Raw genomic sequence first — 115343 nt, 5'->3', positions numbered from 1 at the left:
AATCTTTAAGATCTTTTTCGGCTTCTTTTAAAATATGTTGTGCTCTTTCAGTATTAGCTTTATCAACTTCAAGTGCATAAGCAAAATTAGTTGGATATTGTTCAAAAATACTTGTTTCTGGAATAACTGTAAGTATAATTAATTCAGCTTGTAATTTTTCACCTAAACTACTAGCTTCTTTAAGTGATGCCTTAGATGATTTGGAACCATCAATTGGTACTAATATTTTCATAAAATCACTCCTTTTATTATATTCTACATTAATTATAACATAGCTTATATGACTTTATCAAAGCATTATAAGCTCAAATTAAAATACTTAAAATATAATGTTTCTAATCACCAATAAATTCTTCTTCAACTTCAACTTTTTTTCTATATTCTTCTAACCTATCCTTATACAATGTTGCATATGAAATTTCTATATAAGGATTTAAAAATATAAGTCCTATACTTAAAGTAAAAAAGCAGAGTATATACCAACCTATAAAGGATAGACCCAAAAGAAAAATATTAAACTTATAATTATCAGTTAATTTTTTACTCATATTTATAGCTTCATTAAATGGCATATCTGGATTATCTGCAAGGATATATCCTACAAAAAAGTATTGGTAATATTTGTAAATTCCAGGCAAAATTAATAGCAAAGACCACAGAAAAATAAATACATCCTTAAGAAGGATTTTACCACAGACTTTTAAATAATTTTCATTACCAAAAAAGTAAAAAAGTTTATTAATTACAAGGTCCTCTTCTGGATTTCTAAGTCCTTCAACTAAAGCCTTATTTTTCCCAACTAATACAGGATTAACAATAAATATTCTTCCAAAAATTTGAATACATAAAATTATATAAAATATGATGGGGCTTACTATTAGAAATAAATTTAAGCTCAAACATTTGCCAAAAAGACCTAAAGACTTAAATTCATTGTTACCTTGACTTGTATCAACTGATTCCCCGCTCATATCAACATAATAACCATAATCATGCCTCTTACTATAATTATATCCAGCTCCTCCTGTTCCTACAGATATCTTTGACTTATCAATGAACTTAAGATCTCTATAATTATTATAATTTTCCATATAATCTGATGGTGTTTTTAAATTTAAACCCAAATTTATTGGTTTGTTACTTTCAAAGTCGCCAAAGAAAATCGAAATTACAGTAAAAATAAGTAATAAAATAATGGCACTTTTAAAATGCTTCTTATAGTAAGCTTTCGCTTCTCTTTTTATGTCGCCTATATCAAACATACGAATTCCCCCTTAAATTTATATTCAAATTATACCCTAATTTTATATTTGATATATAAGAAAATTACAATTAAAATTATAATTTTCTATAAATTTTGCTATAATTATAGTAAATTATATTAGGAGTTAAACATTTGAAGAAAAAAGACAAAAAGAAGAAGAAAATCATGTTAGCCTTAATCTTATTATTAATCATTCCAATCATATATAGCTTAAATACTAAAAACCCAAAAGGCACAAATATTTCAGGAGAATTTAAAAAAACTCAAGCTGATTTCATTTATGACCTGACCTATACAAAAGACCAAAAGAGAATTCATGAAATTAATATTAATAAAGAAGAAATTGAAATAATAAAAAATGCAAAAAAATTTTTGCTGATAGATTTCTTTTTATATAATGATGAATATGACAAAAAATTATCTGCTTATCCAGCTCAAGTTGAGAAAATGACAAATTTATTAATAGAAAAGAAAAAAGAAAATCCTCATATGCCCATACTTTTTGTAACAGACCCCATCAACAATTTTTACGGAGCCTACGAGCAAAAATATCTGAAAAAATTGAAAGAAAACGGAATAGAACTTGTAATTACAGACCTAAACAAAATGAGGGATTCAAACCCCATAATTTCTGGACCATACAGGGCATATATAAAATACTTAGGCACAGGAGGCAAAACTTATATAAATAATTTTTTCAAAAAAGATGGTCCTAAAATTAATATAAGGGCAATACTTAAACTTTTAAACTTCAAAGCAAACCACAGAAAAATCCTAGTTTCAGAAAATAAAGCCCTTGTAGCATCAGCAAACCCACATGATCCTTCCGCTTTCCATTCAAACGTAGCCTGTATATTTACAGGAAAAGCGATTGAGGATCTAATAAAATCAGAAAGTATATTTTTTGATAAAATGCCTGATACAATAAAAAATTATAAGGCAGTCGATATTAAAAATTCAAATGAAGAGCTTAGAATAATAAGTGAAGGTGAAATTTTTAATGCCCTATACAAAAACATTAATGAAACTAAAGCAAAAGATCAAATTAAAATTGGCATATTTTACCTTTCTGAATTTAGAATTTTGAAAGCTTTAGGTCAAGCCTCCGATAGGGGTGTTGATGTTAAAATCATAGCAGACCTAAATAAAGATGCCTTCGGAATAAAGAAAAACGGATGCCCAAATAGACCTGCCTTAAGTGAGCTAAAAAAAGAACATCCAAAAATTAATATCAAATGGTATAAAACTACAGGCGAACAGTTCCACACAAAAATTGCATATTTCTCCTATAAAGATAAAGAGCCGAGGCTAATATTGGGATCAGCAAATTTCACAAGAAGAAATCTTGATAACTTCAATTTAGAAACAGATGTTGAAATAAAAATGAACAAAAACTCAGCTTTAATTTCAAAATTTGAAAATTATTATGATAGAATTTGGAATAATATTGGTGGAGAATATACACAAGACTTTGAAAGTGGCTTAGATAAAAATATATTTTTAAAATTTATTTGGAAAGTTCAGGAAAAAACAGGAACTTGCACTTGGTAAGAAATTAATTAAATACTATATAAAAATAAGGGACTTTTTTATGATAGTCCCTTGTTTTATGTCATAAAATATTTTCTTATATAAAAAGACCTGACAAAATCTCTTTATAAGAGCTTATTTAAAAACCACGAAAAAAAGAAGGGATAAAAATCCCTTCCTTAATATTTAATATTCAATTTTCAAAACTATCTTATTTCCAAACTTCTTCATTACTTGTTGAAGTAACTTTTTGAGATACGTGAGCATTTGAAGCATCTAGAATTTGATAATATGCCCAGTGTGAAGAAGATATATCAGAATAGTTCTTTAAGTTAGCAGAAGATACATTATTTAATGAGTTAGAAGTTGTATATCTGTTAAATACAGCATTTAATACTGTAACAGCTTCTGCTCTTGTAAGAGTTTTGTTTGGTTTGAATGTTCCATCTGGGTAACCTTCAACAGCTTTGTTTCCAAAAACTTTATCTATTGCATCACTTGCCCAGTGTCCTTTAACATCTTTAAAGTTAGCAGAACCAGCATAACCAGCTTTTAGATATCCAGAAATCATTTGAGCAAATTCAGCTCTTGTGATATCAGCATCAGGTTTGAAAGTTCCATCACTATATCCACTTAAAAGACCCTTACCAGCAATATAACTTACAGCAGGTGAATACCATTTGTTGTTAGCATCTGTAAACTTAGTTACAGTAGAAGTTCCAAAACTTGTTCCGCCATTTAATAATGTAGCAAACATTTGAGCAGCTTCTGCTCTTGTTACGTTATTTGATGGTTTGAATGTTCCATCAGGATATCCCTTAATATAAGAAATTCTTGAATAAGTTTGACCGCTTAGGCTTGTATCAACAACTTTATAAGTAGTTTGTGAATCATATTTTGAAGATTCAGAAGCTATAACTTTTATAGTTTCACCAAGACTTAATTTTCTATCTAAATAACAAGTAAATTCGCCGTCACTATTAGCAGTTGTTGATCCAATTTTTGTACCCTTGGCATCTTCAACTCTTATGCTTGCATAGCTTCCTGCCTTACCTTTTATAAACATTGTTCCAGCTTCAGCTTGACTTACGCTAGGAACAGTTGCATATCTTCCATCTTTATAGCCATCTACATAGTAATATAAACTTTCAGAAGTTGGAACACTTCTATTGAAGTAAATAGTGAAATATCCGTCAGAATCAACTGTAGCTGAGCCTAAATAATAGTTGGAATTTCTGTAATATCTATTATAGTATCCATTATAGTAATTGTAGTAGCGCCAATTTCCATAAGAATCATAGTACCCATCATTATAATATCCGTCATTATAATAGTCATTTGAGTAAACAGAAACTGTTCTACCTTTTTCATTTGGTAGATATCCCTTTACATAAGAAGTTGTTCTAGATACGCTTGTTGGGTAAACTCTATAATCATAATATTTGTTATCGTATGAGCCTTGCCAATAGTAATTATTGTAATCACAACTTCCTTTTACATATGCTTTTTCGCTTGTTGTATAAAGAGATTTTTCTGCAAGTAAATATCCACTCTTGCCACATCTATAATCCTTACCATACCAATAATAGTCATTTAGATAAACTCTATCATTGTTGGAATTTTTGTAGTAATATCCGTAAATTGAATCATAATATACCTTATGTCCATTATAATATCCGTTATAATATCCATCATAGTAATAATTATAATATTCAGTTCCTACATAAAATTCAAAATATCCATTTGCATCAGTATTTCCCTTAGCAACAAATACTCCATCATTTGTATAGAAACTTACACTTACACCGGAAACTAAAAGTCCATCAGCTTTTACATAACCTGATACATAACCTTTAGAAGATACTTTTTGTCCAGAAATTACTAAAGTAGGGCTTGGAACAGGTGTTTTTTCTGTAACGCTAACAGTTATATTTACATCTTTTGTTGAATTATCATTAAATTTTACTGTTAATACTCCAATTTGAAGTCCTGCTTTTAATGTATCTACATCTTTTTTTACATTTACTGTTGCATCATTTGGCGCATTTAATAATCCAGTTTTAATATCAACAGCATTTCCCTTTTCTACTTCTAAAGCCTTTGTTTGTGGAATAAATTTATCCGCTTCTTTTTGTTGTGGTTGTGCATTTTTAAGTTTTTCTTGAGCACCAACTAATCTAGTTTTTGCTGCATTTAAACTATCTACACTTGCATCTGCTGCATCTTTAGCTGTTTTTGCAGCTGCTAAAGCATTGTCAAACTCTGTTTTATCAGCTTCTAAACCTTTAGTATATTTTTCATCTGATTTAAAAGTTTCAGCATCATTTATAGCTTGTTCTAATTCTTCTTTAGCTTTTTTTAATGCATCTTTAGCTTTTTCTTCAGTTACTTTAGCTTGTAAATCTTGTAAAGAATTATTCAGAGCATTTACAACTCCTGGTATTGTATCAACTTCTTGTTTTGAAGGTGTTCCTTCTAAAGCTGCTCTTGCATTTTTTGCTGCTTGTATTGCATTTTCTAAAGTTGTTTTATCTACTTTTGAATTTTTGTAATCATCAGTTTTTTGATAGTCTTCAGCAGCCTTAATAGCTCCATCTAATGCATCCTTTGCATTTTTAATATCTTCTTCACTTGGAGTAGCTGGATCTGCTGGAGCTCCCAAAGGTCCAGAAACTGGCTGTTCATTTAATTCTTGGCTAATTTCTAAACCATTATTTTCAGTTCCTGCATTTTCTGCAGCTAGTGCTGAAAGTGGAATCGATACTGTCATAAGTAAAGCAAGTGTCGATGCCATGAAACGTTTTCTATAAGTTTTCATAAAATTTCCTCCTTAAATATTCGGTTTTCATTCTCCGTATTTCTATTATACCCTAAAAGTAATAAAAATCTAGAATTTTAAGATTTTTTTAAGAGATTTTTAAGATATTTAATCGTTTTGTAACATTAGTTTTTTAAATAATTATTTTTATAAATAAATCTCATCATGCAATTTTTACATTATTAATGAAAACATTAATTTTTTGTGAATTTTTTGTAAACCAGAAGTTCGGGGACTGTCCCTTGTGGACTGTCCCTAATTTTCTTCCCATGGGACTGTCCCTTGCGGACTGTCCCTAAAATTTATAATTTTTTATTACTACCACACACTCAAGAGAAGTACTGAAATATCATCTGTCTGTGTAATATTCATAAAAGAAAGTAAATTATCTTTCAAAATTGAAAGTTCATCTATGTCATTTTCTAACATTATTTCTTCAGGTCTTTTTAAGCCATAAACCTCTCCTTCAAGATTTCTTGATTCGCTTACTCCATCAGTCATAAATAATATCTTATCTCCAGCGTAAAATTTTGAATTTTCTTCTTTATATTTTGCACTCTTAAAAAATCTTGATATGGGATTTCCTTCAGCGTGAAGATATTCAATTTTTTCTGAAACCTTTAGGGGCAAGGGCAGATGCCCTGCATTAGCATATGTAAAAATACCTTTTTTTATATTGAAAACTCCATAAAAACATGTGAAATAATTTTCAATATCAAGCTTCAAAAGAGAGAATCTGTTTGAAATGGCATCAAGGGTCTTAGCGGGCGATAAGAGTATAAAAATTGGAAGAGTTCTTATTAAAGATTTTATAAACATGGTTACCATAGATGCTGCAAAACCATGCCCTACTGAATCTGAAATATAAACTGCAATATTATCTTCATTTATTTCAAAAACATCAAACATATCGCCTGAAAGCATATTTGAAGGTTTGTAAATATAGTCAATTTTTAAATTTTTTATAAAGCCCTTGTCGGGTAAGACTGTTTTTTGTATTTGTGATGCTGCCATGGTTTCTCTTACCATGAACCTGTTTCTTTCTATTATTTCTCTTTGAAGTCTTCTTTCCACTGTTACATTTCTAAAAACTTCTACCACTCCGATTATTTGTCCCTTTTGACCTAATACTGGAGAGCATTTTACTGAATAGATTGTATCTTTTATTATCTCTTCTCTTTGGACAACTTCTCCAGTTCTTAAGACACTTCTTGTGATATCAGGGTTGAAGATACTCTCATCAATGTCACAGAGCAATTTTTTTCTATCGTAACCAAGAGTTTTTTCCATTGCTTCATTTACAAATATAACTCTTTCATCGGAATCTAAAACTCTAATGGGATCGGCAATTCCATTTAATACTTGATGGTCAATTTTTTGCGAGTATAAATAATCTTCTTCCATAATATCACCTCCAGCTTTATGATTATATCAAATTATCACTTCTTAACAAAGGGTCTAGGACCATAATATTGAAAATAATAGGTTTTTATTTTGCCGTTGTATAACTTTCTTTTTCTGTCGGCTTTTTTGCCAAAATCTTTTTGAAAAGTTTCTGAGCCTGTAATGGCATATAAAGACCAAGTTGGTATAGTCTTATAGAGTCTTCCCAGTTCTCTATTAAGTTCCGGTGCTTCTTTTACGGCAAGCCTTTCTCCATAGGGAGGGTTTGTGATTAAAACTCCATAATTATCCTCAAGATCTAAATTGCGGATATCTTTTTGGAAGAAATTAATATCTTCATCAAGGCCAAGTATGGCTGAATTATTCTTTGCTACTTCTATTGCCTTATAAGATACATCAGATGCATTAATGTTTAGTTTCTTATCATAATCAATTTTTTCATAGCACTTTCTTTTTTCTTCCTTAAATATTTCTTGAGGAATAAAAATAAAATTTTGAAGGTCAAATCTTCTCATAAGTCCAGGGGCTATATTTTTCCCGATCATGGCAGCTTCTATCACTATTGTTCCCGAACCACAAAAAGGATCGGCTAGTGGTCTTTCAGGATTCCAAAAAGAAAGCATAACCATAGATGCGGCTATTGTTTCTGAAATAGGAGCCTTGTAATTAATTTGTCTGTATCCTCTTTTGTGTAAGCCATCTCCTGATGTGTCTATAGCAATTGTGGCTATATCATCAAGTAGAGAAACTTCAATTTTTATTCTCTCATTACTTTTAGAAAACCAGTCTTTTTTATATTTATTTTGTAATTTTTTTATTATTGCCTTTTCAGAAATTCTTTGTATATCTGAAAGAGAAAATAATTTTGATTTATGACTTTTTGCCAGAAGAATAAAGTTTGAATCTTCATTTAAAAAATAAGTCCAATCTATATCGTAAACTTTATCAAAAAGTTCTTCAAAACTTAGAGCCTCAAAAGAGGCAACTACCATAAAAATTCTTTCTGCTGTTCTCAGATTCAAATTCAAAGCACATACATCTTTATATGTTCCTGTTAATTCTATTCTTCCGTCTTGAACTTTTAAATCATTGTATCCCAAATCTAAAAGCTCTCTTTTGCATAGGGCTTCCAATCCAAAATTTGTCGTGGCAATTATTTTAAATTTTTCCATAATTCACCTCTTTTTTATTATACTAAATATTGACAAGGCATAATAGTCTTAAATTTTCTTGACAAGAATTATCCCATATTATACTATTAGCTTTAATAATTAAATTTTATAATAATTAGGGTGATAATTATGTCAAGTTATGATAATAGGAGAAGACCTTATAGGAAAAGAAGGCTCAAGAGAAAGTATGTCATCAGAAGAGCTATCTTTGTTTTCTTTGTTTTTATACTTCTTATGTTTATAGTAAAATCTTGTGGCAGAGGTAAGTCAAATGATAATAAAGAAAATAATTTAAACAATAATTCTGTAAATACTTCTTTACCTGCCAAAGAAACTACCAACAATTCTTCCGATAAGTCACAAGAAAATCACGAAGGAAATTTATCTATAGAAAATGAAAATTTACGAATTTCAGATTTAAGTGTAGAATATGGAACTTATTATACAGACTCAGGAATAGAAAAAGAAAAAAGAATTTTATATGTTCTCGATAACAAAAAAGCCGAGGATGATTTGATTAAGCTTTTAAAAACTTCCATAGAAGGTCAAATTCCTGCAAATTTTGCAAAGGAAGAGTCCTCTGATTCCTATATTAATATTTCTTTAAATCCTAATGATAATCTTTTGATCAAATCAAATGATTTGTTCAAAACTTCTTATGAAGATATTGATGGTTTGTATAAATATATTTATCTGGTAGATAAGTCCCTTGGAAGTGATGGAAAAGTTAAAGCTATATTTATTACAAAAAGTAACTTAAAAGATGATATAGAAAAAATTTTAAAATACAATAACATTGAAGGAAATGAAATGGAAATAGGTCAATAGTAAATAAAAATTTACTATTGATTTTTTTTGCCCTTAATTTGAAGTTGAATAAACTATTAGTTTCACAAAATTTCATATGATCTTTTTAAATAAAATATAGGTGGTAAGAATTAAAAGATATTTTCAAAATGTTTGTAGTCCGATTCATCAGCTTTAAAATTATTTCTTTCTAAAATCATCTAATAATCAATTATAATTATCTATAAGTAATATTTTTAATATAATTTTTATGTGATTTAATCCAATCTAATAAAAAAACGCTTGCAATAACTTTCCCAATATGTTAAATTGAACTTGTTAGAAAGTTGTTTGTTAATAACTTATTAAAATTTTTTATTTATGGGAGGGATTGATATTAAACACACAACAAATGAAGTTGTTATGGTAAGACCTAAGGGATTTTTCTTTAATGCCCAAACAGCTGTAAATAATGCTTACCAACACAATGATGAAGCTGATCTTAACGAAGTACAAAAAAGAGCTTTGGAAGAATTTAATAATTTAAGTGATGCTCTTAAGGCAAAGGGAGTAAAGGTTAATATCCTTGAAGATACTGCTGAACCTAAAACACCAGATTCCATATTTCCAAATAACTGGTTTTCAACTCATGAGGGTGGAATAATGTGCATATATCCTATGTTTGCAGAAAATCGTCAAATGGAAATTACTAAATTTAAGGAAAAGGTTGTTAAAATTTGTAAAGACAAGGCTAAGGATGAAGAATTTTTCAAAATTTTTGATTACAGCGAAAATCATGACAAGAATAAATTTTTAGAAGGTACTGGTTCTATTGTTATTGATAGAAAAAATAAGGTGGCATATTGTTCCCTATCTCCACGTGCCGACAAGAATTTATTTGAAACTTGGTGTAAAGACACAGGTCACGTTGGCGTAGCTTTTGAATCAAGACAAGACGGAAAACTTATATATCATACAAATATAGTAATGGGTATAGGTGAAAAGAAGGCAATCATCTGCCTTGAAGCTGTTGATGAAAAAGATAGACAAAGAGTAAAAGATAAGCTTATCGAAGGTGGCAATGATATTGTCGAACTTACTTTAGAACAAACTAAGGCTTGTGCTGGTAATACTCTTGAGCTTATGGGTTCAGATGGCAAGAGTTTTATAGTTATGAGCAAAATGGCTTACGATAGTCTTGATAAAGATCAAATCAAAAAAATCGAAGAAACTACTGAAATTGTTTGTGTAGATATTTCTACGATTGAATATTACGGCGGAGGTTCTGCACGCTGTATGATTGCGGAGATTTTCTAATTTTTTAGAATCTTAATTTTTAATTTAAAAATAGTCTTTGACTAAAATGGAGGATTTATATGAAATTTCTTGATATTTTAATTAATTTGGCGAACTGGTTTTGGGGACCACCAATCCTAATTTTATTAGTTGGTGGCGGTTTATACCTAACCATACGTTTAGGATTTTTCCAATTTAGGTATTTTGGATACATATTAAAACAAACTTTTGGCGGAATGTTTAAAAAATCTGACGGTGAAGGTTCTGTATCCGCTTTTGCCGCAGCCGCAACTGCCCTTGCTTCCTGTATTGGTGGGGCAAATATTGTTGGTGTTCCTGTTGCCATCGCCTTAGGTGGACCTGGTGCTGTATTTTGGATGTGGGTAACCGCTCTTGTTGGTATGGCAACAAAATTTACAGAAATCACTTTAGGTATAAAATATAGAGAAAAGAACGAAAAGGGAGAATTTGTTGGCGGTGCCATGTATTATCTTAAAAATTCACCCCTTCCATTCTTAGGACCATTATTTGCATTCTTCTTGATGATTGAAATTGCACCTTCTATTTCAACTCAAACTCTTACTTTTATACAAAATGTTGAGCTATTAGGAATCAGTAAATATGTAGGATTAGGAATATTTTTTATTATAGTTGGCGCTATTGTTTTTGGTGGACTTAAAGGCGTTGCAAGATTTTGTGAAATCGCAGTTCCTTTTATGGCAGCTTTTTATATTCTTGGCGGTCTTGTGGTTATCGCTTTTAATTTAAAACACGTTCCCGGAGCTTTCGCTACTATTTTTGCTCACGCATTCTCACCTGCTGCTGCTGTTGGCGGATTCTCAGGAGCTGCCGTTGCACAAGCTATGAGAAATGGTATTGCAAGAGGATGTTATTCTAACGAAGCTGGTATGGGTACTTCAACTATAGCCCATGCAAGTGCTACTGTTGAAATTCCTGCACAACAAGGTTTGTGGGCAGTATTTGAAATTTTTGTTGATACAATTATAGTTTGTACAGTAACTGCAATAGTAGTTTTAGTATCAGGCGTATGGACAGAAATTCCATCTGATTTAGCAGCAACAATGCCTGCTCAAGCTTTCGGAGCAGCCCTAGGCGCAGGATTCGGTTCTACTATAGTTTCAGTTTGTTTATTACTTTTCGTTATAACAACTGTTGTAGCAATAATCTTCTTCGGAGAAAAACAAGCTGAATTTTTATTCGGTCACACTGTAGCAATAATTTGCCGTTGCGTATACATGGTATTTATAGTTCTTGGTGTTGTATTTAACCTAGAAACTGCTTATTCTCTACTTGACTTCTTGCTAGGTCTTGTAGTTATTACAAATATGATAGGTGTACTTCTTATGGGCGGACAAGCCGTTGAAATGAAGAATCAATACTTTAAAGACCCTAAGTACTATCCAAAGGCTAATAAATAGTTAGTAGCTGTTTATATAAAATTTTTCTAAACCCCTGAAAAAATCAGGGGTTTAAAATTTATCTTTTTTAAGTTTTATCGTTTATAAAATTCCTTATAAAAAATATCTGTCAGCTTATAATCACCAACAGATATTTAAAATTATTATTTTTACTTAATGAACATATCCTTTACATCAACTTTATCTTTAATCATTTGAGAATTAAACATAAAGTCTGCTGTCTTTTGAAGACCTTCAACATCCTTATCACTAACTTTTGTATCGAAATTATACTGTGGATACATAGTATCATATGCGTTATCATCAAGTTTTAATTCATTTTTTACAAGTTCCTTAGTTTTATCTGGCTGGTCTTTCATAAAAGATAAAACTTGGTCTTGAGCTTTTTCTAGTGCTTCAATAACATCATGATGTTCCTCATAAAATTTTTGGCTTGTAGCAACACAAATTATAGCTTCAATCAAGCCTTCTCCATCACAAACTTTATGAAATCCTGCTTCTTGTGCCTTATAAGCTGCTGGTCCACCTAAAAGACCAACATCTAAAGAACCATTTTCAAGTCCAGCAAGAGCATCAGGAATTGCCATATTTACAAAATTCACATCTTTAAGAGTCATATTTTTTGTATTCAAATATGCAAGTAAAAGTTCATGCAAATTAGTTCCCATCGGTCCTGCTATTGTTTTTCCCTTTAAATCTTGCGGACTTTTTATAGAGTCATCTTTTGAATATAAGCAAAATGCCTTAGGTGCTCTTGAATACATATTGATAATTTTTATATCTGCTCCTCCGGCATAGGCTGAAACTGCTGATGAGCCTCCAAGGGCATATAAAATATCTACATCCCCTGATGCTAGAGCTTGAGTTTGGTCAGCACCTGATGTAATTTCAGCATAATTTACCGGAAGGCCTAAATTTTCTTCAAAAAATTTATTTTGCTTTTCCACTATTGATGGCACATTTAAAGGGCTTGTAACATAAGTTACGTTTAGCTTTTCTATACTTAATTTTTTATTTGTGTCCTTAGTTTCTTTTTCTTCTGTCTTAACATTTGCTTGATTTTCACTATTCGCTTCTCCTGCAGACTTTTGTCCACAAGCAGTAAGTAAAAGTAGTGATAAAACAAGAACTAATACTTTCTTCATACTACTTCCTCCTCTAAGTCTCTCAAAATTTCTGAGCGTAATTTAGAAATACCAATTTTTTCCATATAAACTTTGTGGTATTTCTTTTTGATTTTTCCCTGATCCATTATTAAAATGACATCAGCTATATTTATTGCCTCTTCAATGGAATGTGTTACAAATAAGACTCCAAAATTATTAAGCTTATAAAGTCTTATAAGTTCTCTTTGGAGATGTAACCTTGTAAAATAATCGAGAGCAGCGAACGGTTCGTCCATCAAAATAAAACCCGCCTTTGTTGCAAGTGCTCTTGCAAGAGATACCCTTGAGCACATACCCCCACTAAGTTCCTTGGGATAAGCTTTTTTAAAATCTCTTAGTCCTATCATATCAATCAGTTCATCTATATTTTTATTATTGACTTCTTGTTTCTTTAAGCCAAAAATAATATTTTCATAAACATTTAGCCATGCCATCAACCTTGGTTCTTGAAATACATAGGATATATTTAGATTTTCTTTTTTTATAATTCCTTTTTCAATTGGAATTAACCCTTTTATAGCTTTAAGTAAAGTAGTCTTTCCACAACCAGATTTACCCAAAACTACACTTATTTTGTCTGATTCAATATTTAAATTTAAGTCCTTTAAAACTTTCACTTTTCTATCTGTGATTTTAAAGCTTACATTTAGATCAGAAATTTCTATTTCATTCATAAATCTCTCTACCTTTTAAAAGTAATTTGCTCATTTTTTTAAACAAATAATCGCATAAATATCCCAATAATCCTATAATAATAATGCCCACAATGACAACATCTGTCTGTGAAAGCGAGCGAGCAAAATTAATCATATAACCAAGACCTGTTGATGAGGCTATCATTTCAGCTCCGATTATTGCTCTATAGGAATATCCAAGCCCAATTCTCATACCGACTAAAATATCGTTTAAAGCGTATGGAAGCCTTATCTTGAAAAATAATTTTAACTTTGAAAAGTTAAAGGCTTTGCCCACCTCAATAAGTTTTACATCAGTCATTTTAAAACCTTTGTTGATGTTTAGATACATCGGAAAAAATGATGCCAAAATAATTATTATTATCTTTGTTTTTTCACCTATTCCAAACCACAATATTAAAAGTGGTATAAGGGAAAGAGGCGGTACGTTTCTTAAAAATTGAATGAGCCAATCAAAATACTTGTCAAAAGACTTAAAAATTAATGACGCAATAGAAAGGAAAAAAGCTAGAAAAAAAGCAATAAAATAGCCTATAAAAACCCTAGTAAGAGATGTTGATACATGGACAAAAAGTGAGCCATCTTTTAACATCTGAAAAAAACTTTCCCAAATCATAGGAAAGGTCGGCAATAAATAAGTGCTATAGATTCCTATTTTTGTTAAAAAATACCAAAGGAAAATTATAGCAAAAAAGCTTATTAGACCCTTAAAGTTTACTTTCAAAATTTAGCCTTCTTTCCAAAAAAGTAGAACTTAAAAAATTTCACTAGTTAATGATAACAAATATTATTAATCATTTCAATAATATCCTAGTATTTTGCTAAGAAATATTTATCAAAAAAATATCTGTCGGCTTTTAATCACCAACAGATATTTAAAATTATTTATTCATTTTTACCACAGCAGTTTTTATATTTTTTACCGCTGCCACATGGACATGGGTCATTTCTTCCAACTTTTTTATTTTTTCTTACAAATGGTTTTTTCTTTCCATCATCAGGATTTACTGTTTCTACTTCTTTTGCAACTCTAACCCTTTTTACTCTTTCAGGATTAATTACATGATAAAGCATCTTCACTGTGTCTTCCTTGATAGATTCATTCATTTGTTCAAACATATCAAAGCCTTCTTCAGCATAAGCACGAACAGGATCTACTTGACCAACAGCTCTAAGACCTATACCCTTACGAAGTTGATCCATTGCATCTATATGATCCATCCATTTGGAGTCTACATTTTTAAGAAGGACTACTCTTTCTACTTCTCTAAATCTTTCATCCCCAAATTCTTCTTCTTTTTCCTTATATTTTTCCGCTGAAGCTTCACTAATATATTCTTTAATATTTTCTATGCTGTCATTTTCATGACCCTTTAAAAATTCTTCAGGAAAATCAAAAGTATCTTCCACAAAATTTTCTAATCCTTCAATATCTAAATGTTTAGTATTGTTGTGGTCAAGTTTATTATAAAAATCAACAGTTTGAGAAATTATATCTTCCTTCATAGCTACGATATCATCTTTGAGATTTTCACCTTCAAGGACTCTAGTTCTTTCTCCATAGATAACTTCTCTTTGCTTATTCATGACATCATCATATTGCAATACATTTTTACGAATTGAGAAGTTGTTTCCTTCAACCTTTCTTTGAGCTGATTCAATTAGCCTTGTCAATATTCCTGCTTCTATAGGTTCATCTTCTGGAGTATCAATTTTTTCCATTGTATTTTTAAACCTATCTCCGGCAAATAGTCTAATTAAATCATCATCACCTGAAATATAAAATCTTGAGGAACCTGGATCTCCTTGACGACCACTACGGCCACGAAGTTGGTTATCAATACGTCTACTTTCGTGTCTTTCTGTACCGATTATATGAAGACCTCCGACTTCAGAAACTTTTTTAGCTTCTTCATCAGTTTCTTTTTTAAATTTTTCAACTAAATTTTGATAATCTTCTCTAGCCTTAATAATTTCTTCATCATCAGTTTTAAAATAAGAATCTGCAAATTCAATCATTTCATCTTCCATGCCACGTTTTTTAAGTTCTTTTTTGGCAAGAAAAGATGGGTTACCACCAAGCACAATATCCGTACCACGGCCAGCCATGTTTGTTGCAATTGTAACTGCACCAAAACGTCCTGCTTGGGCAACAATTTCAGATTCTTGAGCATGTTTCTTAGCATTTAGTACCTTATGCTCAATCCCTGCTCTTTTCAAATATTTAGAAAGTTCTTCTGACTTATCAATTGAAATTGTACCTACTAGAACTGGTTGACCTTTTTTGTGAAGTTCATCTATTTCCCTTGTAACAGCTCTAAATTTAGCAGGTTCATCTCTATAAATAACATCATTATAATCTTTTCTTATAACTTGTTTATTAGTAGGAATTTCCACAACGTCAATATTGTAGATGTCACGGAATTCTCCTTCTTCTGTCATAGCTGTACCAGTCATACCTGAAAGCTTTTTGTACATTCTGAAATAATTTTGGAAAGTTATTGTAGCAAGAGTTTTAGATTCAGCTCTAACTTCTAATCCTTCCTTAGCTTCAATTGCTTGGTGAAGTCCTTCAGAATATCTTCTACCATACATTAGACGACCTGTAAATTCATCAACAATTATAATTTCACCATCATTAACTACATAGTCAATATCTTTTTTCATATTACCCTTAGCTTTTAGGGCTTGATTAATATGGTGAGAAAGTTCCATGTTATCTAAATCAGAAAGGTTATCTATGCCAAAATATTTTTCAGCCTTAGCTACACCCTTGTCAGTAAGAGTTGAAGTCTTGTCCTTTTCATTGATTACATAATCAACAGTTTCTTCTTCAAACTCTCTATTAAATCTTTCAAAATTAGTTTCATCTTCAGTCTTTATTCTTGAAGTTAAAGAATTTACAAAATCTCTAGCTCTGACGTATAAATCTGTTGATTCATCACCTTGACCAGAAATAATAAGAGGAGTTCTCGCTTCATCAATTAAAATTGAATCGACTTCGTCCACGATACAGAAATTAAGAGTTCTTTGCACCCTTTCTTCCTTATAAATAACCATATTATCTCTCAGATAATCAAAACCAAATTCGTTATTAGTACCATAAGTTATATCTGCACCATAAGCTTCTCTTCTTTGGTCGCCATCAAGATCATGAAGTATACATCCAACACTTAAGCCTAAAAATTCATAAACTTTTCCCATCCAGTCATGGTCACGCTTTGCCAAATAATCATTGACTGTTACTACGTGGACACCCTTACCAGTTAAGGCATTTAAATATACAGGTAGAGTTGCCACTAGGGTCTTACCTTCACCAGTTTTCATTTCAGCTATTCTTCCTTGGTGAAGAATTATACCCCCGATAACTTGAACTCTAAAGGGTTTCATTCCAAGCACACGCCATGCTGCTTCTCTAACAACTGCAAAAGCCTCAGGTAATAGTTCATCAAGGCTTTCGCCATTTTTATATCTATCTTTAAATTCTTCAGTCTTAGCTTTTAATTCATCGTCAGATAGTTTTGCAGTTTGGTCTTCAAGATCCATAACTTTATTAACCAGTGGTTCAATCTTTTTTAATTCTCTGTCACTATAGGTTCCAAATATTTTATCTATTAAACCCATCTTACCACTCCTTTATCTCAAATATATATTTTAACATTTAAAATATTTATTTACAAATAAAATGCCATTAAATTACTAAAAACGCAATTTTACATATAAATTATAAAGAGTGGAGAGGTTAAAGTCAACTGTTAATTAGTTATTGAAGGCTTCTTCAGCAATTTCCCAAAGGAGTTTTATTTTTCTCCATTGTTCTTCAATAGTTAAAATATTTCCTTCTTCAGTTGAAGCAAAGCCACATTGAGGGGAAATTGAAATTCTTTCAATAGGAATATATTTACTAGCTTCTTTAATTCTATCAAGAATCTCACCCTTATCTTCAAGCTTAGGAAATTTAGAAGAAATAAGACCAAGTACAACTTTTTTATTGGGACTTACTTTTTTTAAAGGTTCAAATCCGCCGGCTCTTTTTGTATCATATTCTAAATAATAACAGTCCACATTTTCCTTAGCAAAAAGCAAATCAGAAATTTCATCATAAGCACCGCTTGAAGCATAAGAAGAATGATAATTACCCCTACAAACATGAGTAGTAATCAATAAATCATCAGGCAAATCAGAAATAGCCTTGTTATTTATAAGCAATAGTTCATTAACTTCTTTATTAAAATCAATATTTTGCTTTTTCAAATTATCTTGATAATTTTTGTCAACAACCATTCCCCAAGTACAGTCATCAAGTTGAAGGTTTCTGCATCCATTCTTATAAAGATCAAGAATTACATGTTTGTAAGCCTTGGCAATATCATTTATTAACTCATCTCTAGATGGATAAATTTTTTCAATTTCTTCTTTGGGATTTCTGTCAATTTCCTTTAGTAGTTGAGCAGGAGCCGGAATTGTTTGTCTAGCAAAATGGTCCTTATCTTCATATTTCTTGATAAATTTATAATGCTCAACAAAAGGATGATTTTCACCAGAAATTTTTCCTGTAAGTGTAGCTGATTCGGCCCTAGTAACTTCATCATGGAAAATATATCCTTCTTTTACATCAATTTTTTTAACCCCTTGAAGTCCCCAAAAGAAATCAAGATGCCACCAGCTTCTTCTAAATTCACCATCAGTGAAAAACTTTAATCCTATTTCTTTTTCCCTTTCAATTAACTTTTCAATCTCAGTGTCTTCTACCTTCTTTAATTGAGCTTCAGTAATTTTACCAATTTCAAAATCTTCCCTAGCCTTTTTTAAACTATCTGGTCTTAAAAAAGAACCTACTACATCCACTCTAGCAATTTCTAATTTTTTTGTCATTTTGTAATCCTCCTTATTCTTTATGAGAGTTACTTTAAAAAATAAGTATTAGCCTATAAAAAAAGTCCTTGCTGTTAAAAAACAACAAGGACGAAATATTTCCGCGTTACCACCTATTTTGCATAAATGCCACTCTCAAGTACCAACATACTCTAGCTCTGTAACGGGAGCTCCCGTAAATATCTCATATTGATAAATCCTAGAAAAAGACCATGTTCATCAAAGTTCATTTTGCTTCTTTCACCAAACGAAGCTCTCTGTAAAAACTCCCTCCAACTACTCTTCTTTTTATAAAGTTTATATCTTTGGTTGATGTTACATATTCTACTAACTTATAAAATAAATGTCAAGCTTTTTTTCATTTGGTGAAAAATATTTTTTCCCCACTACCTACATAGCCTATAAAATGCGAATAGGTCTATAATATTATATTTATTGTTAAAATAGTCTAAATTAAATTTTTTGATAACCTTTAAGCTAAAAAACTTGTAAGTTTGGAATATAATAATTTAAAATAATTCTATTTTTCTATAAGTTTTCTTATTTTTATTGCAGACTCACTATTAAAATCTCTGCAAATATTTTCAAAAAATTCCTTGATATCCTTATCATTTAAAATATATTTAACTTGACTATTGGATATACCTATTTTTAAAATTCTATCTATTTGACTATCTTTCCAAGTATCAATTTTTTTCATTTCTTTTATGATTTCATGAGTTCGTGAAAAAGTTGAGCTTTCATTTAACTTATCTATCAAATTTTCTCTTTGTCTATGACCCTTGTCTTGATTTTTCCTTGCATCTATTGTTTCACTTAAGCATTTCTCATGGTCCATTTCCAATATTTCATTTATTGCTGTTCTATCAATAATATTTTTCAATAATTTGTCCAAATCAGAACCTTCACTATAATCAGCTTCTGCAAAATATTTTATTCTTTTTTCTTCAATCATATTAAAAACTTTATTTTTAGACTCTTTGCCATGAACACCAATAGAGTATCCTCCATTTGTGAAAACAAGTTTCATACAAGGTATATCCGTATCGCTATCACCTATGTAGACCATATTTCTAAAAGGGACTCTGAGCTTATCATCAGTAAAATAATCATTAACTTTTGGGTCATTAACTTCAACAGCTCCCTTTTCAATTCTAAATAAATATTGAGTTTTGTTAGTATAATTTATACATTGGGCAGGCCAAACTGCAATTCCATCTTTATCAAAATAAAAAGAACTTGCATAAATTTTTTTGAAATATTTTGCAATTTCAGTCCCCTCGATCATCTCTTTAAGTCCTGATGAAATTATGTAATGCTCAACTTTTATGCCCTTTTCTTGACCGTATCTATTGATTCTATCAAACCATGTAAGAACACCAGGGTATAATTCTACCTTAGAACCATAATCTTTTAATGTATCTTTATTAAAAATATGCCTGCCTCTTGATTTTTTAGTCAACATATACATCCAAGCTAAATTTTGATCCATCTCATTATCATCAGCCAATTTATTAGATTCATTCCAAAAATCCTCAACTTCAAGGTCAAAAGATTGAATAAATCCCTGAGCTTGCATATCATTGGGAGAAAGAGTCTTATCAAAATCATAACAAATCGCTAAAACTATATCCTTATTATTTTCTCTCATCCTAAAGTCCTTCCATATAAAAAATTAATTCAATAAAAAACACCATATTAAAAACAATTTCAAAAACTTTTATAATGATTAATTATATCATTAAGCCCATTCGATTAGTATTAATATATTTTCTCATCAGTCAATAATTTAAATATTGGTCTTTAACTACAAATTTTTTAGAATTATTTTTGTATTCTAATAAAAAATAGTGCTGATGATTTCTCACCAACACTATTTTTTCAAACTTTTTAAAAGTTCATTATTTATAAATTAAATGAATTATTATTTATCATCTTCAAATGAATAAAGTTCTTCAACTCCACATTCTAGAAATCTAGCTATTTCAAATGCTTTAGTTAAAGAAGGATTTGAAATTCCTAGTTCCAATTTAGAAATAAATTTAGGCGTAGTTCCTACAGCATTTGCTATTTGCTTTTGAGTTATACCTTTCTTCTTTCTAATTTCTAATATGTTATTTTTTAACATTTTCTTCCCCTCCATTTTTATTTTAAATCAATTTTAAAACTATACCCTATTTTAATATATTTTCACTTTAAAATCTATATTTTATAAGAAGAAAGTCAATATTATGTTTTAAATTTTTATAAAATATAAATTTTAAAAATTTTTCAAACCCATTTATTTATATCAAGAATTAATAATATAAATTAGATTAATATTTTGTTAAAACAAAGGAGCTACACTAAAGTAACTCCATTAATATTAAAATTATTATTTATTTAACAATTCATCCAGTTTATTTTTATCAAAACCTACAACTTCTTGGTCATCAACACATATAACAGGAACACCTGTGTATCCCATTGCCATTAATTCGCTTCTTGCTTCTTTGTCAGTTTGAACATTTTTTTCGTCATATGGAATTTCTCTTTCTTGAAGATATTCCTTAGCCATTTGACAATATGGACAAGTTGTTGAGGTATATACAGTAACTTTTTTCATAATTTCCTCCTTCATATCTAGTATCTTTATCTATTATATTACCCAAAGGCTCATATGTTAATCATTTTTTGATTTTTTATGTTCGGCGTGAGTCTTACCTTGATTAAATATTGAAAGTACATGGTCATCATCTAAGGAATATATTGCCATCCTGCCGACCCTATTAACTTTTATAAGTTGTTGATGTCTTAACAAGGCAAGTTGATGAGATATTGATGATTGGCTCATGGATAAGAGTTCAGAAATATCTGATACGCATAAATCTTTTTTGCTCAGAACATATAGTATTTTTAATCTTGTTGGGTCTGATAAAGTTTTAAAAATTTGTGCTATAAAATTTAAAAGGTCACCATCTTCTGTAAATTTTTTCACATCTTCTATAAAATCTTTATCCAAATCTCCCATTAATTTTTCATCCATTAAATCCTCCAAACTTTAAAACATTAACATAAAGTACCAAAAAATCCTCTAAAGTTAATGACTCTGCCCTTCTTTTTGTATCAATCCCTGAAAGTTCTAAAATTTCTGTTACTTTGTTCTTGTCTAAGTTTAATTGGGACTGACTTAGAGAATTTACAAGGGTTTTTCTTCTTTTAGAAAAAGCTGCTCTTACAATTTTAAAAAATTCTTCCCTATCTATATTAGGTAAATCTCTTTTAACTTCTAATTTACATACTCCAGAATCCACATTTGGTTTTGGCATAAAAACTGTCCTTGGAACTGTAAATTCGTAAAAAGCCTTGCAAAAAAATTGTATAAAAACTGAAAGTGAACCATAATCCTTAGTCTGTGGCTGTGCTGTAAATCTTTTTGCTACTTCCTTTTGAATCATAACATTTATAATTTCAATGTTTTCACTATTTAAGAGTAATTTTTCAATAATTGGTGTTGTTATATAGTAAGGAAGATTTGCCACTACTTTAAAATTTTGACCTTTAAATTCTTCATCAATTAAAGTTTTTAAATCAAGTTTTAAAAAGTCCTTATAAATAATTTTTACATTGTCATAGGGTAGTGTTTCCTCTAACAAATCTTTTAGCCTCTTATCAATTTCTATGCTTACAACTTTTTTTGCTCTCAGGGCTAATTCTTCAGTTAGTGTCCCAATACCTGGACCAATTTCTAATACATTATCAGCTTCACTCACTTCAGCACTGTCTACAATTTTTCTTACAATATTTCCATCTATTAAAAAATTCTGACCCAAGGTTTTTGAAAATCTGAAATTATATTTTTTTAAAATTTCAGATACCCTTTTTGGCTTAAAGAGTCTTTCCATTGTTCACCTCTTCTATAGCTAAATTAAATTCATCTCGGCTTATGCCATAAGAATTTAATTTATTTAAAAGTCCTTTACCATTTGAATATCCAATAGATAGAATATCGCAAAATAATTTTCTTCTTTTTGCAGCATCAGCATGGTCCACAAGCTTATTTTCACGTAAATCTTTAAGAGAATATTCAATTTGTTTTTTGTTTAAAACTGCTCTTGCATTTTCAAGTGCCTTTAAAATATCCTCAGGCTTGGCATTTTCTACACCTATATCTCCGTCTTTTGATGATTTGTCCTGAGAAAGATAAGCGTGCTTTGCATTTGGTAAATGTTTTGCTAAATCTTTTCTTATCTGTGAACCCATATAATCTGAGTCGGTAAAGATAATTATTCTCTTTCTTTTTGAAACTTCTTTCAACTGATTTATTAATTTATAACCGTAGCCAAAGCCATGGGTCGTGATTATTTGACAATCACATGCCCTTTTTATTGCGGCTACGTCATCTTTTCCTTCAACGACAATAACATCGTCAATATGTTTTAACATATGTTGTAAAACCTCTTAGTGTTTTCATCTGTAACCTTAACAAGATCAGATTTAGATATGCCCCTCAAATCAGCAATATATTCTGCCACTATATTTACATATTTAGGTTCATTTCTTTTTCCTCTATAAGGGACAGGTGTCATATATGGACAATCTGTTTCAAGTAAAAGTCTATCCAAAGGCACAATTTTTGCAACTTCCTTACGGATTTTTGAATTTTTAAATGTTACGGCTCCGCCAAGAGAAATATAATCTCCAAGTCTTAAATATTCTTTAAGCATCTCTAGTGATTGAGAATAGCAATGAATCACTGCTTTGAATTCATATTTATCATGAGCTTCTTTTAATATATCAAAAGTATCTTGTGATGCATCTCTAGAATGCACCACAACATTTTTTCTAAGTTCATGTGCCAACTTTAGCTGTCTTTTAAATACCTCTTTTTGTATATGCCTTGGCGAATTGTCATAATAATAATCAAGGCCAATTTCTCCAACAGCGACAACTTTTTTCTCTTGAGCTAAAATTTTTAAAGTTTCTTCAACTTCATCAGTATAAGTTATAGCATCATGAGGATGCACACCAACAGTTGCATATATATTTTCATAGGTTTTTGCCAATTCTTGCGAAGTTTTTGAAGACTTCAAATCGCAAGCAATATTAACAATAAAATCTATTCCATTTTCATAAAGAGCATTTATTACTTGATCCCTATCATCGTCAAAGGCCTCATCGTCTAAATGCGCATGTGAATCTATCAAATTTTCACCTCTTAAGAAATTTTTGCTCCATCAACTAAATCTTCTAAGGTTGAAGCTATGGATAATTTTCCATTTTCATCTTCTGCTGCAAGAAGCATTCCCTTAGATTCAATTCCTCTGAATTTTTTAGCCTTTAAGTTACATAAAACTAAAATCTTTTTGCCTGTTAATTCTTCTTTAGTGTATTTATCTTTAATATTTGAAACGATAACTCTTCTGCTATTACCTATTTTTAAATGAAGAAGATATAATTTATCGGCATTTGGATGGTCCTCTACAGATTCAACATAGGCAAGTCTAATGTCAAGCTTTGCAAAATCATCCAAACTTATTTCATCTTTAAATTTTTCATCAGTATCCTTATTAGCTGATGAATTTTCTAAGGCTCTTGATTCCATTAATTTTTTATTTTCATCATCAAGTTTTTCAATTTCTTCTTTTATATCAAGTCTTGGGAAAATAATTTGACCCTTATTAACTTTTGTAGCGTTTGGAATCAATCCCCACTTTTGAGAGCTTTCCCAATCCACTTTTTCTTCTAATCCTAATTGCCTTATAATTTCCTTAGAGGTATTTGTTATAAAAGGATTAATTAAAACTGATATTATTCTTAATGATTCGGCTAAATTATATAAAACTGTATTCAACCTATCTTTGTTTTTTTCATCTTTAGCTAAAATCCATGGAGTAGTTTCATCTACATATTTATTGGAACGTCTGATAAGTTTCCAAATTTCTTCAAGGGCAACATTAAATTTAAAATGTTCCATAGCTTCTTCAACTTTTGCCTTAACAGAAATAGCCATGTTTTCTAAGTCCTTATCTATTTCTTCTTCTCTATTAGGTTTTTCAATTATTCCGTCATTATATTTAGTAATCATAGAAACGGTTCTGGATAATAAATTGCCAAGATCATTTGCAAGGTCTGAATTTAATCTTTGCATGAATTTTTCCTTAGTAAAGGAACCGTCAGACCCGAAAGAAAATTCACGAAGTAAAAAGTATTTTAAAGCGTCTACTCCGTATAATTTTATTATAGGTTCAGGATAAACAACATTGCCTTTAGATTTACTCATCTTGTCATTATCAAATAAAATCCATCCGTGACCAAAAATTTTCTTTGGTAGAGGCAAATCAAGCGCCATTAAAAGTGCAGGCCAAATTAAAGCATGAAATCTAAAAATTTCTTTTCCTACTAAATGCACATCAGCAGGCCAAAATTCATTAAATTTTTCCTTATCAGTACCAAATTCTATAGCTGAAAGATAGCACAAAAGTGCATCTATCCAAACATAAATTACGTGTTTGTTATCAAAAGGAACTTGAACTCCCCATGTCAGAGAGGAACGTGAAACAGATAAGTCTTCAAGTCCTTCAGCACTTTCAATAAAATTTTTAATTAATTCATTTTTTCTGAAGGCTGGTTCTGTAAACTCTTCATTATTATTTAACAAATCAAGAAGTTTGTCTTTATATTTTGAAAGTCTAAAAAAATAAGATTCTTCTTTTGTTAATTGAGTAACTCTGCCGCAATCAGGACAAGCATGGTCATCACCAACTTGAGCCTGTGTCCAAAAGGATTCACAGGGTGTGCAGTAGTATCCTTCATATTCGCCCTTATAAATATCGCCCTTATCGTATAATTTTTTAAATAAATCCTGAACATCTTTTTCATGTTGAGCATCTGTTGATCTTATAAAAGCATCATATTGTATGTCTAAACTTTCCCATAATTTTTTTATATTTGCTACTATTTTATCAACATAAGCCTTTGGCTCCATTCCTGCTTCTTGAGCCTTTGTTGCAATTTTTTGTCCGTGTTCATCAGTACCTGTTGTGAAAAAAACATTATAACCTTGTAATTCTTTAAATCTTTTTATACAATCAGCCGCCACAGTACAATAAGTATGTCCTATGTGTAAATTGTCGCTGGGATAATATATAGGTGTTGTTAAGTAAAAATTTTTCTTCATAATCCCTCCAAAATTTTAACCTCTTCTATTTTAAGTAATCTTTTCTAAATGATAATTATAGCATTGCAAGCCTTAATTATCAAGTTTGTGCCATTTTGCACGACTAGGAATTAAAAAATTCTTCAATAATTTTAAATACATCCTCTTTATTATTTTCTCTTAAAACTTCATGTTTCATATGAGGCATGATAAAATATGACACATTTTTATAACCTATCTTTTTTAAAGTTTTTATTGTATCCATAAGACCTTTTTTCCCTCCAACAACTTGGTCACAATCACCAGTTATTGATAAAATCTTAAGGTCCTTATTTTTTAGCTTATAAGCCCTATAATTTTTTAATTCTTTCATTGCATGAAAAACCGTTAAGTATCCCCTATTTGTGAAAGATTCAAGCATCAATTTATCATTCTTAGCTTCCATGAGATTTTCTTCATTAAAAGATAACCAACCTTCTGACATACCTGAAGAATAAAGCTTTTTTAAAATCTTTGAATTTCCATAAAATCCCATATAAAAATTAATAATGTTTCCCACAAATATTGCAAAATATACTAAAGGATTATAGGTAACTGTTCCAGTTAGTACCAGTTTTTTTATCCTGTAGTCATAATTTTTCAAAAAATTTCTTGCAATCATTGAACCCATAGAATGACCAATCATGTATATATCTTTATCACTAAGACTTTTTATATAATCATTTATGACTAATTGATCATCAATGACTTGGTCTAGGAAATTTATATGCCCCAATGGATATTTTTTATTTACTGATTCACCATGACCCCTGTTGTCAGAAATTACAACACTATAACCTTTTTTGTTTAAAAATTTTATCAAATCCATGTAGCGTTCTTTATGTTCCAAAGCCCCATGAACAATTTGAACCACAGCCTTAGGATCTGGAACTTTATAAATTTTTCCATGAATATATAAATTATCTAAGCATAAAAGCTTAAAATCTTCTCCATTTGCAATCGCCTCCCAAGCATACCTTTTACTTTTTTTGTCGGAAAGGAAAAAATAAGCTTGAGGAATAAATAAAATTATAAGTATTAAAACAATTATTTTCACAAACATAATATCATCTCATTTTCATTTTATCATTAAATAAAAATTTTTAAAAAAAATGTTTCAAATATAAATATCTGAAACATTAAAATTTATAAAACTTTTGCTAAAAATGATTTTGTTCTCTCTTCTTTTGGATTTTGGAAAACCTCTTTAGGCGCTCCTCTTTCAATAATTTGTCCCTGATCCATAAATAAGATTCTATTTCCAACTTCTCTAGCAAATCCCATTTCGTGAGTTACAACAACCATTGTCATGCCATCTTTTGCTAAATCTTTCATTAAATCTAAAACTTCTCCAACCATTTCAGGATCAAGAGCTGATGTTGGTTCATCAAATAACATAACTTTCGGATTCATTGCCAAAGCTCTTGCAATAGCAATTCTTTGTTTTTGTCCCCCGGATAATTCTGAAGGATAAGAATTTTCTTTATCTGGAAGTCCAACTCTTTGTAAAAGTTTTTTTGCAATTTCTTTTGCTTCATCTTCCTTCATATTTTTTACAAGTTTTGGAGCAAGGGTAATATTATCAATAATATTTAAGTTGTTAAAAAGATTAAAAGATTGAAAAACCATCCCCATCTCTTCACGCACCTTGTTTATATCAATATTTTTATCTGTGATGTTTTTTCCTTCAAAAAATATAGAGCCTGATGTCGGTCTTTCCAAAAGATTTAAGCATCTGAGAAAAGTTGATTTACCAGAGCCTGAAGGTCCTATTACTACAAGAACTTCTCCATCTTTTATCTCTTCATTTATGCCCTTTAAAACATCAAGGTTTCCGAAAGATTTTTTCAAATTTTCAACCTTAATCATTTGATAGCCTCCTTTCCAATACTTGCAAAGCTTTTGAAAGTGAATAAGTCATAATAAAATAAATAATTGCTGCATAAATAAATGGTCTTACAGCTTGATAAGTAGCTGAAGCAATAGACTTTCCTGAATACATAAGTTCTGCAACTCCAACAGTATAAACTATTGAAGATTCCTTAATCAAAGTAATAAATTCATTTACAAGAGCCGGTAAAATATTTTTTACTGCCTGAGGCAAAATAATTTTTCTCATGGCTTGGCTTCTTGTAAGTCCCAATGACCTTGCTGCCTCCATCTGTCCATTGTCAACTGAATTTATCCCACTTCTTATAATTTCAGCAACATAAGCTGCAGAATTTAGAGAAATTGATAATGCACACAAAAGCATAGGAGCTTTCAAATATGGTAGAGAATCTGGAATTATTTTTTTTAGTCCAAAGTAAACTATCATAATTTGCACAAGCATCGGAGTTCCTCTGACAATTTCAATGTAGGCACTTGCGATAAATTTTAATAATTTATTTTTAGAGATTTTCATAAGTGCCAAAACAATTCCTATTGTCAAACCTAAAATTACACCAATTAAAGAAAGTTTGATGGTAACACCTGCCCCTTTTAAATAAGCAGGTAAAAAAGTTTTTATGAAATTAATTTGTGAATTTATAAAATTCATATTACCTCCTAAATGATAAAAATAGATAAAAAGAAAAATCCCTACATAGTAGGGAATTCTTCTTACTTATTACCTTCTTCAACTTCTTGGTGAGAAAGTTCTATATTCTCATCAAGCCAAGTATCAACTTTGCCTGAATCTTTTAATTCGCTAACTATTTTTGTAACTTCATCTAATAGTGTTTGATTTCCTTTTTTAATTGCTACTGAAAATCCTTTTTCCTTTGGAGCTCCAATATCTTCAATAAATGCAAGATCTTTGTTTAAATAAGCAAATTCTTTTGCTGGGAGTTCTGATAAGAAAAGGGCATCTACAGATTTATTTTTCAATTGTTCAATAAGGACATTATTTAAATCATAACCTTGAACATCACTTCCAAATTTTTCTTCTGCGAAAGTTTGTTGAACTGTATTTAGTTGAGTTCCAATTTTATGTCCTTTTAAATCATCAAGAGTTTTAAATTTGTCTTTATCTTCAGCTCTAACTACAAGACTTTGTCCACCTGAATAATAAGGCGCTGAAAAATCAACTTCTTTCTTACGTTCATCACTAGCTTCCATTCCTGCAATAATCATATCAACATCACCTGCATTAAGTGAAGTGATTAGACCTTCAAATGCCATGTTTTTAATTTCTAGTTTTACACCTAAAGAATCTGCAATTGCTTTTGCAATTTCAATATCAAGACCCTTATAAGATTCTCCTCCATCTTTATAGGAAACCCATTCAAGTGGTGGGAAATCTGCACTTGTTCCTAAAACAATCTTTCCCTTGGTTTTAATATCTTCAAGAGAAGAGTCACTTGCCTCTTTATTTGCCTCTGTATTTTCTTGTTTAGCATTTTTTGCAGCTTCATTGATTGCCTTGTTTGCATTTTCTTGGCTGCCTGAACAAGCAACTAAGGTAAATACGAGGGCTAAAAGTGAGATGACCATAAATACTTTCTTCATCATATTTCCTCCTATTTTTCACTGAATAATTATTCATAATTATAAACTAATAAAAATATAAAAGCAACGAAAATTTAGGAAAATGAAAATAAAAAAAAGGCTTTGCAGCCTATAAAAAATGGTCGGGGTGAAAGGATTTGAACCTTCGACCCCATGGTCCCAAACCATGTGCGCTACCAAACTGCGCTACACCCCGACGACTTTTATATTATACAAGTTATTTTAAAAAAATGCAAATCTTTTTTTAAAATTTTCAATATAAAAGTTTATATTTTTATTTTTTTATATATAAAAGCTCTAAAAATTCAGCTTTTTGGTCTATAAAAGGTGCATGACCTGATTTATTAAATTTTATAAATTTTGCCTTAAAATTAAAATCTTCTAGAATTTCCTCTGTATCTTCTTGACTTACGATTTTATCATAAGCTCCCCATATAACTTTAATTGGAATTTTATTTTCTTTTAAAACTGATTTATCCATTCTAAAATTAGTCATAGCTTCCCAAAAATCTAAATTATTTCTTTGTAAAAGCATTTCTTGTGCAATTTTTTTCAAAAATAATTCTTTTGGTCTTGTAAAATTAAATAAATACTTAGAAAAATATTTTTCAGCTTCATAATAGGATGGTATGAAATTTTCAATCTTTTGGTATGGATTTAAATTATTTGTATAAAAATCTATCATAGGAAATAAATTTCTTGTATATTCATTTATATCAAGAAATATCCTATAGGGGGAATCATATCCCCTTGTGGATATAGAATCCACAAGGTAAATTTCATTCAAATATCCCCTCAGTTCTTTTAAAGTTTCCATGGCAACAGCACCACCTGCAGACCACGCAATTATTGTTAGATTTTTAAGATTAAGCTTACGTACAAATTCCACTACATCTCTTGCGTAGGTTTTCATTTGCCTAGCAGGAGTTTTATAGCTTGACCTTCCAAAACCTCTTAAATCAAGACCGTAAACATTATAAATTTCCTTACAGCTTTGATAAATATCTGTCCATATATAAGATGTAGCATAGTTTCCATGAATAAATAATAAATTTTTACTATTGTTTACATTTTTCTTATATGTGTAAAAAATATCTTCTCCGCTTGATAGTCTTAAAAAATTAGTATTCATCTTTCATAGATGCCTTATAAATTTGGACAACATCTTTTGCCTCTAAAGGCACAACTCCTCCAACATATCCATTTGATCTTTTTGCTTGTTTTTCTGCCATTTCTTCAAAATATTCATCAGTAATATTAAGCTCTTCAAGGCTCATTGGCAAGTTTAAATCATCCTTGAAAAATTTATATAAGGCTTCAATTCCCTTTTTAGCATTTTCCCTATAATTATTAGTATCTTCAACATCAAAAACATTTATTGCAAAATCGCTTAGCATTTTTTCTGTTTTTTCATTTAAAATATAATTTAAAAATCTTGGTGTCAAAATTGCAAGGCCCACTCCGTGAGTTATATCGTAATAAGCAGAAAGTTCATGTTCCATAGAATGAACAGTCCAGGAAGTATTTTTACCTTTGTTAAGTAAACCATTTATCGCCCACGCACTTGCCCATAAAATATTTGCACGAGCATTATAATTTGTTGGTTCTTTAAGAGCTATAGGACCAAATTTTATGCATGTTTTTAAAATCCCTTCAGCAATTTTATTTTGTAAATAACAACCATCATCTATGCTGAAATAATTTTCCATTGTATGACTCATAATATCTGCAACTCCTGATGCTGTTTGGTAGGGACTTACAGAATATGTAAATTCCGGATTTTCTATTGCAAAACATGGCACTAAAAGAGGACTTGAAAAAGATAATTTTTCCTTGGTTTGTGGATTGGAAACAACTCCAATAGAATCCATTTCTGAGCCTGTTGCTGCGATAGTTAAAATTACACCAATTTTTAAGGCTTTTTCAATTTTTACTTCTTTTTTTATAATCTTCCATGGATCCTTATCTGTAAATACTGCACAAGCTAAAAGTTTAGCTGTATCAATCACCGAACCTCCTCCAATAGCCAAAATAAAATCTAATTTATTTTCCCTAATAATTTCAAGACCTTCTCTGACCTTGTCTACTCTTGGATTAGGCTTTATTGCTGAAAGTTCCTTATAAAAAATATTATTTTCATCTAATAGAGAAATAACTTTGTCATAAATACCTATTTTTTTAATAGAACCTCCACCATAGCATATTAGAACTCTTGAGCCATTTTCTAAAATTTTTTCAGGTAAATATTTTAATTGGTCTTTACCAAATAAAATTTCTGTTTTTACTGAAAAATTAAAATCATACATAACAATACCTCTTTATCTTTTAAATAAATTTTTTCATTAAAAAGAAGAGTTCACAGACTCTTCTTCAGAATTTACTTTAATACAAATTTTTGTTGCCTATTAAATAGACCAAGTTGTGAACAAAACTATAATTTATTTATAGTATTAAAAATAGAAGATATCCTTAAATTTTACTTTTTTATTATTATTTTTCTATCATCAATATATAATATTAAGTTGCAATCTTCAAATTCAATAGGGATGAATAAATTATATGGTTTAAAAGCTATTACCTTTTTTCCCTTGCTTTCTTTAACTTCCAATTTATGAGAAAAAGCCTTAACATAAAGTTTTCCATCTTCTTCAATAAATTCAAATTCTCCATAAGCCTTATCTCTATAAATTCCCAAATATTTTGAAAAATCTTCATCTTTTAAATCTTTAAGTTTATCTTCTTTGGGAGATTTTTTTTCATTAATAGCCTTTAAATCCTTAATATATTTTTCTTGCCAATCTTTTTTTATTCCCAAAGCTTCATCAATAACTGATAGGGTAATTAATTCAGTTCCTTGAGCTTCATTTAAATTTGTCACAATACTTACTGCCATATCTTCTTCAGGCACAAGAATGTGAAAAGCTCTAAAACCATCGACAATTCCCCCATGGCTTATTAATTTTCTTCCCCTATAATTTTCTAGATACCAACCCATTCCATATGTTTTATTTTTTGAGTATGAAAGTTCGGGCATATTTGTATCTGGCCCTATAATAGTTTGTGGAGAATAAAGTTCTTCTTGTATTTTTCTATCAACTATTTTTTCGTTTCCATGCAAGCAAAAATCTAACCATTTCATCATATCTTCCATTGTTGAATAGATTGTTCCTGAACCGTTAGGAAATTTTGTAAATTCATAATTATAAGAGATTTCTTTATAAGTTCCATCTACAAAATCATAGGGTCTAGCCTTATTTTCATCAGGAGCAAATGAGCCTAATACATAAGTATTATTCATTTGAAGTGGTCCAAAAATATTTTCTTTTAAGTAATCCCCATAAGATTTACCTGATAATTTTTCAATGATAAGTCCTCCTAATATGAAGAAATATGATTGATAGCAAAAAGTATATCTTAAAGGCATAGTTGCAGGCAAATAAGCTAAAATTTTTAAAAACTCTTGTGGTTTTTTAAAGTTATTATTGTACCATGCTGCCAAGTGTGGTGGAAACCCTGTTCTATGTGAAAAGCCATCCTTAATCCTTAAATCTTTTGTTAAATAATCATCTTCCATTTTAAAATCTTCATACAATTGCTTTATGGGAGTATCAAAAGAATAGCCATTTTCATATAAGAGTTTTCCTAGGGCTACTGCTGTAAAAGCTTTAGTTTGTGAGCCTATAGCATAAATAGTATCTTTTTCCATGGGCAGATTGTTTTTAATATCTCTTAAGCCCATTGATACAATTTCTTTCTTGCCATTTTTTAATATGCCAAGATTAACACCTTGTAAATTAAATTCGTGAGCATAAGTTTTTAAGATTTTTTCTAATTTGTCTTTCAAAATTTACCTCCTAAGTTTTATTTATTTTCTACTATATATTTTTCAATATATTCATCATAAGTTATTGATTCATCTCTGTAGCTTCCATCAGGGAAAATTTCTATTATTCTATTTGCAATAGAAGAAATAAATTGATGGTCAAGAGATGTAAATAATATATTACCCTTATAGGAAATAAGCCCGTTATTTACCGCTTCAATTGATTCCAAATCTAAATGGTTTGTGGGTTGGTCTAAAACTATTACATTTGAAGAATTAATCATCATCTTGGAAAACATCATACGAACCCTTTCGCCACCTGAGAGGACATTTGCTTTTTTCTTTGTTTCATCTCCAGAAAACAGCATTTTCCCTAAAAATCCCCTAATAAAAATTTCTGATTGTTCTTCACTAAATTGTCTTAACCAATCTATTAAATTTAAATCTACACCATCAAAAAATTTACTGTTATCCTTTGGGAAATATTCTTTTGTTATAGTTTGTCCCCATTTCATTTGGTCTTCATAATTTTCTTCTTCCTCACAAATTGCTTGGAAAAATTTTGTAATAGAAATTTCATCACCAATAAAACCGATTTTGTCATCCTTATTTACTCTCATAGAAAAATCCTTTAAATAAGTTCTTGTATCATCTTTTAAGGTTAAATTATTTATGTTTAATATTTCCTTACCCACTTCTCTTGAAAGGTCAAAAGAAACAAAGGGATACCTTCTAGAAGACGGCTTTATATCATCAAGAGAAATCTTATCAAGAAGTTTTTTCCTTGAAGTTGCTTGTTTTGATTTGGATTTATTAGCAGAAAATCTTCTGATAAATTCTTCAAGTTCTTTTATTTTTTCTTCTTTCTTCTTATTTTCTTCCTTTGCCATCTTTAATGCCAATTGAGAAGATTCATACCAGAAGTCATAGTTACCTACAAATAAATTAATTTTGCCAAAATCTATATCCACCATATGAGTACATACTTCGTTAAGAAAATATCTGTCGTGGGATACGATTATTACAATTCCCGGAAATTCCATCAAAAAATCTTCTAACCACAAAACAGCTCTTACATCAATACCATTGGTCGGTTCGTCTAAAAGTAAAATATCGGGACTGCCAAATAAAGCTTGTGCCAATAAAACCTTAACCTTATCTGATTCAATTAAATCTCTCATGTAAAGGTTATGTTTATCTGTAGTAATTCCAAGACCTTGCAACAAAGTTGATGCTTCAGAGTCTGCTTCATATCCACCAAGCTCCCCAAACTCCGCTTCAAGTTCAGCCGCTCTAATTCCATCTTCATCGGAAAAATCAGCCTTCATATAAATTGCATCTTTTTCCTTTCCTATATCATAGAGTTTTTTATTTCCCATAATTACGGTGTCAATCACAAGATAATCTTCAAAGGCATAGTGGTCTTGGTTTAATTTTGACATTCTCTTATTTTTTTCAAGAGAAACTGTCCCGTTTGTTGGTTCCTTTTCTCCTGCTAATATTTTTAAAAAAGTTGATTTACCGGCACCATTTGCACCAATAATTCCGTAACAATTCCCTGGAGTAAAAATTAAATTAACATCATCAAACAATTTTTTATCTGGAAAAATTACAGAAACATTATTTACACTTAACATAGTCACTCTCCTCTATTTTATTTTATCCTAATTATAAGTGTAGAAAATATAATAGAATAAAATTAAACGCATTTTCTTTATCAAAAATTTTTATCTTTATTTATTTCACTACATCTTAATATTATCAAAAGAAATGTTTTTTAACAATTTATTTAGCAATATTTTCTATTAAATTGACTTTATATTTTTTTATCGTTATAATTCAAATAAAAGGAGCGCTTTGAATGTTGAATTTACTAGAAAAATCACCTTTAGAACGCAGAAAATTGATTCTTGAAGGCAATATTTTACCGACGTTAATCCTGCTCAGCCTGCCCACAATAATTATGGCAATTGTCCAATCTATGATTCCAGTTTTTGATGGATTCTTTTTAAATAATTATGGTGGTGTTCTTGTTGCTGGAGCGGTAACTTTTTGTGCACCTATTGTCAATATAATCAATGGACTTTCTATGGGCCTTGGTTCTGCTGGTATGGCAATAATTGGACAATTTAATGGTCTAGGCGATATAAAAAGAGTAAAGCATGCATCTTTACAACTTTTAGTTTTTGCTCTTGTTTTAGGCATCATCTGTTCACCACTTCTTTATGTTATCGGTCATATTTTAACCAACTATGTAAATAAAGATGTAGCTCCATACATATTGGAATATTTATCATTATATTCTTTTGTAATGCCCATGCTTTTTATGGCAGCCATTTATAATGGAATAAAAAATGCCTGTGGCCAACCCGAAGCAACACTTATAAGAATGGTTATGCTTTTAATTTTAAAAATTATTTTTTCTTTTATATTTTTAAAAATTTTAAGGCTTGGAGCAAAAGGTGCTGTATTTTCAAGTTTTTGCTCATATTCAATCATAACCTTATGGTTATTCTATGATTTATTTATAAAAAAATATGAATACCAATTATCTTTTAAAAATTACAGACCTGACTGGGCAACTATAAGACAATTTGTACGAATTGGTCTACCTTCCATGCTATCATCTATGTTTGTTTTTTTAGGATTTTTCTTAATAAATATGGAAGTTCAATCTTATGGACCAAAAGTTTTAGCCGCTCAAGGAATTGCTTCAAATATAAGTGCCCTTACTTTTACAGTCCCCTCATCAATTTCGACAACAATTACAACAATGATTTCTATGAATGTAGGCAACAATAACATTAAAAAGGGCAAAAGTATTTATTACGAATCATTAATAATAGGCTCTATACTTTCAATAGCTATGATTTTAATTATTACACCTTTTTCTAGAGCTTTTGTAAAAATTTTCCAAAAAACTGTAATGGATGGAGAAATAATTAATATTGCTACTCATGCCCTTAAAATTTATAATATTTCTGTATTCGGTTTCACCTTATTTATGATAGTTCAAGGAACACTTCTTGCTCTTGGTAGGACTAAAGTTACCTTTGTGATCGGATTATTAAGAGTTTGGGGATTTAGATACATATTTATAATTTTGACAAGACATATACTTGGTGTTGATGCAGTATTTTGGGGCAACTTATTTTCTAATACAATAGCTGCAGTAATTTATTTAATAATAATGCAGATGATTCCTTTTGAATCAAATATTTTAAATGAATAAAAAAATAATTTTGTATTTCTAATAAGCTAATGGTGAAAACTATTCTTTTATAATAAAAAACTCTCATAGATTTTTTAATCTATAAGAGTTTTTGTTATTTTTCATGAACTATTTTTCCAGTTAAATGCTCAATATTTAACCTATACACTAAAACGGCACTTCCGCTTCTTTTTATTACCTCATCGACTTCTTTTTCTGAAGTGTAATATTTCATAGCCAATTCTTTAACAAACTTTAAAGTTTCTTCTCTATCTTCAATCAATTCAATTTTGCCGTAGGCTATGGCACTTGAAACTTTATAGGACCAGCCATCTTCTGTAAGCACTTCGTTGCCAAAAGTTACAAAAGTTGCCCTGTTGTCTTTATTTATGCAGTCAATTTTATATCCCATCTTAGCTCCATGAAAGTATAATTTATTTTCCTCTGCATTGTAGAAATAATTTATTGGAAAAGAATGCGGATACCCATTTAATCCATTTACACTAAGGGTTGCTCTTTTATTATTTTTAAGAAGTAGCTTTGTATCTTCTAAAGAAATTTCATTTTTAACTCTTCTAATTTTTCTAAACATAATTCACCTCATACACAGAAATTCTTAATAAGATTTTATCATAGTCAATAAATATTTTATATGACTTCAAAAATAAAAAATTTAATCATAATATAATTTTTAAGTAAATATTTAAAACTATTGTAATTTTTCTGCAAATGTCTTTAAAAATATACCTACAACTTCATGAAATCTATTAATATTATTGATGTAGCAAAAATCCTTACCATAAATTTTCTTAACACTTTTTATATCCTCTTCTTCTCCTGTAAAAACACCAAAGGTATATATACCTTTTAATTTTGTCAAAAGTATTTCCTTGGCACTGTCCTTAACTGCATCTTCTTTTACATAATCTTGACCTTTGACTTTATTAGCACCAATAAGACCTAAATTTATTTCATCATTAGGCTTTCCATCAGAGAGAATAATTAAAATATTTCTTTTTCTGTAGTCTTTCTCAATAATGTATCTCATGTATTTTATTGCAAATCCATCTCTATTAGAACCAGTTGGATTGTAGTAAAATATATCTTTATTTTTTAATCTACTGTCCTTATAATCCTTAACTTTTCTAACTATTAAATAATTATAGAAATTATTATAAAAGACCACTCTTGTTTTAATATTCAATTTGCTAAGCGCCTCGGCAATTATATAAGATTCACTTGCTACTAAACTTTTTCTTTCTATCTGTGAAGCTGAAGAGTCTAAGAGAATATCTACATAAAGATCTTTTGAATCGTTTTTATTTATTTTTTCAAATATCCTTGAATCATTTAAAAACTTGTTTTTCCAAATATCTTTTACAATAATTTTCCCTGAATCGCTTTTTACTATCTCATCTTCCAAGTCCTGCAATAGAGAATTCTTTATAACCTCAGCAAGCTTACTAGAGGCTCTATCAAAAACCAATTTATTTTTATTATAATATTCTAAATTCTGCCTATATGAATTTTCCATTTCTTGAGCAAAATAAGAATTTTTATCTTGGAAATCACCGCAAGAGGTGAATATCTCTATGTGCTTATGGATTCCTTTTGAAATTTCTCTTTCAATTTTTTGGCTTTCAAACCTGGGCAAGGCTTCATTACCAAAATGCTTCTTAGTAATCTCATATAAGGAAACATTTAAGTCTATTTGACCTTTAATCTCCTCAGCCTTTATCCTTTTTTCTTCTTCATCCTCTACACCTGTAAACTCCGCTGAACCAATGTTGTATTTTTCAAGTTTCCAATCATCTATTTCTAATTCTTTTCTCATCATCTGTCTGAAATCAGCTTGCAACTTTTCTTTTTCTATAAATACTTCAAACTTTTTATCTTCTTCAACAGGTAAACTTTTATTTATATGGAAGTATTTAGAAAAAAGTTCTTGGCAGAATTCAATCACTTGAAAAGTATCATAGCTATGAAATCTTATAATTTCATTTATAAGATTTGAGCTAATATTTGAACAAACTGGAATTTTATCAGTTTTTAAGTCATAAAAAGTTTCTAAAAATTCTATTTTTTTATCTTTTTTAGATTTATTAATTTTTTCCTTAAATTCTTTTAAATAGTCTTGTCTAAATTCAAGGGTTCCTGGTCTTTCTCTTGTAATGTCATCCCAAATAACATTTTCTAAAATAATTCTTAGTAAAGTTTTTAGCTCATAACTATTTGATAAATTTTCTATAAACCTTTCAATATAATCTTTTAATAAACTCACATTAAAATATTTCCCTATATATCCCCAAAGTGATGCTGTATATTTATCTTCAACATTAAATAAGGGATTATTATTAAGCTTATAATTTTCTGCAATAGTCCAAGATATATTAAAAAGTCTTTCTTTATTAGTCAAAAAGGTCCTCACTTTTTATATTTGATGTAAATAAAGTTGCAACAACATCCATAACCACTTCTTTTTCATAAGTATCAAAAGTCTTATCTGCAAGCCCCATCTCAAGAGATGAATTTATAGAAAGTCCTCTTTTCATTAAATTTATTGCAGATAAAAGTCCTCTCAAATCTATTGATTTTGAAGATATTTCTGAATTCAACGACTTTTTTTGTAAATCTAAAAATAATTGGGCAAAAATAGGAATATATTCTTTTTTCAAAGACGTATTTTCTCCCATAAGTTTATACAAATCCTCTCTTGTTATTGTAGGCATATCAATTACAAGAAATCTTGAAACCAAGGCCTCATTTAAATCTCTTGTCCCAACATAGCCATAATTCATAGTTCCGATAAATCTTGAAGCCTCATGTAAATTTAACCTGTCATATCCAGGCACATCAATAATTCTTCTATAATCAAGAGCAGAGTGGACAACGGATAATGCTTCATTTTTTGCCATATTTATCTCATCAAAAATCACAAATCCACCATAAATTCCTGCTTGATAAACTGGTCCTTTTTTTAAAGTTACCTGTCCATCACGAAAAGTATCAGCGCCAATTAAGCTTGCCGGATCAGAATTTATATTTAGAGATATTGTCCACAAAGGTCTTTTAAAAAGATAGGCTAAATTTTCAGCTAAAACATTTTTACCTGTAGCCTTTGGACCTGTAAGAAGTATATGATTTCCGCTTAATATAGCTGCTATAGCTTTATTCCAAGTAAGATAGCCGTAATACTTATATTTAGGATTTGGTATTCTATACTCAATTTCATTATCTATTTTGTAAAATTTTATAAATTTATCAACTTCATTTAATAGTTTTTCGTCAACACCTTGTCTTATTAAAAATTCTTTCATAAAACCTCCTTGGCTTATTATACCTTAAATTGGTTTATATAGAGTTAAATTTTTACTTCTTTATTTTTAAAAATAAAGATAGAAATTTTAAGACTTGAAAAAAATTTTTTTATATGTTATTATGAACAAAATTTTATATGACATATATTAAGAATAGTAGGCATGAAAAAATTTTAGAGAGGAAGTGGCTGGTGAAAACTTCTATTTGGAAATGCTAAATCCACTTAATAGTCAGTTATTTTAAAGCGAACTAATAGTTAATTAGGGTGGCAACGCGGGTTCTCTCGTCCCTTTGGGATTGAGGGATTTTTTTATTTTTAGGAGGAAAAAAATGTTAGATATTAAACTGATAAGGACTAATCCGGAACTTGTAAAAGAAAATATCAAGAAAAAATTTCAAGATGAAAAACTAAAACTTGTAGATGAAGTCATAGAGCTTGATAAAAAAAATAGAGAAGCAAAAAATCATGGAGACGAATTGAGAGCTAAAAGAAATTCAATTTCTAAAGAAATTGGTGGCTTTATGAAAAATGGTCAAAAAGATAAGGCTGAATCTGCAAAACTTGAAGTTGCAAAAATTAATAAGGAACTGGAAACTTTAGAAGAAGAACAAAAAAAGCTTGATGAAGAAGTTAGACAAAGGATGCTTGTTATTCCTCAAATTATTGATGAAACTGTACCTATAGGTAAAGACGACAGTGAAAATGTTGAAATTGAAAAATTTGGAGAACCTGCGATCCCTTCTTATGAAATTCCTTACCATGTTGATATTATAGAAACTTTCGATGGAATCGACCTTGACTCATCAAGAAACACTTCTGGTGCTGGATTTTATTATCTAAAAGGTGATATTGCAAGACTTCACTCAGCAATTTTATCTTATGCTAGAGATTTTATGATTGATAGGGGCTTCACTTATTATATTCCACCTTTTATGATTCGCTCTGATGTAGTTACTGGAGTTATGTCTTTTGCTGAAATGGAAAATATGATGTATAAAATTGAAGGAGAAGATTTATATTTAATAGGTACAAGCGAACACTCTATGATTGGTAAATTTATTAATACAATTACCGATCAAGATAAGATGCCTTTAACTATGACCTCATACTCACCATGCTTTAGAAAAGAAGTCGGTGCACACGGAATCGAAGAAAGAGGAATTTATAGGATTCACCAATTTGAAAAGCAAGAAATGGTAGTTATATGTAAGCCTGAAGATTCAAAAAAATGGTTTGAAAACTTGTGGAGAAATACAGTAGACTTTTTCAGATCACTTGAAATTCCTGTTAGAACTTTGGAATGCTGCTCAGGAGATTTGGCTGATTTAAAAGTAAAATCTCTTGATGTTGAAGCTTTTTCACCTAGACAAAATAAATATTTTGAAGTTGGTTCTTGCTCTAATCTTGGAGATGCTCAAGCTAGAAGATTAAATATAAGACTTAGAGGAAAAGATGGCATATACCTTGCACACACTTTAAATAATACTTGTGTTGCTCCTCCAAGAATGCTTATAGCATTTTTAGAAAACCTACTTCAAGAAGATGGAAGCATAAAAATTCCTGAACCTTTAAGAATGTATATGGGCGGAAAAGATAAGCTTGTTCCTAAGAATAAATAACATATAAAATTAAGCTAGCCGACTGGCTAGCTTTTTTTAAAATTCTTTTTTTCTTATAATTTTTGAGCCTGTAAAAAAAGATAGTAAATAAATTATTATAGTCAAAATTATCATAATAACTACATAGGCGTAAACACTTATATTTAAATTTGAGCCTATCTTTATAAATAAATCTATTATAACCTTAAATAAGGCTGATACAAGCACAATATAAATAATTTCAAAAGACTTATTTTTTCCAGAAAAATATAAGCATATGGGGATTGTAAAAGATATAAGAGATGACAAGAGGACAAAGGTGAAAAATAAAAGTAAAAAATTTTCAGAATTTTCTCCTGCTAAATAATAGCAAAAAAATCCAAGTACAATATAGAATATTGAAAGAGAAATATATTCAAAATACTTTACTTTCAATATTTCTTTCCTTTCTATAGGATATCTTAATAAATCTTTAAATGAAGAATTATTAATATCCCTTGTGGAAAAATTGACTAAAATAATAACTGAACTAGCTGCCAAGACAAGAAGTAGAGTTTTCCTTAAATCATCTGCAATATTTATTCTATTAAGAATAAATATAAATAAAATTAAAAATATTATATTTACGAAAATACTTTTAAAATTTTCATAAAAATCTTTTTTTAAAATAGCTTTCATTATTTGCCTCTTTCATAAAATACCATTATTTGGTCAATTGATGGCTTTTCAAGTATTGCATCTTTATACTTGTTGGAAAATTCCTTTTTATTTTTTATAAGGACATCAGTATTATATTTTTCTTCTTTTATTTTAAGAAAATATTTATTGTCATAATTACTTAAACTTTTAGAGTCTGTTTTCAAAATTCCATAGTCATATATTAAATCATCTTTGTTTTTTGAAAATACTAACTTTCCTTGAGAAATAAAACTTATATAATCAGCAATTTTTTCTAAATCACTTGTTATATGAGTTGAAAATAATATGCTTGAATTTTCATCTTTTATAAACTCAAAAAATATATCTAAAATTTCATCTCTAATTACAGGGTCAAGTCCTGAAGTCGGTTCATCTAAAATTAGTAATTTAGGATGGGAAGAAAGAGCATTTATAATTTTAAGTTTCATCTTATTTCCAGTTGAAAGCTCATTATATTTTTTATCCTTAGGAATTCTAAATTCACCAATAAGTTTATAAAAATAATCCTTATCCCATTTTTTATAAAGGCTCGCCATGATTTTTTCAATCTCTTTAATTTTCAAATTTTCTGTGAAAAATCCCTCATTAAAAACAACTCCAATATCCTCTTTAATCTCTTTTGACATATGATTTCCAAAAACTTTAATATCTCCCTTGTATTTTACAAGATCCAAAATAGATTTTATTAAAGTTGTTTTTCCTGCACCATTTTCACCAATAAGACCCATTACAGTCCCACTTTCCATAGAAAAATTATCAATGGTTAAGTGAAAATCTCCATATGATTTTTCTAAATTCTTAATTTCTATTGTTTTCATAAAATCACCTAAATCTTATATAAATTTTCTAAAATATCAAATAAATCTTTTTTCGACATTTTCAGATCTTGAGAAATTATAATAATATCTTTAAATTTTTCCTCAATTTTTTCTATTCCCTCTTCATAAAAAATCTCCTTATCTATGGAGCTAACAAAAGATCCCTTGCCTGCAACTGTATATATTAGACCTTCATTTTCTAATTCACTGTAGGCTCTTTTTGTTGTGATTACACTAACTTTTAAATCACTTGCAAGACTTCTCAAGCCTGGAAGTGGGCTATCTTTTTTTAATTGTCCGAGAATTATAGCTTTTTTTATCTGATATTTTATTTGTTCATAAATTGGTTTTTCAGATTTTCCGGAAATAATTATATTCATCTAATCACCACTGTATATATTGTATATTAACAGTATATACTCATAAATTATTTATGTCAATATTCTTGACAAATTTTTTTATCTAAAATATTCTTATTTTGGGTGATTAAATGATTATTAAAGAAATTAAAGATAATGTAGGAATTATTACATTAAATAGAGAAGATAAAATAAACGCTTTAAATTATGAAATGTTCATTGATATAGAAGAAACTTTAAAAGAATGGGAAAATTTATCTGATGTAAAAGTAATTCTTTTTGATGCAGCATGTCAAAGAGGATTTTGTTCAGGTGGAGATTTAAAAGAATTCTATGAGGCTTTTTTGACAAATCCTTCCTGCTTAAATAAACATGAATTTTTTAGTAAAGAGGTTCTTTTAGATAAATATATAATGTCCTATAAAAAACCAATTATAAGTCACTGGTTTGGTATTGTTATGGGTGGAGGAGTTGGACTTAGTATTCATTCTGATATAATTATCACAGATGAAACAACAAAATGGGCAATGCCCGAAACAAAACTTGGCTTTGTGCCTGATGTATCTGTTGGAAAAAATATTTCCACACTTCCTCAAGCTCTAGGTCAATATGTTGGTCTTACTGGAGCTATCCTAGAAGCATCTGATCTGATGAGATATAATTTTTCTCATATATTTTGCAGAAGCGATAATTATCAAAAATTGATAAGAGAATTATTTAAAGTAGCTAAGGAAAATCCGCAAGATAAAATTATTGAAAAATTCAAAGAAGCATCAAAGAATTATAACTTACCTATTAGAAATACCTATATATCTCAAAATATGGATAAAATTGAAAAATATTTTTCTAAAAATAGTGTAAAAGAAATATATTATGACTTAAAAGATAATTTTGATGACTCTTTTGCATATAAAAATTATCACAATTTAAAAATCCGATCACCTTTAATGCTTAATGTTCAATTTGAAAAATATTTTATGTGTAAAAATTTATCTGCAGAACAAACAATAGACCTTGACCTTCATATTTTAAATTACGCTACCGATAATGGTGATGTAGCCGAAGGAATTAGGGCTACAATGATAGATAAAGATGAAAATCCAACTTGGTCTGTAAAATCAATAGAGGATGTTGACATGAAAATTGTTATGGACATTCTAAATGAAAAATAAAGTCTTTGCATCAGCAAAGACTTATTTATTATAAAATTATTTACTTTTAAATCTTAAAACTTTTTGCACTTCTCCTATAACAAGGGGGAAGAAAGCACTTATTAAAACTACTGCCCATTCTCTTAAATCTAAATCTACCAGCTTAAAAGCACTTGATAAAAATGGTATATAAATTACAGCAATCATTAGTAAGAATGAAAAAAGTGTCGCCATAAATAAACTTTTATTTGAAAATATTCCTATTTGGAAAATTGTTTTATCTACAGACCTTGCTGAATAAGACCTTAAAAGTTCTGAAAGTATGAGAGTTGTAAATGCCATAGACCTTGCCATCTCTAATCCATGACCACTTGTTCCAAACCAATTTAATCCTACTATATAAGATACTAAAGTCCCACAAGTTATAGCAATAGATTGAATTGCAACAGTTATTTTTAAATTTCTATCAACGATTGATTCATCAACTTCTCTCGGTGGCTTATCCATAATATCATCCTCACCTTTTTCAACGCCAAGTGCCAAAGCAGGAAAAGAATCTGTTACAAGATTTAACCACAAAAGTTGAATTGGAATTAAAGGCACAGGCAGATTAAGAATAATTGAAATAAATACAATTAAAACTTCTCCTATATTGCATGAAAGTAAATATCCCACAAATTTTTTAATATTGGAATAAATAATTCTTCCTTCTTCAACTGCATTTACAATAGTAGCAAAATTATCATCAGTCAAAATAACTTCGGCTGTATTTTTTGCAACATCTGTTCCAGTTATACCCATAGCTATACCAATATCTGCTTTTTTTATTGCCGGAGCATCGTTAACACCATCACCAGTCATAGCTACTATTTGTCCGTTCTCCTTTAATGCCTTAACAATTTGAACTTTATTCTCTGGTGAAACTCTTGTGTAAACTCTTTTTTCTTTAACAAGTTTTCTAAATTCTTCATCAGATAAACCCTTTAAATCTTTTCCACTAACTGCTTGGTCTTCTGAGTAGGCGATTCCTAATTCTTTTGCAATTGCAAGTCCTGTTTCAAGATAATCTCCCGTAATCATAAATGTAGAAATTCCTGCACTCTTACATTTGTTGATAGAGTCTTTAACTTCAGGTCTTGCCGGGTCTATCATCCCACTTAGACCAACAAAAATCATATCTTTTTCTATGCTTTGGCTCGTTAAATCTTTGGGCATTTCATTATAGTTTCTAAATGCATAAGATAAAACTCTTAGGGCTTCTTTAGCAAAACTTTTATTTTTTGTTAAAATTTCCTCTCTCATTTCATCAGTTAGATCCTGAATTTCTCCATTAAGAAAAATTTTATGGCACTTAGATAAAACTATATCGGCAGCTCCCTTTGTAAATGAAGAAACTTTTCCTTCAAAAAAGTTTTCGTGAAAAGTTGTCATCATTTTTCTATCAGAGTCAAAGGGTATCTCTGCAATTCTAGGAAAATCTTCTTTTAAGTCATCAATGGAATTTCCTATCTTTTCAGTAAAGGTTAATAAAGCTACTTCTGTGGGGTCGCCAATAAAATCTACCTTATTATTATCATAATTAAGTCTTGCATCATTTGTCAAAGATGCTATGGAAGAAAGTATATATAAATTTTCTTCATCTGATAAGGATATTTTTTCTCCTTTATGAGAAATTTCTCCTTTAGGCATATAACCTGTTCCTGAAACATCAAATATCTTATCATCTACAAAAACTTTTCTAACCGTCATTTCATTTTGAGTTAAGGTTCCAGTTTTATCTGAACATATTACAGTAGTCGTCCCTAAAGTTTCAACAGCTAAAAGTTTTTTAACTATTGCATTTTTTTGAGCCATTTTTCCCATTCCAATAGATAAAACTATTGTAACTATTGCCGGAAGTCCTTCAGGAACAGCTGCCACAGCTAAAGAAATAGAAGTTAAAAACATCTCTTTAAGTTCGTGCTTGTATAAAAGTCCCACCACTAAAACAATTATACAAATGCCAATAACTAAAATTCCCAAAGATTTAGATAAGCCTGCGAGCTTTTTTTGTAAAGGTGTTTCTTCCCTATCTAAGCTTGTAATAGATGATGCAATATTTCCTATCTCTGTATCATATCCTGTTCCTATAACCATACCCTTTGCTCTACCATAAGATACAATAGTTGAAGAAAAACAAAGATTAACCCTATCTCCAAGTTCTGTATAATCATTAAAAACTTTTTCAGAATCTTTATCGACTGGGACAGATTCGCCAGTAAGAGATGATTCATCGACCTTTAAATTATTAGATTCAATTAATCTTAAATCAGCAGGTATAATATCTCCTGTTTCTAAAATAACAATATCTCCTGGAACAATTTTTTCAGAATCAATCTGAATTTCTTTACCATCTCTTAGGACTTTTGCCTTAGGTGTTGACATTTTTTGCAAAGATGCAATGGCTTCTTCAGCCTTTCCTTCTTGATAAATTGACAGAATGGCATTTACAATAACTATAGCAACAATAATAAATGAATCAAGTTTTTCTCCTGAAAAGGCAGAAAAAATAGCAGCAACAATTAATATAATAATCATGGGATCAAAAAATTGGTCCTTTAATTTTTCAATAAGCGGTTTCTTTTCTTCCTTTTTCAGGGCATTAGGTCCATACTTTTCTAGCCTTTTTCTAGCCTCATCTTCTTTTAAACCTAAAGTTGAAGAGGACAATTTTTCAAAACTTTCATCTTTACTAAGCTCATACCAATTAATATTATCCATTTAAACTCCTTACATAAGTTAAAAAACATAAAAAAATAAGTCTTAAAAAAGACTTTACTAAACTAATATTATTACAACATTTTAAATAAAATCCCTTGAATTATAGAATTTCTTTATAATTTTCTAATATTTTATATAATACCCATTTATCTATTTTTAAATTATGTAAATAAAAAATAACTTTACACAATATTTTTTTATTATGTAAAGTCATTTTTTATCATATATTATTTTTCCTGTATTCGCTAGGGCTAAGTCCTGTAAATTTTTTAAAAGATCTAGAAAAGTTCGATGGATTAGAAAAACCAACATCTTGAGCAATATCTGTAATCTCTTTTTCTAAATCTATTAGAAGTTTTTCCGCCTCAATCATTCTCAAATTATTTAGATACCTCATTGGCGTGTACTGAAATTTTCTAATGAATTTGTTGTTCAAATTTGTCTTAGATATTTTAAAATTTTTTGAAAGAAAATCTAAATTAATTTTCTCAGAAATATTTAACCTTAAATATTCTTCTATTTTATTTATATCATCTTGCAAATCTTTCTTGTAATATTTTTTCCTATTATCTGATAATTTTTTCTTGGATATTAAATAGATCAGTTCAAGGGTTTTAAGACATATTAACTTCTTGTCTTTATTTTTTAGAATTTCTATAAGTTCATTAGCCCTATATATTATTTTTTCATCTGAAATGATATAACCTATATCCTTGGTCCCCTCAACTATCCTTATAAATTCTTCAATAAATGTATAATAGTAAAAATCTTTTTCTAATTCTTTGGGAACAATAGAAATATTAAAGGCAATAGTCCTATCACTGGTTGAATAAGATTCTTTTGCCTTAGGTATATATTTGCCCACAAAAATCTCTCTTGTTATTAGGACTTTATTTTTATTTATATAGGTGTAATAATTTCCCTCATAAGAATATCCAATCCTGTAACCATACCTGCCACCATATTCAGAATCCTTGGCATTGTATTTGTGTTTAAAATCAATAAACATTATATAGACACCAGGAAATAACCTATAAGAAGTAATCCTATTATCTGCAAAATCAAGATGCTTAAAATATAAAATATCTGCATCTTCAGTAGTTAATATTTTAAAGCCCCAACTTTCAATTCCTTTTCTTTTCATCTACAAATTCCACCACATTTCCACCAGCCATTTTTATAAATTCATAATCATGTGTGATTATTATAATAATTTTATTTTGCTCTTTCATTTTCTTTAAAATTTTTATTAAATTAATCATATTTTTGTGACAAAGACCCGATGTTGGTTCATCAAGAATTACAATTTTTTTATATTCTATGCTTTAAATTAATTTAATTATTAATATACAAACATATACACCCAATAATGATAATTAAGCATCCCAGTATCTTACCCAAATATTTTTTGTTTGTTTTATCAGAAGTCAATATAGAATATGCAAAAATAACAATCCCTATAAAAATTAAGATCCCAATGTAATTTCAATTCAATAAATTTATTATACTTACCATAATTATAGACACTCCTTATTTGAAATTTCATCTCTTCCATCGATTATTTTTTATTTAATTCTATATTTAATTAGCATTATTTACTAGTTAAAAATATTAAAATAATAGCAAAAATAAATAGCATATAATCATAGAATTTATATAAGCATCTCCTGCCAAAAATATCGGTAAAAGATTTGATGCTCCAAAAATCATAAACACAACATAAGATAGCCGTGCGTTTTTTTATTTTTTTCTCCTTAATATACAAATTCCTCAGACTTTTTTGAATACTCTATCATCTTCTTATAAGTCTTTGATTTTTTTAATAACTCATCATGACTTCCTGCTGCTTCAATTTTGCCATCATTCATAACTATTATTTGATCGACTTTTTCTATGGACCTGGGTCTGTGAGAAATTATCATCACAGTTTTATCTTTAGTCAATTTATTTAAAGATTCTTGAATATATTTTTCATTTTGTACATCTAAAGATGCTGCAATTTCATCTAAAAGAATTATCTCTGCATTTTTTAAAAATGCTCTTGCTATTGAGATTCTTTGTCTTTCTCCTCCAGATAATTTTGACCCATTTTCTCCGATATTTGTGTCATAAGCTTTTGGAAGTTTGTCTACAAATTCTTGACAGTTGGCAAGCCTTGCCGCTTCTATAACTTCTTCATCACTTGCATCCATATTTCCTATTCTGATATTTTCCATTACACTTCCATCAAATAGGACTACATCTTGAAACACCATGGATATATGTTTAAATAAATCTTGGGTTCTTGATCTATTTATATCTTTATTGTCTATTGAAATTTTTCCCCTATCAATATCATATAATCTTGACACAAGTCTTAAAACTGTTGTTTTTCCACAACCTGATGGCCCTACCAATGCAGTGATCTTTCCTTGAAGAGCCTTAAAAGATATTCCATCTATTATTTTTTTATCTTCTAAATAAGAAAATTCAACATCTTCTCCTAAAATATCAAAGGAGTTAAATTCTTCTTTTTCTCCCTCTTGCACTTTTTCTGTCCTTAATGCTTTAATCTTTTCAATTGGACCATCAATATACATCAGTTCAGCATAATATTGGTTAAAAGCTGCTACGCCATCAATCATTCTTGCCGCAGCAAAAAGATAAGCAGCAAAATAAAGTATATTTATATTTCCTTTATTTAATTCTATTAAACCTATTAATATTACAAGCCCTAAAGAAAGATTTGCTACTACATCAGCTATTGAAACAGGTATAACTTGACCAAGTTCTGTTAAAATATGTCCTTTTTCTAATTTTTTTACGAAATCAGTGGCATAATCTCCCTTATCCTTAGTTAAATTATAAGATTTAATTTCTGTTGAAAGATCTATCAGTTCTTGAAATATTTTTGAAGACTTTCTTTTTTCTATATAATATTTTTTCGTTGCAGATACTTGAATTTTTTTGGACAAAAAATTAAATACCATTGAAAGAAGAACAGGGATAATAATTGCAAGTCCCAACTTTATATTTCCAATTAAAAGCATGGCTCCAATGATTATAAAGTTAAAAATAAAACCGAAAAAACCTGGCACAGCATGGGACAGTGAATGTTCCACAGCCTCAACATCTTTCATTATTGTTTGGGATAGATCAGTTAAATCTGTCCTTGAATAAAAAGATAAGGGCAAATTTTTTATTATTTGTGCAATTTCAATCCTAAGGTTTGCTGATTCTTTATAAGTTTCATTATAGGTAGTAATGTAGTCTTTATTAATTACAAACGCCATAAAAATACCTATTACAATAAATAAAATACCGGCAATTTTTATATCAAAATTTCCAAAACCAAGCAGTCCATTTAAAACATACATCAGAAGAATAATTGGCATCATAAAGGATAGACTTTTTAATGTGGAATAGATAATAGCAACAACTGTTCCTTTTGCTCCCTTGTCTGTAAGAGCGTATCTATTTTTCAAATAATTTTTCATTCATTTACCCTCCATTCGTTAGCAGATTCATAAAGATTTACGTATTTCTTATAAGATCCGCAAACTTTCATAAGTTTTTCATGACTTCCTCTTTCTATCACTCTGCCATCCTCTACTACAAGAATTTCATCAACTCCACGAATAGAAGAAAGTCTGTGTGCTATCATAATGACAGTCCTATTTTTAATTAAATCTTTAAAGGCTCTTTGTAATTCATATTCATTTTCCGGATCAGCAGCTGCTGAAGCTTCATCAAGAATAATAATTTTTGGATTTTTTAAGAATACCCTAGCAATAGAGATCCTTTGAATTTCTCCTCCTGAGAGATTAATTCCTTCTGAACCAATAACAGCATCATATCCATCCTTAAACTTTCCAATAAATTCGTTGCACCTTGCTAACTTGAGAGCCTCAATTACTTGAGCCTTACTTGCATCTTTTTTTGCAAGTTTCACATTTTCATAAATTGAAATATCTGCAAATAATTTAGGGTTTTGAAAAACTATGCCAATATTATCCATGAGAAAGTTTTTATCATAGTTCTGTATTTTTTCTCCACCTATTAATATTTGTCCCTTATCAACTGGATAAAGTCCAGATATTAATTTTCCTATGGTAGATTTACCTGAGCCAGATGCTCCGACAAGGGCATAAACTTTATTTTCTTCAAGTTTAAGAGAAAAATCTGATAAAATTTTAGTATTTTTATCATAAGAAAAGTCCACATTTTTAAATTCTATAAAATGATTTTTCATTTCCTTTAAGCTTCCAAAATCTATAGATTTTTCTTCCATTTCAGTAAATAAATTTTCTAAATTGTCTACTGCTGAATTTGCTTGATATATATACATGAAAACATACATTATCTTCATCATATTAGAGAAAAATATTCCCATAAATAAAGTGAAGAATAAAACCTTAATAGACCAAAGTCTCGGATCTGCTCCTCCAGCAACTTTAAAGGCAGCTAAAAAAATCGGTAAAACTATAAAGATATTTAAAAGCCATTGAAAACTTACATAGGAAATCCTGCAAGACATAGAGTATGCATAAACCATATCCCTGTAGCCGATAATATTTTCATAAAGACTTCTGAAGCCAACTATGGGTGCATTGAAAATTTTTACAACAGGCATCCCACGCACATACTCAACTGCACCTGCATTTAGTTCATCACCTTTTTTCATATAAGCATCCATAAATTCCATATTTCCCACCATTTTTGTAAATAAGAAAAAAGATAATCCAACAATAACTAGAAAGAAAATACCTAGAGAAATATCTAAGTAAAAGGCAAGGATAGCCATAAAAATTGGAGTGATTAAAGCTGCAGTTTGGTCCGGTATCAAATGGGCAACAATCATATGAGTTTGTTCCACATTGTTATCAATAATTTTTCTGACTTCACCAGACTTGTGTGTGTCATAAAAACTCTGTGATGCTTTTAAGAGATTTTTTATACCTTTTTCTCTAAGCCTTGTTTCTAACCTAAATCCAGCCAAATGACTCATCCAAAGTCCTAAGAAATAAATAAGTCCATGACAAATAAATAAAATTAAAATCACAACTGCTCTTTTTTTTGCATCACTTATTGTAGTGCCAATAAATACATCTCTTAATAGGGTCCATATCAGATAATATGCAAAAAATAGCATACACGTTCCTATAAGTGTAAATAAAACAGCCAAAATGCCTTGTATTTTTTTCTCAGGCATATATGCAAATAGCTTCCTGTATAATTTCAAAATAAACCTCCTTATAAATGATATTATTTATCGTTAATATTATAAGATAAATTTTTTATATCTACATAGCAAAAATAACTTTATATTCAAAAATTATTCAAATAAAAAAACAAGGAGTATTTTCCCCTTGCCTTTTAAATTTAAAACTATTCCAATATTATTTTTATTTTTTCATCATAACAAACATAGAATTTAGACCATAATTTTCCTTATCACGTCTAGCAGAATGTAGGCTTTCTGTCAAAAAAGTAGACTTTTGAGAAATCTTAATATTTTCTCTAATAAGACCTTGTTCAGTTAATAGGTCCAAATTAGCAGAAATTAAAGACAAATAAAACTTTTCATTCCTATATTTAAAGAAACTGTCCCTATTTTTAAAAGATTTAAAAGCATCATATACTTCTTCTCCAACCTCATAATTTTCTTGGTCAATTGTCGGTCCAATAAAACCTATTATGCTTTCTCTTTGACAAGAAAAATCTTTTTCCATCTTTATTAAAGTTTTTTCAACAATTTTTTTGCTTGATCCTCTCCAGCCTGAATGAATAATAGAAAGTACTTTTTTAGACTTATCATATAATACAACAGGAGTACAGTCTGCAAATTTTATTAAAAGCCCTATATTCTTTTTATCAGTAATTAGTGCATCTGTATTATCAAAATATTTACCATAAAAATAATCATCACCATTTTCCCCTGAGGCATAGCAAATATTATCGGTGTGCATCTGTCTACATGAGTATATTTCATAAGGATTAATTTTTAATTTTTTTATAATATCTTGTGCATAAGATTTAACTTTATTTCCTTCTTTTTGAGTTCTAAAAGACATTTCCTTTCCTGAAATATAATTTATAACTCCATTTTTTTCAAGAAAATCGGAATTCATTTAATCATCACTTCTTCCAATAGTAATTTATAAATTTAATAATTTTTATATTATTTGAGCTTGAATTTTATATACCCAATATTTATTTAATTTTATTGATTTTTTAAATTGATAAATAAAAAAATTGCATGGAAATTAATTATCTTAAAATCCATACAATATTTTAATTTTTATCATAAATTATTCATATCTTAAAGCTTCTATAGGATCAAGCTTTGCGGCTTTATTTGCAGGATAATATCCGAAGAAAATTCCAATAAGCATTGAAAAACCAACTGCAACAACAACTGATGTTATAGATGGCAAGGACCTCATCTTGAGTAAAGATGAGCCTATAATGCCCAAGACTCCACCTAAAAATATACCAAAAATTCCACCAACTATACAAATTATTACAGATTCTGTAATAAATTGAAATCTTATATCATTTCTTGTGGCTCCAAGGGCTTTTCTTATTCCTATTTCTCTTGTTCTTTCTGTCACAGAAACAAGTAAAATATTCATAACTCCAATACCGCCTACAAGTAATGATATAGCAGCAATAGCTGATATGGCAATCTGTAAAGAATCCATTGTTGATGTCATCTGTTTCATTTGAGATACGGCAGAATTTGTGTCTATTTTTACCCTATCATTTTTAGAAAAATATTTATTTTTTAAATAGGTACTCACACTTTGACAATCTTCCTCTACATTATCAGAATTTTGTAAAACAAAGGCTGCATAAGAAAAATAATCACTCACCCAACCATTTATTTCTCTCTCACCCACATTATAAGGAATATAAATCTTTGAAGTATCTCCAGAACCTCCAAAAACTCCGACTTCTATCTTTTCCCACTTGTAAACTCCTACAACTGTCAAAACTAATAACTTATCTGCTTTTTTAACTTTTATTTCAGAACCTAAAGCACTTTGTATATCTCCATTAAAAATTTTATCTACAACTTTATCAGAAATTACAGCCACATATTTTGACCTCGTATTATCTTCATCAGTTAAAAATCTTCCACCAATCATATCTATTTTTTGAATATATTGACTTCCGCTTGTTGTAGAATTTATATCTACATTTATGGATTTATCTCCCTGATTTATTTTGCCTGAACCACCTGCACCATATATAGAGTAATCTTTGACAATATCTGATAAATTTTCTTTTAAGTCTTTTAACATATCTACCGATAATCCATCTTCATATCTAATATCTTCCCAAGAATATTTGGGTTCATCAGGAACTATAGAAATCTCAACAGCAGTATTTCCTATAGAATCAAATGCTTTATTGACAGATTTTGTCATGGCATGACCAATTGTAGTTATACCTATAACTGAACCTATACCAATAATTATTCCAAGCATGGTTAGAAAAGACCTCATTTTATTGGCACGCAAGCCTTCTAAAGAAAGTCTTAAAGTTTCAAAAAAATCCATTATGCTTCCTCCAACATTCCGTCTTTCATCCTATAAATTCTGTCGGCTTCCTCGGCAAGTTCCAAGTTATGCGTTATTACAACTATAGTTCTTTTTTCCTCTTCATTTAGTTTGTGAAATAAATCCATAACCTGTCTACCCGTTTCAGAATCTAAGGCACCTGTAGGTTCATCTGCAAGAATAATATCCGGATCATTTGCCATGGCTCTAGCTATAGCTACTCTTTGCTTCTGTCCTCCTGAAAGTTCTGATGGTGCATGACTCATTCTCTCTTTCATATCCACAGCTTCCAAAAGTATTTTCGCTCTTTCTTCTCTTTCTTTTCTAGAAACTTTAGCATAAAGCATGGGGAGTTCTACATTTTTAAGGGCATTTGATCTTGGAATCAGATTGAAATTTTGAAATACAAAACCAATTTTCTTTGATCTATATGAAGAAAGCTCTACATCATTTAATGATTTTATATCCACACCATTTAGGGAATATATGCCAGTGGTCTGCCTATCTAAAAGACCTATTATATTCATTAAAGTAGATTTTCCTGAACCAGATTGACCGACTATTGATACAAATTCCCCAGCATTTACTTGTAAATTTATGCCATGAAGAATTTCAAGCTCATTTTCTTTGCCTATATTGAAAGATTTTTTAATTTCTTTCATTTCAATAAGTTTAGTCATCCTATTCTCCATTTTTATTTTCTAAATTTTCTTTATTTTCTTCTTCGTTTTCAGCCTTCTCTGATATATTAATTATTTGTCCCTCTCCATATCCTTGAGTATTAGAAAGAACTTTCATATCCCTTTTTAAGTCCTTGCCTTTTATTGCAGTTTCAAAGTCATTTTCAAGTCCTTTTTTTACCTCTACATTTGCAATCTTGTAGGTGTTATTTCCATCTTTTTTTAATGCCAAAACATAATCTCTTCCATCTCTATTAAAAATTGCAGTCGTAGGAACATGGTAGGTATCTTCTTCTTCAGATAAAATATATTTAACCCTTAAACTCATGCCTGGCGATAATTTTTCTGAGTCTTCTTTTGAAATATCAATTTCTGTTTTGTAATTAACATCTTTTGATTGACTGTTGGGGTCTAAATCTTCAGGAGTTGGATTGATAAAACTTACCCTTCCTTCAAATTCTTCATCAGAAAGAGCATCCGATGTAATGATTACTTTTGTCCCTATTTTTACATCTTTAACATTATATTCTTTAATAAGGGATTCTATTTTTAATTTGTTTACTGTTTCAATTCTTGCTATGGCTGATTTTGGCACTTCTCCCTCTTTTGCATCAATTTTTGTAATTGTTCCATCTTTTAAGGCCCTAATTTTAGTCTTTTCAAGTTCTTCATTCAAGTATTTAAGTTCCACTTCATCTAAATTGTTAGAGTTTGCATTTGCAGAATTTAGTGCATCTCTTAACATGGAAATTTCATTGTCTGCTGATGTTTGTGCAGATTTTAATGAAACAAGAGCTGCCTTATAGGAATTTTCTGCAGTATCCATGGCAAGTTTATAAGTTTTTAGCTGATCATCACGTGCTTGAGAAGCCTTTATTGATTTATCAGCATCTGATTTTAAGTCATCATGAGCTTTTTCTATATCAATTGACATTTGGTCAAGATTTTTTCTTTGACTATCAATTTCTTTATCAAGAGCATCGGCTTCTGATGTATATTTTTCCTTTTGAGATTTTGCACTAGCAAGTTCATCAGATAATTTAGAAAGTTCTATTTTTATTTCTTCTTGGTATCTAGTTAAACTATTTAATTCCTGCCTTTTTGATATAATATCATCTTCTAATTTTTTTGCTTCGTTTTTGTTAACATCGCTACCTTGTTGCTTATTAGATTGACCTTTACTTCCAATATCAGATATGTCATTTTGAACATCACTCATTCTTATGCCTATATCAGTAGATTTTCTTGTCAAATCATCAATCCTACTTTGAATAGCATCAATTCTACTGTTACAATCTTGTGCCAGAACTCTATTTTCACTTGATTTCTTTTTGTTATCTGAAAAATCGTTAATAAGTTGATTGTACTTTAATTGAGAACTCTTTTCCCCATAGGCTAAATTTTCTCTGGAATTTTTTTCTCCAATAATTTCTGGATTATATTGCTTTTCCAAAGAATTTTTATAATCTTCATAGGTTTTTTGTGCGCTTTTATAAGCATCAAGACTTTGTTCAACACTTGCTTTTGCTGCTACAATTCCTGCATTTGTTCCATTAGATCTGTTTTCTACAGCTTCATCTAATCTTTTTTTAGCTGCGGCTATACCTGCTCCTACAGTTTTATTATTAGCTCTTGCAGAAGCTTTTTTCTTTGCAATTTCTTCATCTATAACACTTGAATCTAGAGTTGCAATTATATCTCCCTCTTTAACCTCATCGCCAACTTTAACATTAATTGAACTTACAGGTGATTCTTTTTCCGCAAAAATATCAGTGCTTGTTGAAGAAACAACTTTTCCATTTTCATTTATTGAATTAACCACGTCACCTTTTTTCAGGATAATAACTTGGTTTGAAGAAATTTCTGTTCCTTTTTTCTTTAAAAACATTCCCTTAACCATAGATGCCATCAAAAATACTAAGGCTAATACAAGAATTATTAGAAGAAATTTGTGTGCCCACAAAAATTTTCCTATTGACCTAAAAAAATTCTTAACTTTTATCATACAATCTCCTTTATGCTTTATTTTGTCTAAATTTTATTATACAATAATTTCAACAAGCTTTTGTGAAATTATAATATATAATTATTAAATTATTCTTAAATTAATTTTAATTTTTGATTAATTATGGGGGAAATTATGCTTGAAAACTTTGTACTTTTACTTTTTATTATTGTCTTAATAGGTTCAATTGTTTTAAAAATATCTTTAGTTTTAGCCTTGCTGGCAAATTTAATAATTTTTATAATTTACTGTTTGATTAAAGGTCATAAATTAAAAGAATCTTTAAACTTTGTTTATCAAGGATTTTCAACATGCAAACTTATGCTTTTTATTTTTTTACTTATAGGTATGATTACTGGAACTTGGAGAGCCTGTGGCACAATTTCTTACATAATTTATAATGCAGTAAAAATAATTTCTCCCAAGTATTTTTATGTTGGCATTTTCCTATTTAATGCAACAGTTTCCCTATTAACTGGTTCAAGTTTTGGAACATCTTCCACCGCTGGTATAATATCTATGACTCTTTCCTATGCCATTAATATGAATCCCTATTTCAGTGCTGGTGCTATAATTTCAGGTTGCTTTGTCGGTGATAGAACCTCACCAATGTCAACATCTGCTCTATTAATAGCTACAATTACAAAAACAGATTTTTATAATAATATAAAAAATATGATAAAAACCTCGATAATTCCTATAATTTTAACTATAACAACTTTTCAAATTTTAAATTTGAACAGCTTAGGAACCATTCATAATGTTGATTTATCTTCAATTAAGAGTGATTTCAATTTTAACATTATCTTAGCTATTCCAGCTATATTAATAATTATTTTAGCAATGTTTAAAGTTCCATTAAAATATAATATGGGATTATCTATAATAATTGCAATTTCTCTTGCATATTTTTTCCAAAATATGTCCTTAAACCAAATTCTTAGAAGTACTCTATTGGGGTATGTAAATGAAAATGCAGATAAATCAATAAATGGTGGTGGAGTAATATCCATGGCTAAAGCTATCTTAATAGTTGGCATATCTTCTGGTTATTTCGGTATATTCAAAAATACTGACCTATTAAAAAGTATCAAATTGACAGTAAACAGTCTATATAAAAAATTCCCACAACTTTTTGTAATGGAAATCTTGTCAATAATTATTGCGTGTTTTTCTTCAAATCAAACCCTTTCTATTATGCTAACCTATGAAATGAGTAGAGAAAACATAGAAGACAAAGAAAAACTTGCCCTTAATTTGTCAAATTCAGCCTTACTTAATTCTATGTTTATACCTTGGAATATATCAGGTAGAATTCCTATAGACACAATATCAGCACCTATTGGAGGTATATATTTTTCTTTTTATAACATTTATATGATCCTTGTAAATACCCTAGCTGATATTTGGGCAAATAAAAAACACCATTAATTAGGTGTCTTTAAAAAATTATGAAACTCGATTAAAGATATATAAAAAGGAGAATTATAAATTTTTTATAGCTATTACCTCATTGTCATGAAGGATAAGCTCATCAGTCAAGGCTTCAACGATAAATAAACCCCTTCCGTTGAAGTCCCACGATTTGCAGTCATCTCTTAAAGATTCATAGTCTATGCCCTCTCCTTCATCTTTAACAATTATCATAAGACTTTTTTTATCCATGACCATTTTTAAACGAACTTTTTTGGAACAATCTTTACAATTTCCGTGCATTGCTCCGTTAACTACCAACTCATTTAGAATTAATTTTATGTCAAATATTGCATCCCTGTCATCAATAAAACTTTCTAATTCGCTAACAGCTCCCTTTACGAAGGGCTCTATAGAGAATAAATCGCTAGTAACAGAATCGTCAAATCTATATATAACATTCATGTTATTCATCTCAATCATCCTTAATCTTTAATCGTAAAATATTTACCCCACTTTCAAATTGTTAAACTTTGTATAAAAATTTTTTTGCACAATTTTAAGATAAGTTTTTTTAAATTTTTTTTAATTTATTCTATTTTTTTTATTTTAATGGGTATAAACCATATAATTAGAAATGGAATTATTGAATTTTTCTAATTATTAATATTGAAAGGAGAATAATATGAAAAAATACGAATGCACAATGTGTGGATATATTTACGATCCAGAAGTTGGCGACGAAGACGGTGGAATTGAACCAGGGGTAGCTTTTGAAAATTTACCAGAAGATTGGGTGTGTCCTCTTTGTGGAGCTGAAAAATCAGATTTTGAACCTGTTGAAGAATAATAATATTAAAAGGTAGTGTTACTAAATTGAATAGATTTATCTATTCAGTAACACTCCTTTTTTATTAACTAACTTTTTTAACAGATTTTGGCATTAATTTGTTTTCTATAATCCCTAAAACAAAATCACTGACAACTGCCATTAAAGCTGTAGGAACAGCTCCTGCAATTATAATCGCTCCTCCATTTGCAACATTTATTCCTCTTGAAATAATATCTCCAAGACCTCCTGCTCCAATAAATGTTCCAACAGCTGTAACTCCTATTGCGAGAACAAGAGCGTTTCTAATACCTCCCATAATAATTGCCATAGATAATGGTATTTCTACTTTTAAAATTCTTTGTCCTGATGTCATTCCCATTCCCTTGGCTGCATCAATATATTTTTCGGGTATAGACGTTATGCCTACAACAGTATTTTTTAAAATGGGCAAAATTGCATAGAGAAAAACTGCAAACACTACGGTATTAGGGCCTGTCCCAATTGCAAACATTAATATTGCAAGCATTGCCAATGATGGTATTGTTTCTAAAATGTTTGCTACCCCTATTAAAAAATCGGATAATTTCACTTTCCTGGCAATAATAAATCCCAAGGGTATTGACAAGATTGAGGCAAACAAAACTCCATAAAAAGAAATTAAAAAATGCCTTATGAACTGTTCAAATATATAGGAAGAGTTTTGTAAATAATAAATTAAAAAATTTTTCATTTCTTATCCTCCTCAAAATAATTATGCTCTTCTAAAAATTTTTTCGCCAAGGTTTCCGGTTCAACTAAATCTTCATCACTTATCCTATTTAATTTTTGCATAGTTTCAGAATCTATAGAATTTTCAAGTTTTAAAAGTATTCTATCGAGCTCTTTGTGTTTTTCTAAAATTTTAATTGTGGCTACAGGTGAGCAATCATATGGTGGAAACAGCCTTTTGTCATCTTCTAATAAAATAAGTCCATAGGTATTTATCCTTCCATCTGTTGAATAACCCAAAACTACATCCATCTCATTTTCAGCCAAAGCTGTATATACCAAACTTATTTCCATGGGATAGAGCTTATTAAAGGAAAAACCGTAAATTTCTTGAAATCCCTTATATCCATCCCCAGGTCTGTTAATCCAACCTGTATCTACACCTACTTTTATTTGGTCTTTTATTTTTTCAAGATCCGAAACTTTTTTTAAATCATACTTTTGTGCCAAATCTTTTTTCACCATAAAAGCATAAGTATTTGCAAATCCAAAAGATGGATACCACTTCCTATTATATCTTTTTAAATATTCCACTTGCACAGTCTTTAGTGCTTTTTCCGGATCTTTGATAGGCTTCATTCCAAGTTCTCCAGTTAGGGATGTTCCTGTATACATTCCTCCGCTCACATTGAGATCCCCTTTAATCATGGCTACATTTATTAAAGTTGTTGATCCGAGGTTGGATATAATTCCTACATTTAAGTCTGTATAGTGTCTTATCATCTGTGCAACAATATTTCCTAAGATTTGCCTTTCAGTTGTTGATCCTGTTGCTACAATTACATCATTATTTGTATCCATACCAATTCCCGGTAAGCTGCATGATGTTAGAAAAATTAATACAAGACCCAATAATTTTCTAAGCTTTTTCATTGTTATGATCTCCTTAAGGGTGAGATTTTATTTTCAAGTTTTCTCAACAAAAAATCCGCCAATATTGCAAGTAGGGTTACAGGTATGGTCCCCCATACTACCATTGGCATTATTGCATTGTTTAAGCCGTTAAAAATAAAATCTCCCATACCGCCCCCGCCTATATATGAGGCAAGAGTAGCCCATGATAAAACATATACTGCAGATAGCCTTATTCCACTCATAATTACAGGCATAGCCATAGGTAATTGAACTTTAAATAATAACTGACTCTTAGTCATTCCCATGCCAAGAGCTGCATCTATTAAATTAGAATCTACCGCCTCAATGCCCAGATAAGTATTTCTCATAATTGGTAATAGTGAATATATAAATAAGGCACATATGGCAGGTTTTTTCCCAACTCCAAAAATTGGTATCATTATTGCCAAAAGGGCAAAAGATGGTACTGTTTGCAAAACTGAAGCAAGTGCCATAAAAATTTTAGCTATAACTTGACTTCTTATTAATAAAATCCCTATTGGAACTGCAATTAAAATCCCCAGTCCAAGTGAAATGGTTGATATATATAAATGTTCTAAAATTTTTTTATAAATCTCAAAACTGTTTTCATTAAAAAATTTAAGCATTATTATCACTTTCATCCTTTATTACTGTGGTTTTTTCATTTTCATAATCACTGATATTTTCTATTTCATTAGACCCCCAAAGATTTGTATAAATTGTATCTACAATAGTTGCACGAGTTATTAGCCCTACAAAATGATTTTCTCCATCAACAACCGGCAAATTTTTAACATCAAGTTTCCAAATTTGCCTAATTGCATCCATGATTTTAGTTTCTTTTGTGATTGACAGAGCTTTTTTCATAACCTTATATAAGGGCAAAACTCTCCTGCCTTTGCTGCCTATATCAAACATATTTAAGTAGCCACAAAGATGATTTTCACTGTCTGTAATAAACATATTGTCAACTCTTTTTTGTCTCATAAGTACCAGGGCATCATAAGTTGTCTTATCTTTAGAAATTGAAACCGGATCCTTAATCATAATGGTTTCAACTGAATTTAAAGAAGTTTTGGCTTCGTTTAACTTTTCTTCTCCTAACAGATCCCTAACATAATCATTTTTCGGATTTTTCAAAATATTTTCCGGAGTATCAAATTGTACAACTGTACCCTTGTTCATTATTACTATTTTATCCGCCAGTGTTAGGGCTTCATCCATATCATGAGAAACAAAAACAATAGTTTTCCCCATTTCTTTTTGTAATTTTTTTACAAGTTTTTGTAAGGAATCTCTGGTAATTGGATCTAAGGCACCAAATGGTTCGTCCATCAAAATAATATCTTGATTTGCTGCCAGGGCCCTTATAACTCCGATTCTTTGTTGTTGACCTCCTGAAAGTTCTCCCGGAAACTTATCTAAATATGAAAGCGGTAAATCCACTTTTTTAATTAAATCTTCTGCAATTTCTCTGTTTTTTCTTTCATCCCATTTTAATAATCTTGGAACAAGAACTATGTTATCATAAACACTCATATGCGGAAAAAGTCCTATTTGCTGAATCACATAGCCTATTTTTCTCCTTAAGCTTACGGGATTAATATCTTTGATGTTTATCCCATCAATTAGTATTTCTCCTTCAGTTAGCTCATTCATCCTATTAATCATACGCATACAAGTGGTTTTTCCGGAACCTGATAAACCAATAAAACAAATAAATTCTCCTGTGTTAAATTTTAAATTAATATCAGTTACTGCCACCTGATTGCCTGGATATATCTTCTTAACATTCCTAAATTCTATCATTTCGGTTCCTCTTTCCATCATCAATTATCACTTATAATTATAAATTAAATACCCTTCTACTCGAATTTATAAACTTCTGATTAATGATTGATTGGTCTTTTAATGGGTAGAAAAAATAAAAGGAGGTAATAATATGGCAAATGATTATCATGAACCTACAAGTGAAATGAGTCAAAAAGATAGAGATATAGTTAGAGCTATTGTTTCTTTAAAGGAAGAAATTGATGCGGTTGACTGCTATCATCAAAGAGTAGCTACAAGCTCAAATGAAGAATTAAATAGGCTTTTGCTTCACAATCAACATGAAGAAATGGAACATGCTATAATGCTTCTTGAATGGTTGAGAAGAAACCAAGATGGATGGGATGAACAAATGAGAACCTATCTTTTCACCAATAAAGATTTAACAAAAGTAGAAGAAGATGCCGAATCAGGTGAATCTTCCAAAGCTTCTTCTGATGAAGATTTAGGTATAGGAGAGCTTTAGGGGGTAGTAATAAGCTTTAGGGGGTAGTAATATATGGATATTTTAAAAAGAAGTTTTGCTCCAATTACAAAAAATACATGGGATGAAATAGATAGTGCTGCTAGAGAAGCTATTATTCCAATGCTAAGTGCTAGACGAGTTTTAGATGTAAAAGGTCCTAAAGGTTTTAAATATAGCGGTGTTCAAGACGGAAGACTTGAAATTATTTCTCAAAAAAATGACAAGGTCCAAGCAGGTATAAGAAAGGTTGTTCCACTTGTTGAACTTAGAATTCCCTTAGAACTTTTGAAATGGACTTTAGATGATGTTGAAAGAGGAGCTAAGGATGTAAATTTTGACCCTTTAGAAGAAGCTGCTCGAAACATCGCTTTGGCAGAAGAAGAAATTATATATAATGGAAATAAAAGTGCAAAAATAACTGGTCTTGTTCAAAGTGCTGGTCATAAGCTTAAAATAGGTAGTGACGCAAATGAAATTTTAAAATCAATAGGTCAAGCTATATATAAATTATATGAAAGTTCAGCTCATGCCCCTTATGATTTAATTGTATCTAAAGAGATTTATGAAAAATTAAACATTATATACCAAGGTGCAAGTTTAATTAAGGTTATTTCAAAATTAATTGGCGGAAGCATTGTAAGATCTAAAGTTTTAAAAGGTGCCTTATTAATTCCCCATAAAAATGAAGATTTTGAATTTGTACTCGGTTCTGACTTTTCAGTTGGATATGAAGGAGATTGTGGGGAAAGTGTAAGAATATTTATCACAGAATCTTTCACTTTCAGAGTATTAAATGCTGATAAAATTGTATATTTTTCATAAGGAGAAATAAAATGGATAAGAATTTATGTAAAATTAAAAAAAATGCAAGTAAGAAACTTGATGATATCACACATTTTTCAATATTTGAAAAAATTGCAATTTTCATCTCCATAGCTGCTTTAATAATAAAAATTTTCGATTTGGTTGATGGAGTGTTAGACTTAATTAATAGAAATTAAAAATATAGGCGGATTCAATTCCGCCTTATTTTTTTTGCCCTTAATTATGATATAATCAATATAGTACAGGAACTACATTTAAAATAAAAAATTTCATTTTCTAATTAAAAATCTTTTATTTTTAAAGTAATTTTCTATAAATAACTACAATATAAATCAATTATAATAAATTAGAAATAGAATTATCTTAAAAAAGAATTTGATATTTTCATAAAAATTTTAAAAGATATGACTAAGTTAAAAAAAGAAAATTATTACAGAAAATATATTATATGGTGAATTTATAAAATAAAAAACTTCTTTCTTTAGTTTGATAGTATTTTATTGACATAAACTCTATATTGTGTTAAACTGGTATAAATATTTATTTTTAATAATGTTTAATTCAATTTAAGAGGTGTAATTATGAAAAAGAAATTTGTTCGATTTTTAACTGTTCTTTTGTTAATGGTCCTTGGACTAAGTATGGGAGCATGTTCTAAGGTTGAAAACACATCTTCTTCCAATGGAAAAGATGCAGAAGCAAAAGAAACAGAAGAAATCAAAGATTTGCCTAAGGCTGATTACAAAGTTTTAAAAGAAGGCGAACCTTACCATATCGGTGTTGTTACAGGTACAGTTTCACAATCAGAAGATGAGTTCAGAGCAGCTCAAGCAGCTATTGAAGAGTTTGGTGCTGACGTTGTAAAAAATGATACTTATCCTGACAGATTTGAAGCTGAAATAGAAACTACAATTCAAAAAATCACAGCCATGGCTGATGATCCTGATATGAAAGCAATTATTGTAAATCAATCTGTTCCAGGTACTTCAGCAGCTTTCCAAAAAATTAGAGAAAAAAGACCTGATATCATTTTAATCAACCTAACTCCTCAAGAAGATGTTATTATGGTTGAAAAAGCATCTGACCTTTGTATAGATGTTGATAATATATCAAGAGGTTATAGAATTGTTAAAGCTGCAAAAGAAGTTGGAGCTACTAAATTCGCTCATATAACTTTCCCAAGACATATGTCAATTGAAATGCTTGCTTTAAGAAGAGCTATTTTTGAAGAAGCTTGTAAGGATGAAGGACTTGAATTTATTTCATTAAATGCACCAGACCCAACAACTGATATCGGTATTCCAGGAGCACAACAATATGTAGCTGAAAATATTCAAAGCTGGATTGATAAATACGGAAAAGATACTTGTTTCTTCTGTACTAATGATGCTCATACTGAACCTATATTAAGAGGAGTTGCACAAGGTGGAGCAATATTTATTGAACCTGATTTACCTTCTCCAATAATGGGTTATCCTAATGCTTTCTCTGTAGATTTAAGCGATATTGCAGGAAATTGGCAAGCAATAAATAAAAGAGTTGAAGAAGCTGTTGTTAAAGCTGGCGGCGGCGGAAGAATGGGTTCTTGGGCTTACTCACTAGGATATACAGAAGTTAGAGGAGCCGTTGACCACGTTATTAAAGTTCTTCACGGTCAAGCTGAACTTACAAATGTTGAAGATATTAAGGCTTCACTTCACAAATATACTGAAGGTGCAAACTGGATGGCTTCAAAATTTGTAGATAGACAAAATGGTCAAGAAGTTGATAACCACGTTCTTATTTCTCAAGATACTTACCTATATGGTAAAGGATACATGGGAATGGACAAAGTTCAAGTTCCTGAAAAGTATAAGAATCTAAATGTTGACTTAGAAGCTATTGAAAAATCTCAAGAACAAGCTGAAGGTCAAGCAGAATAAAAAAAGGCCAAAACCAACGGCTAAGGTCGTTGGTTTTTTTTAATAATTATGAGGTGATATTTTGACAGAAAATCTATTAGAAGTGCAAAATGTCAGCAAAAGTTTCGGTGAAAATCAAGTTTTAAAAGATGTTAACTTCACTTTGAAAGAAGGAGAAATTCTTGGACTTGTCGGAGAAAATGGAGCTGGAAAATCTACCCTTATGAATATTATTTTCGGAATGGAATTAATTCATGAAACAGGTGGATTTAATGGCAAATTAATTTTTGACGGAAAAGAAACATCTTTTAAAAACCCAATAGAAGCTTTAAATGCTGGAGTAGGTATGGTCCATCAGGAATTTAACCTAATTCCAGGCTTTACTGTAGCTGAAAACATCACATTAAATATGGAAAATACTAAAAAATCTGTAGTTTCTTCTGTTTTCGGCAAAAAACTCGAAACAATTGATGGCAAAAAAAATATTGAAATCTCTGGTAGCTCCCTTGAAAAGCTAGGTATTTCAATAGATGCAAATGAATTAGTATCAGAGATGCCAGTTGGTCATAAGCAATTTATAGAAATTGCTAGAGAAATAACTAGAAAAAATGTTAAGTTAATAATTATGGACGAACCAACAGCCGTTCTTACTGAATCTGAAGCAAATTCTCTTATGGAATCTTTAAAAAGACTTTCTTCTCTTGGTATAGCAATTATTTTTATCTCCCATCGTTTAAGAGAAATTTTAACTATTTGCGATAAGGTTGTTGTTTTAAGAGATGGTATTGTTGTTGAAAATAGACCTAATAAAGATTTATCTATAGAAGAGATTGCTAATTGGATGGTAGGAAGAAATTCTGACGACAAAATGGATGTTGTTAAGAAAAATAAAAAAGATATTGATGGCAAAGATACAATAATGAACATCAATAATTTATGGGTCGATATGCCTGGTGAAGCTGTTTTTGATGTTAGCTTATCTATTAAAGATGGCGAAATACTTGGTATAGCTGGACTTGCCGGTCAAGGAAAACTTGGGATTCCAAATGGAATTTTAGGTACTTATCCTGTAGGCGGTGAAGTTACTTTTAAGGGTGAAAAACTAAAACTTGGAAATACTTCAAAAATTCTTAAAAAAGGCATAGCATTTGTATCAGAAGATAGACGTGGAGTTGGTCTACTTTTAGATGAACCTATTTATTGGAATATTGCTTTTAATTCAATGCAAGTGCAAGATAAATATATTAAGAAAATATTAGGGCTTAAATTTAGAGATGAAAACGCCATGAAAGAATTGGCAAAAAATTACATTGATAGCCTCGCTATTAAATGCACAGGTCCTGAACAAAAAGCTGGTAATCTTTCTGGAGGTAACCAACAAAAAATTTGTCTTGCAAAAGCTTTTGCCATGAATCCAGAACTACTTTTTGTTTCTGAGCCGACTCGTGGTATAGATATTGGAGCTAAACAACTTGTTTTGGAAGCTTTGGAAAAATTCAACAATGAAAACAACACAACAATTGTTATGGTTTCTTCTGAACTTGAAGAATTAAGATCAATATGTGATAGAATTGCAGTAATCTGTGAAGGTAAAATTGCAGGAATTCTTCCGGCTGATGCTAGCCCCGAAAAATTCGGTCTATTGATGAGTGGAGAAAGTGTGGAGGTTTAAGGTGAAAAATAAAAATTTATTACAAAAATTTGGTTTGGCAAGAACAATAATTGCCCTCTTTTTAATAGCCTTATTTATAGCTGCTCCTTTTGCTGGTGTTAGTATAAAAGACTCTTTTGAAAATGTACTTTCAAGATTTGGTATGTTTTCAATATTAGTGCTTTCTCTTGTACCTATGGTTCAATCAGGTTGCGGACTTAACTTTGGTATTCCAATAGGAGTTGTTTGTGGTATCCTTGGTGGAGTTACATCTATAGAATTTGGATATGTAGGATATATGGGCTTATTTATGGCAATGGTTTTTGCTATACTTTTCTCCATATTTTTCGGCGCTATATATGGTTATGTTTTAAATAAAATTATGGGTGATGAAATGCTTATAGCTACTTATGTTGGTTATTCATTCACATCTTTTATGTGTATAGCTTATTTACTACTACCCTACAAAAATCCAGTTTCTGTTTTATCTTATGGAGGAACTGGACTTCGTCAACAAATTCCTGTTGCAAACTATTGGATGAAACAAGTTATTGGTAATTCAGGAAATAAGATGACTATGGGACTTATAAGTAAATTTTTATCATTTAATATAGGTGGAGTTCATGTACCTATAGGTATGTTTTTATTATTTGCATTTTTTGCCTTCCTTGTTTGGTCTTTCTTTAAAACAAAAACAGGAACAGCTATGACTGCTGTAGGTTCAAACCCTGAGTATGCAAAAGCAAGTGGTATAAATATTTCAAGAGTTAGATTTGTTTCTGTTATTTTATCAACAGCTATTGCTTCTGTGGGAATAATTGTTTATCAACAATCCTATGGATTCATTCAGCTTTATCAAGCACCTCTAGCCTTTACTTTCCAAACAGTTGCTGCCCTTTTAATAGGTGGTGCTAGTATAAATAAGGCTACAATACCTCATGTTATAATTGGTACTTTTCTATTCCAAGGAATTATAACTCTTACACCTACTGTTATAAATGGTGCTTTTAATATTGATATTTCAGAAATACTTCGTATAATTGTTACAAATGGTATGATTCTATACGCACTTACAAGGAGGAACAAAGTAAATGAATAAAAATTTTGGAAAAACTTTAAGAAGCTCCATGGTTCCAATCCTATTTATAGTAATTTGCGGGATAGGAATTATAATTGCAAAACCACCAATAGCCTCTGTTACATCAGAACTTGCCACAAGATTAGTTAGAAATACTTTCTTAGTTCTTTCTTTACTAATTCCTATTATGGCAGGTATGGGAATTAACTTTGGTATACCTTTGGGAGCTATGAGCGGTCAAATCGGTCTTATATTTGCCCAAGATTGGGGATTTACTGGAGCTACCGGTCTTCTTGTAGCTGCTCTTATAGGTACACCCATTTCAATTTTACTTGGACAATTTTCTGGTATGGTTCTAAATAAAGCTAAGGGTCGTGAAATGATTACATCAATGATGCTTTCATTCTTTATACTTGGTTGGTATATGCTATTTTTACTTTTCTTCTGTGGAACAATAATCCCAATAAGGACTAAGGAATTGTTACTTTCTGAAGGATTCGGTATTAAAAATTCCCTTACCCTTGCATCTCGTGGTGCTTTAGATAATATTTTAAAATTTAGGATAAATTTGCCAGTTGGTCAAAGTCAAGCAATAAGATTTGATGTACCAATAATGACCCTTGTAGTCATTGGTATCTTGTGTGTTTTTGTTGTATGGTTTAAAAGAACAAAACTCGGACATGATATGAAGGCAGTCGGTCAAGACCAAATAGTATCAACAAATGCTGGTATGTATTCAAATAAAATTAGAGTTCAATCTATAATTATTTCAACTGTTCTTGCATGTTATGGTCAAATTATTTATCTGCAAAATATAGGCACTCTTTCCACATACGGAGGTCAAGACCAAGCAGCCCTTTATGCAGCAGCTTCCCTTCTAGTTGGTGGTGCTTCAGTTTCAAAGGCATCAATACCTAATGCAATCTTAGGTACAGCTCTTTTCCACTTGATGTTTATAGTAATGCCTCAAGCAGGAAAGGTAATCGCAGGAGATGCCATGATTGGAGAATATTTCAGAACTTTCCTTTCCTACGCAGTAGTAACTATAGCACTTATTATGCACGCTTACGAAAGGGCTAAAGCTTCTGAAGAAAAGAGATTAGAAACCAGACAGCAAAGAGAAAGGGCAACAGCCCAAGCTTCTGAAAAAATAAATAATTAAGAAAAAATCCCGAAATTTTCTTTCGGGACTTTTTTATCTTATTTTTTTATTGGCTAATTTAATTATTATATCCTCAATAGTATCAAAGGAAAATGCAGAAGAGTCAATAGATAAGTCATAAACCGATGATTTACCCCATAATCTTCCTGTGTTTCTCTCATAGTGATTTTTTCTTTTCATATCTTCCCTATTCATCTTAGTTTCTATCTTATCTTTTTTAATGTTATAGTCTTTTTCAATCCTATTTAATTTAAAATCTTCTGATGCATAGATAAATACGCTTAGAACTATATCATCACCAAGTACATAATCTGCACACTTGCCCAAGATAACGCATTGACCTTTTTTTGCAATGTCCCTTATAGTTCTTGAATCCATAAGAAATTGTGCATCAGAAAAGGCTATATCTTCCTGTGAATAAGAATAATTTTCTCTATATAGATCATAAATTGTGCCTTGTAAGAAAGAATCATCTTTACTCAAATCCTCAGGTTTGACTTTCTTTTCTAAAGTCATAAGCTCTATTAATTTAGAATCGTAAAATTTAATATTTTCCTTTTCTGCAATATTTGCAGCTATATTATAAGCTCCAGACCCATATTCTCCGTCTATAGCAATTATCTTTTTACTTTTGTTAGAAAAAATTTTATCAATAAGTGACATCATCTCACCTCATTTTAATTATAAAATATAAATTTGAAATAAAAATTTTAGAATTTTGTTAATTTTATGAAAAAAATATTAAATCTCATTAATATTAAACTTTTTTCTTAGATGGTAGTTGTGCAATAATTGTTACTACTAGGATAATTATACATCCTGTAATTTCTCTTAGATTCATCTTTTGACCAAGAATCATCCAACCTCCAACAGCAGCGAATACTGATTCTAAGGAAGAAACCAATGAACCTATTGTTGGATCAATATCTTTAATTGCAATCATCTGTAGGGTAAAACCTACCCCTGATGAAAGAACACCTACAAAAAGTATTGCTGGAATTGCAGCTTTTAAACTTGCAAGGACTATTTCTTCCTTAAATATTGCAATAACAAGAGATACTAGCATAACTACAAAAAATTGTGTCAGAGAAGCTAGGATAGCTTGGCAGTCATTTGGAAGTTTTGTCATAACCATGATATGTAAAGCAAAAAATATAGCTGAAAATAAAACCAAAAGATCATATCCATTTATTGTAAAGTTTTCCTTAACAGAGAGTAAATATGTTCCAACCATGGCAAAAAAAACGCACAAAATAATTCTTGGTTTTATTTTTTTGCCTAAGAAAAAATCAAATATTGGAATCAAAACTATATATGTAGCAGTTAAAAATCCCGCCTTGCCAGTAGTTGTACCAATAATACCCATTTGTTGGAAATTTGTGGCAACTGTCATTAAAAGTCCACATACTGAACCAAATATGATTGTACTTTTTAAGGAAAAAATCTCATTTTTGTAATAATTTGATGTTTTTTTAAAGAAAAGATAAGTCAGCCATAAAAAAATACAGGCTACAAAGGACCTGGCAGTATTAAAGGTGAATGGCCCGACTTCTTGCAAACCCAAGGCTTGGGCTACATAAGAAAAACCCCATATAATTGCTGAGATAAGTAGCATAATTACGGATTTAAATTCTCTAGTCATCTTACACCTCCAAAAAATTTGCACCTGATAATAACAAAGTGCAAAATAAAAATAGTAAATAAGTAAATTTACGAAATAATTTTAAATTGATTAAGTAAACCTTTACCCTTTACTCAATCCTTTTGTTTTCCCCTTACTTGGTAATTGTGCAACCACTGTGGCTATTAATATTATAACACACCCACTAATCTCTCGTAAATTCATTCTTTGATTTAAAAATATCCATGCGCCTATAACTGAAAAAACCGATTCCAAAGATGCTACCAAAGAACCTATTGTTGGATCAATATCTTTGAAAGCTAGCATTTGTAATGTATAAGCAATACCAGATGAAATAATACCTACAAATAAAATTTCCTTATAAGCTTTAAATAAATTTATAATCGCAATATCTTCAAACAAAAAAGCAAGAATTATTGATAGTATGCTCGTTACAAAAAACTGAATCATAGAAACTAAAATCTTTTCACAATCATCAGGGCATGTTGCCATTATCATAATATGTATGGCAAAAAATAATACAGAAACAAGAACCAGTATGTCATAGGAATTTATAGATAAATTTTCCTTTACTGATAAAAGATAAACTCCGCACATTGCTATAAATATGCAAAATATTATTCTATTTGAAATTCTTTTTCCAAAGAAAAATTGAATCAAAGGTATTATCACTATATAAGTAGAAGTTAAAAAACCAACCTTACCTGCACTAGTCCCCAAAAGAGATAACTGCTGGAGATTATTTCCTACTGTCAAAAGCAAACCACATATAACTCCATATTTTATAGTTTTATTAAGTGAATAAATTTCATTTTTATAATAAGGTATAGTTCTTTTGAAAATATTATATATAATGATTAAGAATACTCCACCAACCAAAAATCTAGCAAAATTAAATGTCAAGGGTCCAACATGACTCATACCGCTAACTTGAGCTACATAGGCAAATCCCCAAATAATTGCCGCTGTTAAAAGCATAATAGTAGACTTTAATTCTCTAGACATAACTCACCCCTTGTTTTGAAAACGTTAATCATAATTACAGACTTAAATTTTTTATTTTGATTTGATGTACTTTATAAGTGCAAAAATAACTAATATAATAAGAATAACTTTTACTATGACCATAATAGAGCCTAAAATTATAGGAATATTTATTAACATAAGCCCTCCTTTATTAATAGTTATTAAATTTCCGTTTTATTTTACTATATTTATTTTATTATATCATTTTGTGGTTTTTGTGTAAATAATATCATTTTATAATTCTTCTCCGCTTGGCTTATAAATTTATAAAAATAAAAAATGCTACAGCTTGTGCCATAGCATTTTTTATTAAATACTAATCAAATTAATGTTTATTTATTCTCCGAAAAAAGACCTCATATATTCTCTATATTGATTAAAAGGATCTGACTCATCATAATTACCTTGTGAATTTTGACCTTGGTCTTGTCTATTTTCAAAGTTTTCTTGTGTTTTTTTATCTTCCTTTAGCTTTTCACTTACAGGAACCCTGTAATTTGTAAAAGTCAATTCTGTTTGTTTTTCTTTGCCTTCCCTTATATAAGTTATGGTGACTTTATCTCCTTCTTGATACTTGTAAAGGGCAGCCTTAAGGTCTTTAACTCCTTTAATTTTGTCATCACCAAGTTTTGTAATAACATCTCCAACTTCTAGACCTGCAGTTTTCGCTGGCGAATTATCAAAAACTTTTAAGATAAATATCCCTTCATCTATTCCCAAATCTTTACCGATAATTTGGTTGGCATATTGAGCATCTGCTGAATATACACCAAGAGATAATTCCTTGTAATCTCCATTTTTCACAACTTGATTGATTATTGTTTTTACATAATTAATTGGTATTGCAAATCCAAGACCTTCTGCAGATTGAACTTTTACTGTATTTATACCTATAACTTGTCCTTGTGCATTTAATAAGGCACCGCCTGAGTTACCTCCATTTATTGAAGCATCAGTTTGTATTAGCCCCATCATATAGCCACCACCAGAAACTTGACCAACATATCTATTCAATCCTGAAATAATACCTTGAGTAACAGTTTGACTAAATTGTAGAGAAATTGGGTTACCAATAGCTATTGCCACATCCCCTATATTTAATTTATCACTATCTCCAAGCTCTGCTGGAACAAGTTTTTCTTTAGTATTAACTTTAACTACAGCAAGATCAACATTTTCGTCAACCCAAATAGGTTTACCTTCTACAGTAACATCTTTATCAAGTTGAACATTTACCTTATCCACTACTTGATTATTTAATTTTACAACGTGAGCATTTGTTACAATATATCCTTTGTCATCAAAAACTATACCTGAACCCATACCTTGGACTTGAACAGGTCCAAAAAATGATGGTTGCACACCTGTTGTTGTAATCCCAACTACTGATGGCATTGATTTTTTTGCCACAGCACTAGCTACAGTTGAAACATCGCTTGCATTTATAGTTATATTCTTTGATGAATTTTCTGAATTAGCAGGAAATTTTTTATAAAAACAATAACTTGTAAATGCTGAACCTATAACTCCGCCTATAATCGCAAAAATTAAAGTCAAAATTATAAGGCCATTACCAGATTTTTTCCCTCTAGTGGATTTGTTACTTTCTATTATATTTCTATCTTCCAAAATTATTCCTCCTTATTTTTAGCTTGAATAAATATTAATAAATAAGTGTGAAAAAATAATGACAGCTTGTTTAAAGACAATTGAAAATCAATATCTAAAACTTCTAAATTTGAAGCTTATTTTTTATTTTTTTGTCAAAAGGAAAAACAACCATATTTTTAGTAGAGATAAAAATTTTTCTTGCAGATATAGATTAATTATTGTCCTTTTAAAATTAAATTTATAAATTATTTTTTCCCATTTTACTATATCTAAATCAACAAGTTTTATATAATATGTAAATAAAGGACATACGACAGTAAAATTAATTATTTAAATAAAATAATTGCATTAAAAATTTTAAAGTTTTATAATAGTTAAGATTGCTTTTAAAGGCTAAATATTGACACATACATACTTTATAAATATAATCTATAAAGACATGGAGGTTTAAATGAATAAAAAATCATCTAATGGCTCAAAAATTGCAAAATCAACCCTTGCCCTAATAATATTTTCACTAATAGGCAAAGTTTTTGGTTTTGTTAGAGAATCTTTAACAGCTAATGTATTTGGAGCAACTGTTGAAATGAGTGCATACTCACTTGCTCAAGCTGCTACAGCTATGATTTCAGCTTTCGTAACATCAGCTATAGCTACAACTTTTATCCCGGCCCTACAAAGAGCCGAAAATGATTTGGGAGAAGAGAGAAAAAATTATTTCACAAACAATCTTCTTTCTATATCAAGTGTAGTTTCAATTATATTAATATTACTTGGTTGGTTTTTTCCAAGACAAATTGCTTACTTAACAGCTTCTAGAGCAAACCCTGAAACTTTTAAAATAGTAGTAAGACTTATTCAACTCGGAATGCCTGTAGTAATTTTTTCTTGCTGGGTAGGTGTTTTTACAGGATATTTGCAATATGGTGGAAAATTTGCAGCGACAGGAGCAATATCTATTCCCTTAAATATTGTCTATATTGTTTATCTTGCTATGTTTTCCCACCATGTAGGAATAGTAGGTTTAACTGTTGCAGCAGTTGTCGGAGCCTTTGCACAATTTTTATTTCTATTACCAGACTCTTTTAAGCTAGGATATAGACCTAAACTTATTTTTGACCTAAAAGATAAATATGTAAAAGAAGCATTAGAATTATCCTTACCTGTTTTGGTATCTGTTTCTGTAAATGATATTAATACAGCCGTAAACAGATCTTTAGCTTCCGGTATGGGAACTAAAGCCCCTTCAATTTTATATTTTTCCAACAAAATGAATACTTTAATAATAGGAATTTTTATAGCTGCTGTTACAGCTATAGTTTATCCAATTCTAACAAGATCTTTTGGAAGAGGAAATATGCTTCAAGGGAAAAAAGTTATGAATGCCTCAATAAAATCAGTTTTATTTTTAACAGTCCCGGCAACAATAGGTATGATTATCCTAGCAAGACCTCTTATAGAAATTGCATTTGTCCATGGTAAATTTACAGTAGAAGATGGAATTAGTGCAACTTCAACTTTAAGATTTTACTCATTATCGCTTATTTCTATATCTCTTACCAATGTACTAAATAGGATTTATTATTCACTAAATGATACAAAGACTCCTTTTGTTATAGGTGCTTTAAATGTAATAATTAATGTTGGTCTTAATTTATTAGTCGCTCACCATTATGGAACAGATGGACTTGCCGCTTCAGTATCTATTGCTACAACTGCTGCTGTCTTTATAGGCTTCTACCTTCTACGCAAAAAAATTGGAAATTTAGGCACAAAGTCCTACATTAAAGCCATAATTAAAACGGTAATGGCCTCAGTTGCCATGGGATTAGTAGCACTTACCTACTTCCCAATAGAAAAAATATTATTCTCCTTTAGCTCAGGAGCAATGTTAACCCTACTAAGACTCATAGTATTATTGATAGTAGTTTCGATAGCAGCTCTAATCTACCTTGTAATTCTATATTATTTAGGTGTAAGAGAAATTAGAGATTTAGTAGCAATTCTTAAAGAAAAAATTCAAAATAGAAATTTAAAATCAGCTAATAAATAAGAATATTATAAAACTTAATATATTATTTAATAAAACTCAGTAAATCCTGAGTTTTATTTTTTTTCATATAATGGAATATATTTCTTATTTTGATATTTCTATTGACAATTTAAATTTGCCAGCTTATAATATAAATGATTTAACAAATAAATAAAATCACCCCTAAGAAAATCCCCCGGCAGGGATTTTTTTTATATTTTTTTTCAAATTCTTGTTGTTATATTATAGTAAAATGGTATAATATCAGTGGAGGTGCTTTATGAGAACATTTACATTACTAATAATTCTTGCAGTAATTTTATGCATTATTGCTTTTATTATTATAAAAAATATTTTAGCAAAAAACGAAAGTTTAGCACATGACCAAAATTTAATTGAGTGGGAAAAATCAAGAAATTCAAAAAACAATACTGAAGATGAAAACCTTATTAGTAAAGATAATAAGAATTCCACAATTGAAAATACAAGTAATGAAAGTGATTTTTCAGATAGTAAATATTTAGTTGATAAGGATAAGGCAAAAACTCCTAGCAAACCTTCCGAAAAATCTAATGATTCTAATGTTAATAAGTCTAAAACAATTGAGTGTGGGCTTAACATTGATGATAAAAAAAATAAAGAAGTAAAAGAAGATTACTTAAATCAAAACGAGGAGGCTAATGATTTGGTTAAGAAAAGAAGAAAATATCAAAGTAAAGAAACAACTAATAAAGATTTAGAAAACAAAAATTTTGATCTTGAAAAAACTGAAATAAAAACTCAAGAACAAGTAAAAGAAGAGATAAATGACAAAAAAATTTCTTCCCCAGAAAAAGTTAAGGCTGCAAATTCACATATTAAGGAAGTTGATGATTTCATAAATAATATTGAAGATATTGACTCTTTAAAAAAATCTTCTCCTAAGCTTTGTCAAAAAGAAAATTACGATTCAAAATTAGACTTTCACAAGTCCATTACAACTGGCGGCATGGATGAATTTGAAAAAACAGAAATTCAAATTAAAACTGGAGATTATAACTTATTTGATGTAGTTGAATTTATTAAAAACACAAAAACTCTTCCAACTAAAATCAGTAAGAAAAAGCTTCTAACATTGCAATATTCTTCAACAAATAAAGAAGATATAAGAAAAATCCTATCAAATAATAAAATTATTGATGAAAAAGAGTTAAACGCTTTAAATGAAAATTCATCTGTAAACTCAACCATCATAATTGATAAGGAAAATAATAAAATCACAGAAGTAACAGATTCTATAAACTATAGTGATTCAAAAAGAACAATATTCTCAAAATTTTATTAAGGTCTTTTGAAAAGTTTTGTGTATCAGCCCTCCTGATAGGATGTGGCTGATATTTTTTTAATATCTTAAAAATAAATATATTAAAAATTTCACTTTTATGAATCTTTGTAAGCTAATTTTGGAACAAGAAAATTAGATTCTGTCTTCAAAGTATATTGTTAGCTGAGATAATATTTGATTTTCTATGTTAGATATGTATTTGTCGTTTGTGCCCATAGATATATTTCTTTAATGCTTGTAGTTTCAAAGCTCCTTGTCTATGTCTTGGTATGTCTAGGTTTATATTTCCATATGATGATTTGACTGTTTTTTACTTGAAGCGTTTCTAGTGTTTAATGATAGTAGATATTCATCGTAATCATAGTCTAAATGTTCTTACACTTCTGATTTAAGCATTTCTTCATTGTTTCTCCTAAAAAATCTTTTAAAGCTTCTTGTAAATCTTGTACTGTTTATGGCTAATAATTTTCGATTAATATTTTGATGTTTTGATTCTTCTTGTTTATTGTCTTTTTCTTGGCATAAAAATTCCTCCTGATTATTATCTTATCAAGAGGAATTTTTATACACAAAATATTTCAAAGTTCCTATTCTAATGACTGTTTCCTTGACTTATTGTGCCGTATGTTGAATTAATGCTTATTATATCTCCTGTTTTTATTTTTTCTGTTATATTTTTTGCTCCTACTATTGTGGGAATTGCTAAACTAACCCCAACAACTGCTCCGTGAGATGTGTATCCGGCTTTTTCTGTTACCAATCCACCTGCTCTTTTTATATAAGGCATCATTTCTTTATTTGTAAATTTACTTACAATAATATTTCCATTTTTAAAGAAATTTACCAGATCATTAAGTTCGTTAACTACTATGGCTTTAGCGGTTATTTTCCCATTTCCGAGTCCTGTTCCCCTTGCAATTATTTCTTCTATATTTTCAATTTTTATTAAATTTGTAGAACCTGATAGACCAACAGGAACACCAGCAGTCACTATAACCTTGTCACCAGAGGAAAGATAATTTTGTTTTTTGGCTTCCTCTATAGCTTCTGAAATCATAAGATCTATATCTTCATAATTATCAAGTAGAATTGATTTGACTCCCCATTCAAGATTTAGTTGACGTCTTACCTTAGTATCGGGAGTTGCTGCAAGAATTAAACATTCAGGTCTAAATTTTGATATGGCACGAGATGTATTACCGCTTGTTGTTGCTGTTAAAATTAATTTAACTCCTAAATCTCTTGCCATTTGACAAGTTGATTTACCAATTGCATTTGTTGTAGTGTTAGAAATTTCTTCTATTTTTCTCTGTAAAATTTGAGAAAAATCCATAGATTTTTCTGTTACTTCTACAATTTTTCTCATGGTTTCTACGGCTTGTACTGGAAAAGAACCTCCTGCAGTTTCGCCTGAAAGCATAACAGCACTTGTTCCATCAAGGACTGCATTAGAAACATCATTGGCTTCAGCCCTTGTAGGTCTTGGATTTCTCATCATAGAATCAAGCATTTGCGTTGCAGTTATTACTGCTTTTCCCTTTAAATTGCATTTTTTTATTATTTGTTTTTGTGCAATAGGAACCTCTTCTGTTTCTATCTCTACTCCTAAATCTCCTCTTGCTACCATTATTCCATCACTTGCATCAATAATCTCATCAATATTATCCATTGCAGATTTTGACTCTATTTTTGAAATAATTAAAGTTGAAAAATCTCCAGCTTCTTCTAAAACTTTTCTTATGTTGTATATATCTTCCTTTGTTCTTACAAAAGATGCGGCAATAAAGTCTACTCCCATCTCTACACCAAATTTTAAATCCTCAATATCAGATTCTGTCAAAGCTTCTAGAGATAAGTTTGTGTCAGGTACATTTACACCCTTATGAGAGGATATTTCTCCTCCATTTTCTACAACAGTGTATATATCTTCACCTGAGATTTTTTGAACTTTTAAACCAACAAGACCATCATCAATTAAAATTTTTGCTCCAACTTTTATATCTCTAGGTAAATTTTTATATGAAACTGATGCTATTTTATCATCTGCAAGAACTTCTCTTGTGGTTAATATAAAAGTTTCTTCTGCCTTTAGGTTAACTTTTTTATTATCCTTAAAATCTAAAAGTCTAATTTCTGGTCCCTTTGTATCAAGCATTATAGCTATAGGAATCTTTAGTTCTTCTCTTAATTTTTTTATTTTTTCTATTCTTTTTCTATGTTCCTCATGATTTCCATGAGAAAAATTAAGTCTTGCAACATCAACACCTCTTAGAAAAATCTCTCTTAAGGTTTCTAAATCATCACATGCCGGGCCAATTGTGGCTACAATTTTTGTTCTTCTCATAACTGCTCCTATATTGAAATTATCTTTAGTATATTCAACAAGTTGTAGGAAAATTTACTTTCTTCGCTAAAAATTTCCTCAAGATTTCTTGTAATTATTGATTCTTTCCTTGTTCCAATAGCAAGGTTAAAATTATTTTTATTTATTTCTTCTATTGCCCTAAATCCCATTTGCGATGCTAAAATTCTATCAAATACGCAAGGGCTTCCCCCTCTTTGAATATAACCGGGAATTGTTACTTTTGTGTCAATTCCTGTTAAAGATTGGAATTTATCGGCAAATTCATAAGGGCTACCCATAGCTTCTGATATTAAAATAATATGGTGCCTTTTGCCACGATTTTTGCCAAGGATGGCTTTTTTTGCAATCTCATCAATATCTGTCGGGCATTCTGGAACTAAAATATTTTCTGCTCCACCAGCCAAACCTGCATAAAGAGCTATATCTCCGCAATTTCTACCCATAACCTCAACTACATTTGCTCTTCCGTGGGATTCTGTTGTATCCCTAATTTTTGAAATCAAATCGCAAAGAGTTTCAAGGCATGTCATAAAACCTATTGTATAATCTGTGTAAGCTAAGTCGTTATCTATTGAAGCAGGAATTCCCATGACTTTTATTCCGGCATTTTTTAATTTTAATGCTCCTTTTAAAGATCCATCTCCTCCACAGACTATTAAGACATCAATATTAAAAATATCTAAAACATTTATTGCTTTATTAAAACCATCTTGCTCTTGGAAAGATGGACTTCTTGATGTACCTAAAAAAGTTCCGCCTTTTTGAATAACATCTCCAACAGATGATTCATTAAGCTCTATAACTTTGCCTTCAATTAGTCCTTGGTAGCCCGATTCTATACCATAAACTTTGTGTCCATAATATATTCCACTTCTTACTACAGCCCTAATTAAGGGATTCATTCCAGGTGCATCTCCGCCACTTGTTAATATTGCTATATTCATAATTTTACCTACTTTAAAATAATTTTATTTGGATTCTCATTTAAATATACTAAAAGCTCAAGCTTAATATTTTCAAATTCTTTTTCGTTAATCCATATAGACATATCGGTTCCATAAGTTTTCTTTTGACTTTCGTCATAAAAAATGACAGGAACATTTCCTCTATATGACTTTAACACTTCTTTTATACCCACTAAAATATTTTTATCCGCCATAGATTTTATGGATATATATAATTTCTTGTCACTGGGTTCTTGTATCTGTATCAAACTATCAACTATTATTTTTGGATCCTCTACATCAGATGAAGAAATATGTCCCATAATGGCAAGAACTTTTCCATCTTCAATTAAATTTTTATATTGGGAATAAGTTTTGGGAAAAATTATTAACTCTATTGTTCCAAATAAATCTTCCAAAGATGCAAAAGCCATTACCTTATTAGTTTTTGTAATCATGGTCTTTTTGTTTTTTAATAGTCCTGCAATTCTTATATCTTTATTTTGAATTAAAGAAGAGCTGTTATAAGACTCAAAAATTTCTCCTGTATTGGTGTTAGAAAAACTTATAAGTGCAGGTCTATAGTCATCTAAGGGATGACCGGAAACATAAATACCTATAACTTCTTTTTCCATGTTGAGCTTATCCCTTAATGAAAAATCTTTTAAATTTGGTAGATCTTCAGACTTATTTAAATTTCCAAACAAAGTAACTTGACCTCTAATGTTGTTTCTTATGGATTTTTGATTATTCTCCATAACTTTTTCATATACTGCCAAATACTGTGCTCTATTTCCATTAAAGTCATCTAAAGCTCCACACCTAATTAAAGATTCCAAAGCTTTTTTATTTAGGACTTGAGCACTAACTTTTTGAACCTTATCTACAAAATCCCAAAGACTTGTAAAATTTCCTAATTTATCTCGTGCTTGGACTATTGCTTCAATTAAATTTTCTCCAACATTTTTTACTGCCTTAAGTCCAAAACGAATTTTTTTACCTTCAACGGTGAAATTTTTTTGTGAATAATTCACATTTGGAGGCAAAAGTCCAATACCTAATCTTTTTAATTCTTCTATATAAAGGCTTACCTGCTTAATATCAGATGTATATGTTGAAATTTGTGCTGCCATAAATTCCCTTGGATAATAGTATTTAATCCATGCACTCCTATAAGCTATAACAGAATAAGCAACTGAGTGAGATTTGTTAAAGGCATAATCAGCAAAGTCAATAATTAAATCATAAATTTCATTGGCAGATTTTTCATCCACTCCATTTCTTATAGCCCCACATACATTGTCTTTTTCATTTCCATAGATGAAATTCTTTCTTTCTTCTTCCATGACAGCCATTTTTTTCTTGGAAATTGCACGCCTTACTATGTCTGCTCGTCCCAAAGAATATCCGCCAACAATCTGAACTATCTGCATAACCTGTTCCTGATAAACGATGCAACCGTAAGTATCTTTTAATATAGGCTCTAAAATTGGATGAATATAAGAAATTTTACTTTTATCGTGCTTAGATTCAATAAACTTAGGAATCTGTTTCATAGGTCCCGGTCTAAAGAGTGCATTAGCCGCAACAAGATCTGAAAAAGCATCAGGTTTTAATTCCTTTAAGAACAATCTCATGCCAGAAGATTCAAACTGAAATACACCTAAGGTTTCAGCTTTAGCAAACATTTTTAAAACCTTCTCATCATCATAGGTAAATTCAGAAAAGTCAATTTTTACTTTATAATTATCATATACCAGTGAAATTGCATCCCTTAAGACAGTTAGAGTTCTTAGACCTAAAAAGTCCATCTTAAGAAGTCCCAACTCTTCAAGCTGAATCATATTAAACTGGGTAGCAATAATTTGGTCATTACGAGTTAGTGGTACATAATCTGTCAGAGGATTTTTTGAAATTACTACTCCTGCAGCATGAGTTGATGTGTGACGAGGAAGACCTTCAATTCTTTTTGCAATATCAATTAAATTTCTAGCTTCCTTGTCTTTTTCATAAAGTTCTTTAAAAGATTCTGAAATATCAAGAGCCTTATCTAAAGTCATCTTAAGTGCATGAGGCACCTGTTTTGCAATATAATCAACTCTAGAATAAGCAATATCTAAAACTCTTCCGACATCACGAATAGCCTGACGTGATTGCATCGTTCCAAAAGTTACAATTTGAGCTACTCTTTCGTCGCCATATTTTTCACAAACATAATCAATAACTTCTTCACGTCTTTCATAGCAAAAGTCAATATCAATATCAGGCATTGATACTCTTTCTTTATTTAAAAATCTTTCAAAAAGTAAATCAAATTTTAAGGGGTCAATATCAATAATACCAAGACCATAAGAAATTATTGAACCTGCTGCAGAACCTCTTCCAGGTCCAACCTGAATATTGTTTTTTTTCGCATAGTTAATGAAGTCCCAAACAATTAAAAAATAGTCCACAAAGCCCATTTGTGTAATTGTTTGAAACTCCATATTAAATCTATCTTTAATTTTTTTATCAATAACTTTGTATCTTTTATTAAGACCTTCTTTTGCAAGCTTTTCTAAATAGGATTCATTGGTATAACCACTTGGCACTTTAAATTCTGGAAGATGATAATGCCCAAATTCAAAATCAACATTGCATCTATCTGCTATAATCCCTGTGTTATTTATAGCATCCAAATTATCAGAAAAAATATTTTCCATTTCTTCAGCAGACTTTAAATAAAATTCCTCTGTTGGAAACTTCATTCTTTTTTCATCTTTAATTTTGGATCCTGTCTGTATGCACAAAAGAACATCAGTAGCTTTTGCATCCTCTTTTTTTAGATAATGCACATCATTAGAACAGCTTAGACTTATGCCAGTTTCTTCTGAAAGTCTATTAAGTTCCCTGTTAACTCTTTTTTGTTCGGGAATTCCATGGTCCTGAAGTTCTAAAAAGAAATTATCTTTGCCAAAAATATCCCTATATCTTAGAGCTGCTTTTTTAGCCCCATCATAATCTCTTCTTTGAATCAATCTTTGTACCTCTCCGGCTAGGCAAGCTGAAGTGGCAATGATTCCCTTTGAATATTTTTTCAAAACATCTAAATCGACTCTAGGTTTGTAATAATATCCGTCTACAAAAGCAATCGATACAATCTTCATCAAGTTTTTTAAACCTTGATTATTCTCTGCAAGTAAAACTAGATGATATCTTTCATTAGTCCTATCTTTTAAATATAAGGACTTTTGGCTAACATATATCTCGCAACCAATTATTGGTTTTACACCAACTTTTTTACAAGCTTTGTAAAAATCAATTGCCCCATACATATTGCCATGATCAGTAAGAGCTACAGCTTTCATTCCTAACTCTTTTGCTCTTACGGGAATTTCTTCTATTTTAGTAGAAGCATCTAGAAGGGAATATTCACTATGCACATGTAAATGAATAAAATTTGACATAAATCCCTCCTCAATTAAAATATTTTAAAACAAAAAATATAATAAATTTTTCCTTTAAATTTTTGCAAACTCATTTCCAATTAATTTATATAAGGTATCCACAGCCTCTTTTTCATCGCTGCCATCAGCATAAATAGTTACTTTTTCACCTTTAAAAGCTCCTAAAGACATAATGCCAATTATACTCTTTCCGTTGACTTTTTCTTCATGTGCTTCCAAGCTTATCTCAGAGGAAAATTTGTTAGCTTCTCTTACAAAAAGTGCAGCCGCTCTTGCATGAAGTCCATCTTCATTTGTCAAAGTGATGGATTTATTAGTCATTTAAATCACCCCTTAATTTATTTGCTATGTTGTTAATCTTTTTAAATCTATAATTTATAGTAGATTTAGATAGGGGTGGTTTCAACATTTTACCGATTTCCCCTAAAGATATATCTCTGTGTTTTAGTCTTATAAGACAAATTTCTCTTAAATCATCTGAAATCTTGTCAAGACCTAAGTGTTCTTTTATATATAATATATTTTGAACTTGATTATAGGATGTTTTAACAATTTTATTAATATTGTAAGATTCACAATTTACAATTCTGTTCACATTGTTTCTCATGTCTTTTATGACTCTTGTATTCTCAAAATCCAAAAGAGAATTATGAGCCCCCATAAGACTTAATATATCACTTATACTCTGAGCATCCTTCAAGTAAATAATCAGATTGTCCTTTCGAGTGACAATTTTTGCTCCCAAATTAAAATAATTTATGTTATCTCTTAAAAATTGTGCATGTTCTAAATTATTACATACAAATTCTAAATGATAACTTTTTTTGGGGTCTACAACAATACCTGCTCCTAAAAAAGAACCTCTTATATAAGCTTTTTTACCCAATACGTCCTGTGTTAAATTCAAAGGTTTGTAATTTCTAGTAAATACGTTTTCACCTTTTAAAAATTTAATCTCATCTAATAAAACCTTGGAAGAGTTCTCATCAAGACTTATTGTATAAAGATTTTTTTTTAGCTGCTTAGACTTAACATTTCTAACTTCACAATTAAAATCGAAATATCTCCTCAAAAAAGTAAAAACTCTTCTTGTTAAGGATGGATTTTCCGTATTAAATTCCAAGAAAATTTTACCATTATTATAACTTAGAATACCACACATGGGTACAAGGCCACTCAGCTCAGCAAGTACAATTTCATACCCTGAAACAGGAAGTTTAGAAAGTTCTTCCTTGACATTAGATGAAAAACTCACATAATCACCTCAATTAACCATGTATAAATATACTATCAGAAATTTTAAATTTTTTCTACATTTTTTTAATAATATTTATTGATGAAACTATAAGATTTTTACTATATGAAAAATATTAAATAAAAGCCAAGCATCCGGCAATACCCGTTTTTACATTTAATTTTCTAATTCTTCATCTATAAATTTTTCAAATTCTTCTTCATCCTCAGGTAGGCTATCAACAAAAGATGGATCTAAATGAGCAAAAAACCACCTTTCTCCTTTACCGCTAATAGTTATAGCTTCGCCATCTTCTGAATCTTGAAGTTCTCTATTTACTTCATATCCACGAGATTTTAAAGCTTTTTGGACGCGCTCAAATGCTTTTTCTCTTTGGTCAATATATGTCTTTAAATCTTTATTATCAATGGCATAATTTTCAATAACACTAAAGCCTTCGATTATTCCATTACCTTTTAAAGATAAATCTGTCAAATCACTTATACCAAAATAAATTTCACTGTATGGGGCAAAGGCATACTTACTTATAGGAATTAAATTCCCATTAATCTCAATATCCTCATAATCTTTAAGACTGTCCCTATAAAAACTTATATGGTAAATATCATCAAATGTTGTAATTTCAATATTTAAAAGTTTTTTAATGAATTTTTTAATATCTTTAAAATCATCAAACAAACCAATATTTAAATTTTTTTCTTCTTGTAAAAAATATAAAAGTTTCATATATTTATATCATTATGTAAAAGAGCAGCTGCTCTTTTAATATTATAAAGCTTCAGCTGCTGTAACTATTGCTAAATCGTAAACTTCATCTTCAACGCATCCACGAGAAAGGTCATTTACTGGTCTATTTAATCCTTGTAGTATAGGTCCTATTGCCTTATATCCACCAAATCTTTGAATCAATTTATATCCAATATTTCCTGCTTCAATATTAGGGAAAATGAATACATTAGCACTCCCATGTAATGGTGAATCAGGAACTTTCTTATCTGCTACTTCTTTAACAAAAGCTGCATCAAATTGTAATTCCCCATCAATTAACATATCTGGATTTTTTTCTTTTGCAAGTTTTGTTGCATTAGCTACCAATGTAACTCTGTCATGCTTTGCTGAACCGTGGCTTGAGAATGAAAGCATAGCAATTCTTGGTTCTAGTCCGAATTTTCTTGCAGTTTCTTCTGTAACAACTGCAACTTCAGCAAGTCCTTCTTCATCAAGGTCTGTATTAATTGCACAGTCAGCAGCTACATACATTTTGTCATCTCTTAGTAAAACAAAAGCTCCGCTTGTTCTTTTAATACCTTCTTTAGTTTTAATAATTTGAAGAGCTGGTCTTACTGTTTCAGCAGTAGTGTGATTTGCACCTGAAACCATTCCATCAGCCTTACCCATATAAACATACATTGTTCCAAAATAATTTGGATCTTTTAAAATATCTCTAGCTTGTTCAACAGTTGCTTTTCCCTTACGTCTTTGAACAAAAGCATCAACCATTTTGTCAAATTCTTCAAAATTTTTTGGGTCAACTATTTGTAAATCTGAAAGATTAACCCCTTCTTTTTGGGCTAAATTTTTAATTTCTTCTACATCACCTAAAACAATAGGTTCAATTACTCCATCATTTTTAAGTCTAATTGTTGCTCTTAAAACTCTTGAGTCATTTCCTTCAGGAAATACAATTTTTACATTTTTACCTTTTAATTTTTCACTCAATGATTCGATTAATGACATTTTTATCAACGTCCTCCTTTTTCTTCAAAATAATTATAACACATTTAAATATTTTTTAAACAACTATATGAGCACTTATTTGCTTTTTATATATGGATATTTAGTATATAATGTAGGTGAGGTGAATTTTTTGAGCAAAATTATAAAAGAATTTTTTAAAGTCGAAACAATTGATGCCCTGCCTACAGGAAAAATTGAAGATATTTTAAATTTAGTTAATGATACTTATTTAGAAGTTATGGCTAGAAATCACCAAGTAGATTATGATAATTTATCAATGGATGATATAAAGGAAGAATTACATAAAAATATTTTAGAAAATTTCAAAGCTACTCTTATGAGCTTTGACAAAAAAGAACTTAAATCTTTTAATGAATTTTACCAAGGTATAGTAGATTATTCTGATGAAATGGTCTATGTAAATTTAAAAAAATTCTTATCTTTAGGATTTATCTTTTTATTTTTATCAAAGAGCGGAGGATATTTTACTTTTGTGATGCCCGACCCATTGATCGACCAATTTGAAGAACTTTTAAGAACTAGCTAAAAACTGATACCCATAAATTAAGGTGACCCCATAAAGTTGGACCTAATACCAGAGTTAGAATTAAACTAGCTCTGGTATTCTTTGTCCTATCCTACCCCTAGGGGTAGGAAATTTTTATGCTGCATTTTTCTTTCTATATTCTACTGGTGATAAGTATCCTAATTTTTCTTTTATCCTTTCTTCGTTATAATATTTTATGAAATCTTCTATTGTTTGTTTTAAGTGTTCATATGAATAGAATTTGTTTCCGTAATATATTTCTTGTTTTAATATGCCAAAGAAGTTTTCCATTGGTGAGTTGTCTAGGCAATTGCCTTTTCTGGACATAGATTGGATGATGTCGTTTGCTTCTAGCCTTGATGTGTATTGATCTTTTTGATATGCCCATCCTTGATCTGAGTGGAATATTCTTTTTTCTTTTGTTTTGTTAGTTACCTTTATTGCTTTGTCTAAGGCTTTTAGGATTGGTTCTATTGTTGGTTGTTTTGATATTTCATAGCTTAGTATTTCACTGTTGTACATATCTAAGTATGGGTTTAGATAGAGTTTCTTTATTTGGTATGTTCCTGTTTTATCTTTTTCAAAATATTTAAATTCTGTTGTATCTGTTGTTATTTGTGTGTATGGTTTTTCTACTTTAAAGTTTCTTTTTATCTTATTGTCTGCTATTTTTCCTACTTGTCCTTTGTAGGATGAGTATTTTCTTGATTTCCTTGAAAAAGATTTTACTTGTAGTTTTAGATTTTGAACTAATCTTTGAACTCTCTTTTTGTTTATTATTAGTCCTGATCTTTTTAACATTGCAGTTATTCTTCTGTAGCCATAGTTTGGATTGTCTTTTCTGATTTTTAGTATTTTATCTTCTATTTCTTTATCTTTATTTGGCCTATTTAAGCGTTTTTGCCAATACATGTATGTTGATTTTGGAAAATCGAAGTATTTTAACAAGTCTTTAAGTTTGTATTTGCTTCTTAAAACCCCGATTGTTTCAGCAATTGTCTTATTTCTGCATCTGTCATTTGAGACAATTCTATCTTTTTTTTTATTGCATCATTTTCTAATTGAAGCCAATAGTTTTGTTCTTCTAATTTCTTTATTTTTTCTTTTAATTGTGCTTCTGTTAATGAATTATTTTCTAAGTTTGTTAAGTTTGCTGATGAATCTATTTTGATATCTTTTGATTTCTTCGGTAATTTTGGCATTTTTGAAGGTCTTCCTTTCTTCTTAGGTTCTAGTCCTTCAATTCCTTTTTCTCTAAAGTCTTTTACCCATCTTGTTATTATTGATGGATTGTTTATCTTTAATTCATTTGCTAGGCTCTGATAGGACATTTCTCCTGTTAAGTACAAGTTTACTACATATAACTTAAATTCCAAAGTATATTGTGTATTTTTCTCTTTACTTTTAGCCCTTCATAGCCTTGAGACTTGTATGCATTTACCCATCTTTTTACTATTTCCTGATGAGAAAGTTTATATTTTTCTGATAAAGATTTATATGAGATATTTGTTTCTAAATATTCCTTTACTACTTTCATTTTGAATTCTGTGTTATATTTTGCCATTAAAAAACTGACCTCCTTAAGTTAGTTTTTAGGTCTAACTTTTGGGGGTCAGTTCAAATAAGGTATCAGTTTTTTGATAAAATATTTTTTGAAATAATAAATTTATATTGGTAATAAAAAAATTCTAATTAAATTCTGAAGATTTATCCATAAATTTTAAACACATTAAATAATATTCATGGTCAGCCTGCCCCTCAAATTCATCAAGTATTTTTACATCTATACTTTTAGTTCCTTTAGAAGCTGGAAAATAGTCTACTTGCATAAGTATATAGTCTTTATTTAATTCTATCTTTTCAAATTCTTCGTTAAAAGATATTGCTCTTGCTTCTTTTTTATCAACATTGACATCAGGTTTTATACTTGTAATATCTCCATTTCCTAAGCTAAAAATAAATTCATTTTCCAATAAACCACCAGCAAAAGAAAAGCTATTCTTAGAAAAATTTTTTATATATTTAAAATCTCCGCTAAAAGAAGATGTATTTTTTTCATCTATTTTCCCGTTTTTTACCCTTACAATTGATAATTTATAGGAGATAGCATTTTCAGGAACTTTAGCCTTATAAAATTTTAAATCTGGAATAATAGCTTGGTATGTTTGGAGCTTTTCTTGGTCTGTAATTCCTGTATCGGTACTCATCATAAATTTGCTTTTATTTGAAAAATTACAAGCCGTTAAAGTCATTATAATTAATAAGATTGATATTATTTTTTTCATATAGCCTACCTACTTGATTTCAAAATTTCTTTCCACTTATCTAAACTATCTTCTTCATCTTTAGAAAGTTTTGGAAATTTGGGGTCTAAAGCTTCAAGTTTTTCAAGTATAACTGTTGAAACAAGATAACGAGAAAACCATTTTCTATCTGCTGGAACTACATACCAGGGGCATTTTTTTGTGGATGTTTTTTCTAAAACATCTTCATAACACTGTCTGTACTTGTACCAATGTTGTCTTTCTAAGATATCACTCTTAGAAAATTTCCAATGTTTTTCAGGTCTCTCCAATCTTTCCATCAGCCTTTCTTTTTGTTTGTCTTTGGAGATATGAAGGTAAAATTTAACAACGCTGATTCCATTATCTGATAGGTATTCTTCAAAGTTGTTTATTTCTTCAAACCTTCTATCCCATATATCTTGACTTATAAGTTTTTCAGGAAGTGGTTGTTCTTCAACTAAATTATGAACCCTTGTTACGATAACATCTTCATAATGACTTCTGTTAAAAATACCTATTTCACCTCTTGCTGGGACCATGGAATGAATCCTATATAAATAATCCCTATCTAAGTCCATATAAGTTGGAACTTTAAAGGAAGCAACATGAGTGCCTTGAGGATTTAAACCAGTCATTATTTTTTTTATAAGCGAATCTTTTCCAGCCGCATCCATAGCTTGCAAAACAATTAAAAGTGCTTGCTTGTTTTCAGCATATAACTTTTCTTGTAAATCCTTCATCTTTTTTATATTTTCTGGAATAAGTTCCCTATAGACTTGATCCTTTGTTAGTTTTCCTTGATAAGAAGTGGGAACCTTATCTAAATTAATTTTTTCTTTAGGTCTAACTAGATATTCATCAGTATTCATAATTTACTCCCTTTTTAATATTTTAAAAGGTGGCTTTTAAGCCACCTGTTATTTTTCGATTCAAAATAAATCAAATCTTTTACACTTTAATTATAATGTAAGTCCTCCATCAATAACAAGAGTTTGACCTTGAATATATGTTGCTTGGTCTGAACATAAGAAATAAATTCCGTTAGCTATTTCATCAACTTTACCAAATCTCTTCATAGGGATTTGTTTTACATACATATCTTCAAGACCTTCAGTCATATGACTAACTATAAAACCTGGTGCAACAGCATTTACATTGATGCCCTTTCTTCCGAACTCACGAGCCCAAGTTTTAGTCATTCCCATTACGGCAGCTTTTGAAGCAACATAGTTACATTGTCCATAAGTTCCCATAATTCCTGAAACTGATGCCAAAGATACAATCTTTCCTTGTTCTCTTTTTAACATTTCAATACCTACAAGCTTTGTCATGTAGAATACAGAAATTAGATTTAAATCTATTACTTTTTTGAAATTTTCTTCACTCATTTTAACTGTGGATGCATCTAAGATTCTACCTGCATTATTAACAAGTATATCAATCTTGCCAAATTTTTCCATCGCTTTATTTACGAGTTCTTGACAAGCTTCATATGTTATTATATCTTCTTTAACTTTCAAAATTTCAACATCATAGTCCTTTAAAGAATCAATAACATTTTGAATTTTTTCTTCATTTCTATATTGAAGAACTAAATCAATTCCTTCAGATGCAAATTTTCTAGCAATTGCTCCACCAATATCCCCTGACGCTCCTGTAATTATAGCACTTTTCCTCATTTTTTTTACTCCTTTCATAATTTAATTTTTTATGCCTTCCCTAAATCTTTAGATAATACTAAATATTATCATTTTATGTAAGCACAGAGAACTTTGCCGCCATTTTAAGATATTATTATAAAATCTAAGTAAAGTACCCTGTTAATATTATAACGCAAATTCCATTATTTGAAAAGTTTTTTTCCAAATTTTACAAATCTTTAAAAATTTTTATCGATTCTTCAAGCATGGGTGTCGTCAATTGATGAGTCGTAAGTTCAAACCTTTTAAACTTAATTAATTCTTTATTATCATAAATTTTATAAAGCTTTTTAAAGGCATTTTCTTCAATATCTGGGTTTATAACATTATCTTCATTTCCATTAAATAAAATTAAAGGTCTATTTTTTAATTTATCCATATTAGCTATAGGATTAACTTTTATTAGAAAATCACAAGCTTCAGTAAATTCTTTATCTTCATTTTCTGAAACTATAGATTTTTTCGCCCTGTCAACTATATAATCATAATCAATAATCCCATTAAAAATCATTGCCATATTCAAATCTTTATTTACAGAATAAATACCCCCACTAGATATAGCTCCCATAGAATGACCAGATACACCTATTTCTTTTTCCTTAAAATTTTCTTTTATATATGAGATAATTTGACTACTTTCCCTAATGTTTTGGGAAATTGCACGCACAAAATATTTAGCCCCTGTGTTTTTATCATCATAATCTATATGACCCCTTTGACCGTGAAAGATTGCATCTGGTAAAAATACTCTATATCCAAAACTGGCAAAAATGTTTGCTCTAAAAAGTTGATTTTCAGCAGAACTGGACCAACCATGATAAAAAATTAAATTTTTAATTTTAAAATTTTCTTTTTGAGGTTCAAGTACAAAAAGATTAATATCACAAATATTAATTTTATTCATCTTGCAATAATTATTTATTAAATATTCCATAATATAAGCTCCCTTAAATTATTTATAAATCTATTATATATTAATAAAATTATTTTAGAATAATAAGTCTTTACTATATTTGTTAAAGTGTTATAATAAAGATACCCCACCCAGGGTGTTAGGAGGTAAGGTTATGAAAGAAAAATTTGATATTTCCGGCATGACTTGTGCTGCTTGCTCAGCTAATATTGAGCGTGCAGTAAATAAAATTTCTGGTGTGAACAAGGCTGAAGTCAGTCTTATGACTAATACTATGAATGTTGATTTTGATAAAGATAAAACCGATATAGATGAAATTATTAAAGCAGTCAGTAATATTGGATATGGTGCAAACTTGCAGGCTCAAAAATCTCAAGTAATCCCAAATCAAAATATAAGTCAGGAAGAAAATTTAAGAAAAAGATTTTTTCTTTCTCTTGGATTTTTAATTGCCCTTATGTATGTATCTATGGGACATATGATAGGTCTTGCTCTTCCTGATTTCTTAACGGGTACCAAGGGAGCTATATCTTTTGCATTTTTACAATTTTTACTAACATTACCTGTGATTTTTATTAATAGAACTTTCTTTATATCAGGTTTTAAAGGTCTTAAAAATTTTGCTCCAAATATGGATTCTCTTGTAGCTCTTGGGGCAAGTGCATCTTTAATATATGGTATTTATGCTATTTTTAAAATGTCTATTGGATTTGGAACTTCAAATCTTTCTCTGGTAGATGCTTACAGAGAAAATTTATATTTTGAATCTTCAGCGATGATACTTTCCCTGATAACACTAGGAAAATATTTTGAAGAAAAATCTAAAAATAAAACAAAAAATTCTATAAAATCTCTTATGGACTTGGCTCCTAAGATGGCAAATGTTGTTATTGATGGAGAAATTGTAAGTAAAAAAGTTGAAGACATAAAGCTTGGCGATATAATTTTAGTTAAAGCTGGAGAAAAAATTCCCTGCGATGGTATTATAGTCGAGGGACAAACATCCATAAACCAAGCTGCAGTAACAGGTGAATCAATCCCCCTTTATAAAAAAGTTAATGATAGAGTTATTTCTGCAACAATAAATGGATCTTCACCATTTAAATTTAAAGCTACAAAAGTGGGTCAAGATACAACAATCTCAAAAATAATTTCTATGGTCTCTGTTGCTAATCAATCTAAAGCACCCATTTCAAAATTAGCAGACAAAATTTCTGGAGTTTTTGTACCTACAGTTATATTTATTTCAATTATGACTTTTATAATTTGGTTTTTAATTGATAAAAATGTAGAAAAGGCTCTTAACTTTGCAATTTCTGTTCTTGTAATTTCTTGTCCTTGTGCTTTGGGACTTGCAACCCCAGTATCAATTATGGTGGCTACAGGAATGAGTGCAAAGCAAGGTCTACTATTTAAAAATGCTGAAGTTTTAGAAAATCTCCATAAAATTGATTCCATTGTCCTTGATAAAACAGGAACTATAACAAATGGTAAGGCTCAAGTTACTGAAATTTTTACTTCAATGGATAAAAATAAATTTCTAGACCTTATAATTAATCTTGAAAAAAATTCTGAGCATCCACTTTCTAAGTCAATAATTGATTTAAAAAAAGATTATCCTACAAAGGATCTGAAAGTCGAAAATTTCAAATCAATAGCAGGTCGTGGCATTGAAGCAGAAATTTCAGGTAAAAAATATTTAGCTGGAAATCTTCCCTTAATGGAAGAAAAAAATATAGATATTTCTAAATATGAAAAACAAGCTAAAGAACTTCAAAAATCAGGCAAAACTCTGATGTATTTTTCTGATGAAAAAGAAATTATTGGCCTTGTGGCTCTTATAGATCTTCCCAAGAAAAATTCTAAGAAAGCTATAAAAAATCTTAAAGATTTAGGATATAAAATTATTATGCTTACAGGTGATAATATATATACAGCAAATGCTATTAAAGAGCTACTTAATATTGACAAAGTTTATGCAGAACTCATGCCTGAAGATAAAATCAAAATTATATCTAAATTGCAAGAAGAAGGTAAAAAGATATTAATGGTTGGAGATGGCATAAACGATGCTCCAGCCCTTGCTAAGGCTGATATTGGTATGGCAATTGGAGGAGGTACTGATGTGGCTATTGAATCATCTGATGTCGTTTTGATGAGTCAAGATTTATTAGATATAAGTAAAGCTATAGAAATTTCTCAAGCAACTATAAAAAATATTAAAGGGAATTTATTCTGGGCATTCTTCTATAATGTATGCGGAATTCCTCTGGCTGCAGGAATTTTATATAATTCTTTAGGATTAAAATTAAACCCTATGTTCGCATCAGTTGCCATGTCATTTTCATCAGTATTTGTTGTAACTAATGCCCTTAGATTATATAAATTCAAATCTAGAATTATAGATAACAATAATGACAAAAAATTTCAAACTCAAGATAATAAAAGTAAATTAAATTCACAAGAATTTAAAAATATAAATGAAAAAGGAGAAGATAGTATGGAAAAATTATTAAAAATTGAAGGAATGTCATGTAATCACTGTGTAAATCATGTTAAAGAGGCTCTTGAAGGTCTTGATGGAGTAAAAGAAGCTTCAGTTTCTCTTGAAAAAAATCAAGCGAGGGTTATTTTAGATAAGGAAGTTTCTGAAAAAAGCCTTAAAGATGTTGTTAAAAAAGCAGGATATGAACTGACAAGTATAAAATGAAAGCAAATAAAGAAGTACAAATAAAAAAATTAAAAACAGTTAGAGGTCAAATTGATGGTCTTATAAAAATGATGGAAGATAACAGATATTGCCTTGATATTTCTAATCAGCTCATGGCATCAATTTCCATTTTAAAAAATATAAATAAAGATGTCCTGAGTGCTCACTTAAATGGATGCCTAAGAGATGCTTACGGAGCAAGCCAAGAAGATATTGATGAAAAAATCGAAGAGATTAATAAGCTTATAATAAAACTTTCAAAATAAATAAGTTTGCTAAAAAAATAAGTAGATATCTTAAAATTTTAAAAAAGCATCCCTATTCTTAACCTTATTAAACTTTTATCGGGTATAATATAGTTAAATTTAGAATTTTATGGAGGTTTGAAGTTGCATCTACTTTTTATTGCCATAATTTTAATATTGGCTCTTATAGCTATTAGGATTTCTAATAAATCTGGAATCCCCGCACTTCTCTTGTTCTTGACTTTAGGAATATTATTTAATTTTTTCGGGGTGAATTTTAAAGACTATCATTTAGCAGATAAAATTGCAAATTTATCTTTAATGATAATTATGTTTTATGGGGGTTTCGGTACCAACTGGTCCATGGCTAGACCCGTAGCTGGCCCTGCTATTACACTTGCATCCCTAGGAGTAGTGTTTACATCCATAATAACAGGATATTTTTCATATAAATTTTTGGGCTTTGATTTTTATCAAGCTATGCTTTTAGGCTCAGTTGTCGGTTCCACTGACTATGCATCGGTATCAAATATTTTGGTTTCAAAAAATTTAAACTTAAAATATAATACTGCATCACTTTTAGAGATAGAATCAGGCTCAAATGACCCCACTGCCTATACTTTAACAATAGTTTTCATTTCTATAATTTTAAAAGAAAAAATTTCCATTCCATTATTAATTTTTAAACAGATATTTTTTGGCATTGGTCTAGGATTTTTAATGGGCTATATTTTTATGAAAATCATAAAAACTTTAAAATTATCAGAAGACGGATTATTTTCAGTTTTTATAGCTGCTGTAACGCTGGGAACTTATTCACTGTGTGATTTTATCGGTGGAAATGGATACTTAGCTTTATATATCTTAGGAATATATATAGGTAATAAAGAATTTACCCATAAAAAAGAAGTTGTATTTTTTTATGATGGAGTTACAAACCTGGTTCAAATTGCACTTTTCTTCCTATTGGGATTGTTGTCTGACCCAACAAAAATATTTCATTCCCTTTTCTATGGATTTATACTTATGATTTTTATGCTTTTAATAGCAAGACCTATAAGCGTTTTTCTGCTATTAAAAGTTTTTAAAACAAAATTTAAACAAAATCTTTTAATTTCAATTGCAGGAATCAGAGGAGCTGCAGCTATTGCTTTTGCCATTATGGCAGTAAACTCCGGAGCAAATTTAGGAATAGATTTATTTCATATAGTATTTGTAATATGTCTATTCTCATCATTAATCCAAGGATCACTCATGCCCTATCTGACAAGAAAACTTTCTATGTTTGATCCAAATGATACAGTTCTTAACACATTCAATTATTATCAGATAAAATCTCCCTTCGGCTTTATTATTTCAAGAATAAAAAAGGGAAGTTCATGGGTTGATAAAAGAATTAAAGAAATAAATCCTCATTTTGACCTTATTATTGCAAAAATAGAAAGAGATGGAAAAACAATAATACCAAAGGGTCATACGATAATAAAAGAAGGCGACACTTTGGTAATAGGTGGAGAAATGTTTTTTGATGAAAGCGGAAAAGAACTTGAAGAAATAAAACTTTCAAATGGTCATCCTTGGGTTAATAAATATATAAAAGATTTGCATATAAATAAAACTACCCTAATAGTTATGATAGTAAGAAATAATAAAGAGATAATAATACCAAATGGTCAAGCCCAATTGAATGAAAATGATAGAATTGTAATTTTAAAAAAATAAGTTCCCTGCCTTGTGTGCAGGGACTTTTTTAATCGTAATATCCTCCATTTACTCCTAAAACTTGACCAGACATATATGAAGCCTTGGAAGACAAAAGAAAATTAATTACTTGTGCAACTTCTTCAGCCTTACCATTTCTCATTAAAGGAACTTCTTGAGCAAAGCCATCTAGGGTTTCTTTACTCAATATTGCCGTCATATCTGTTAATATGCAACCGGGAGCCACAACATTAACCCTAATATTTGAAGGACCAAGTTCCCTTGCTAAAGCTCTTGAATATGCAATAACTGCGCCCTTACTTGCCCCATATGTGGATTCCATAGACCCGCCAGTTTGTCCCCAAACAGAGGATAAATTAACAATTGCTCCTCTTTTTTGAGAAACCATATAAGGAACAGCCAATCTACAAGTGTTAAATTGACCTCCTACATTGACTTCAAAAACTCTTTTCCATTCAGAATCCTCAACTTCTTGACATAATTTAGGGAAGGGAGCAATACCTGCATTATTTACAAGCTTATCAACTCCACCAAAATTTTTTTCAATAGTTTTAAACATATCCTTAACTTGATCAAAATCAGAAACATCACACCCCACAGCCATGGAATTTATGCCCCTTGATTTAAGAATACTTACTACTTCTTCTGCCTTTTCTTTTTCTTTTATATAATTAATAACTATATTTAAGTTTTCATCAAAAAAACTAAGGGCAGTAGCTCTACCTATGCCCCTGGAAGAACCTGTTATTAAAATAGTTTCTTTCATAATATCCACTCCTATATATTTTCCTTAGCATTAATATAAATTATCCTACCGTGAGGACAATTTTTAGGATAATTTAAATATTTATTAAGAGATTCGACAAGCTCATCTGAGGTCACATGTTCTAACAAATCAGCTTGATTATGCACTTGGTCTGCTGGAAAATCTAAAACTTCTTCCAAAAACTTTTCCCACAATCTGTGAATAGAAATTAATTTTTCTCCAATTTTTAGACCTTGTTCAGTTAAATAGATTTTTGAATTTTCAGTATAAACTAAATTATCATCTTTCAATTTTCCAATCATTTCTGTAACAGAAGGTTTAGAAACTTCAAGATAATTAGAAATATCCTTATTTTGTGCAAAGCCAGCATTTTCAATTCCTTTAAAAATATTTTTTATATAATCTTCTCTTGATGGACTCATCTTAACTCCTCTCAAATCTCAATACTTATAAAAGATTTTATATATTAAATCTCTTCTATTTTACATCATATCAGGACACTTTACGAATTTATTTAAAAAGCTTTATCTTATATAAACTAATTTTATACATTTATCATCACTTTTATATTATAATATATTAGGAAAAATATTTGTATAAGACAAACATTCAAATTACTGAACTAATTATTATAAATTGACATAATATTTGTACTTATATATAATCGTTGGGATTGGAGGATATTATGAAGCTAATTATATTTGACTTAGATGGAACCCTAGTAGATTCTATGGGATATTGGAGAAATCTATCAACAGATTTTTTGAAAAAAATGGGTCTTACTTTAAAAAGAGAAGATGAAGATTATATGACAACTTTAAACCTAAAGCTTTCAACATCTTTTTTAATAGATAAATTTAACTTAGATATGTCATATGATAGCCTTTATAATACCTTTAAAGAACAAATTGTTGATTTTTATTCAAATAAAGTGCAATTAAAATATGGTGCTATAGATATTTTAGAATATTTCAAATATAAATCTTATAAAGTAGTAATAGGAACTTCAACCAACAAAGAATTTGCTAAAATACCTGTTGAAAAATATGATTTTAAAAAATATATAGAAAATATCTATACGGTAGAAAGTCAAACTTATGCAAAAAATGATCCAAACTTCTTTAAGAGTATATGCCAAGAAAATAATATTTTACCCGAGGATGCTATTTTAGTAGATGATTCAGTAATAGCTTTAAGAAATGCTAAAAAAGCAGGTCTTGTTACAGTCGGTATTTATGATGAAAACTCTAAAGATACTTTTCCATATATAAAAGCAGAAAATCCCTATTCAATAAAAAAATTAACTGAGCTAAAAAATATATGAAACTATTTTTATTTTTCTTTACAAGAAGTTTAGTAGCTTTTCTTCTCACTTTTATAGGATTTTCACAGATTAGACTTCACTTCTTCAGAGATTTTAGAAAAAAATCTAATGGTCAAAGAGAATTTTTCATGTGCCTATTGGCAAGTTATCTGGTAGTTTTAGCTATTATTTTATTTACTCCAAATTCTTTTATCTCATCACATGGCATAGACCTTACAAATGACCATTTTAATTTTGTAGGAAATTTTAAAGATAGGATAAGCGCTGGCAATTGGGGAGTGAATTTGATACCTTTTAGAACCATAAAATCATATATAAAATATTCAGGATTTTTACACTCTCTAATAAATATATTGGGAAATGTATTAATATTTCTTCCATTAGGTTATATTATCCCTATAATCTATAATAGATATAAAAACTTTACCAAATTTATATATCTGACCATATCCATATCAATATTTATAGAATTTATACAATTCTTTATAGGCAGAAGCGTAGATATAGATGACTTAATTTTAAATACCCTTGGTGGAATTTTAGGATATTTATACTACAAAAAGCACAGCAAAAAACTTGATAAAATAGGAAGATAATTGACAAAAAAAATCTTATTTTATATAATGTAATTTACAATAAAATAAGGGGGCGAAAATGGTTTCGACGGGGATTCTGAGCCTTAAGTAGCGAGTCGTTGATGAATCACACAACGCTAAAATGGTTCATAAAAATAAACGACGAAAATAATTTCGCACTAGCTGCCTAAGGGTAGCTTATCTAGCTTAAAGTGCCCACGCTTTAAAATCTAGGTATCAAATTTTGTGGGGAACCGCACTGCACAAGTTGTCATAATGCAGGACGGAACTTATGACAATATCCTACGATTTTTTTGATTATTTAAAAGACTAGGAGAAAATTTAAAAATAGTCTGCACTCGGAGAAGCTTTTTGCAGACGAATCTTCGGACGTGAGTTCGACTCTCACCGCCTCCACCATATAAATACATTCTTTTGAATGTGTTTTTTTATTATCTTTAAAACTTGCATGAGTCTACTACTAACCTTATAATGATTAGGGAGGCAATAATGAATTTAATATATGTATTTTTAGCCGCCATATTTTTTTCAAGTATGGAGGTTGCAATTAAACTTTCTGGAGGGGCTTTTAACCCCATACAATTAAATCTTCTTAGATTTTTTATAGGTGCATTAATCTTATATCCCATAAGTAAAAGAGAATTAAAAAAAGCAGATTATAAGCTAAAAAAAGATGACTACATAGGCTTTGCTATTACCGGACTTTTGTGCATAGTTTTTGCAATGACATGCTACACCCTATCCGTATATTACTTAGATGCCCATGTGGCAGGCATACTTTTCTGTTCCAACACATTTTTTTCCATGATTTTGGGACATCTATTTACCAAAGAAAAAATCAGTAAAAATGTTTTTATAGGAATAGTCATAGCTTTTATAGGATTTTTAGTCTTAATAAATCCTTTGAATTTCAAGGGTTCCTTGTTCGGATTTATTGTAAATATTTTATCGGCGTTTTCTTTTTCCCTTTACTCTTTAGTAGGCAAAAAATTGAATGCTCATAAACCTATAAAATCACCAACAATAACATCATTTACCTTTCTATTTGGCTGTGTTGAACTATTAATATTAGTATTAGTATCTAGAATATCTTCTGTCAGCGAATTTTTTATGGGAATTGGACTTGATAAATTTGCAAGTATCCCAATAATTTCAGGAATAAACAAGGATAATATTTTAATACTACTTTATATAGCGATTTTTGTAACAGGAATGGGCTTTGTTTGTCATTTCTTTGCAGTAGAAAAAAATCCAATAGCAATATCATCTCTTGTATTTTTTATAAAACCTATACTTGCACCAATATTTTCCCTAATATTTTTGAAAGAAAGAATTTCTACAAATGAAATTATAGGTGTGATTCTTATAGCCATAGCTTCATCAATAATATTTATGGAAAAAAGGAATTTAGAAAAAAGAGTAAGTTTAGAAAATTAATTTTAAAAATATTATTTTGATGGTCGCATGATATCTAATACATTAGAAAAGGTGATGTTGCAGAATTGAACTGACCTCCTTAAGTTAGTTTTTAGGTCTAACTTTTGGGGGTCAGTTCAAATAGGTAAATCTATTCTCGTCATCACTTTTTTCTTTAATACTTTAAAATTAATATACTTTTCTCCATAAAAAAAGACTTTTAAGATTTATAAAAATCAAACAAGTCTTTATTTTAAACTTTTTACAAACCGCTGACCTCAAGTATTTGATAATATGCCCAGTGTTTATCTGATAAATCCTTGTAAGGATTTTTGCTGTAGGTATTTAAAAATTCCTTATTTACTTTTCTATCTAAAATATTATTTACAATTACTGCTGCCTGACATCTTTTAAGCTTGCCATCAGGGTTAAAGTGTTTTGAATCTGTACCTACCATTATTTTATTAGCCACTAGGGTATCTATAGCTTTTTTGGCCCAATGATTATTGGAAACATCCGAAAATTTTACACTTTCAGAACTTTCATCAAGTTTTAAATAATTATAAATAATCATGGCAAATTCTGATCTTTTTATTTCTTTTTCAGGTTTAAAGGTCCCGTCACTATATCCTGAAATAAGCTTTCTGGATTCAATTGCAGTTACTGCTCCTGCATACCATTTTTCTTGATCAACATCTTTAAAAGAGGAAAAATCACTTACAGTCTTATTGCCCATTATAATTTTACTTAAAACTTGGCAAACTTCGGCTCTAGTCATTGCCTTATCAGGATTGAATTTGCCCTCGCTTCCAATCATATAGGGCTTTCTAACACCTTTGATTGCTCCTTGAAGTTCATTAAAGACTTTTCCTATATCTTCATCTTTAACCACTTTTTTTACTTGAAGATATTCTCCACCAGCTATTGCTGCCTTTAGCCTTGCTTCTTCTTCCTTTGTAGCCTTAGCTGTTGGCAATCCTTTTGCAAAAGCTACATAATCGCTTATTTTTTTCATATTTGAAATAGAATTTATTACTTCTTCGCTGGACTTTTTTACATCCTTTATTTTATAAGACTCATCTACTCCCTTAATTATATAATCAACATATACATTATCATCTTCATAGTAGGCATAGAGTCTAATTTTTTCACCTTCACTAAAAGGATTTACATCAATAGAAAAGTTACCATCTTTATCAGCTTTAACTCTTTTTAACTCATCTTTACCCCTATAAAGAACAATAGTTGCATTTTTTTCTGACTTGCCCTTAATTGTTTTTGAATTAGCATAGATGTCGTCAATTTTTAATTCAATATTTCCTGCCTTTGTTGAAGATTCCAAATTTTTTTGACTAGAACCCGTATATCCCTTCCTATCTTGATAGGAAAGAACAAAGGAATTTTCTAAATTTTCACCTGATTTGATTTCTTTTCTCACCTTTGTGTTGATCTTTAAGCTTAAGTTTTCCTTATCAATCTTACTTATATCATCAACATTTAAGCTGATAATATTTTGAGAAGTTTTAGAGTTTTCTGTTGTTTTTAAATTAATCTTTCCCGGATTTACTTCTGCTCCCACTAAATCTGTAGAAAGTACTTTTAAATTACCATCCATAAGTACGCTGACAGAAAAAGATTCATATTTTTTCTTATAATCTTTAGGTAGTTTTATATTTAAATTATATAGAAGATTTTCCCCACTTTTTGCACTTGAAACGGCAGGTTGTTCTAAAACTACCTGAATATCTTCATCAGCATATACACCAATAAAAATTAAAAACATGGAAAGAAAAATTACAATTAATTTTTTCATGAAAACCTCCTTTTGTTACATTATACTAAAGTATCAATTCCTTATCAATTAAATTAATAACATTATCTACTTTAAAATCTCTTCAATAACCTTAATTTTTTCCACCTTATTTTTTGAAAACTCATAAGCTTGGTAAAAGCCATCTATTAATTGCTTTTCCAATAAATCATCATAGTGGATTTGACCTAAACTATCCCCAATTTTTACATAATCTCCAACTTTTTTATCCATAATTATGCCCACAGCATAATTAATTTTATCCTCTTTCTTTTTTCTTCCTCCTCCAAGTTTCATGGATAGAATCCCTAACTCTTCTGAATTTATCTTAGAAATATATCCTTCTTCTTTAGATTTCATATCTTCTATATGTTTTGATTTAGGCAAGAGGTCTAAATCATCAATTTGATCAACATTTCCACCTTGAGATCTTACCATCTCTTTAAATTTTAAAAATGCTTTTCCATTTTTTATATTTTCCCTCAACATCTTATCAGCTTCTGCTTCATCTGATGTGATTTTTCCTTGCATTAACATAATTTTCGCTGCAGAAATAATAAATTCTGTAAAAGACTCTTCACCCTGACCTTTTAATGTCAATACAGCTTCTTTTATTTCTAAAGCATTACCAATTGTTCTTCCAAGAGGAGCATTCATATCTGTAATCATCGCCATAGTATTTTTACCAAGACTTTTGCCTATTGAAATCATAGTTTTTGCAAGTTTTTTTGCATCTTCCACAGTGTGCATAAAAGCACCCTTGCCATATTTAACATCGAGAAGAATTGTATCTGAACCCGCAGCTAATTTTTTTGACATTATTGATGAGGATATCAGAGGAATAGAATCAACTGTTGCCGTTACATCCCTTAGGGCATAAAGTTTTTTATCTGCAGGCACAAGCTCTCCTGTTTGTCCAACAATTGCTATACCAATTTCAGCAACTTGTTTTTTAAATTCATCTTCTGATAAAAATATATTTAAACCGCTTATAGATTCCAATTTATCTAGAGTTCCACCAGTATGACCCAAACCACGTCCACTCATCTTGGCAATTTTTAAACCACAAGATGCTACAAGAGGTCCTAAAACTAGAGAAGTTTTATCTCCAACTCCTCCTGTAGAATGTTTATCTGCTTTTATACCTTCTATCTCCGATAAATCAAGAATATCTCCACTATGTACCATTTCTTGGCAGAGATTAACCGTTTCTTCTTGATTCATTCCCTTCAAGCGAATAGCCATAAGTAATGCTGAAGTTTGATAATCTGGAATATCTCCACTACAAAGTCCCTTTATCCAAAAAGAAATTTCTTCCTTTGAAAGCTCTTCTCCTAATTTTTTCTTTTCTATTATATCTAAAATTCTCATAAACCCTCCTAATATAAATATATTATAAAAAATATTTCTTATAAATTAAAGATTAAAAATATAAAAAAAGTGCAAGGACTTGCCTCGCACTTTAATCAGGGTAAATATTCTTTATTATTTAATTAAAATTCCACCATAAGCTACAAATAATGGCGCAAATACTAATGAAACAACTGTAATAAGTTTAATTAAAATATTTAAAGAAGGTCCAGATGTATCCTTGAATGGATCTCCTACAGTATCTCCAGTTACAGCAGCCTTGTGAGCTTCTGAACCCTTTCCACCATGTTTTCCACCTTCAATATATTTCTTTGCGTTATCCCATGCTCCACCAGCATTAGACATAAATATTGCCATCAAAACTCCTGTTACAAGAGCTCCAGCTTGAAGTCCTCCAAGTGCTTCAGTTCCAAGAAGTATACCAACAACAATTGGTACAACAACTGCTATAAGACCTGGTACAATCATTTCTCTTAAAGCTGCTGTAGTAGAAATATCTACACACTTTGCATATTCTGGAGTAGCTTCTCCTTCCATGATTCCTGGAATTTCTTTAAATTGTCTTCTAACTTCATCAATCATAGCTGATGCTGCATTACCTACTGCTGACATTGTTAAAGCAGAGAATGCAAATGGAAGCATACCACCAATAAATGTTGCGGCAATAACTGCTGGTTTAGAAATATCAATTCCTGTAAGACCAGTAGCGTTTATATAAGAAACAAATAATGCTAAAGCTGTTAGTGCTGCTGAACCAATAGCAAATCCCTTACCAATAGCTGCTGTTGTATTACCAACTGAGTCAAGAGAGTCCGTAATTTCTCTAACCTCTTCAGGTAATTCACACATTTCTGCAATACCACCTGCATTATCTGCAATTGGTCCGTAAGCATCAACGGCTATTGTCATACCAGTTGTAGAAAGCATACCTACGGCTGCAAGAGCTATACCATAAAGTCCATAAAGTGGTTCAATATTTCCACCTGCTCCTATATAAGAAGCGATGATTCCAAGAGCTATAACAACAATTGGCCAAACAGTTGAACTCATACCTACTGAAAGACCTGCAATAATATTTGTAGAAGAACCTGTTTCAGATTCAGCCGCAATTCTTTGAACTGGCTTATATTGATCAGCAGTATAATATTCAGTAAATTTTGAAATAATAAGACCAACAACAATACCAACAATAACTGGTATAAATGGTTTAAATGATGCAAAAATATAATTTGATAAAAGTGCTGCTGCTACCATTGTAACTGCTGCAGCTACATATTCACCACTGTTTAGAGCCTTTTGAGGATTCTTATCTCCCTTAACAAAAAATGCTGCAATTATTGAAGCTACAATACCGAAAGCTGCAATTAGAGTTCCGTATAAAACGCCATTTTCACCATAAGCTACAACTCCAAGAGTAATAACTGAAAGTAAAGCTCCTACATATGATTCAAAAAGGTCAGCTCCCATTCCTGCAACGTCCCCAACATTATCACCAACATTATCTGCAATAACAGCAGGGTTTCTAGGGTCATCTTCAGGAATTCCTGCTTCAACCTTACCAACAAGGTCAGCTCCAACATCTGCTGCCTTAGTATAAATACCTCCACCAACTCTTGCAAAAAGTGCAATAGATGATGCTCCTAAAGAAAATCCAGTAATAATTTCAACTGAACCATCAGCAAAGAAATAAGCTCCAATAATACCTATAATTCCAAGACCAACAACGCACATTCCCATAACTGCTCCACCTGAAAATGCAATATCAAGTGCTTTTCCAAGTCCGTGAGTCATGGCTGCATTAGATGTTCTAACATTTGCCTTAGTGGCAACCTTCATACCTACAAATCCGGCTAATACTGAAAATAAAGCCCCAAAAACAAAACAAACTGCAGTTTGAATTGAATGAAGCCCAATTGCCAAGATTAATGCAAGTACGATTACAAAAACAACAAGAGCCTTATACTCTCTTGTTAAAAATGCCATAGCTCCTTGTGAAATGTAAGAAGAAATTTCTTTCATTCTGTCATTACCTGGATCTTGTTTTGAAACAAAAGATGCCTTATATCCGGCAAATAAAAGTGCCAAAACACCAGCTATAGGAGCAAGTAACAATAAATTCATCCTTATAATCCTCCTTAAATTAGCTTAAAGCTGCAAGTACTAATAAAACTACTGCAAATATAATACTTGAAACAATTACAATTTTATTTTGTATTTCTTTCTTACTTGAACCCTTATGTTGACCCCAAAGACTTGTGTCGCTAGCGCCTTGTAAAGTTCCAAGACCTGCTTGCTCAGTTTCCATTTGGGCAATAATAAGAGTTACAATTATACCTGCAATTATTATTATAATTGATAATAAAGTTTTCATCGTGTCCCCCCAATTTATTTATAACATATTGATTTTAACACACAGCGCTCTATTTATCAAATAAAATATTCATAAAGATGGCTTAAAATTAAGAAAAAACTTTAAAATCGTTAAAATGAATGGTCTTTAATTTAAAATTATTTTTTAACTTATTGACATAATATAGTTTTTATTGTATGCTTATCTTCAAGAAAGAGTTGATTACTTATGAAAAATTTATTTTTAAAAAATTCAACTATGGCATTCTGTTGTCCTATCTACAAATAGGGCTTCTTTGAATGTGTAAAATCTTTCCAAAGTTTATTCGGGATATATGTTTTACATATATCCCTTTTTTATTATAAGAAAGGAAAAAATTATATGAAATTATTAGAAACCATAGGAAAAACAAATTTAGTACAATTAGAAAACATCAGCAAAAATATTTATGTCAAAGTAGAAAAATCAAATCCAGCAGGCTCAATTAAGGATAGGGCTGCTTATCAAATGATTATGGGTGCAATAGAAAGAGGAGAACTAAAAGAAGGCATGAAAATTGTTGAGCCTACAAGTGGTAATACCGGCATAGGTCTTGCCCTAATAGGTAGAACTTTGGGTTTCCCAGTAGTATTAACAATGCCTTCATCCATGTCTATTGAAAGGGTAAAATTAATCAAAGCTTATGGAGCTGAAGTAATTTTAATTAAAGAAGGTGGCATGGCAGGATCAGTAGAAAAAGCAAAAGAACTTGTTGAAAATGGAGCTTATTATATGCCTAATCAATTTGATAATCAAGACAATGCTCTTGCACATTATAAAACAACAGGTCCTGAAATTTATAATGATCTAAAGGATATAAATGGATTTGTAGCAGGATTTGGAACAGGCGGAACTGTTACAGGCGTAGGAAGATATTTAAAAGAACAAGACAAAAATATTAAAATTTGGGCAATGGAGCCTTACGAATCTCCCCTTTTAAGTCAAGGAAAATCCGGCAGTCACAAAATTCAAGGAATAGGTGCTAATTTTATTCCTAAAGTTTTAGATGTAGATTTATTAGATGAAGTTATCACAGTTAAATCTGATGATGCTATAGATATGGCAAGACGTCTATCAAAAGAAGAAGGTCTTTTAGTTGGTATATCTTCAGGTGCTAATGTTGTCGCTGCATTAAAAATGCAAGAAAAACTTGGAGGAAATATCGTAACCGTTCTTCCCGATACGGGAGAAAGATACCTGTCCACAGAATTATTCAATGATTAAATATTTTAAAGCCTTAAAAGAATATGGCGAATTTATCCTGGACCAAGACCCTGCATGCCAAAGTCTTTTTGAAGCAGTCTTTTTATATCCAATAGTTCGTGCCATGATTTATCACAGGATTGCCCACCATTTCTACAATAAAAACCACAAGATTTTAGCAAGATGGATTTCTCAAATTTCTAGAAGAAGGACAGGTATTGAAATTCACCCTGGAGCAAAAATAGGCAAAAATTTATTCATAGACCACGGCATGGCTGTTGTTATAGGAGAAACAGCAGAAGTTGGGGATTATTGCCATTTTTACCACAATATAACTCTTGGAGGTACAGGTAACGAAAAGGACCACAAAAGACACCCAACTGTTGGTAACTATGTAACAATAGGAACTGGCGCCACAATTCTTGGTCCTGTAAAGGTGGGAGATTTTGCAAAAATTGGTGCTGGTGCCTTGGTTCTTTCTGATGTTCCAAAGGGTGCCACAGCAGTTGGTCTGCCGGCAAAAGTTGTAAAAATTAAAGAAATTGATTAAATTTTATGGTTAATAATAATATATACATGATAAATAGCTAACTTCTTTAATAATTATCTATTATTTCCTATGAGAACTATTAATGTATATAAAAAAATTTACCCCAAAGATTCAAATTTTAACTGAGTTTGGGGTAAATTTTATATTTTATATAGTTATTTTATCAAGAATTTTTTTAAAATAAGCAATAGTCAGCCCGTAGTTTGTAATGGGTACATTTAAAACTTTTGCTTTTTCAATCCTATTTAATATATTATTTCTTGTCAGCATGCATCCACCACATTGAATAATTAAATCATATTTTTCAATATCTTTTGGTAGGGATGCTCCACTTTGAAAATCTACCTGCAAATTTTCTCCATATTTTTTCTTTAACATATTTGGAATCTTAACTCTTCCAATATCTTCGCTTAAAGGTGCGTGGGTGCAACATTCAGCTATTAAAATTTTTGAATTTTCATCAATTTTTGAAAAAACTTCTGTACCTTTAATATAAGTGTCAATGTCACCCTTCATTTTTGCAAATAATACAGAAAAAGAAGTTAGTTTTGATTTTTCCGGTTTTAGTTTATAAACATCTTGGAAAACTTGAGAATCAGTAACTATTAAATCAGGCGCCTCTTTTAAGGATGAAAGCATATCTTCCATATTTTCCACCTTTGCAATATATAAAAGTGCTTCTCTATCTAAAAGTTCCCTTATAGATTCCACCTGAGGCAAAATCAGTCTTTTTTTTGGAGCTGCAATATCCTGTGGCATGATGAGTAAAACTCTGTCGCCTTTTTTTACAAGACCATCAAAAATTAAAGGAGCCTCCTCTGGTTTTAATTTGACAAGTTCTTTTTTTAATTCTTCTATTCCATTTTTTTCTTTTGTAGAAATTTCTATAATTTTAAAGGGCAAATCTTTTAAATTCTTATAAATATTTTCTTTTTCTTGGGCTGATAAAATATCTACCTTATTAATTACAAGTAAAATTTTTGATTTTTTAAGTTTTTTTATGAGTTCAAGCTCTCTTCCAATATCAGAATCAGAAAATAAAATTATGGCAATATCTGCCTTTTCAATATCTCTTTCTAATCTCTGTTCCCTGAGCTTACCTAAAAAACTTTTATCACAAACCCCTGGAGTATCCATTATAGTTACAGGTCCTAGTCCCAAAAATTCCATAGACTTATATACACTATCAGTAGTAGTTCCTTCTCTATCTGAAACTATTGATACTTCCCTAGCTGCTAAAAGATTTATAAGAGAAGACTTGCCACTATTTACTTTTCCAAAAATACCTATATGAATCCTATTTCCCTTTGAAACTTCCATTAAAATCTAAAATCTCTCTTTCCTTCATAAGCCATCTGAGCTATCATTGTTTTTGCTCTTTCTCTTACAGAATCTCTTGGAATTTTCTTAAGTTCATGATCAATTAATTTTTCTCCTAATTCTTTAGAAAAATCTGAACCATAATCAAGTAAATATTCCTTTAAAGTCATAAGAGCATTGGGTTGACAGCAGTTTAATATTTGCTTAGACTTGCACAATGCCATAAACCTATCTCCAGTTCTGCCTGCCCTATAGCAAGCAGTACAAAATGATGGTATATATCCAAGCTCAATAAGCCAATCTACAACTTCTTCAAGGGTTCTATTATCTGCCAGTTCAAATTGAGCAGAATTTACATCCTTACCATTGGCATAACCGCCAACTGTAGTTCTTGAACCACCTGAGATTTGACTGATTCCTAAAGCTAAAGCTTTTTCCCTTACTATTTTTGATTCCCTTGTAGAAATAATCATACCAGTATATGGAACACTCAAGCGAATAAGACCAATAATTTTTTCAAAAATATCATCTGCAAGAGCATTTTTAAAAGATTTAGGGTCAATATCATCAGCAGGTTGGATTCTTGGAACAGAAATAGTGTGTGGTCCAACACCAAAAGTTGCCTCTAAGTGTTCAGCATGCATAAGTAGACCTACCATCTCATATTTATAAGTTTCAAGTCCAAACAAAACTCCAATACCAACATCATCAATCCCGCCTTCTTGGGCTCTATCCATGGCTGTTGTGTGATAATCATAATCGTGTTTAGGTCCGTAAGGATGAAGTTTTTCATAAGATTTTTTATTGTAAGTTTCTTGGAATAAGATATATGTACCTATTCCTCTATCATGTAATTTTTTATAATTTTCTACAGTAGTAGCTGCAATATTTACATTGACACGTCTTATTGAGCCATTTTTATGCTTAATCGAATAAATTGTATCAATAGATTCCAAGACGTAATCAATTGGGTTATTTACTGGATCTTCACCAAGTTCAAGAGCAAGCCTTTTGTGACCTAAATCTTGAAGAGCAATAACCTCATTTTTTATCTGCTCCTGTGTCAATTTAATTCTAACTATATTTTTGTTTTTAGCATGGTAGGGACAATATACGCAGTGATTTACGCAATAATTTGAAAGATAAAGAGGTGCAAATAGAACAATTCTATTTCCGTAATAATTTTCTTTGATTTTTTTTGCAAGAGAAAAAATACCGTCTTTGACCCATTTTTCATCAGATAAGAGAAGCACCGCCGCTTCCCTATGGCTCAAACCTTTTTCTAAAGAAGCCTTGTTTAGAATTTCTTCTAACATAAGCTTGTTGTTCTTATTTTTTTGTGCAAAATCCAAAGTGTCTAAAATTTCCTCATGATTAATAAATTCATTAGGATCGCTTGAATATTTATTATACATAATTTCTCCTTTCCAGGTCAGATTTTAATCTTTCCTGTCAATAATCCCCTCTAGACATAGAGAGTTCATAACCTATTGCACCAACTTTAGAACTCAGAGAGAAAAAATCATCTTCATTTTCAAGTTTAGTGCCAATTTTATTATCATAGAGCTTATAAGATTGTCTCAATTTTTCACTGCCAATATTTGGCATAAGAACATTAGCTCCAGCAAGAATTCCAAGTTCCCTTCCCATCTTATGGATAGTACCAAGAGCTGTAGTCGCAGGCAAAAGAACTTTTTCATCAGCAATTCTTACAATAGATAATATTTTAAGAACATAACTTAATTTACCATTTTCATAATTATTAAAAGGCGAATCTTTTTGGGCAATAAAAGGTCCAAGACCAACCATTTGAGGCTTTAATTTTAAAATTAGTTCTAGATCTTTGTAGACATTTTCAATTTTTTGATAGGGAGAGCCTATCATCATACCACATCCAGTTTGAAAACCTAGAGATTTTAAATTATAAAGGCACTCGATTCTGTTGTCAAAAGACATTTCACGAGGATGCAGTGCCTGATAATGACCCCTATCATAAGTTTCATGACGCAAAAGATACCTATCAGCACCAGCCTCTTTAAAAGCTTTAAAATCTTCAAAAGATCTTTCTCCAAGAGATAGGGTGATGGCAATGTCTGGATAAATATTTTTAAGAGTTTTAATAATATCAACCATATAATCCTTAGTATAAAAAGGGTCTTCCCCTCCCTGCATAACTAAGGTTCTAATTCCCATCTTATAACCAACCTCAGCTCTTTTTAAAATATCTTCCTTTTTTAATCTAATTCTCTCAGTATTTTTATTATCACTTCTTAAACCGCAATAATAACAATTATTCTTGCATACAGTAGAAATTTCAATTAAACCCCTAATATAAATTTTATTAGAAAAATTTTTCAAAGCTAATTTTCTAGCAAAGGCATTTAAGGAAGAAAAATCTTCTAAGCAATAAAGAAACTTAAATTCCTCAAAAGAAAGCTTTTTAGTCAGATAAAACTTATTACAAATATCCTCAACATTCATTATTGTATTATTGTCTTTGATGATACCCCTGGCAAAGCACCAATTTTCCCGTTAAGTGCGTTAATAGTATCCATAGGAGCATCCAAGGCTACAGAAATAATATTTAAATTTTTTTCTCTGTAAGGTACTCCGAGCCTTCCAATAATAAATTGTCTAAATTCGTGAAGTTCTTCGTTTAATTTTTCAACAGAATCTGGGTTAGTAACAATGATAGCTATTACTGCAATTCTAGTCATAAAATCCTCCTTTTGTTATATCCTTAACAATTTAATTATACTAAATTTATAAAATATATCAACTAAATATTAAAAAAACCATTTGTTTATATTTATATGTGAGTATGATAAAATAGTAAAGAGGTGAATCTATGAAAAAGCTACTTTTAATTCCTTTAATATTAATATTAGGTGCCTGCTCCCTATCATCTACAAAAAATTATAATAACATAGACCAAGTATATAGGGTAAAGCCCGTAAGAATTTCTTTTGAAAATTTAAAAAATACCACAAAATCAAAAGATAAAAACTTCAAATTCAAAGTTACATACAGGGACTTGAGATTATTTGAAAATCATTTAGGCATAGACTTGTTCAAAAATCCAGCCCAAATCTATGTAAGTTACATAGAATTTTTTGGAGGACCTATTTCACAAGTAAATATATATTCAGTTGAGCAGAACTACTTTAATAACAAAGAAGATGACCTTCTAGTAAAAATTACATTCTCTACATCTTCATCAATAAAAAACTTACCAAAAGACTCATTAAAAGAATATGAATACTATGATAGCTACCAATTTGAAAACTCACCAAAACTTCTCATATATGTAAAAAGCGATCATATAAATAGAGTAGTTAAGGCAAAAGGCATATATAAAATTAACAATATGGTCTATGAACTAAGCTCAAATAACACTTATGATATAATAAATAATTTTCAGTTATTAGAAAATTATAATATGAAATCTTTATTAAACGAAAAAATGGCGGATTACAATAACTAATCCCGCCATTTTTTATATTTATACTAAAGACTAATAAAAAATACATAACTATTATATATTTTAAAATCAATACATAGCATAAAAGCATAAAGTAAAAAGATAGAGCTAGGCCCTATCTTTTTATTATTCTTACTTAATTAAGTTTGACCATTTTTCTTCCTTACTGTCATTAGAAATTCTTGAATAAGCATGAGAGTTTGACGCTTCAATTATTTCATAATATGCCCAATGACTAGGTTTTAAATCAGTAAATTTAATTAAATCTTTCTTAACATCTTCAATTCCACGTTCTCTAACCATACGTCCATCAAAATTGTTAAGAATTGTAACTGCTTCAGCACGTGTTATTGACTCGTCAGGTTTGAATGTGCCATCAGGATAACCGGCGATTCTACCATTTGCATAAGCTTGATTAATAGCTTCTTCAAATTCATGTCCCTTAATATCCATAAATGGAGCTTCCTTCTTGTTTTCCTTGTCAATAAATTGAATTGCCCTAGCAAATTCTCCACGAGTTATAGGTTCGTTAGGTCTAAAGTTTCCGTTCTTATCAGCAAACATTAGATTTTTCTTAACCATAGCATTTATAGCTGCATTATACCAAGAACTTGGAGTATCCTTAAAGTCAGGTTTAGAATTATCTGATAAGTCAAGTTTTGCTATATGAGCAATCATTGATGCCGCTTCAGCTCTAGTTATCTTACCTTCGCATCTGAAAGTATGATCCTTATAACCAAATATATAGGCAATATGAATTCCATGTTCAGTCTTGTCTATTACTTGTTCTTCTGTTTCTACAGGCTTGAAGGAACCTCCACCAAACCACCAATGACCACCGTCATCATGACTTGGAACAATAATAGAACGTCCTCCAACTGTTACATAAGCTGGAACAGAAGGTTTTTTACCAACTTCTATTTGAACAACTTTAATAACATCGCCTTCGTGAGCTGGGTCAATAGGAGCAATCCATTTTCCACCATCATCAACAGTAGTTTTTATAGGATCCTTTCCTGGTATATTGATAATAATATCAGAACCCGGTTCACCCTTACCAGAAATAGAAGTATCACCATCATCTACAGGATCAACAATTGGAGTTTTTGATTTATCCTCTTCTGGTTTAGGTTGAGTATTATCACTTACCGTAACTTTTACTTCTACAGTTTCATTAGATCTATCTGGATAAGTTACATCAACTTCAATAGTTATAGTGCTTCCAACTGGTGCATCTTGTGGAATAACAACTGTGATAGCTCCTGTGTTAGGATCAACAGTTACACCACTTTGACCTGGATTATTATTAGTAAATGTAGTACCATTTGGTGCTGGTACATTACCAGTAACACCTTTTTTAGTAAATGTTGGAGCATCTATTTGTACAGTTTCACCAGGTTTACCGGATTTATCAGTATAATGAGGATCGTAATCTTCACTATTTTTAGTAGGTGTATTATCTTCTGCGTATTGTGCTACGTGTTTGTTTGCTGTTACTTTAGCATCGTCTGCACCTAGAGCTGGAGCCCATTTTGCATCTGCAACTTTCCATTCTTTATCTGCTACGATTGTTGGTTCGTATGCTTTTAGGTCTTTGTAAGTTGCTGTATCTTTTACGTTGTATGCTAGTTTTGCAGCTTTTTCTGTTTGTTGTCCGTCTGCTCCAATTCCCTTTAATGTTCCGTGGTCACCTTTTTCGAATGTTACTAATACATATCCTTGTGGTGTTTGTG

Annotated in this window: 102 protein-coding genes, 1 tRNA gene, 1 other RNA gene, 1 pseudogene and 1 other annotated feature (1 of these 106 running past the window's edge); of the genes and pseudogenes, 29 read left to right on the top strand and 76 right to left on the bottom strand. The window is 30.0% G+C overall.

Annotated elements, in window-relative coordinates; genetic code table 11:
- Both F594_RS0106910 and F594_RS0106905 read right to left on the bottom strand, forming a co-directional pair.
- Window positions 1-232 carry the 5' portion of a universal stress protein gene (locus F594_RS0106910; protein WP_004826168.1) on the bottom strand. Its footprint begins 203 nt before the window's first position, so only the first 232 of its 435 coding nucleotides appear in the window; the start codon lies at window positions 230-232; its stop codon lies beyond the left edge, outside the window.
- Window positions 233-335: 103 nt separating this feature from the next.
- A complete protein-coding gene (locus F594_RS0106905) occupies window positions 336-1262 on the bottom strand; it encodes a DUF975 family protein (protein ID WP_019035032.1) in 927 nt (308 codons plus the stop codon).
- 134 nt (window positions 1263-1396) lie between these two features.
- Here F594_RS0106905 and F594_RS0106900 point away from each other — a divergent pair, with 134 nt between their 5' ends.
- Window positions 1397-2815, top strand: coding sequence for a phospholipase D family protein (locus tag F594_RS0106900; RefSeq protein ID WP_019035031.1), 1419 nt, complete (start codon window positions 1397-1399; stop codon window positions 2813-2815).
- 190 nt (window positions 2816-3005) lie between these two features.
- Here F594_RS0106900 and F594_RS0106895 read toward each other — a convergent pair whose 3' ends face one another.
- From F594_RS0106895 to F594_RS0106885, 3 genes are all read right to left on the bottom strand, one after another.
- Window positions 3006-5612 (bottom strand): S-layer homology domain-containing protein, encoded by a 2607-nt coding sequence (locus tag F594_RS0106895; protein ID WP_019035030.1) that lies wholly within the window; start codon window positions 5610-5612, stop codon window positions 3006-3008.
- A gap of 318 nt (window positions 5613-5930) precedes the next feature.
- Window positions 5931-7016, bottom strand: coding sequence for a SpoIIE family protein phosphatase (locus F594_RS0106890; RefSeq protein ID WP_019035029.1), 1086 nt, complete (start codon window positions 7014-7016; stop codon window positions 5931-5933).
- 35 nt (window positions 7017-7051) lie between these two features.
- Complete coding sequence (locus F594_RS0106885) at window positions 7052-8188, bottom strand: THUMP domain-containing class I SAM-dependent RNA methyltransferase (protein WP_019035028.1); 1137 nt, start codon at window positions 8186-8188, stop codon at window positions 7052-7054.
- A gap of 129 nt (window positions 8189-8317) precedes the next feature.
- Between F594_RS0106885 and F594_RS0106880 the strand changes: the two genes are divergently transcribed.
- The 3 genes from F594_RS0106880 to F594_RS0106870 all read left to right on the top strand — a co-directional run bounded on the left by F594_RS0106880 (window position 8318) and on the right by F594_RS0106870 (window position 11709).
- Window positions 8318-9016: a hypothetical protein gene (locus tag F594_RS0106880; protein ID WP_019035027.1), complete on the top strand. Its 699-nt coding sequence runs from the start codon at window positions 8318-8320 to the stop codon at window positions 9014-9016.
- Window positions 9017-9355: 339 nt separating this feature from the next.
- Entirely contained in the window at window positions 9356-10291 is a 936-nt protein-coding gene (gene ctlX, locus F594_RS0106875) for a citrulline utilization hydrolase CtlX (RefSeq protein ID WP_004826163.1), read from the top strand.
- 59 nt (window positions 10292-10350) lie between these two features.
- Window positions 10351-11709 (top strand): alanine/glycine:cation symporter family protein, encoded by a 1359-nt coding sequence (locus F594_RS0106870; RefSeq protein WP_019035025.1) that lies wholly within the window; start codon window positions 10351-10353, stop codon window positions 11707-11709.
- A 149-nt stretch (window positions 11710-11858) separates the two neighbouring features.
- Here F594_RS0106870 and F594_RS0106865 read toward each other — a convergent pair whose 3' ends face one another.
- From F594_RS0106865 to F594_RS0106760, 22 genes are all read right to left on the bottom strand, one after another.
- Complete coding sequence (locus tag F594_RS0106865; RefSeq protein WP_009345767.1) at window positions 11859-12854, bottom strand: ABC transporter substrate-binding protein; 996 nt, start codon at window positions 12852-12854, stop codon at window positions 11859-11861.
- Entirely contained in the window at window positions 12851-13549 is a 699-nt protein-coding gene (locus F594_RS0106860) for an ABC transporter ATP-binding protein (protein ID WP_009345798.1), read from the bottom strand. Before F594_RS0106860 ends, F594_RS0106865 begins: the two co-directional genes overlap by 4 nt.
- The gene (locus F594_RS0106855) at window positions 13542-14186 is read right to left on the bottom strand and encodes an ABC transporter permease (RefSeq protein ID WP_248612683.1); all 645 of its coding nucleotides are present in this window, start codon (window positions 14184-14186) and stop codon (window positions 13542-13544) included. The genes F594_RS0106860 and F594_RS0106855 overlap by 8 nt, the downstream gene beginning before the upstream one ends.
- A 269-nt stretch (window positions 14187-14455) precedes the next feature.
- The gene (gene secA, locus F594_RS0106850) at window positions 14456-17194 is read right to left on the bottom strand and encodes a preprotein translocase subunit SecA (RefSeq protein WP_004826179.1); all 2739 of its coding nucleotides are present in this window, start codon (window positions 17192-17194) and stop codon (window positions 14456-14458) included.
- Between the two features lie 135 nt (window positions 17195-17329).
- Window positions 17330-18445 carry a 5-methyltetrahydropteroyltriglutamate--homocysteine S-methyltransferase gene (locus tag F594_RS0106845; RefSeq protein WP_019035024.1) on the bottom strand — a complete coding sequence of 372 codons (1116 nt, stop codon included), beginning with the start codon at window positions 18443-18445 and terminating at the stop codon, window positions 17330-17332.
- Between the two features lie 520 nt (window positions 18446-18965).
- Window positions 18966-20096, bottom strand: coding sequence for an HAD family hydrolase (locus F594_RS0106840; protein WP_009345775.1), 1131 nt, complete (start codon window positions 20094-20096; stop codon window positions 18966-18968).
- A gap of 273 nt (window positions 20097-20369) precedes the next feature.
- Window positions 20370-20573, bottom strand: coding sequence for a helix-turn-helix transcriptional regulator (locus F594_RS0106835; RefSeq protein ID WP_019035023.1), 204 nt, complete (start codon window positions 20571-20573; stop codon window positions 20370-20372).
- Window positions 20574-20819: 246 nt separating this feature from the next.
- Window positions 20820-21050, bottom strand: a complete 231-nt coding sequence (locus F594_RS0106830) for a glutaredoxin family protein (protein WP_004826155.1) — start codon at window positions 21048-21050, stop codon at window positions 20820-20822.
- A gap of 57 nt (window positions 21051-21107) precedes the next feature.
- The gene (locus F594_RS0106825) at window positions 21108-21470 is read right to left on the bottom strand and encodes an ArsR/SmtB family transcription factor (protein WP_009345791.1); all 363 of its coding nucleotides are present in this window, start codon (window positions 21468-21470) and stop codon (window positions 21108-21110) included.
- Entirely contained in the window at window positions 21463-22329 is an 867-nt protein-coding gene (gene rsmA, locus F594_RS0106820; RefSeq protein WP_009345779.1) for a 16S rRNA (adenine(1518)-N(6)/adenine(1519)-N(6))-dimethyltransferase RsmA, read from the bottom strand. Before rsmA ends, F594_RS0106825 begins: the two co-directional genes overlap by 8 nt.
- The gene (rnmV, locus tag F594_RS0106815; RefSeq protein WP_004826147.1) at window positions 22313-22870 is read right to left on the bottom strand and encodes a ribonuclease M5; all 558 of its coding nucleotides are present in this window, start codon (window positions 22868-22870) and stop codon (window positions 22313-22315) included. The genes rsmA and rnmV overlap by 17 nt, the downstream gene beginning before the upstream one ends.
- A complete protein-coding gene (locus F594_RS0106810) occupies window positions 22864-23631 on the bottom strand; it encodes a TatD family hydrolase (RefSeq protein WP_009345747.1) in 768 nt (255 codons plus the stop codon). The genes rnmV and F594_RS0106810 overlap by 7 nt, the downstream gene beginning before the upstream one ends.
- A gap of 11 nt (window positions 23632-23642) precedes the next feature.
- Entirely contained in the window at window positions 23643-25604 is a 1962-nt protein-coding gene (metG, locus tag F594_RS0106805) for a methionine--tRNA ligase (protein WP_009345744.1), read from the bottom strand.
- Window positions 25605-25707: 103 nt separating this feature from the next.
- Window positions 25708-26685 carry an alpha/beta fold hydrolase gene (locus tag F594_RS0106800; RefSeq protein ID WP_009345708.1) on the bottom strand — a complete coding sequence of 326 codons (978 nt, stop codon included), beginning with the start codon at window positions 26683-26685 and terminating at the stop codon, window positions 25708-25710.
- Window positions 26686-26768: 83 nt separating this feature from the next.
- Entirely contained in the window at window positions 26769-27491 is a 723-nt protein-coding gene (locus F594_RS0106795) for an amino acid ABC transporter ATP-binding protein (protein WP_009345718.1), read from the bottom strand.
- Entirely contained in the window at window positions 27484-28161 is a 678-nt protein-coding gene (locus tag F594_RS0106790) for an amino acid ABC transporter permease (RefSeq protein ID WP_004825096.1), read from the bottom strand. The genes F594_RS0106795 and F594_RS0106790 overlap by 8 nt, the downstream gene beginning before the upstream one ends.
- Window positions 28162-28223: 62 nt before the next feature.
- Entirely contained in the window at window positions 28224-29114 is an 891-nt protein-coding gene (locus F594_RS0106785) for a transporter substrate-binding domain-containing protein (protein ID WP_009345740.1), read from the bottom strand.
- A gap of 116 nt (window positions 29115-29230) precedes the next feature.
- A tRNA-Pro gene (locus tag F594_RS0106780) sits at window positions 29231-29307 on the bottom strand.
- A 78-nt stretch (window positions 29308-29385) separates the two neighbouring features.
- On the bottom strand, window positions 29386-30243 hold the full coding sequence (locus F594_RS0106775) for an alpha/beta fold hydrolase (RefSeq protein WP_009345795.1): 858 nt from the start codon (window positions 30241-30243) through the stop codon (window positions 29386-29388).
- Complete coding sequence (locus F594_RS0106770; RefSeq protein ID WP_009345782.1) at window positions 30233-31417, bottom strand: iron-containing alcohol dehydrogenase; 1185 nt, start codon at window positions 31415-31417, stop codon at window positions 30233-30235. Before F594_RS0106770 ends, F594_RS0106775 begins: the two co-directional genes overlap by 11 nt.
- A 170-nt stretch (window positions 31418-31587) precedes the next feature.
- The gene (locus F594_RS0106765) at window positions 31588-32955 is read right to left on the bottom strand and encodes a serine hydrolase domain-containing protein (protein ID WP_009345789.1); all 1368 of its coding nucleotides are present in this window, start codon (window positions 32953-32955) and stop codon (window positions 31588-31590) included.
- 17 nt (window positions 32956-32972) lie between these two features.
- Window positions 32973-34571, bottom strand: a complete 1599-nt coding sequence (locus F594_RS0106760) for an ABC-F family ATP-binding cassette domain-containing protein (protein WP_004825002.1) — start codon at window positions 34569-34571, stop codon at window positions 32973-32975.
- 224 nt (window positions 34572-34795) lie between these two features.
- Here F594_RS0106760 and F594_RS0106755 point away from each other — a divergent pair, with 224 nt between their 5' ends.
- Complete coding sequence (locus F594_RS0106755; protein WP_019035020.1) at window positions 34796-36166, top strand: MATE family efflux transporter; 1371 nt, start codon at window positions 34796-34798, stop codon at window positions 36164-36166.
- Window positions 36167-36260: 94 nt separating this feature from the next.
- Here the strand turns inward: F594_RS0106755 and F594_RS0106750 are convergent, their stop codons facing one another.
- From F594_RS0106750 to F594_RS0106740, 3 genes are all read right to left on the bottom strand, one after another.
- On the bottom strand, window positions 36261-36737 hold the full coding sequence (locus F594_RS0106750) for a pyridoxamine 5'-phosphate oxidase family protein (RefSeq protein WP_009345797.1): 477 nt from the start codon (window positions 36735-36737) through the stop codon (window positions 36261-36263).
- Window positions 36738-36854: 117 nt separating this feature from the next.
- Window positions 36855-38561, bottom strand: coding sequence for a vWA domain-containing protein (locus tag F594_RS0106745; RefSeq protein ID WP_009345796.1), 1707 nt, complete (start codon window positions 38559-38561; stop codon window positions 36855-36857).
- Entirely contained in the window at window positions 38554-39462 is a 909-nt protein-coding gene (locus F594_RS0106740; protein WP_009345794.1) for an AAA family ATPase, read from the bottom strand. Before F594_RS0106740 ends, F594_RS0106745 begins: the two co-directional genes overlap by 8 nt.
- Window positions 39463-39596: 134 nt before the next feature.
- Window positions 39597-39757, top strand: a binding site (T-box leader).
- Window positions 39758-39793: 36 nt separating this feature from the next.
- On the opposite strand from F594_RS0106740, the gene serS reads away from it, so the two are divergent.
- Complete coding sequence (gene serS / locus F594_RS0106735) at window positions 39794-41083, top strand: serine--tRNA ligase (RefSeq protein WP_009345759.1); 1290 nt, start codon at window positions 39794-39796, stop codon at window positions 41081-41083.
- 36 nt (window positions 41084-41119) lie between these two features.
- On the opposite strand, the gene F594_RS0106730 is transcribed toward serS, so the two are convergent.
- Genes F594_RS0106730 through F594_RS0106720 form a run of 3 tightly spaced genes read right to left on the bottom strand, consistent with a single transcriptional unit; the run spans window position 41120 to window position 42959 of the window.
- Window positions 41120-41740 carry an ABC-2 transporter permease gene (locus F594_RS0106730; protein ID WP_019035019.1) on the bottom strand — a complete coding sequence of 207 codons (621 nt, stop codon included), beginning with the start codon at window positions 41738-41740 and terminating at the stop codon, window positions 41120-41122.
- Window positions 41740-42579: an ABC transporter ATP-binding protein gene (locus F594_RS0106725; RefSeq protein WP_019035018.1), complete on the bottom strand. Its 840-nt coding sequence runs from the start codon at window positions 42577-42579 to the stop codon at window positions 41740-41742. Before F594_RS0106725 ends, F594_RS0106730 begins: the two co-directional genes overlap by 1 nt.
- Window positions 42580-42587: 8 nt before the next feature.
- The gene (locus F594_RS0106720; RefSeq protein ID WP_004825108.1) at window positions 42588-42959 is read right to left on the bottom strand and encodes a GntR family transcriptional regulator; all 372 of its coding nucleotides are present in this window, start codon (window positions 42957-42959) and stop codon (window positions 42588-42590) included.
- Window positions 42960-43069: 110 nt separating this feature from the next.
- Between F594_RS0106720 and F594_RS0106715 the strand changes: the two genes are divergently transcribed.
- On the top strand, window positions 43070-44110 hold the full coding sequence (locus F594_RS0106715; protein WP_019035017.1) for an enoyl-CoA hydratase/isomerase family protein: 1041 nt from the start codon (window positions 43070-43072) through the stop codon (window positions 44108-44110).
- A 36-nt stretch (window positions 44111-44146) separates the two neighbouring features.
- On the opposite strand, the gene F594_RS0106710 is transcribed toward F594_RS0106715, so the two are convergent.
- The 9 genes and pseudogenes from F594_RS0106710 to F594_RS0106670 all read right to left on the bottom strand — a co-directional run bounded on the left by F594_RS0106710 (window position 44147) and on the right by F594_RS0106670 (window position 57078).
- On the bottom strand, window positions 44147-46849 hold the full coding sequence (locus F594_RS0106710; RefSeq protein WP_019035016.1) for a calcium-translocating P-type ATPase, SERCA-type: 2703 nt from the start codon (window positions 46847-46849) through the stop codon (window positions 44147-44149).
- Window positions 46850-47069: 220 nt separating this feature from the next.
- A complete protein-coding gene (locus F594_RS0106705; RefSeq protein ID WP_019035015.1) occupies window positions 47070-47993 on the bottom strand; it encodes an AraC family transcriptional regulator in 924 nt (307 codons plus the stop codon).
- Window positions 47974-48162, bottom strand: a pseudogene (locus F594_RS09650) (ABC transporter ATP-binding protein); the annotation flags it as partial. The gene F594_RS0106705 and the pseudogene F594_RS09650, both read right to left, overlap by 20 nt.
- A gap of 441 nt (window positions 48163-48603) precedes the next feature.
- Window positions 48604-50325 (bottom strand): ABC transporter ATP-binding protein, encoded by a 1722-nt coding sequence (locus F594_RS0106695; protein ID WP_019035013.1) that lies wholly within the window; start codon window positions 50323-50325, stop codon window positions 48604-48606.
- A complete protein-coding gene (locus F594_RS0106690) occupies window positions 50322-52070 on the bottom strand; it encodes an ABC transporter ATP-binding protein (RefSeq protein WP_019035012.1) in 1749 nt (582 codons plus the stop codon). Before F594_RS0106690 ends, F594_RS0106695 begins: the two co-directional genes overlap by 4 nt.
- 163 nt (window positions 52071-52233) lie before the next feature.
- A complete protein-coding gene (gene pgeF / locus F594_RS0106685) occupies window positions 52234-52959 on the bottom strand; it encodes a peptidoglycan editing factor PgeF (protein WP_019035011.1) in 726 nt (241 codons plus the stop codon).
- Window positions 52960-53139: 180 nt separating this feature from the next.
- On the bottom strand, window positions 53140-54393 hold the full coding sequence (locus F594_RS0106680; protein ID WP_019035010.1) for an ABC transporter permease: 1254 nt from the start codon (window positions 54391-54393) through the stop codon (window positions 53140-53142).
- Window positions 54393-55073, bottom strand: a complete 681-nt coding sequence (locus F594_RS0106675) for an ABC transporter ATP-binding protein (RefSeq protein WP_019035009.1) — start codon at window positions 55071-55073, stop codon at window positions 54393-54395. The genes F594_RS0106680 and F594_RS0106675 overlap by 1 nt, the downstream gene beginning before the upstream one ends.
- Window position 55074: 1 nt before the next feature.
- Window positions 55075-57078 carry an efflux RND transporter periplasmic adaptor subunit gene (locus tag F594_RS0106670; protein ID WP_019035008.1) on the bottom strand — a complete coding sequence of 668 codons (2004 nt, stop codon included), beginning with the start codon at window positions 57076-57078 and terminating at the stop codon, window positions 55075-55077.
- Window positions 57079-57213: 135 nt separating this feature from the next.
- Between F594_RS0106670 and F594_RS0106665 the strand changes: the two genes are divergently transcribed.
- Window positions 57214-58509: a Na+/H+ antiporter NhaC family protein gene (locus F594_RS0106665; protein ID WP_019035007.1), complete on the top strand. Its 1296-nt coding sequence runs from the start codon at window positions 57214-57216 to the stop codon at window positions 58507-58509.
- A gap of 54 nt (window positions 58510-58563) precedes the next feature.
- On the opposite strand, the gene F594_RS0106660 is transcribed toward F594_RS0106665, so the two are convergent.
- Complete coding sequence (locus F594_RS0106660) at window positions 58564-58965, bottom strand: ATP-binding protein (protein WP_019035006.1); 402 nt, start codon at window positions 58963-58965, stop codon at window positions 58564-58566.
- Between the two features lie 211 nt (window positions 58966-59176).
- Here F594_RS0106660 and rd point away from each other — a divergent pair, with 211 nt between their 5' ends.
- A complete protein-coding gene (gene rd, locus F594_RS0106655; RefSeq protein WP_009345840.1) occupies window positions 59177-59341 on the top strand; it encodes a rubredoxin in 165 nt (54 codons plus the stop codon).
- Window positions 59342-59405: 64 nt separating this feature from the next.
- On the opposite strand, the gene F594_RS0106650 is transcribed toward rd, so the two are convergent.
- The 4 genes from F594_RS0106650 to F594_RS0106635 are packed head-to-tail and all read right to left on the bottom strand — an operon-like array spanning window position 59406 to window position 62776.
- On the bottom strand, window positions 59406-60053 hold the full coding sequence (locus F594_RS0106650) for an ABC transporter permease (protein WP_009345817.1): 648 nt from the start codon (window positions 60051-60053) through the stop codon (window positions 59406-59408).
- On the bottom strand, window positions 60050-60964 hold the full coding sequence (locus tag F594_RS0106645) for an osmoprotectant ABC transporter substrate-binding protein (protein ID WP_009345813.1): 915 nt from the start codon (window positions 60962-60964) through the stop codon (window positions 60050-60052). Before F594_RS0106645 ends, F594_RS0106650 begins: the two co-directional genes overlap by 4 nt.
- 2 nt (window positions 60965-60966) lie before the next feature.
- Complete coding sequence (locus tag F594_RS0106640) at window positions 60967-61593, bottom strand: ABC transporter permease (RefSeq protein ID WP_019035005.1); 627 nt, start codon at window positions 61591-61593, stop codon at window positions 60967-60969.
- On the bottom strand, window positions 61586-62776 hold the full coding sequence (locus F594_RS0106635; RefSeq protein ID WP_009345853.1) for an ABC transporter ATP-binding protein: 1191 nt from the start codon (window positions 62774-62776) through the stop codon (window positions 61586-61588). The genes F594_RS0106640 and F594_RS0106635 overlap by 8 nt, the downstream gene beginning before the upstream one ends.
- Window positions 62777-62909: 133 nt before the next feature.
- Here F594_RS0106635 and F594_RS0106630 point away from each other — a divergent pair, with 133 nt between their 5' ends.
- The 7 genes from F594_RS0106630 to F594_RS0106600 all read left to right on the top strand — a co-directional run bounded on the left by F594_RS0106630 (window position 62910) and on the right by F594_RS0106600 (window position 69880).
- Window positions 62910-63263 carry an encapsulin-associated ferritin-like protein gene (locus tag F594_RS0106630; protein WP_004825114.1) on the top strand — a complete coding sequence of 118 codons (354 nt, stop codon included), beginning with the start codon at window positions 62910-62912 and terminating at the stop codon, window positions 63261-63263.
- A gap of 33 nt (window positions 63264-63296) precedes the next feature.
- Entirely contained in the window at window positions 63297-64085 is a 789-nt protein-coding gene (locus F594_RS0106625; protein WP_019035003.1) for a family 1 encapsulin nanocompartment shell protein, read from the top strand.
- A gap of 11 nt (window positions 64086-64096) precedes the next feature.
- Window positions 64097-64264: a hypothetical protein gene (locus F594_RS09745; protein WP_019035002.1), complete on the top strand. Its 168-nt coding sequence runs from the start codon at window positions 64097-64099 to the stop codon at window positions 64262-64264.
- A gap of 405 nt (window positions 64265-64669) precedes the next feature.
- Complete coding sequence (locus F594_RS0106615; RefSeq protein WP_019035001.1) at window positions 64670-66010, top strand: DUF3798 domain-containing protein; 1341 nt, start codon at window positions 64670-64672, stop codon at window positions 66008-66010.
- Between the two features lie 61 nt (window positions 66011-66071).
- Complete coding sequence (locus F594_RS0106610; protein WP_019035000.1) at window positions 66072-67661, top strand: sugar ABC transporter ATP-binding protein; 1590 nt, start codon at window positions 66072-66074, stop codon at window positions 67659-67661.
- Window position 67662: 1 nt separating this feature from the next.
- Window positions 67663-68739, top strand: coding sequence for an ABC transporter permease subunit (locus F594_RS0106605; RefSeq protein ID WP_004825024.1), 1077 nt, complete (start codon window positions 67663-67665; stop codon window positions 68737-68739).
- Window positions 68732-69880 (top strand): ABC transporter permease subunit, encoded by a 1149-nt coding sequence (locus F594_RS0106600; protein WP_009345829.1) that lies wholly within the window; start codon window positions 68732-68734, stop codon window positions 69878-69880. The genes F594_RS0106605 and F594_RS0106600 overlap by 8 nt, the downstream gene beginning before the upstream one ends.
- Before the next feature lie 33 nt (window positions 69881-69913).
- On the opposite strand, the gene F594_RS0106595 is transcribed toward F594_RS0106600, so the two are convergent.
- The 4 genes from F594_RS0106595 to F594_RS0106575 form a co-directional block, all read right to left on the bottom strand.
- On the bottom strand, window positions 69914-70543 hold the full coding sequence (locus tag F594_RS0106595) for a cytidylate kinase-like family protein (RefSeq protein WP_019034999.1): 630 nt from the start codon (window positions 70541-70543) through the stop codon (window positions 69914-69916).
- A gap of 94 nt (window positions 70544-70637) precedes the next feature.
- The gene (locus tag F594_RS0106590) at window positions 70638-71522 is read right to left on the bottom strand and encodes a DMT family transporter (protein ID WP_019034998.1); all 885 of its coding nucleotides are present in this window, start codon (window positions 71520-71522) and stop codon (window positions 70638-70640) included.
- 102 nt (window positions 71523-71624) lie between these two features.
- A complete protein-coding gene (locus F594_RS0106585) occupies window positions 71625-72527 on the bottom strand; it encodes a DMT family transporter (RefSeq protein WP_019034997.1) in 903 nt (300 codons plus the stop codon).
- A 357-nt stretch (window positions 72528-72884) separates the two neighbouring features.
- A complete protein-coding gene (locus tag F594_RS0106575; RefSeq protein ID WP_019034995.1) occupies window positions 72885-74177 on the bottom strand; it encodes a S1C family serine protease in 1293 nt (430 codons plus the stop codon).
- Between the two features lie 433 nt (window positions 74178-74610).
- On the opposite strand from F594_RS0106575, the gene murJ reads away from it, so the two are divergent.
- Together murJ and F594_RS0106565 are read left to right on the top strand one after the other, a co-directional pair.
- On the top strand, window positions 74611-76212 hold the full coding sequence (murJ, locus tag F594_RS0106570; RefSeq protein WP_019034994.1) for a murein biosynthesis integral membrane protein MurJ: 1602 nt from the start codon (window positions 74611-74613) through the stop codon (window positions 76210-76212).
- A 259-nt stretch (window positions 76213-76471) separates the two neighbouring features.
- Window positions 76472-77515: a hypothetical protein gene (locus F594_RS0106565; RefSeq protein ID WP_019034993.1), complete on the top strand. Its 1044-nt coding sequence runs from the start codon at window positions 76472-76474 to the stop codon at window positions 77513-77515.
- 592 nt (window positions 77516-78107) lie between these two features.
- On the opposite strand, the gene pyk is transcribed toward F594_RS0106565, so the two are convergent.
- From pyk to pta, 7 genes are all read right to left on the bottom strand, one after another.
- On the bottom strand, window positions 78108-79859 hold the full coding sequence (gene pyk / locus F594_RS0106560) for a pyruvate kinase (protein ID WP_019034992.1): 1752 nt from the start codon (window positions 79857-79859) through the stop codon (window positions 78108-78110).
- Window positions 79860-79867: 8 nt separating this feature from the next.
- Complete coding sequence (locus tag F594_RS0106555) at window positions 79868-80824, bottom strand: ATP-dependent 6-phosphofructokinase (protein WP_019034991.1); 957 nt, start codon at window positions 80822-80824, stop codon at window positions 79868-79870.
- An 8-nt stretch (window positions 80825-80832) separates the two neighbouring features.
- A complete protein-coding gene (locus tag F594_RS0106550) occupies window positions 80833-84270 on the bottom strand; it encodes a DNA polymerase III subunit alpha (RefSeq protein ID WP_019034990.1) in 3438 nt (1145 codons plus the stop codon).
- A gap of 54 nt (window positions 84271-84324) precedes the next feature.
- On the bottom strand, window positions 84325-84591 hold the full coding sequence (locus F594_RS0106545) for an HPr family phosphocarrier protein (RefSeq protein ID WP_004825121.1): 267 nt from the start codon (window positions 84589-84591) through the stop codon (window positions 84325-84327).
- Window positions 84584-85525 carry a DNA-binding protein WhiA gene (whiA, locus tag F594_RS0106540; protein WP_009345808.1) on the bottom strand — a complete coding sequence of 314 codons (942 nt, stop codon included), beginning with the start codon at window positions 85523-85525 and terminating at the stop codon, window positions 84584-84586. The genes F594_RS0106545 and whiA overlap by 8 nt, the downstream gene beginning before the upstream one ends.
- A 156-nt stretch (window positions 85526-85681) precedes the next feature.
- On the bottom strand, window positions 85682-86251 hold the full coding sequence (locus F594_RS0106535) for a hypothetical protein (protein WP_019034989.1): 570 nt from the start codon (window positions 86249-86251) through the stop codon (window positions 85682-85684).
- 42 nt (window positions 86252-86293) lie between these two features.
- Window positions 86294-87262 (bottom strand): phosphate acetyltransferase, encoded by a 969-nt coding sequence (gene pta / locus F594_RS0106530; RefSeq protein WP_019034988.1) that lies wholly within the window; start codon window positions 87260-87262, stop codon window positions 86294-86296.
- A gap of 130 nt (window positions 87263-87392) precedes the next feature.
- Here pta and F594_RS0106525 point away from each other — a divergent pair, with 130 nt between their 5' ends.
- Entirely contained in the window at window positions 87393-87809 is a 417-nt protein-coding gene (locus tag F594_RS0106525; protein WP_004825707.1) for a hypothetical protein, read from the top strand.
- A 114-nt stretch (window positions 87810-87923) separates the two neighbouring features.
- Here F594_RS0106525 and F594_RS0106520 read toward each other — a convergent pair whose 3' ends face one another.
- The 7 genes from F594_RS0106520 to F594_RS0106495 all read right to left on the bottom strand — a co-directional run bounded on the left by F594_RS0106520 (window position 87924) and on the right by F594_RS0106495 (window position 92728).
- Window positions 87924-88793, bottom strand: a complete 870-nt coding sequence (locus tag F594_RS0106520) for an IS3 family transposase (RefSeq protein WP_233428307.1) — start codon at window positions 88791-88793, stop codon at window positions 87924-87926.
- Complete coding sequence (locus F594_RS09255) at window positions 88781-89185, bottom strand: helix-turn-helix domain-containing protein (RefSeq protein ID WP_233428294.1); 405 nt, start codon at window positions 89183-89185, stop codon at window positions 88781-88783. The genes F594_RS0106520 and F594_RS09255 overlap by 13 nt, the downstream gene beginning before the upstream one ends.
- Window positions 89164-89373 carry a helix-turn-helix domain-containing protein gene (locus tag F594_RS09895; protein ID WP_233428295.1) on the bottom strand — a complete coding sequence of 70 codons (210 nt, stop codon included), beginning with the start codon at window positions 89371-89373 and terminating at the stop codon, window positions 89164-89166. Before F594_RS09895 ends, F594_RS09255 begins: the two co-directional genes overlap by 22 nt.
- Before the next feature lie 124 nt (window positions 89374-89497).
- Window positions 89498-90094, bottom strand: coding sequence for a lipoprotein (locus tag F594_RS0106510; protein ID WP_019034986.1), 597 nt, complete (start codon window positions 90092-90094; stop codon window positions 89498-89500).
- Window positions 90095-90099: 5 nt separating this feature from the next.
- Window positions 90100-90963: a polyphosphate kinase 2 family protein gene (locus F594_RS0106505; RefSeq protein ID WP_019034985.1), complete on the bottom strand. Its 864-nt coding sequence runs from the start codon at window positions 90961-90963 to the stop codon at window positions 90100-90102.
- A gap of 90 nt (window positions 90964-91053) precedes the next feature.
- Window positions 91054-91773 (bottom strand): SDR family oxidoreductase, encoded by a 720-nt coding sequence (locus tag F594_RS0106500; protein WP_009345812.1) that lies wholly within the window; start codon window positions 91771-91773, stop codon window positions 91054-91056.
- Window positions 91774-91963: 190 nt separating this feature from the next.
- Window positions 91964-92728, bottom strand: coding sequence for a serine aminopeptidase domain-containing protein (locus F594_RS0106495; RefSeq protein WP_019034984.1), 765 nt, complete (start codon window positions 92726-92728; stop codon window positions 91964-91966).
- Between the two features lie 133 nt (window positions 92729-92861).
- Between F594_RS0106495 and F594_RS0106490 the strand changes: the two genes are divergently transcribed.
- The 3 genes from F594_RS0106490 to F594_RS0106480 all read left to right on the top strand — a co-directional run bounded on the left by F594_RS0106490 (window position 92862) and on the right by F594_RS0106480 (window position 97384).
- Window positions 92862-95417: a heavy metal translocating P-type ATPase gene (locus F594_RS0106490; protein WP_019034983.1), complete on the top strand. Its 2556-nt coding sequence runs from the start codon at window positions 92862-92864 to the stop codon at window positions 95415-95417.
- Window positions 95414-95683: a metal-sensing transcriptional repressor gene (locus F594_RS0106485; protein ID WP_004825692.1), complete on the top strand. Its 270-nt coding sequence runs from the start codon at window positions 95414-95416 to the stop codon at window positions 95681-95683. Before F594_RS0106490 ends, F594_RS0106485 begins: the two co-directional genes overlap by 4 nt.
- Before the next feature lie 123 nt (window positions 95684-95806).
- Window positions 95807-97384, top strand: coding sequence for a potassium/proton antiporter (locus tag F594_RS0106480; protein WP_019034982.1), 1578 nt, complete (start codon window positions 95807-95809; stop codon window positions 97382-97384).
- A gap of 28 nt (window positions 97385-97412) precedes the next feature.
- Here F594_RS0106480 and F594_RS0106475 read toward each other — a convergent pair whose 3' ends face one another.
- The gene (locus F594_RS0106475; RefSeq protein WP_004825716.1) at window positions 97413-98150 is read right to left on the bottom strand and encodes an SDR family NAD(P)-dependent oxidoreductase; all 738 of its coding nucleotides are present in this window, start codon (window positions 98148-98150) and stop codon (window positions 97413-97415) included.
- Between the two features lie 11 nt (window positions 98151-98161).
- Entirely contained in the window at window positions 98162-98572 is a 411-nt protein-coding gene (locus F594_RS0106470) for a metal-dependent transcriptional regulator (protein WP_009345819.1), read from the bottom strand.
- Between the two features lie 263 nt (window positions 98573-98835).
- On the opposite strand from F594_RS0106470, the gene F594_RS0106465 reads away from it, so the two are divergent.
- The 4 genes from F594_RS0106465 to F594_RS0106455 all read left to right on the top strand — a co-directional run bounded on the left by F594_RS0106465 (window position 98836) and on the right by F594_RS0106455 (window position 101507).
- The gene (locus F594_RS0106465; protein WP_019034981.1) at window positions 98836-99474 is read left to right on the top strand and encodes an HAD family hydrolase; all 639 of its coding nucleotides are present in this window, start codon (window positions 98836-98838) and stop codon (window positions 99472-99474) included.
- Window positions 99471-100070 carry a VanZ family protein gene (locus tag F594_RS0106460; RefSeq protein ID WP_009345825.1) on the top strand — a complete coding sequence of 200 codons (600 nt, stop codon included), beginning with the start codon at window positions 99471-99473 and terminating at the stop codon, window positions 100068-100070. The genes F594_RS0106465 and F594_RS0106460 overlap by 4 nt, the downstream gene beginning before the upstream one ends.
- Window positions 100071-100118: 48 nt before the next feature.
- Window positions 100119-100469: a transfer-messenger RNA gene (gene ssrA, locus F594_RS09530) on the top strand.
- Window positions 100470-100559: 90 nt separating this feature from the next.
- Complete coding sequence (locus F594_RS0106455) at window positions 100560-101507, top strand: DMT family transporter (RefSeq protein ID WP_019034979.1); 948 nt, start codon at window positions 100560-100562, stop codon at window positions 101505-101507.
- Between the two features lie 241 nt (window positions 101508-101748).
- Here F594_RS0106455 and F594_RS0106450 read toward each other — a convergent pair whose 3' ends face one another.
- From F594_RS0106450 to F594_RS0106435, 4 genes are all read right to left on the bottom strand, one after another.
- Complete coding sequence (locus F594_RS0106450; protein WP_019034978.1) at window positions 101749-103299, bottom strand: S-layer homology domain-containing protein; 1551 nt, start codon at window positions 103297-103299, stop codon at window positions 101749-101751.
- A 66-nt stretch (window positions 103300-103365) separates the two neighbouring features.
- Entirely contained in the window at window positions 103366-104667 is a 1302-nt protein-coding gene (locus F594_RS0106445) for a pyrimidine-nucleoside phosphorylase (protein WP_019034977.1), read from the bottom strand.
- Window positions 104668-104781: 114 nt separating this feature from the next.
- Window positions 104782-106788: a sodium-translocating pyrophosphatase gene (locus tag F594_RS0106440; RefSeq protein ID WP_019034976.1), complete on the bottom strand. Its 2007-nt coding sequence runs from the start codon at window positions 106786-106788 to the stop codon at window positions 104782-104784.
- A gap of 19 nt (window positions 106789-106807) precedes the next feature.
- On the bottom strand, window positions 106808-107038 hold the full coding sequence (locus F594_RS0106435) for a preprotein translocase subunit SecG (RefSeq protein WP_004825712.1): 231 nt from the start codon (window positions 107036-107038) through the stop codon (window positions 106808-106810).
- 360 nt (window positions 107039-107398) lie between these two features.
- Between F594_RS0106435 and cysK the strand changes: the two genes are divergently transcribed.
- Both cysK and epsC read left to right on the top strand, forming a co-directional pair.
- Window positions 107399-108280, top strand: coding sequence for a cysteine synthase A (gene cysK, locus F594_RS0106430; protein ID WP_019034975.1), 882 nt, complete (start codon window positions 107399-107401; stop codon window positions 108278-108280).
- Window positions 108273-108809 (top strand): serine O-acetyltransferase EpsC, encoded by a 537-nt coding sequence (epsC, locus tag F594_RS0106425; RefSeq protein ID WP_004825706.1) that lies wholly within the window; start codon window positions 108273-108275, stop codon window positions 108807-108809. The genes cysK and epsC overlap by 8 nt, the downstream gene beginning before the upstream one ends.
- Window positions 108810-108956: 147 nt before the next feature.
- On the opposite strand, the gene hydF is transcribed toward epsC, so the two are convergent.
- Genes hydF through F594_RS0106400 form a run of 4 tightly spaced genes read right to left on the bottom strand, consistent with a single transcriptional unit; the run spans window position 108957 to window position 112846 of the window.
- Window positions 108957-110129: a [FeFe] hydrogenase H-cluster maturation GTPase HydF gene (hydF, locus tag F594_RS0106415; RefSeq protein ID WP_019034973.1), complete on the bottom strand. Its 1173-nt coding sequence runs from the start codon at window positions 110127-110129 to the stop codon at window positions 108957-108959.
- Window positions 110129-111544: a [FeFe] hydrogenase H-cluster radical SAM maturase HydG gene (gene hydG / locus F594_RS0106410; RefSeq protein WP_019034972.1), complete on the bottom strand. Its 1416-nt coding sequence runs from the start codon at window positions 111542-111544 to the stop codon at window positions 110129-110131. The genes hydF and hydG overlap by 1 nt, the downstream gene beginning before the upstream one ends.
- A 37-nt stretch (window positions 111545-111581) precedes the next feature.
- A complete protein-coding gene (gene hydE, locus F594_RS0106405; protein ID WP_019034971.1) occupies window positions 111582-112610 on the bottom strand; it encodes a [FeFe] hydrogenase H-cluster radical SAM maturase HydE in 1029 nt (342 codons plus the stop codon).
- Window positions 112610-112846 (bottom strand): TM1266 family iron-only hydrogenase system putative regulator, encoded by a 237-nt coding sequence (locus tag F594_RS0106400; protein ID WP_009345823.1) that lies wholly within the window; start codon window positions 112844-112846, stop codon window positions 112610-112612. The genes hydE and F594_RS0106400 overlap by 1 nt, the downstream gene beginning before the upstream one ends.
- A gap of 131 nt (window positions 112847-112977) precedes the next feature.
- Here F594_RS0106400 and F594_RS0106395 point away from each other — a divergent pair, with 131 nt between their 5' ends.
- Entirely contained in the window at window positions 112978-113613 is a 636-nt protein-coding gene (locus tag F594_RS0106395) for a hypothetical protein (RefSeq protein WP_019034970.1), read from the top strand.
- Between the two features lie 129 nt (window positions 113614-113742).
- Here the strand turns inward: F594_RS0106395 and F594_RS09740 are convergent.
- Window positions 113743-115343: S-layer homology domain-containing protein (locus tag F594_RS09740; protein ID WP_169501865.1), on the bottom strand; the 1601-nt coding region annotated here is incomplete at its 5' end.

The sequence above is a fragment of the Peptoniphilus lacrimalis DSM 7455 genome, assembly GCF_000378725.1.
Classification (GTDB): domain Bacteria; phylum Bacillota; class Clostridia; order Tissierellales; family Peptoniphilaceae; genus Peptoniphilus_A; species Peptoniphilus_A lacrimalis.
The sequence above is the reverse complement of the archived record's forward strand: the minus strand, read 5'-3'. Positions and strand labels throughout refer to the sequence as shown.

What these genes read in the sequence shown, in the direction of transcription:
- secA (WP_004826179.1), bottom strand. Translation starts at nt 17,194, where the DNA reads ATGGGTTTAATAGATAAAATATTTGGAACCTATAGTGACAGAGAATTA.
- F594_RS09745 (WP_019035002.1), top strand. Translation starts at nt 64,097, where the DNA reads ATGGATAAGAATTTATGTAAAATTAAAAAAAATGCAAGTAAGAAACTT.
- F594_RS0106845 (WP_019035024.1), bottom strand. Translation starts at nt 18,445, where the DNA reads ATGACAAAAAAATTAGAAATTGCTAGAGTGGATGTAGTAGGTTCTTTT.
- F594_RS0106585 (WP_019034997.1), bottom strand. Translation starts at nt 72,527, where the DNA reads ATGTCTAGAGAATTAAAGTCTACTATTATGCTTTTAACAGCGGCAATT.
- F594_RS0106630 (WP_004825114.1), top strand. Translation starts at nt 62,910, where the DNA reads ATGGCAAATGATTATCATGAACCTACAAGTGAAATGAGTCAAAAAGAT.
- F594_RS0106600 (WP_009345829.1), top strand. Translation starts at nt 68,732, where the DNA reads ATGAATAAAAATTTTGGAAAAACTTTAAGAAGCTCCATGGTTCCAATC.
- F594_RS0106445 (WP_019034977.1), bottom strand. Translation starts at nt 104,667, where the DNA reads ATGAGAATTTTAGATATAATAGAAAAGAAAAAATTAGGAGAAGAGCTT.
- F594_RS0106840 (WP_009345775.1), bottom strand. Translation starts at nt 20,096, where the DNA reads ATGAGAGAAAATAATAAGGATATAGTTTTAGCGATTTGTTATGATTTT.
- hydE (WP_019034971.1), bottom strand. Translation starts at nt 112,610, where the DNA reads ATGAATGTTGAGGATATTTGTAATAAGTTTTATCTGACTAAAAAGCTT.
- F594_RS0106495 (WP_019034984.1), bottom strand. Translation starts at nt 92,728, where the DNA reads ATGGAATATTTAATAAATAATTATTGCAAGATGAATAAAATTAATATT.
- F594_RS0106675 (WP_019035009.1), bottom strand. Translation starts at nt 55,073, where the DNA reads ATGACTAAACTTATTGAAATGAAAGAAATTAAAAAATCTTTCAATATA.
- rsmA (WP_009345779.1), bottom strand. Translation starts at nt 22,329, where the DNA reads ATGGAAAGACTCTTTAAGCCAAAAAGGGTATCTGAAATTTTAAAAAAA.
- F594_RS0106775 (WP_009345795.1), bottom strand. Translation starts at nt 30,243, where the DNA reads ATGAATACTAATTTTTTAAGACTATCAAGCGGAGAAGATATTTTTTAC.
- F594_RS0106740 (WP_009345794.1), bottom strand. Translation starts at nt 39,462, where the DNA reads ATGAAAGAATTTTTAATAAGACAAGGTGTTGACGAAAAACTATTAAAT.
- metG (WP_009345744.1), bottom strand. Translation starts at nt 25,604, where the DNA reads ATGAAGAAAAATTTTTACTTAACAACACCTATATATTATCCCAGCGAC.
- F594_RS0106485 (WP_004825692.1), top strand. Translation starts at nt 95,414, where the DNA reads ATGAAAGCAAATAAAGAAGTACAAATAAAAAAATTAAAAACAGTTAGA.
- F594_RS0106545 (WP_004825121.1), bottom strand. Translation starts at nt 84,591, where the DNA reads ATGACTAATAAATCCATCACTTTGACAAATGAAGATGGACTTCATGCA.
- serS (WP_009345759.1), top strand. Translation starts at nt 39,794, where the DNA reads ATGTTAGATATTAAACTGATAAGGACTAATCCGGAACTTGTAAAAGAA.
- F594_RS0106660 (WP_019035006.1), bottom strand. Translation starts at nt 58,965, where the DNA reads ATGAATAACATGAATGTTATATATAGATTTGACGATTCTGTTACTAGC.
- F594_RS0106555 (WP_019034991.1), bottom strand. Translation starts at nt 80,824, where the DNA reads ATGAATATAGCAATATTAACAAGTGGCGGAGATGCACCTGGAATGAAT.
- F594_RS0106640 (WP_019035005.1), bottom strand. Translation starts at nt 61,593, where the DNA reads ATGCTTAAATTTTTTAATGAAAACAGTTTTGAGATTTATAAAAAAATT.
- F594_RS0106565 (WP_019034993.1), top strand. Translation starts at nt 76,472, where the DNA reads ATGAGAACATTTACATTACTAATAATTCTTGCAGTAATTTTATGCATT.
- F594_RS0106870 (WP_019035025.1), top strand. Translation starts at nt 10,351, where the DNA reads ATGAAATTTCTTGATATTTTAATTAATTTGGCGAACTGGTTTTGGGGA.
- F594_RS0106860 (WP_009345798.1), bottom strand. Translation starts at nt 13,549, where the DNA reads ATGAATGAAATAGAAATTTCTGATCTAAATGTAAGCTTTAAAATCACA.
- hydG (WP_019034972.1), bottom strand. Translation starts at nt 111,544, where the DNA reads ATGTATAATAAATATTCAAGCGATCCTAATGAATTTATTAATCATGAG.
- F594_RS0106680 (WP_019035010.1), bottom strand. Translation starts at nt 54,393, where the DNA reads ATGGATTTTTTTGAAACTTTAAGACTTTCTTTAGAAGGCTTGCGTGCC.
- F594_RS0106785 (WP_009345740.1), bottom strand. Translation starts at nt 29,114, where the DNA reads ATGATGAAGAAAGTATTTATGGTCATCTCACTTTTAGCCCTCGTATTT.
- F594_RS0106510 (WP_019034986.1), bottom strand. Translation starts at nt 90,094, where the DNA reads ATGAAAAAAATAATATCAATCTTATTAATTATAATGACTTTAACGGCT.
- F594_RS0106440 (WP_019034976.1), bottom strand. Translation starts at nt 106,788, where the DNA reads ATGAATTTATTGTTACTTGCTCCTATAGCTGGTGTTTTGGCACTTTTA.
- F594_RS0106505 (WP_019034985.1), bottom strand. Translation starts at nt 90,963, where the DNA reads ATGAATACTGATGAATATCTAGTTAGACCTAAAGAAAAAATTAATTTA.
- F594_RS0106895 (WP_019035030.1), bottom strand. Translation starts at nt 5,612, where the DNA reads ATGAAAACTTATAGAAAACGTTTCATGGCATCGACACTTGCTTTACTT.
- F594_RS0106710 (WP_019035016.1), bottom strand. Translation starts at nt 46,849, where the DNA reads ATGGATAATATTAATTGGTATGAGCTTAGTAAAGATGAAAGTTTTGAA.
- F594_RS0106770 (WP_009345782.1), bottom strand. Translation starts at nt 31,417, where the DNA reads ATGTATGATTTTAATTTTTCAGTAAAAACAGAAATTTTATTTGGTAAA.
- F594_RS0106435 (WP_004825712.1), bottom strand. Translation starts at nt 107,038, where the DNA reads ATGAAAACTTTATTATCAATTATAATAATAATTGCAGGTATAATTGTA.
- F594_RS0106760 (WP_004825002.1), bottom strand. Translation starts at nt 34,571, where the DNA reads ATGTTAAGTGTAAATAATGTTTCTGTAATTTTTCCAGATAAAAAATTG.
- F594_RS0106450 (WP_019034978.1), bottom strand. Translation starts at nt 103,299, where the DNA reads ATGAAAAAATTAATTGTAATTTTTCTTTCCATGTTTTTAATTTTTATT.
- F594_RS0106645 (WP_009345813.1), bottom strand. Translation starts at nt 60,964, where the DNA reads ATGAAAAAGCTTAGAAAATTATTGGGTCTTGTATTAATTTTTCTAACA.
- F594_RS0106535 (WP_019034989.1), bottom strand. Translation starts at nt 86,251, where the DNA reads ATGAAACTTTTATATTTTTTACAAGAAGAAAAAAATTTAAATATTGGT.
- F594_RS0106590 (WP_019034998.1), bottom strand. Translation starts at nt 71,522, where the DNA reads ATGACTAGAGAATTTAAATCCGTAATTATGCTACTTATCTCAGCAATT.
- cysK (WP_019034975.1), top strand. Translation starts at nt 107,399, where the DNA reads ATGAAATTATTAGAAACCATAGGAAAAACAAATTTAGTACAATTAGAA.
- F594_RS0106885 (WP_019035028.1), bottom strand. Translation starts at nt 8,188, where the DNA reads ATGGAAAAATTTAAAATAATTGCCACGACAAATTTTGGATTGGAAGCC.
- F594_RS0106490 (WP_019034983.1), top strand. Translation starts at nt 92,862, where the DNA reads ATGAAAGAAAAATTTGATATTTCCGGCATGACTTGTGCTGCTTGCTCA.
- F594_RS0106880 (WP_019035027.1), top strand. Translation starts at nt 8,318, where the DNA reads ATGTCAAGTTATGATAATAGGAGAAGACCTTATAGGAAAAGAAGGCTC.
- F594_RS0106855 (WP_248612683.1), bottom strand. Translation starts at nt 14,186, where the DNA reads ATGATTTGGGAAAGTTTTTTTCAGATGTTAAAAGATGGCTCACTTTTT.
- F594_RS0106400 (WP_009345823.1), bottom strand. Translation starts at nt 112,846, where the DNA reads ATGACTAGAATTGCAGTAATAGCTATCATTGTTACTAACCCAGATTCT.
- murJ (WP_019034994.1), top strand. Translation starts at nt 74,611, where the DNA reads ATGAATAAAAAATCATCTAATGGCTCAAAAATTGCAAAATCAACCCTT.
- pta (WP_019034988.1), bottom strand. Translation starts at nt 87,262, where the DNA reads ATGTCATTAATCGAATCATTGAGTGAAAAATTAAAAGGTAAAAATGTA.
- pgeF (WP_019035011.1), bottom strand. Translation starts at nt 52,959, where the DNA reads ATGAATTCCGATTTTCTTGAAAAAAATGGAGTTATAAATTATATTTCA.
- F594_RS0106460 (WP_009345825.1), top strand. Translation starts at nt 99,471, where the DNA reads ATGAAACTATTTTTATTTTTCTTTACAAGAAGTTTAGTAGCTTTTCTT.
- pyk (WP_019034992.1), bottom strand. Translation starts at nt 79,859, where the DNA reads ATGAGAAGAACAAAAATTGTAGCCACAATTGGCCCGGCATGTGATGAT.
- F594_RS0106730 (WP_019035019.1), bottom strand. Translation starts at nt 41,740, where the DNA reads ATGAAAGCTATTTTAAAAAAAGATTTTTATGAAAATTTTAAAAGTATT.
- F594_RS0106705 (WP_019035015.1), bottom strand. Translation starts at nt 47,993, where the DNA reads ATGAAAAGAAAAGGAATTGAAAGTTGGGGCTTTAAAATATTAACTACT.
- F594_RS0106725 (WP_019035018.1), bottom strand. Translation starts at nt 42,579, where the DNA reads ATGAAAACAATAGAAATTAAGAATTTAGAAAAATCATATGGAGATTTT.
- F594_RS0106650 (WP_009345817.1), bottom strand. Translation starts at nt 60,053, where the DNA reads ATGAAAAATTTTTTAATTTATTATTTACAAAACTCTTCCTATATATTT.
- ctlX (WP_004826163.1), top strand. Translation starts at nt 9,356, where the DNA reads ATGGGAGGGATTGATATTAAACACACAACAAATGAAGTTGTTATGGTA.
- F594_RS0106615 (WP_019035001.1), top strand. Translation starts at nt 64,670, where the DNA reads ATGAAAAAGAAATTTGTTCGATTTTTAACTGTTCTTTTGTTAATGGTC.
- F594_RS0106635 (WP_009345853.1), bottom strand. Translation starts at nt 62,776, where the DNA reads ATGATAGAATTTAGGAATGTTAAGAAGATATATCCAGGCAATCAGGTG.
- hydF (WP_019034973.1), bottom strand. Translation starts at nt 110,129, where the DNA reads ATGGAAGTTTCAAAGGGAAATAGGATTCATATAGGTATTTTTGGAAAA.
- rnmV (WP_004826147.1), bottom strand. Translation starts at nt 22,870, where the DNA reads ATGTTAAAACATATTGACGATGTTATTGTCGTTGAAGGAAAAGATGAC.
- F594_RS0106470 (WP_009345819.1), bottom strand. Translation starts at nt 98,572, where the DNA reads ATGAGTCCATCAAGAGAAGATTATATAAAAAATATTTTTAAAGGAATT.
- F594_RS0106795 (WP_009345718.1), bottom strand. Translation starts at nt 27,491, where the DNA reads ATGATTAAGGTTGAAAATTTGAAAAAATCTTTCGGAAACCTTGATGTT.
- F594_RS0106595 (WP_019034999.1), bottom strand. Translation starts at nt 70,543, where the DNA reads ATGTCACTTATTGATAAAATTTTTTCTAACAAAAGTAAAAAGATAATT.
- F594_RS0106625 (WP_019035003.1), top strand. Translation starts at nt 63,297, where the DNA reads ATGGATATTTTAAAAAGAAGTTTTGCTCCAATTACAAAAAATACATGG.
- F594_RS0106905 (WP_019035032.1), bottom strand. Translation starts at nt 1,262, where the DNA reads ATGTTTGATATAGGCGACATAAAAAGAGAAGCGAAAGCTTACTATAAG.
- F594_RS0106500 (WP_009345812.1), bottom strand. Translation starts at nt 91,773, where the DNA reads ATGAGGAAAAGTGCTATAATTACAGGAGCGTCAGGGGATATTGGTGGA.
- F594_RS0106755 (WP_019035020.1), top strand. Translation starts at nt 34,796, where the DNA reads ATGTTGAATTTACTAGAAAAATCACCTTTAGAACGCAGAAAATTGATT.
- F594_RS0106475 (WP_004825716.1), bottom strand. Translation starts at nt 98,150, where the DNA reads ATGAAAGAAACTATTTTAATAACAGGTTCTTCCAGGGGCATAGGTAGA.
- F594_RS0106720 (WP_004825108.1), bottom strand. Translation starts at nt 42,959, where the DNA reads ATGAATATAATTATTTCCGGAAAATCTGAAAAACCAATTTATGAACAA.
- F594_RS0106835 (WP_019035023.1), bottom strand. Translation starts at nt 20,573, where the DNA reads ATGTTAAAAAATAACATATTAGAAATTAGAAAGAAGAAAGGTATAACT.
- F594_RS0106830 (WP_004826155.1), bottom strand. Translation starts at nt 21,050, where the DNA reads ATGAAAAAAGTTACTGTATATACCTCAACAACTTGTCCATATTGTCAA.
- F594_RS0106550 (WP_019034990.1), bottom strand. Translation starts at nt 84,270, where the DNA reads ATGTCAAATTTTATTCATTTACATGTGCATAGTGAATATTCCCTTCTA.
- F594_RS0106395 (WP_019034970.1), top strand. Translation starts at nt 112,978, where the DNA reads ATGAAAAAGCTACTTTTAATTCCTTTAATATTAATATTAGGTGCCTGC.
- epsC (WP_004825706.1), top strand. Translation starts at nt 108,273, where the DNA reads ATGATTAAATATTTTAAAGCCTTAAAAGAATATGGCGAATTTATCCTG.
- F594_RS0106890 (WP_019035029.1), bottom strand. Translation starts at nt 7,016, where the DNA reads ATGGAAGAAGATTATTTATACTCGCAAAAAATTGACCATCAAGTATTA.
- F594_RS0106670 (WP_019035008.1), bottom strand. Translation starts at nt 57,078, where the DNA reads ATGATAAAAGTTAAGAATTTTTTTAGGTCAATAGGAAAATTTTTGTGG.
- F594_RS0106715 (WP_019035017.1), top strand. Translation starts at nt 43,070, where the DNA reads ATGATTATTAAAGAAATTAAAGATAATGTAGGAATTATTACATTAAAT.
- F594_RS0106465 (WP_019034981.1), top strand. Translation starts at nt 98,836, where the DNA reads ATGAAGCTAATTATATTTGACTTAGATGGAACCCTAGTAGATTCTATG.
- rd (WP_009345840.1), top strand. Translation starts at nt 59,177, where the DNA reads ATGAAAAAATACGAATGCACAATGTGTGGATATATTTACGATCCAGAA.
- F594_RS09895 (WP_233428295.1), bottom strand. Translation starts at nt 89,373, where the DNA reads ATGGCAAAATATAACACAGAATTCAAAATGAAAGTAGTAAAGGAATAT.
- F594_RS0106800 (WP_009345708.1), bottom strand. Translation starts at nt 26,685, where the DNA reads ATGTTTGTGAAAATAATTGTTTTAATACTTATAATTTTATTTATTCCT.
- F594_RS0106865 (WP_009345767.1), bottom strand. Translation starts at nt 12,854, where the DNA reads ATGAAGAAAGTATTAGTTCTTGTTTTATCACTACTTTTACTTACTGCT.
- F594_RS0106825 (WP_009345791.1), bottom strand. Translation starts at nt 21,470, where the DNA reads ATGGATGAAAAATTAATGGGAGATTTGGATAAAGATTTTATAGAAGAT.
- F594_RS0106695 (WP_019035013.1), bottom strand. Translation starts at nt 50,325, where the DNA reads ATGAAAAATTATTTGAAAAATAGATACGCTCTTACAGACAAGGGAGCA.
- F594_RS0106790 (WP_004825096.1), bottom strand. Translation starts at nt 28,161, where the DNA reads ATGAATTTTATAAATTCACAAATTAATTTCATAAAAACTTTTTTACCT.
- F594_RS0106750 (WP_009345797.1), bottom strand. Translation starts at nt 36,737, where the DNA reads ATGTTTAGAAAAATTAGAAGAGTTAAAAATGAAATTTCTTTAGAAGAT.
- F594_RS0106665 (WP_019035007.1), top strand. Translation starts at nt 57,214, where the DNA reads ATGCTTGAAAACTTTGTACTTTTACTTTTTATTATTGTCTTAATAGGT.
- F594_RS0106455 (WP_019034979.1), top strand. Translation starts at nt 100,560, where the DNA reads ATGAATTTAATATATGTATTTTTAGCCGCCATATTTTTTTCAAGTATG.